At 46.1% G+C, this 114179-nt stretch carries 103 protein-coding genes, 21 tRNA genes, 3 rRNA genes, 3 pseudogenes, 3 riboswitches and 1 other annotated feature (1 of these 134 running past the window's edge); of the genes and pseudogenes, 92 read left to right on the forward strand and 38 right to left on the reverse strand.

Translation table 11 applies throughout. The features are described from left to right. Positions 1 to 99: 99 nt before the first annotated feature. The 6 genes and pseudogenes from H2R00_RS21570 to H2R00_RS20040 all read left to right on the forward strand — a co-directional run. Positions 100 to 1092 (forward strand): annotated as a pseudogene (locus H2R00_RS21570) (cache domain-containing protein); the annotation flags it as partial. A gap of 42 nt (positions 1093 to 1134) precedes the next feature. After that, positions 1135 to 2082, forward strand: coding sequence for a methyl-accepting chemotaxis protein (locus tag H2R00_RS21575; RefSeq protein WP_411802180.1), 948 nt, complete (start codon positions 1135 to 1137; stop codon positions 2080 to 2082). 145 nt (positions 2083 to 2227) lie between these two features. Continuing rightward, positions 2228 to 4213: a methyl-accepting chemotaxis protein gene (locus H2R00_RS20030; RefSeq protein WP_154999649.1), complete on the forward strand. Its 1986-nt coding sequence runs from the start codon at positions 2228 to 2230 to the stop codon at positions 4211 to 4213. A gap of 277 nt (positions 4214 to 4490) precedes the next feature. Next, positions 4491 to 5336 (forward strand): annotated as a pseudogene (locus tag H2R00_RS21580) (HAMP domain-containing protein); the annotation flags it as partial. 42 nt (positions 5337 to 5378) lie between these two features. Further along, positions 5379 to 6329, forward strand: coding sequence for a methyl-accepting chemotaxis protein (locus H2R00_RS21585; RefSeq protein WP_411802179.1), 951 nt, complete (start codon positions 5379 to 5381; stop codon positions 6327 to 6329). A gap of 132 nt (positions 6330 to 6461) precedes the next feature. After that, on the forward strand, positions 6462 to 6986 hold the full coding sequence (locus tag H2R00_RS20040) for a type 1 glutamine amidotransferase domain-containing protein (protein WP_154999651.1): 525 nt from the start codon (positions 6462 to 6464) through the stop codon (positions 6984 to 6986). Between the two features lie 44 nt (positions 6987 to 7030). Here H2R00_RS20040 and H2R00_RS20045 read toward each other — a convergent pair whose 3' ends face one another. Continuing rightward, positions 7031 to 8017 (reverse strand): Gfo/Idh/MocA family protein, encoded by a 987-nt coding sequence (locus H2R00_RS20045; protein WP_182070153.1) that lies wholly within the window; start codon positions 8015 to 8017, stop codon positions 7031 to 7033. A 212-nt stretch (positions 8018 to 8229) separates the two neighbouring features. Here H2R00_RS20045 and H2R00_RS20050 point away from each other — a divergent pair, with 212 nt between their 5' ends. From H2R00_RS20050 to H2R00_RS20060, 3 genes are all read left to right on the forward strand, one after another. Further along, entirely contained in the window at positions 8230 to 9375 is a 1146-nt protein-coding gene (locus H2R00_RS20050) for an AI-2E family transporter (RefSeq protein WP_176276305.1), read from the forward strand. A gap of 83 nt (positions 9376 to 9458) precedes the next feature. Then, positions 9459 to 10289 (forward strand): undecaprenyl-diphosphate phosphatase, encoded by an 831-nt coding sequence (locus tag H2R00_RS20055; protein WP_154999654.1) that lies wholly within the window; start codon positions 9459 to 9461, stop codon positions 10287 to 10289. 130 nt (positions 10290 to 10419) lie between these two features. Beyond that, positions 10420 to 11235 carry a metallophosphoesterase gene (locus H2R00_RS20060; protein WP_154999655.1) on the forward strand — a complete coding sequence of 272 codons (816 nt, stop codon included), beginning with the start codon at positions 10420 to 10422 and terminating at the stop codon, positions 11233 to 11235. A gap of 44 nt (positions 11236 to 11279) precedes the next feature. On the opposite strand, the gene H2R00_RS20065 is transcribed toward H2R00_RS20060, so the two are convergent. Beyond that, positions 11280 to 11828, reverse strand: a complete 549-nt coding sequence (locus H2R00_RS20065; protein ID WP_154999656.1) for a YkoP family protein — start codon at positions 11826 to 11828, stop codon at positions 11280 to 11282. A 99-nt stretch (positions 11829 to 11927) separates the two neighbouring features. Between H2R00_RS20065 and H2R00_RS20070 the strand changes: the two genes are divergently transcribed. After that, positions 11928 to 13061 carry an MGDG synthase family glycosyltransferase gene (locus H2R00_RS20070; protein ID WP_182070154.1) on the forward strand — a complete coding sequence of 378 codons (1134 nt, stop codon included), beginning with the start codon at positions 11928 to 11930 and terminating at the stop codon, positions 13059 to 13061. Positions 13062 to 13077: 16 nt separating this feature from the next. Continuing rightward, positions 13078 to 14559: an alkaline phosphatase family protein gene (locus H2R00_RS20075; RefSeq protein ID WP_154999658.1), complete on the forward strand. Its 1482-nt coding sequence runs from the start codon at positions 13078 to 13080 to the stop codon at positions 14557 to 14559. A 20-nt stretch (positions 14560 to 14579) separates the two neighbouring features. On the opposite strand, the gene H2R00_RS20080 is transcribed toward H2R00_RS20075, so the two are convergent. Then, complete coding sequence (locus tag H2R00_RS20080) at positions 14580 to 14753, reverse strand: hypothetical protein (RefSeq protein ID WP_176276300.1); 174 nt, start codon at positions 14751 to 14753, stop codon at positions 14580 to 14582. A gap of 22 nt (positions 14754 to 14775) precedes the next feature. Continuing rightward, on the reverse strand, positions 14776 to 14985 hold the full coding sequence (locus H2R00_RS20085) for a zinc ribbon domain-containing protein (RefSeq protein WP_154999659.1): 210 nt from the start codon (positions 14983 to 14985) through the stop codon (positions 14776 to 14778). Between the two features lie 292 nt (positions 14986 to 15277). Here H2R00_RS20085 and H2R00_RS20090 point away from each other — a divergent pair, with 292 nt between their 5' ends. The 7 genes from H2R00_RS20090 (at position 15278) to H2R00_RS20120 (ending at position 19719) form a co-directional block, all read left to right on the forward strand. Next, positions 15278 to 15637, forward strand: coding sequence for a hypothetical protein (locus tag H2R00_RS20090; RefSeq protein WP_154999660.1), 360 nt, complete (start codon positions 15278 to 15280; stop codon positions 15635 to 15637). Between the two features lie 21 nt (positions 15638 to 15658). Next, on the forward strand, positions 15659 to 16009 hold the full coding sequence (locus tag H2R00_RS20095; RefSeq protein ID WP_003184720.1) for a WXG100 family type VII secretion target: 351 nt from the start codon (positions 15659 to 15661) through the stop codon (positions 16007 to 16009). Positions 16010 to 16027: 18 nt separating this feature from the next. Further along, the gene (locus H2R00_RS20100) at positions 16028 to 16735 is read left to right on the forward strand and encodes a DUF5081 family protein (protein WP_182070155.1); all 708 of its coding nucleotides are present in this window, start codon (positions 16028 to 16030) and stop codon (positions 16733 to 16735) included. Beyond that, positions 16732 to 17055: a hypothetical protein gene (locus H2R00_RS20105; RefSeq protein WP_182070156.1), complete on the forward strand. Its 324-nt coding sequence runs from the start codon at positions 16732 to 16734 to the stop codon at positions 17053 to 17055. The genes H2R00_RS20100 and H2R00_RS20105 overlap by 4 nt, the downstream gene beginning before the upstream one ends. Before the next feature lie 19 nt (positions 17056 to 17074). Continuing rightward, positions 17075 to 18997: a hypothetical protein gene (locus H2R00_RS20110; RefSeq protein ID WP_182070157.1), complete on the forward strand. Its 1923-nt coding sequence runs from the start codon at positions 17075 to 17077 to the stop codon at positions 18995 to 18997. A gap of 14 nt (positions 18998 to 19011) precedes the next feature. Continuing rightward, positions 19012 to 19410, forward strand: coding sequence for a UCP033725 family protein (locus H2R00_RS20115; protein WP_009329450.1), 399 nt, complete (start codon positions 19012 to 19014; stop codon positions 19408 to 19410). Positions 19411 to 19646: 236 nt separating this feature from the next. After that, positions 19647 to 19719 (forward strand) — tRNA-Ala (locus H2R00_RS20120). 75 nt (positions 19720 to 19794) lie between these two features. Here the strand turns inward: H2R00_RS20120 and H2R00_RS20125 are convergent. Continuing rightward, entirely contained in the window at positions 19795 to 20976 is a 1182-nt protein-coding gene (locus H2R00_RS20125; protein WP_182070158.1) for an oxalate decarboxylase family bicupin, read from the reverse strand. A gap of 367 nt (positions 20977 to 21343) precedes the next feature. On the opposite strand from H2R00_RS20125, the gene alr reads away from it, so the two are divergent. After that, positions 21344 to 22525, forward strand: coding sequence for an alanine racemase (gene alr / locus H2R00_RS20130; protein ID WP_182070159.1), 1182 nt, complete (start codon positions 21344 to 21346; stop codon positions 22523 to 22525). A 175-nt stretch (positions 22526 to 22700) separates the two neighbouring features. After that, positions 22701 to 23618, forward strand: a complete 918-nt coding sequence (locus tag H2R00_RS20135; RefSeq protein WP_154999669.1) for a class I SAM-dependent methyltransferase — start codon at positions 22701 to 22703, stop codon at positions 23616 to 23618. A gap of 43 nt (positions 23619 to 23661) precedes the next feature. On the opposite strand, the gene H2R00_RS20140 is transcribed toward H2R00_RS20135, so the two are convergent. Both H2R00_RS20140 and cudC read right to left on the reverse strand, forming a co-directional pair. Further along, positions 23662 to 25290 (reverse strand): high affinity choline transporter 1, encoded by a 1629-nt coding sequence (locus H2R00_RS20140; RefSeq protein WP_182070160.1) that lies wholly within the window; start codon positions 25288 to 25290, stop codon positions 23662 to 23664. A 119-nt stretch (positions 25291 to 25409) separates the two neighbouring features. Beyond that, positions 25410 to 25964: a transcriptional regulator GbsR gene (cudC, locus tag H2R00_RS20145; protein WP_182070161.1), complete on the reverse strand. Its 555-nt coding sequence runs from the start codon at positions 25962 to 25964 to the stop codon at positions 25410 to 25412. Between the two features lie 323 nt (positions 25965 to 26287). Between cudC and betB the strand changes: the two genes are divergently transcribed. From betB to H2R00_RS20160, 3 genes are all read left to right on the forward strand, one after another. Next, positions 26288 to 27760, forward strand: a complete 1473-nt coding sequence (betB, locus tag H2R00_RS20150) for a betaine-aldehyde dehydrogenase (RefSeq protein ID WP_182070162.1) — start codon at positions 26288 to 26290, stop codon at positions 27758 to 27760. Positions 27761 to 27777: 17 nt separating this feature from the next. Further along, positions 27778 to 28986, forward strand: a complete 1209-nt coding sequence (locus tag H2R00_RS20155) for a choline dehydrogenase (protein ID WP_182070163.1) — start codon at positions 27778 to 27780, stop codon at positions 28984 to 28986. 110 nt (positions 28987 to 29096) lie between these two features. Beyond that, positions 29097 to 29678, forward strand: coding sequence for an MOSC domain-containing protein (locus H2R00_RS20160; RefSeq protein WP_154999674.1), 582 nt, complete (start codon positions 29097 to 29099; stop codon positions 29676 to 29678). Positions 29679 to 29723: 45 nt separating this feature from the next. Here the strand turns inward: H2R00_RS20160 and H2R00_RS20165 are convergent, their stop codons facing one another. Further along, the gene (locus tag H2R00_RS20165) at positions 29724 to 30209 is read right to left on the reverse strand and encodes a DinB family protein (RefSeq protein WP_154999675.1); all 486 of its coding nucleotides are present in this window, start codon (positions 30207 to 30209) and stop codon (positions 29724 to 29726) included. Between the two features lie 117 nt (positions 30210 to 30326). Between H2R00_RS20165 and H2R00_RS20170 the strand changes: the two genes are divergently transcribed. Beyond that, positions 30327 to 31241, forward strand: a complete 915-nt coding sequence (locus H2R00_RS20170) for a DMT family transporter (RefSeq protein WP_154999676.1) — start codon at positions 30327 to 30329, stop codon at positions 31239 to 31241. A 10-nt stretch (positions 31242 to 31251) separates the two neighbouring features. Here the strand turns inward: H2R00_RS20170 and H2R00_RS20175 are convergent, their stop codons facing one another. The 6 genes from H2R00_RS20175 to H2R00_RS20195 all read right to left on the reverse strand — a co-directional run bounded on the left by H2R00_RS20175 (position 31252) and on the right by H2R00_RS20195 (position 35660). Continuing rightward, positions 31252 to 32571, reverse strand: coding sequence for a TrkH family potassium uptake protein (locus tag H2R00_RS20175; protein WP_182070164.1), 1320 nt, complete (start codon positions 32569 to 32571; stop codon positions 31252 to 31254). 2 nt (positions 32572 to 32573) lie between these two features. Then, complete coding sequence (locus H2R00_RS20180) at positions 32574 to 33230, reverse strand: potassium channel family protein (protein WP_154999677.1); 657 nt, start codon at positions 33228 to 33230, stop codon at positions 32574 to 32576. Between the two features lie 148 nt (positions 33231 to 33378). Continuing rightward, positions 33379 to 34026, reverse strand: coding sequence for a pyroglutamyl-peptidase I (gene pcp / locus H2R00_RS20185; RefSeq protein ID WP_182070165.1), 648 nt, complete (start codon positions 34024 to 34026; stop codon positions 33379 to 33381). 79 nt (positions 34027 to 34105) lie between these two features. Next, positions 34106 to 34234 carry a hypothetical protein gene (locus tag H2R00_RS21405; protein WP_255204467.1) on the reverse strand — a complete coding sequence of 43 codons (129 nt, stop codon included), beginning with the start codon at positions 34232 to 34234 and terminating at the stop codon, positions 34106 to 34108. 1 nt (position 34235) lies between these two features. After that, entirely contained in the window at positions 34236 to 35348 is a 1113-nt protein-coding gene (locus tag H2R00_RS20190) for a response regulator aspartate phosphatase (protein WP_182070166.1), read from the reverse strand. 123 nt (positions 35349 to 35471) lie between these two features. Further along, positions 35472 to 35660, reverse strand: a complete 189-nt coding sequence (locus H2R00_RS20195; protein WP_003184678.1) for a hypothetical protein — start codon at positions 35658 to 35660, stop codon at positions 35472 to 35474. 179 nt (positions 35661 to 35839) lie between these two features. On the opposite strand from H2R00_RS20195, the gene H2R00_RS20200 reads away from it, so the two are divergent. Together H2R00_RS20200 and H2R00_RS20205 are read left to right on the forward strand one after the other, a co-directional pair. Next, on the forward strand, positions 35840 to 36835 hold the full coding sequence (locus H2R00_RS20200) for a processed acidic surface protein (protein ID WP_182070167.1): 996 nt from the start codon (positions 35840 to 35842) through the stop codon (positions 36833 to 36835). 106 nt (positions 36836 to 36941) lie between these two features. Continuing rightward, positions 36942 to 37499 carry a class D sortase, LPxTATN-specific gene (locus H2R00_RS20205; RefSeq protein ID WP_182070168.1) on the forward strand — a complete coding sequence of 186 codons (558 nt, stop codon included), beginning with the start codon at positions 36942 to 36944 and terminating at the stop codon, positions 37497 to 37499. A 41-nt stretch (positions 37500 to 37540) separates the two neighbouring features. Here the strand turns inward: H2R00_RS20205 and thiT are convergent, their stop codons facing one another. After that, positions 37541 to 38125 carry an energy-coupled thiamine transporter ThiT gene (gene thiT / locus H2R00_RS20210; protein WP_182071122.1) on the reverse strand — a complete coding sequence of 195 codons (585 nt, stop codon included), beginning with the start codon at positions 38123 to 38125 and terminating at the stop codon, positions 37541 to 37543. Between the two features lie 112 nt (positions 38126 to 38237). Further along, positions 38238 to 38337: riboswitch (TPP riboswitch) on the reverse strand. Positions 38338 to 38499: 162 nt separating this feature from the next. Here thiT and H2R00_RS20215 point away from each other — a divergent pair. From H2R00_RS20215 to H2R00_RS20355, 29 genes are all read left to right on the forward strand, one after another. After that, positions 38500 to 39600, forward strand: coding sequence for a GntR family transcriptional regulator (locus H2R00_RS20215; RefSeq protein ID WP_182070169.1), 1101 nt, complete (start codon positions 38500 to 38502; stop codon positions 39598 to 39600). 510 nt (positions 39601 to 40110) lie between these two features. Continuing rightward, positions 40111 to 41658, forward strand: a 16S ribosomal RNA gene (locus tag H2R00_RS20220). A 235-nt stretch (positions 41659 to 41893) separates the two neighbouring features. Further along, a 23S ribosomal RNA gene (locus H2R00_RS20225) occupies positions 41894 to 44819 on the forward strand. A gap of 196 nt (positions 44820 to 45015) precedes the next feature. Beyond that, a 5S ribosomal RNA gene (rrf, locus tag H2R00_RS20230) occupies positions 45016 to 45131 on the forward strand. The 16S, 23S and 5S rRNA genes sit together here, the layout of an rRNA operon. A 693-nt stretch (positions 45132 to 45824) precedes the next feature. Then, positions 45825 to 45900, forward strand: a tRNA-Val gene (locus H2R00_RS20235). Between the two features lie 15 nt (positions 45901 to 45915). Further along, positions 45916 to 45991, forward strand: a tRNA-Thr gene (locus H2R00_RS20240). Positions 45992 to 46071: 80 nt separating this feature from the next. Further along, positions 46072 to 46147: transfer RNA gene (locus H2R00_RS20245), tRNA-Lys, on the forward strand. Positions 46148 to 46153: 6 nt separating this feature from the next. Further along, positions 46154 to 46237 (forward strand) — tRNA-Leu (locus H2R00_RS20250). Between the two features lie 15 nt (positions 46238 to 46252). Next, a tRNA-Gly gene (locus H2R00_RS20255) sits at positions 46253 to 46324 on the forward strand. Between the two features lie 11 nt (positions 46325 to 46335). Then, positions 46336 to 46412: transfer RNA gene (locus tag H2R00_RS20260), tRNA-Arg, on the forward strand. A gap of 8 nt (positions 46413 to 46420) precedes the next feature. After that, positions 46421 to 46497, forward strand: a tRNA-Pro gene (locus H2R00_RS20265). A gap of 6 nt (positions 46498 to 46503) precedes the next feature. Further along, a tRNA-Ala gene (locus H2R00_RS20270) sits at positions 46504 to 46576 on the forward strand. 25 nt (positions 46577 to 46601) lie between these two features. Then, a tRNA-Met gene (locus H2R00_RS20275) sits at positions 46602 to 46675 on the forward strand. Positions 46676 to 46680: 5 nt separating this feature from the next. Beyond that, positions 46681 to 46757: transfer RNA gene (locus tag H2R00_RS20280), tRNA-Ile, on the forward strand. A gap of 7 nt (positions 46758 to 46764) precedes the next feature. Next, a tRNA-Ser gene (locus H2R00_RS20285) sits at positions 46765 to 46857 on the forward strand. Between the two features lie 24 nt (positions 46858 to 46881). Continuing rightward, positions 46882 to 46958: transfer RNA gene (locus tag H2R00_RS20290), tRNA-Met, on the forward strand. Positions 46959 to 47002: 44 nt separating this feature from the next. Beyond that, positions 47003 to 47079, forward strand: a tRNA-Asp gene (locus H2R00_RS20295). A gap of 10 nt (positions 47080 to 47089) precedes the next feature. Further along, positions 47090 to 47165: transfer RNA gene (locus H2R00_RS20300), tRNA-Phe, on the forward strand. Positions 47166 to 47187: 22 nt separating this feature from the next. Then, positions 47188 to 47263, forward strand: a tRNA-His gene (locus H2R00_RS20305). An 8-nt stretch (positions 47264 to 47271) separates the two neighbouring features. Continuing rightward, positions 47272 to 47345, forward strand: a tRNA-Gly gene (locus tag H2R00_RS20310). A gap of 12 nt (positions 47346 to 47357) precedes the next feature. Next, positions 47358 to 47434, forward strand: a tRNA-Ile gene (locus H2R00_RS20315). A gap of 6 nt (positions 47435 to 47440) precedes the next feature. After that, positions 47441 to 47515, forward strand: a tRNA-Asn gene (locus tag H2R00_RS20320). Position 47516: 1 nt separating this feature from the next. Next, a tRNA-Ser gene (locus tag H2R00_RS20325) sits at positions 47517 to 47607 on the forward strand. A gap of 12 nt (positions 47608 to 47619) precedes the next feature. After that, positions 47620 to 47691 (forward strand) — tRNA-Glu (locus H2R00_RS20330). A 186-nt stretch (positions 47692 to 47877) separates the two neighbouring features. Beyond that, positions 47878 to 49761 (forward strand): 1,4-alpha-glucan branching enzyme, encoded by a 1884-nt coding sequence (gene glgB / locus H2R00_RS20335; RefSeq protein ID WP_182070170.1) that lies wholly within the window; start codon positions 47878 to 47880, stop codon positions 49759 to 49761. Continuing rightward, complete coding sequence (locus H2R00_RS20340; protein WP_182070171.1) at positions 49758 to 50897, forward strand: glucose-1-phosphate adenylyltransferase; 1140 nt, start codon at positions 49758 to 49760, stop codon at positions 50895 to 50897. The genes glgB and H2R00_RS20340 overlap by 4 nt, the downstream gene beginning before the upstream one ends. Positions 50898 to 50923: 26 nt before the next feature. Further along, positions 50924 to 51952, forward strand: coding sequence for a GlgC family sugar phosphate nucleotidyltransferase (locus tag H2R00_RS20345; protein WP_182070172.1), 1029 nt, complete (start codon positions 50924 to 50926; stop codon positions 51950 to 51952). Beyond that, complete coding sequence (gene glgA, locus H2R00_RS20350; RefSeq protein WP_182070173.1) at positions 51949 to 53430, forward strand: glycogen synthase GlgA; 1482 nt, start codon at positions 51949 to 51951, stop codon at positions 53428 to 53430. The genes H2R00_RS20345 and glgA overlap by 4 nt, the downstream gene beginning before the upstream one ends. Then, positions 53391 to 55790, forward strand: coding sequence for a glycogen/starch/alpha-glucan phosphorylase (locus tag H2R00_RS20355; protein WP_182070174.1), 2400 nt, complete (start codon positions 53391 to 53393; stop codon positions 55788 to 55790). The genes glgA and H2R00_RS20355 overlap by 40 nt, the downstream gene beginning before the upstream one ends. Positions 55791 to 55823: 33 nt before the next feature. Here H2R00_RS20355 and H2R00_RS20360 read toward each other — a convergent pair whose 3' ends face one another. Both H2R00_RS20360 and H2R00_RS20365 read right to left on the reverse strand, forming a co-directional pair. Continuing rightward, a complete protein-coding gene (locus H2R00_RS20360) occupies positions 55824 to 56579 on the reverse strand; it encodes a TraR/DksA C4-type zinc finger protein (RefSeq protein WP_076791172.1) in 756 nt (251 codons plus the stop codon). 107 nt (positions 56580 to 56686) lie between these two features. Beyond that, the gene (locus H2R00_RS20365; protein WP_154995379.1) at positions 56687 to 57619 is read right to left on the reverse strand and encodes a 1,4-dihydroxy-2-naphthoate polyprenyltransferase; all 933 of its coding nucleotides are present in this window, start codon (positions 57617 to 57619) and stop codon (positions 56687 to 56689) included. 268 nt (positions 57620 to 57887) lie between these two features. Here H2R00_RS20365 and H2R00_RS20370 point away from each other — a divergent pair, with 268 nt between their 5' ends. The 6 genes from H2R00_RS20370 (at position 57888) to menC (ending at position 65323) form a co-directional block, all read left to right on the forward strand. Continuing rightward, positions 57888 to 59312 (forward strand): isochorismate synthase, encoded by a 1425-nt coding sequence (locus H2R00_RS20370; protein WP_154995381.1) that lies wholly within the window; start codon positions 57888 to 57890, stop codon positions 59310 to 59312. Continuing rightward, on the forward strand, positions 59309 to 61045 hold the full coding sequence (menD, locus tag H2R00_RS20375; protein WP_182070175.1) for a 2-succinyl-5-enolpyruvyl-6-hydroxy-3-cyclohexene-1-carboxylic-acid synthase: 1737 nt from the start codon (positions 59309 to 59311) through the stop codon (positions 61043 to 61045). The genes H2R00_RS20370 and menD overlap by 4 nt, the downstream gene beginning before the upstream one ends. After that, a complete protein-coding gene (gene menH, locus H2R00_RS20380; protein ID WP_154995386.1) occupies positions 61033 to 61854 on the forward strand; it encodes a 2-succinyl-6-hydroxy-2,4-cyclohexadiene-1-carboxylate synthase in 822 nt (273 codons plus the stop codon). Before menD ends, menH begins: the two co-directional genes overlap by 13 nt. Positions 61855 to 61868: 14 nt before the next feature. Beyond that, positions 61869 to 62687, forward strand: coding sequence for a 1,4-dihydroxy-2-naphthoyl-CoA synthase (menB, locus tag H2R00_RS20385; RefSeq protein ID WP_043925816.1), 819 nt, complete (start codon positions 61869 to 61871; stop codon positions 62685 to 62687). Positions 62688 to 62764: 77 nt separating this feature from the next. Then, the gene (locus tag H2R00_RS20390) at positions 62765 to 64201 is read left to right on the forward strand and encodes an o-succinylbenzoate--CoA ligase (protein WP_182070176.1); all 1437 of its coding nucleotides are present in this window, start codon (positions 62765 to 62767) and stop codon (positions 64199 to 64201) included. Between the two features lie 12 nt (positions 64202 to 64213). Beyond that, positions 64214 to 65323 carry an o-succinylbenzoate synthase gene (menC, locus tag H2R00_RS20395; protein WP_182070177.1) on the forward strand — a complete coding sequence of 370 codons (1110 nt, stop codon included), beginning with the start codon at positions 64214 to 64216 and terminating at the stop codon, positions 65321 to 65323. A 161-nt stretch (positions 65324 to 65484) separates the two neighbouring features. On the opposite strand, the gene H2R00_RS20400 is transcribed toward menC, so the two are convergent. Genes H2R00_RS20400 through H2R00_RS20415 form a run of 4 tightly spaced genes read right to left on the reverse strand, consistent with a single transcriptional unit; the run spans position 65485 to position 68315 of the window. After that, positions 65485 to 65676: a hypothetical protein gene (locus tag H2R00_RS20400; protein WP_020452690.1), complete on the reverse strand. Its 192-nt coding sequence runs from the start codon at positions 65674 to 65676 to the stop codon at positions 65485 to 65487. A 26-nt stretch (positions 65677 to 65702) separates the two neighbouring features. Beyond that, positions 65703 to 65864: a DUF1540 domain-containing protein gene (locus H2R00_RS20405; protein WP_076791022.1), complete on the reverse strand. Its 162-nt coding sequence runs from the start codon at positions 65862 to 65864 to the stop codon at positions 65703 to 65705. A gap of 44 nt (positions 65865 to 65908) precedes the next feature. Next, on the reverse strand, positions 65909 to 66958 hold the full coding sequence (locus H2R00_RS20410) for a cytochrome d ubiquinol oxidase subunit II (RefSeq protein ID WP_154995416.1): 1050 nt from the start codon (positions 66956 to 66958) through the stop codon (positions 65909 to 65911). Between the two features lie 31 nt (positions 66959 to 66989). Next, the gene (locus H2R00_RS20415; RefSeq protein WP_182070178.1) at positions 66990 to 68315 is read right to left on the reverse strand and encodes a cytochrome ubiquinol oxidase subunit I; all 1326 of its coding nucleotides are present in this window, start codon (positions 68313 to 68315) and stop codon (positions 66990 to 66992) included. A 192-nt stretch (positions 68316 to 68507) separates the two neighbouring features. Between H2R00_RS20415 and H2R00_RS20420 the strand changes: the two genes are divergently transcribed. After that, positions 68508 to 68753 carry a type B 50S ribosomal protein L31 gene (locus H2R00_RS20420; protein ID WP_003184624.1) on the forward strand — a complete coding sequence of 82 codons (246 nt, stop codon included), beginning with the start codon at positions 68508 to 68510 and terminating at the stop codon, positions 68751 to 68753. Between the two features lie 82 nt (positions 68754 to 68835). Here the strand turns inward: H2R00_RS20420 and H2R00_RS20425 are convergent, their stop codons facing one another. Then, positions 68836 to 69867 carry a metal ABC transporter solute-binding protein, Zn/Mn family gene (locus H2R00_RS20425; RefSeq protein WP_182070179.1) on the reverse strand — a complete coding sequence of 344 codons (1032 nt, stop codon included), beginning with the start codon at positions 69865 to 69867 and terminating at the stop codon, positions 68836 to 68838. 98 nt (positions 69868 to 69965) lie between these two features. Next, the gene (locus H2R00_RS20430) at positions 69966 to 71147 is read right to left on the reverse strand and encodes a GTP-binding protein (protein ID WP_182070180.1); all 1182 of its coding nucleotides are present in this window, start codon (positions 71145 to 71147) and stop codon (positions 69966 to 69968) included. 126 nt (positions 71148 to 71273) lie between these two features. Here H2R00_RS20430 and H2R00_RS20435 point away from each other — a divergent pair, with 126 nt between their 5' ends. Beyond that, positions 71274 to 71843, forward strand: coding sequence for a beta-class carbonic anhydrase (locus H2R00_RS20435; protein WP_154995396.1), 570 nt, complete (start codon positions 71274 to 71276; stop codon positions 71841 to 71843). Here H2R00_RS20435 and yidD read toward each other — a convergent pair. Then, entirely contained in the window at positions 71840 to 72067 is a 228-nt protein-coding gene (yidD, locus tag H2R00_RS20440) for a membrane protein insertion efficiency factor YidD (protein ID WP_043926296.1), read from the reverse strand. The genes H2R00_RS20435 and yidD overlap by 4 nt on opposite strands. 137 nt (positions 72068 to 72204) lie before the next feature. Between yidD and H2R00_RS20445 the strand changes: the two genes are divergently transcribed. Then, entirely contained in the window at positions 72205 to 72678 is a 474-nt protein-coding gene (locus tag H2R00_RS20445) for an S-ribosylhomocysteine lyase (protein ID WP_020452682.1), read from the forward strand. A gap of 130 nt (positions 72679 to 72808) precedes the next feature. After that, positions 72809 to 73252 (forward strand): FixH family protein, encoded by a 444-nt coding sequence (locus tag H2R00_RS20450; protein WP_043926294.1) that lies wholly within the window; start codon positions 72809 to 72811, stop codon positions 73250 to 73252. Here H2R00_RS20450 and ytzI read toward each other — a convergent pair. Then, complete coding sequence (gene ytzI / locus H2R00_RS20455) at positions 73246 to 73389, reverse strand: YtzI protein (protein ID WP_076791033.1); 144 nt, start codon at positions 73387 to 73389, stop codon at positions 73246 to 73248. The two genes, H2R00_RS20450 and ytzI, sit on opposite strands and share 7 nt — an antisense overlap. Positions 73390 to 73522: 133 nt before the next feature. Here ytzI and H2R00_RS20460 point away from each other — a divergent pair, with 133 nt between their 5' ends. The 4 genes from H2R00_RS20460 (at position 73523) to ytkD (ending at position 75538) form a co-directional block, all read left to right on the forward strand. Continuing rightward, entirely contained in the window at positions 73523 to 73960 is a 438-nt protein-coding gene (locus tag H2R00_RS20460; RefSeq protein ID WP_154995400.1) for a Dps family protein, read from the forward strand. A 151-nt stretch (positions 73961 to 74111) separates the two neighbouring features. Beyond that, positions 74112 to 74516, forward strand: a complete 405-nt coding sequence (locus H2R00_RS20465; protein WP_154995402.1) for a phage holin family protein — start codon at positions 74112 to 74114, stop codon at positions 74514 to 74516. A 47-nt stretch (positions 74517 to 74563) separates the two neighbouring features. After that, on the forward strand, positions 74564 to 74887 hold the full coding sequence (locus H2R00_RS20470) for a hydrolase (RefSeq protein WP_154995404.1): 324 nt from the start codon (positions 74564 to 74566) through the stop codon (positions 74885 to 74887). 174 nt (positions 74888 to 75061) lie between these two features. Beyond that, a complete protein-coding gene (gene ytkD, locus H2R00_RS20475; RefSeq protein ID WP_154995418.1) occupies positions 75062 to 75538 on the forward strand; it encodes an RNA deprotection pyrophosphohydrolase in 477 nt (158 codons plus the stop codon). 30 nt (positions 75539 to 75568) lie between these two features. Here ytkD and H2R00_RS20480 read toward each other — a convergent pair whose 3' ends face one another. The 3 genes from H2R00_RS20480 to H2R00_RS20490 are packed head-to-tail and all read right to left on the reverse strand — an operon-like array spanning position 75569 to position 78149. Then, complete coding sequence (locus tag H2R00_RS20480) at positions 75569 to 76393, reverse strand: ABC transporter permease (RefSeq protein WP_154995406.1); 825 nt, start codon at positions 76391 to 76393, stop codon at positions 75569 to 75571. Next, complete coding sequence (locus tag H2R00_RS20485; protein ID WP_154995408.1) at positions 76356 to 77144, reverse strand: ABC transporter ATP-binding protein; 789 nt, start codon at positions 77142 to 77144, stop codon at positions 76356 to 76358. The genes H2R00_RS20480 and H2R00_RS20485 overlap by 38 nt, the downstream gene beginning before the upstream one ends. Before the next feature lie 12 nt (positions 77145 to 77156). After that, entirely contained in the window at positions 77157 to 78149 is a 993-nt protein-coding gene (locus H2R00_RS20490; protein ID WP_154995410.1) for an ABC transporter substrate-binding protein, read from the reverse strand. A 107-nt stretch (positions 78150 to 78256) separates the two neighbouring features. Here H2R00_RS20490 and H2R00_RS20495 point away from each other — a divergent pair, with 107 nt between their 5' ends. Then, entirely contained in the window at positions 78257 to 79057 is an 801-nt protein-coding gene (locus tag H2R00_RS20495; RefSeq protein WP_154995412.1) for an alpha/beta hydrolase family protein, read from the forward strand. Positions 79058 to 79081: 24 nt separating this feature from the next. Continuing rightward, positions 79082 to 79324 (forward strand): DUF2584 domain-containing protein, encoded by a 243-nt coding sequence (locus H2R00_RS20500; protein WP_009329422.1) that lies wholly within the window; start codon positions 79082 to 79084, stop codon positions 79322 to 79324. Positions 79325 to 79364: 40 nt separating this feature from the next. Here H2R00_RS20500 and H2R00_RS20505 read toward each other — a convergent pair whose 3' ends face one another. Together H2R00_RS20505 and pckA are read right to left on the reverse strand one after the other, a co-directional pair. Continuing rightward, on the reverse strand, positions 79365 to 80549 hold the full coding sequence (locus H2R00_RS20505; RefSeq protein ID WP_182070181.1) for a dicarboxylate/amino acid:cation symporter: 1185 nt from the start codon (positions 80547 to 80549) through the stop codon (positions 79365 to 79367). A 250-nt stretch (positions 80550 to 80799) separates the two neighbouring features. Beyond that, entirely contained in the window at positions 80800 to 82383 is a 1584-nt protein-coding gene (pckA, locus tag H2R00_RS20510) for a phosphoenolpyruvate carboxykinase (ATP) (RefSeq protein WP_182070182.1), read from the reverse strand. Positions 82384 to 82577: 194 nt separating this feature from the next. Beyond that, positions 82578 to 82715: riboswitch (SAM riboswitch) on the forward strand. 390 nt (positions 82716 to 83105) lie between these two features. Between pckA and metK the strand changes: the two genes are divergently transcribed. Both metK and asnB read left to right on the forward strand, forming a co-directional pair. After that, the gene (gene metK / locus H2R00_RS20515; protein WP_105980004.1) at positions 83106 to 84308 is read left to right on the forward strand and encodes a methionine adenosyltransferase; all 1203 of its coding nucleotides are present in this window, start codon (positions 83106 to 83108) and stop codon (positions 84306 to 84308) included. A gap of 150 nt (positions 84309 to 84458) precedes the next feature. Next, positions 84459 to 86357 (forward strand): asparagine synthase (glutamine-hydrolyzing), encoded by a 1899-nt coding sequence (gene asnB, locus H2R00_RS20520; RefSeq protein ID WP_182070183.1) that lies wholly within the window; start codon positions 84459 to 84461, stop codon positions 86355 to 86357. A gap of 42 nt (positions 86358 to 86399) precedes the next feature. Here the strand turns inward: asnB and H2R00_RS20525 are convergent, their stop codons facing one another. The 3 genes from H2R00_RS20525 to H2R00_RS20535 form a co-directional block, all read right to left on the reverse strand. Next, positions 86400 to 87536 carry a glycosyltransferase family 4 protein gene (locus H2R00_RS20525; protein ID WP_154997158.1) on the reverse strand — a complete coding sequence of 379 codons (1137 nt, stop codon included), beginning with the start codon at positions 87534 to 87536 and terminating at the stop codon, positions 86400 to 86402. 58 nt (positions 87537 to 87594) lie between these two features. Further along, the gene (locus H2R00_RS20530; RefSeq protein ID WP_411802386.1) at positions 87595 to 88107 is read right to left on the reverse strand and encodes a phosphatase PAP2 family protein; all 513 of its coding nucleotides are present in this window, start codon (positions 88105 to 88107) and stop codon (positions 87595 to 87597) included. A gap of 185 nt (positions 88108 to 88292) precedes the next feature. Further along, the gene (locus H2R00_RS20535) at positions 88293 to 88811 is read right to left on the reverse strand and encodes a gamma carbonic anhydrase (RefSeq protein ID WP_182070184.1); all 519 of its coding nucleotides are present in this window, start codon (positions 88809 to 88811) and stop codon (positions 88293 to 88295) included. A 43-nt stretch (positions 88812 to 88854) separates the two neighbouring features. On the opposite strand from H2R00_RS20535, the gene H2R00_RS20540 reads away from it, so the two are divergent. Together H2R00_RS20540 and H2R00_RS20545 are read left to right on the forward strand one after the other, a co-directional pair. Further along, positions 88855 to 89634, forward strand: coding sequence for an alpha/beta hydrolase (locus H2R00_RS20540; RefSeq protein WP_182070185.1), 780 nt, complete (start codon positions 88855 to 88857; stop codon positions 89632 to 89634). A gap of 14 nt (positions 89635 to 89648) precedes the next feature. Next, positions 89649 to 90751, forward strand: a pseudogene (locus H2R00_RS20545) (tetraprenyl-beta-curcumene synthase family protein). Here H2R00_RS20545 and mnmM read toward each other — a convergent pair. Together mnmM and mnmL are read right to left on the reverse strand one after the other, a co-directional pair. After that, the gene (gene mnmM, locus H2R00_RS20550; protein WP_154997164.1) at positions 90741 to 91325 is read right to left on the reverse strand and encodes a tRNA 5-(aminomethyl)-2-thiouridylate-methyltransferase MnmM; all 585 of its coding nucleotides are present in this window, start codon (positions 91323 to 91325) and stop codon (positions 90741 to 90743) included. The pseudogene H2R00_RS20545 and the gene mnmM overlap by 11 nt on opposite strands. Then, on the reverse strand, positions 91322 to 92290 hold the full coding sequence (gene mnmL, locus H2R00_RS20555; protein WP_043926277.1) for a tRNA modification radical SAM protein MnmL/YtqA: 969 nt from the start codon (positions 92288 to 92290) through the stop codon (positions 91322 to 91324). Before mnmL ends, mnmM begins: the two co-directional genes overlap by 4 nt. A 152-nt stretch (positions 92291 to 92442) precedes the next feature. On the opposite strand from mnmL, the gene H2R00_RS20560 reads away from it, so the two are divergent. The 6 genes from H2R00_RS20560 (at position 92443) to H2R00_RS20585 (ending at position 97290) form a co-directional block, all read left to right on the forward strand. Continuing rightward, complete coding sequence (locus H2R00_RS20560) at positions 92443 to 92715, forward strand: YtzC family protein (protein ID WP_003184568.1); 273 nt, start codon at positions 92443 to 92445, stop codon at positions 92713 to 92715. A gap of 296 nt (positions 92716 to 93011) precedes the next feature. Then, positions 93012 to 93404 (forward strand): GntR family transcriptional regulator, encoded by a 393-nt coding sequence (locus H2R00_RS20565; RefSeq protein WP_003184565.1) that lies wholly within the window; start codon positions 93012 to 93014, stop codon positions 93402 to 93404. Further along, a complete protein-coding gene (locus tag H2R00_RS20570; protein ID WP_182070186.1) occupies positions 93397 to 94275 on the forward strand; it encodes an ATP-binding cassette domain-containing protein in 879 nt (292 codons plus the stop codon). The genes H2R00_RS20565 and H2R00_RS20570 overlap by 8 nt, the downstream gene beginning before the upstream one ends. Continuing rightward, entirely contained in the window at positions 94269 to 95246 is a 978-nt protein-coding gene (locus H2R00_RS20575) for an ABC transporter permease (RefSeq protein WP_182070187.1), read from the forward strand. Before H2R00_RS20570 ends, H2R00_RS20575 begins: the two co-directional genes overlap by 7 nt. 24 nt (positions 95247 to 95270) lie before the next feature. Beyond that, entirely contained in the window at positions 95271 to 95969 is a 699-nt protein-coding gene (locus H2R00_RS20580; protein WP_182070188.1) for an ABC transporter ATP-binding protein, read from the forward strand. Beyond that, complete coding sequence (locus H2R00_RS20585; protein ID WP_182070189.1) at positions 95959 to 97290, forward strand: ABC transporter permease; 1332 nt, start codon at positions 95959 to 95961, stop codon at positions 97288 to 97290. The genes H2R00_RS20580 and H2R00_RS20585 overlap by 11 nt, the downstream gene beginning before the upstream one ends. Positions 97291 to 97318: 28 nt before the next feature. On the opposite strand, the gene H2R00_RS20590 is transcribed toward H2R00_RS20585, so the two are convergent. Then, positions 97319 to 97999, reverse strand: coding sequence for a sunset domain-containing protein (locus H2R00_RS20590; protein ID WP_154997175.1), 681 nt, complete (start codon positions 97997 to 97999; stop codon positions 97319 to 97321). A 130-nt stretch (positions 98000 to 98129) separates the two neighbouring features. Next, a riboswitch (SAM riboswitch) is annotated at positions 98130 to 98237 on the forward strand. Positions 98238 to 98294: 57 nt separating this feature from the next. On the opposite strand from H2R00_RS20590, the gene H2R00_RS20595 reads away from it, so the two are divergent. From H2R00_RS20595 to H2R00_RS20615, 5 genes are all read left to right on the forward strand, one after another. Continuing rightward, entirely contained in the window at positions 98295 to 99119 is an 825-nt protein-coding gene (locus H2R00_RS20595) for a MetQ/NlpA family ABC transporter substrate-binding protein (RefSeq protein WP_182070190.1), read from the forward strand. A 121-nt stretch (positions 99120 to 99240) separates the two neighbouring features. After that, entirely contained in the window at positions 99241 to 100422 is a 1182-nt protein-coding gene (locus H2R00_RS20600) for an MDR family MFS transporter (protein ID WP_182070191.1), read from the forward strand. Between the two features lie 220 nt (positions 100423 to 100642). Continuing rightward, a complete protein-coding gene (locus tag H2R00_RS20605; RefSeq protein ID WP_142238592.1) occupies positions 100643 to 100972 on the forward strand; it encodes a DUF4257 domain-containing protein in 330 nt (109 codons plus the stop codon). A gap of 102 nt (positions 100973 to 101074) precedes the next feature. Beyond that, positions 101075 to 101286 (forward strand) — a binding site (T-box leader). 112 nt (positions 101287 to 101398) lie between these two features. Continuing rightward, the gene (leuS, locus tag H2R00_RS20610; RefSeq protein ID WP_154997180.1) at positions 101399 to 103813 is read left to right on the forward strand and encodes a leucine--tRNA ligase; all 2415 of its coding nucleotides are present in this window, start codon (positions 101399 to 101401) and stop codon (positions 103811 to 103813) included. A 126-nt stretch (positions 103814 to 103939) separates the two neighbouring features. Continuing rightward, positions 103940 to 104347 carry a VOC family protein gene (locus tag H2R00_RS20615; protein WP_182070192.1) on the forward strand — a complete coding sequence of 136 codons (408 nt, stop codon included), beginning with the start codon at positions 103940 to 103942 and terminating at the stop codon, positions 104345 to 104347. 11 nt (positions 104348 to 104358) lie between these two features. Here H2R00_RS20615 and H2R00_RS20620 read toward each other — a convergent pair whose 3' ends face one another. Further along, the gene (locus H2R00_RS20620; protein ID WP_182070193.1) at positions 104359 to 105252 is read right to left on the reverse strand and encodes a LysR family transcriptional regulator; all 894 of its coding nucleotides are present in this window, start codon (positions 105250 to 105252) and stop codon (positions 104359 to 104361) included. Between the two features lie 126 nt (positions 105253 to 105378). On the opposite strand from H2R00_RS20620, the gene H2R00_RS20625 reads away from it, so the two are divergent. From H2R00_RS20625 to H2R00_RS20645, 5 genes are all read left to right on the forward strand, one after another. Further along, positions 105379 to 106629: an APC family permease gene (locus tag H2R00_RS20625; protein WP_182070194.1), complete on the forward strand. Its 1251-nt coding sequence runs from the start codon at positions 105379 to 105381 to the stop codon at positions 106627 to 106629. 31 nt (positions 106630 to 106660) lie between these two features. After that, entirely contained in the window at positions 106661 to 107548 is an 888-nt protein-coding gene (locus H2R00_RS20630; RefSeq protein WP_182070195.1) for a dienelactone hydrolase family protein, read from the forward strand. Between the two features lie 17 nt (positions 107549 to 107565). Continuing rightward, the gene (locus H2R00_RS20635) at positions 107566 to 108330 is read left to right on the forward strand and encodes an NAD-dependent epimerase/dehydratase family protein (protein ID WP_182070196.1); all 765 of its coding nucleotides are present in this window, start codon (positions 107566 to 107568) and stop codon (positions 108328 to 108330) included. Positions 108331 to 108471: 141 nt separating this feature from the next. Beyond that, complete coding sequence (locus H2R00_RS20640) at positions 108472 to 109350, forward strand: carbohydrate ABC transporter permease (RefSeq protein ID WP_076791082.1); 879 nt, start codon at positions 108472 to 108474, stop codon at positions 109348 to 109350. Positions 109351 to 109366: 16 nt separating this feature from the next. Then, a complete protein-coding gene (locus H2R00_RS20645) occupies positions 109367 to 110872 on the forward strand; it encodes an extracellular solute-binding protein (protein ID WP_182070197.1) in 1506 nt (501 codons plus the stop codon). A 31-nt stretch (positions 110873 to 110903) separates the two neighbouring features. Here H2R00_RS20645 and H2R00_RS20650 read toward each other — a convergent pair whose 3' ends face one another. Beyond that, positions 110904 to 113213, reverse strand: coding sequence for a helix-turn-helix domain-containing protein (locus H2R00_RS20650; protein WP_182070198.1), 2310 nt, complete (start codon positions 113211 to 113213; stop codon positions 110904 to 110906). 215 nt (positions 113214 to 113428) lie between these two features. Here H2R00_RS20650 and H2R00_RS20655 point away from each other — a divergent pair, with 215 nt between their 5' ends. Next, positions 113429 to 114179: the 5' portion of an ABC transporter permease gene (locus H2R00_RS20655; RefSeq protein ID WP_154997197.1), read on the forward strand. It continues 215 nt past the right edge of the window; 751 of the gene's 966 nt are visible here — the first part of the coding sequence; the start codon lies at positions 113429 to 113431; the stop codon falls past the right edge of the window.

Consider the following 114179-nt stretch of genomic DNA (forward strand, 5'->3'; position numbering starts at 1 on the left):
ATGCCTGATGCTTGGGCAGGAAAACGGTCTAATTTTCCGCTTTTTTTATTTAAAAAATAGACCCCGTCTCCGATAAAAGTAGAGAAAGGGGAATCACACATGAAAAAGCTTTTAAATTGGACGAAACGTCCTTCTATTTCTAAAAAATTAATTTTCTCATTTATATTCATTTTAACAATTCCGATCTTGGTTCTTTCGGTTACTTCATATTTTACGGCCAGCAGCACGCTCGAGGATGAGATTTTGAGAAGTGCGAAAGACAATATCGATGAACTGAACGACATTATTCAGCAAGATATCGGCAGCAAGGAGACTTCCATTGCGTATTTCAGCGAATGGATTGATCAAAAAGCGTACAAAGAGAAAGGCCAGACTGCCATTAAACAACGGTTTGAGCAGTTTGCAAAACAGAATCCCGACGTCGAACTCGTCTTCACCGGATCGGAAGATAGTGTTTACGCACAATATCCGAATGCTCCATTGCCTGACGGGTATGACCCGGTAGAACGCGACTGGTACAAACAGGCTGTCCAGGAAAAAGGGAAAACGATTGTAACTGAACCTTATGAGTCTGCATCAACGGGGCATATGGTCGTCACGATCGCCAAGCAGAATAAAGACGGTTCTGGCGTAGTCGCCCTTGACTTGAACATTGACAAGCTGATCAAATCGGCAAACAGCATCAGCATCGGAAAAACCGGATATGCATTCATCATCGGCGAGGGGAAAACGTATGTCGCCCATCCGAAAATTAAAGCCGGCACAGAAGCAGAAGCTGATCTGACAGAGCAAATGTTCAGCAAAGAGAGCGGCTTGTTCACCTTTAATGAAAAAGGCAAAGAAAAGAAAACGGTCTTCACGACAAACAAACTAACCGGTTGGAAAATCGGCGGAAAGATGAATACAGCAGAGATTAAAGACGCTGCCCAGCCCGTGCTTCACATGGCAGTCATGACATTGGCAGGCGCGATTATTCTGGGCGGAATCCTTGTTTACTTTATCGTCCGCGCGATCAGCAAGCCTTTAAATCAACTCGTCTCTTCTGCAAAAAGCATCAGTGAAGGAGATCTGACACAAAAAATCGATGTCCGCTCCAGAGACGAATTCGGCCAGCTGGGCACAAGCTTTAACGAAATGGCTGACTCATTGCGCTCGCTGATCAGCACAATTCAGGAATCGGTCGACAATGTGGCATCTTCTTCAGAGCAGCTGACGGCAAGCGCGGACCAGACAAGCAAAGCGACGGAGCACATTACATTAGCCATCGAGCGGTTCTCAAGCGGCGCTGAAAGTCAAAGCGAAAAAGTCGAAGCGAGTTCCCAGCGGCTCAGCCAAATGAATGACAAGCTGAATGAAATCGCAGGCGTATCAGAATCGATTACAGAATCCTCGGGTAAATCGACGGAAATTGCCGAAACAGGCGGAGAGCTTGTCCAACAAACCGTCGGACAGATGAATTCGATCGACAGGTCTGTCAGACAGGCCGAACAGGTTGTCAAAGGACTCGAAGCGAAATCGAAAGATATCACCGCGATCCTGCGCGTCATAAACGGAATCGCCGATCAAACGAATTTACTGGCGTTGAACGCCGCCATCGAGGCAGCTCGGGCCGGTGAATCAGGCAGAGGCTTCTCGGTTGTCGCTGAAGAAGTCAGAAAGCTTGCGGCCCAATCAGCAGGATCGGCAAAAGAAATCGAAGCGCTGATTCAGGATATCGTCAAAGAAATCGAACATTCGCTCAACATGTTCAAGTCTGTCAACCAAGAAGTACAGTCAGGACTCGAAATTACGGAAGAAACGGAATCGAGCTTTAAACATATTTACGACATGACAAATGAAATCGCAGGCAAGCTGCAGACAATGAATGCCGCCGTAGAGCATTTATCAACAGGTTCTCACGAAATTTCCGACGCGGTCGAAGAGATCGCCGACGTTTCGCGTGAAAGCTCTGCCGGCATTCAGGACATCGCTGCTTCGGCGGAAGAACAGCTGGCTTCCATGGAAGAAATCAGCTCATCCGCTGCAACGCTCGAACAAATGGCTGAAGAACTGCGTGACTTAACGAAAAAGTTTAAGATTTGAGGAAAAGAGGCTGCTGGTCAGCCTCTTTTTTTAGTTCTATTTTCAAGAATTTTCAGAAATGCTTTTTAAAGTTTTTTAATATGCAAAAGTAAATGAAAGGTCCGATATTAGTTTCATAATCTAGAAGCTAAAGGAGTTATATCAAATGAAAAAGGTATTGGACTGGCTTAAACGTCCGTCTATCTCAAAAAGGCTGTTTTTCAGCTTTATATTGGTTTTAACTTTGCCGATTTTGGCCTTATCCTATAGTGCGTACCAGACGGCGGGAAGCTCTCTTGAAACGGAAATCATGAGAAGCGCGCGCGATAATGTTGAACAGCTGAATGAGATCATAGACCAGAATATCGGAAAGAAAGAGCAGGCCGTCTCCTTTTTCAGCGGCTGGGTGAATGAAAAGCTATATCAAGAAAAAGGGAACACATCACTTGTAGAAAGATTCGAGCAGTACGCCAAGCTGAATCAGGATGTGGAAGCGATCTACACAGGTTCAAAAGACGGCAAGTTCATCCGCTATCCCGCTGAGAAAATGGCGAAAGGCTATAACCCGACGGATAGGGACTGGTATAAGCAAGCCGTTGAAAATAAAGGAGAGGTGATCATCACAAACCCTTATAAAACGGCGTCAACCGGAACGACGGTCATTACGATTGCAAAGCAGACGGAGGACGGCTCAGGGGTCGTTGCCGTTAACATGAAAATCGATGAGCTTATTAAAGCGACAGAGCGCGTTAACATCGGAAAAAGCGGCTTTGCGTTTATCTCAAGCAAAGACAAAAAATATGTTGCCCATCCAAAGATTGAAGCCGGAACCGAAGGCAAAGGTGACTGGGTTGCACAAATGTACGGCAGTGAAAAAGGTGATTTTCAATATACGTTTGAAGGAAAAGAAAAGAAAATGGCTTTCACGACGAACAAGCTGACCGGCTGGAAAATCGGCGGAACGATGTTCACGGATGAGATATCAGAGGCCGCCCAGCCCGTCTTCCACATGGCGATCATCATTTTGGCAGCGGCGATCGTGCTCGGCGGCATTCTTATCTACTTTATTATCCGCGGAATCAGCAAGCCGTTAAGCGAGCTCGTGTCATCCGCAAAGAGCATCAGCGGCGGCGACTTGACGCAAAAAATCGAAGTCCGTTCAAAAGACGAATTCGGTCAGCTCGGTACAAGCTTTAATGAAATGGCCGAATCGCTGCGCTCTTTAATCAGCGTCATTCAATCATCAGTTGACAATGTAGCTTCTTCATCTGAAGAACTTCATGCCAGCGCGGCGCAAACAAGCAAAGCGACTGAGCATATTACAATGGCTATTGAACAATTTTCTGACGGAAATGAAAGCCAGAAAGAAAAAGTGGAAGCGAGTTCGCATCAGCTGAATGAAATGAACAACGGGTTATATGACATGTCGAAAACATCAGCGTCGATTACCGATGCGTCGCTGAAATCGACTGAGATTGCCGGCAAAGGGGAAGAGCTTGTTCAAAAGACGGTCGGCCAAATGAACTCGATCGATCGGTCTGTCAAGCAAGCGGAAGCGGTCGTCAAAGGACTTGAAGCCAAATCCAAAGATATCACAAGCATTTTGCGCGTGATTAACGGAATCGCCGATCAAACGAATCTGCTGGCGCTCAATGCCGCGATCGAAGCGGCAAGGGCCGGGGAATCGGGCCGCGGCTTCTCGGTAGTGGCTGAAGAAGTCAGGAAGCTCGCCGCACAATCCGCAGGCTCGGCGAAGGAAATTGAACATTTAATTCAGGAAATCGTCAAGGAGATCGACAACTCTTTGAACATGTTCAAATCGGTCAATCATGAAGTACAGTCAGGACTTCGAATCACCGATGAAACAGAGACAAGCTTCAAAACGATTTACGATATGACCAATGATATCGCAGGCAAGCTGCAGACCATGAATGCTGCTGTCGAGCAATTGACGCAAGGTTCCCGCCAAGTCGCGGGCGCGGTCGAAGAAATCGCAGATGTATCGAGAGAAAGTTCGGCAAGCATTCAGGACATCGCTGCTTCAGCCGAGGAGCAGCTTGCCTCCATGGAAGAGATCAGCGCCTCCTCCACGACATTGGCGGAGCTGGCTGAAGAACTGCGTGATTTGACACAGAAATTTAAGATTGAATAGCTTTAAAACATCCGGTTTTCCTCCGGATGTTTTTTTAGTTATTTTAGACTATAAAAAGTTATAAAATGCATATAAAAACTTTTAAAAGAATCCGATATTAGGGATATAACAGAAAAGAGGAGTCAACAATTATATGTCAAAGATTGTCAATTGGGTGAAACGTCCCTCCATTGCAAAGAAATTAATTCTTTCATTCTTGCTTATTTTAACCGTTCCAATCATCGTCCTTTCCTATAGTGCGTATCAAACGGCAAGCAGTACGCTTGACGGAGAAATCATGGACAATGCGCGCGAAAACGTTAACCAGTTGAATGAAATCATCAATCAGAATATCAGCCAGAAAACAAACGCCATGTCTTATTTCAGCGGGTTCATTAAAGAAAACTCTTTTACAGGGAAAGAAAGCGACGCTTTAAAAGTGAAATTCGAACAGTTCGCCAAGCTTCATCCCGATGTTGAAGGGATCTTTACCGGTTCAAAGGACGGGAAGTTCATCCGCTATCCGGATCAGGAGATGCCGAGCGGATATAATCCGGTAGAGCGGGACTGGTATAAAAAAGCCGCCGAACACAAAGGAGAAGTCATTATTACAGACCCTTACAAAACGGCGTCAACCGGAACGATGGTTATTACCATCGCCAAGATGCATGAGGACGGCTCCGGAGTTGTCGCGGTCAATATGAAAATCGAAGAGCTCATTAAAGCGACAGAACGCGTGACAATCGGGAAAAAGGGCTATGCCTTTATCACCAGCGCCGATAAAAAGTTTGTCGCCCACCCGAAACATGATGCGGGCACAGATGTCGAAGGCAGCTGGGCGGAAAAGGTATATGCGAATGACAAAGGAACATTCAAATACACGCTTGACGGCGAAAAGCAGATGGCTTTCGCGACCAACAAGCTGACCGGCTGGAAAATCGGCGGAACCATGTATATCACTGAATTAAAAGAAGCCTCACAGCCTGTGCTGAATGCCGCTCTGATTACGTTGGGCGTCAGCATCATCATTGGCGTGCTTCTCATGATTCTCATCATCAGATCGATCACAGGGCCGCTCCGCGAACTCGTTTCCTCTGCGAAAAGCATCAGCGGCGGCGATCTGACGCAAAAAATCACTGTCCGTTCAAAAGATGAAATCGGACAGCTCGGAACAAGCTTCAACGATATGGCTGAATCGCTGAGCTCTTTAATCAGCGTCATTCAGACATCGGTTGAAAACGTTGCTTCTTCGTCAGAGCAGCTGACCGCGAGCGCGGATCAGACAAGCAAGGCGACAGAACATATTACATCTGCGATCGAACAATTTTCAAACGGAAATGAAAGCCAAAATGAGAAAGTGGAAATCAGTGCGCAGCAGCTGACTGACATGAACAGCCGATTGCATGAAATGTCCAAAGTCTCAGCATCGATTACAGAATCATCCATTCAATCGACGGACATTGCCGGTACAGGAGGAGAGCTTGTTCAAAAAACGGTCGGACAGATGAATTCCATCGATCATTCCGTTAAACAGGCGGAATCCGTCGTGAAAGGACTTGAGAGCAAATCAAAAGACATTACGGCGATCCTGCGGGTGATCAACGGCATCGCAGACCAGACGAATTTGCTCGCGTTGAACGCGGCAATTGAAGCAGCAAGAGCCGGTGAAGCCGGAAGAGGGTTTTCTGTAGTTGCCGAAGAAGTGCGCAAACTGGCTGAGCAATCCGCGTCATCGGCAAAAGAAATTGAAGCGCTCATTCAGGAAATCGTCAATGAAATCGGAAAGTCGCTGGACATGTTCCAGGACGTCAACCGTGAAGTACAGTCGGGACTCACTATCACAGATGAAACAGATACAAGCTTTAAGCAGATTTATGACATGACAAACGAAATCGCGGGCAAGCTGCAGACGATGAATGCGGCAGTTGAAGAGCTGTCAGAAGGGTCACAGCAAGTCGCGGGAGCGGTTGAAGAAATTGCAGACGTATCGCGTGAAAGCTCAGGAAGCATTCAAGACATTGCCGCTTCGGCTGAAGAACAGCTCGCTTCAATGGAGGAAATCAGTTCTTCTGCGGCTACGCTTGAACAAATGGCTGAAGAACTGCGCGATTTGACGAAAAAATTTAAGATTGACTAAACATCAGGCTGCCGGCAATCCGGCAGCCTTTTGCGCGGGAAAAGCATTTTTTTAAACGAACGGGGAAGGGTATAAATAGGTTTAAACAGACTGTCATCTATCGTACACTGGTTGTACAGGAGGGGATAAAACATGCGACTGGAAGGCAAGAAAGTGATCGCGCTTGTCAGCGATGAATTCGAAGATTTAGAACTGTGGTATCCAGTTTTAAGGTTGAGGGAAGAAGGAGCGATCGTACATTTCATTGGTGAAAAAGCGGATCATGAATATAAGGGCAAATACGGCGTGCCTGCTGTCTCCGATTATGAGCTGAAAAGCGTGAACATTGAGGAATACGACGCAGTTCTGGTTCCGGGAGGCTGGGCGCCTGACAAGCTCAGAAGATATCCCGAGGTACTGGAAATGATTCGGTGGTTCAACGAAAGGAAGAAGCCCATCGGACAAATCTGCCATGCCGGCTGGGTGCTGATTTCTGCAGGAATATTGGAAGGCAGGAAGGTTACAAGCACACCGGGGATTAAAGACGATATGGAAAATGCCGGAGCGGTATGGGTGAATGAAGCAGCGGTCGTCGACGGCCATATCGTGTCAAGCCGCCGCCCGCCTGACCTGCCGATCTATGTCAAAGCCTTTGCCGATCTTTTGGCGCAATCCTAAAACAGACGGGCCGCCCGTTCATTCGAGTCGAGGCGGCTCATTTGTTACTTTTGATCAGCGGGGAAAACGAGACCGATCTGTTTGCGCGCTTCATCCATGACCGCCAAGGTGTCTATAGAGCGTTCAAACGTGTTAAGCGAAGACTCGATCCGCCCTTGTTTAATTAAATTGATGAATTCCTCTGTTTCATAAAACATGGCCGGTTTGTCATCAGGCAGCGTAAGATGTTCAATCCGTCCGTCCCGATAGCGGATATCGACTTTTTCGGGGCGGTGGATTTTATCGATGACGATAGAGCCTTCTTCTCCTTGAATTTCAGCCGGGATGAAGGAATTGGAGATTTTCGAGTGCATCAGAACGGCTTCGTGCTCCTCGTATTTTAAAAGCACTGTTCCTTCACCGTCCGCCCCTGACTCAAGGATCAGCCCGTTCGCTTTAACTTCGAGGGGCTTGCCGAACAGGACGATCGCGGGGTGAACGCAATAGACGCCGATATCCATCAGGGAACCGTTCGATAAAGCCGGATTAAATGCGTTTAAGACGGTTCCGTTTCTATAGGCATCATAGCGGGAAGAGTATTGACAGTAGCTGGCTGTAAAACGCCGGACTTTGCCGATTTTGTGCAGGCTGCGTCCGATGTTAATAAAATTCGGAAGAAACGTCGTTTTCATCGCTTCCATAAATGTCACGCGGTGTTCCTGCGCTGTTTTTACCATTTCTTCCGCTTCTTTGACATGGGACGCAAGCGGTTTTTCGCACAGGACGTGTTTGCCGTTTTTCATGAATGTGATGGCCTGTTCTTTATGTAAAGAGTTGGGACTTGCGATATATACCGCATCAATAACATCGCTTTCAGCCATTTCTCCGATATCGGTAAAAACCGCCTTGGCTCCGTATTTTTGCGCGAATTCACGTCCGCGCTCCCCGGACCTTGAATATACCGCGGTTAATTGAAAATCTTCAATCAAACGGGCCGCATCAAGAAACCGGTCGGTGATCCAATTTGTTCCGACTACCCCGAACCGTATCATGCTATTTCCCCTTTCAACTGTAGGATATGTTTATTATACAGTGTTTTCTTTTGCCGGCGAAAGACAAAAAGCCGGAAACACCGGCGTATATGTATATCATCAACAAACGTTTGCAAGCGGAAAAAAAGACCAATAGCAATGGTTTTATTTTTAGTATGAGGAGTAATAGTGTACAATTTAATGTATAAAACCAACGTTAATGGAGGATCGCCATGGACTCTTTGCATATGTGGGGCGGCAGATTTAAGAAGTTTTTTTTAGACAATAAGTTCGTCCTGTTTCTGCTCATTCTGCTCTTGATCGGGCTGAACATCCTTGTATTTACAAAAGCATCGTTTATTTTTACGCCTTTCATCGTTCTGGTGGAAACCATCGCTCTGCCTGTCGTGCTGACAGGTGTCGTTTATTATTTGTTAAATCCGATCGTTGATTTTCTAGAGCGGAAAAACGTGAAAAGGATTTATTCGATTCTTCTTCTCTACATTGTGATCATCGGTCTGATCACGATTTCGATCGTCTCCGTTATCCCGCTGTTAAGGGAACAGATCATGAGCCTTGTCGATAACTTCCCAAGGTATGTCCACATTGTGGAAGACCAAATTAAACAGCTGATCGGAAGTCAGTTCTTTAATCAGGTTCAGCAGACGCTGAACATCAACCTAACCGATTTCGCAAGCAAATTATCCGATCAAGCCACCACCATTTTAAACAGTACGTTTACCGGAGTGGGAACGTTTATAGGCGCCGTGACAGAAGTTGTGATTTCGATTGTGACCGTGCCGTTTATCCTGTTTTACTTATTGAAAGACGGTAAAAAACTGCCGCTGTTTATTTTGAAATTCGTACCGGTCCGCTTACGGGAACAGACGTATGTGATGATGTCTGAGATGAATCACCGGCTGAGTTCGTATATCAGGGGGCAGATCATCGTCAGCTTCTGTATCGGCTGCCTATTGTTTATCGGATATATGATCATCGGCCTTGAATATGCTTCTCTTTTAGCCCTTGTGGCGGCGTGTACGAGCATCGTTCCGTATCTTGGACCGACGATTGCGATCACGCCGGCAATCATCATTGCCCTGGTTACTTCTCCATTTATGCTTGTGAAGCTGATCATCGTTTGGACTGTGGTGCAGCTGTTTGAAGGAAAATTTATTTCGCCGCAGATTATGGGGAAAAACCTGCACATCCATCCGGTAACGATCATCTTTGTGCTGCTGACGGCAGCCAAGCTGTTCGGCGTGATCGGCGTCATTCTTGCCATCCCCGGCTACGCGGTCATCAAAGTGGTGGTCACACATTTGTTTGAATGGTTTAAACAGCGTTCACATCTTTATGAAAAAAACGAAGAAGTCTGAATCTCGCTTGCATAATCGGCTTTTAAAAGCGATATAAATAGTTTATTAGAGGACAAGTTTTAAGGAAGCGAAAGGAATGACATATGAACATTTGGGATATTTTTGTCGCCGTCATACTCGGAATTGTTGAAGGATTAACCGAATATGCCCCTGTTTCGTCAACAGGGCATATGATCATTGTTGACGACGTCTGGCTGAAATCGAAAGAACTGCTTACGCCGGAGGCGGCGAATACCTTTAAAGTCGTGATTCAGCTCGGCTCCATCCTTGCTGTCGCTATCGTATTTAAAGACCGGATTCTCAATCTTTTAGGCGTGAAGAAAAACATTACGGAAGAGCAGAAATCGGGAAACCGCCTTTCCATCGCCCAAATCGCTGTAGGCCTTGTTCCCGCCGCTGTGCTCGGATTTTTATTTGAAGACTATATTGATCAATACCTGTTTTCCGTACGCACAGTTGCGGTCGGTCTCATCGCCGGTGCGGTGCTGATGCTCGCAGCCGACTGGATCAACCGGCGCAAGGACACGACAGATTCGGTTGACCGGATGACGTATAAGCAGGCACTCGGTATGGGGCTGTTTCAATGTCTGGCGCTCTGGCCGGGCTTCTCGCGCTCGGGTTCGACGATTTCGGGCGGGGTTATTCTCGGCTTGAGCCACAGAGCGGCCGCCGATTTCACCTTCATCATGGCGATTCCGATCATGATGGGAGCGAGCCTGCTCTCTTTAATTAAAAACTGGGCATATTTGAGTGCAGACCTGTTTCCTTTCTTTATTACAGGGTTTATCAGCGCTTTTATTGTCGCTCTTTTTGTCGTCCGCTTTTTCCTCAGGCTGATCAATAAGATCAAGCTTGTCCCGTTTGCCATCTATCGAATCGTTTTAGGGCTTCTACTGTTCATTTTGTTTCTGTAAGAGTAAAAATACGAACCGATTTCCAGCTGGAAATCGGTTTTGTTATAGGTAAAAAGAATGATATTCTATTATTTCCCACTGTAAAACTGCCTGCCAACTTACTATACTAGTAAGAGGGAGGAGATATAGAATGTTTATTTTCGCATGTTTATTGATTATTTTAGGCTTAATGCCTTTTTTTTATAAAGCGAACCACAATACAAAAGATGTGAAAGTCAACACGATTTCGGTCGAGCGCGTGCAGGCGCCCGCTTTAAAGAAAAAGCTGAACATTCTTCATCTGTCTGATCTTCATTTAGAAAACATTTCGATTTCACCTGAAAAGATTCTTGAACTTGCCAATAAAAAACGAGTGGATCTCATTGCTTTAACAGGAGATTTTCTTGATAGGAGAAGAAATATTCCAAAGCTTGCAAACTACTTAAAAGCTTTGAAAAAACTGAAGCCGGCATATGGGATGTACGCTGTATTCGGCAACCATGACTACGTATTGAAAGGCGAACACTTTCGGAAGCTGAAACGCGTGCTGGAAGATAACGGATGCATCACCCTTCAAAATCAGCATGTCTCCATTGAAATGGAAGGCGAGACACTCAACATTATCGGGATTGATGATTACAGCACGAAGCGAAGCGATATTGCCGGATCATATAAAGGGCTGAAGGAAGGGTATAATCTTGTATTGACGCATGACCCGAACGTTGTGCTTGATATGAAAGAATTTCACTTTGACTATCTGCTGTCAGGGCATTTTCACGGAGGTCAGATTCATTGGCCGAAGCCTTATCATCTCGTGAAGATGGGAAAGCTTGTGCGAATGAATATGATCAAAGGTCTTCACTATCATCATGATAAACCGTTTTATATCAGCGAGGGATTGGGTCAGACGGGGGCGAACATCCGCATCGGAAGCCGTCCGGAAATGACATTCCATCACATTTCATAAAAAGAAGAGGCTGTTGCGTTTTTTTGCATCAGTCTCTTTTTTTGTTATTTCTGTAGATAGGACTTGAATAATTTTTCTTTCGAGATAAACAAATATTGGGAAGGGGGGATTTTTCGAAGAGAAAATTGCTTTGTTGTCAAATATAAAATCGGAATCTGCGTCAGCTTCTTGAACACTCTGTAAAACTGGTTTGCGGGCTCTACCGCTTCAAAACCGAGCCTCTCAACTCCTTTATGCAGCGTCGTGATGCCGATGATGCCTTTGATTTGGTCTGATCGATGATGGTTTTTGATATATTCGGCCAAGATCGGCATTGAAAAATACGCTTTTTGATAAATGAGAATGCCTCTTCTGACAGCGCTCTCAATATTTTGAAGCTCCTTGATCAGCTTAATATTGTGCAGATGAATTTTGATCAGAACATCGTTTTTCTTAATAACCGTCCCATCGCTTAACACCACATCGATCCCTTTGTACTTTGTTAGACGGACGCGAAAAATGCTCGATTTCGTTTGATCAATGAGTGTCAGTCTTGAAAAAAAATAATAAAACGGGTCAATTACACTCCAAATTGACAAAAAACAGTTTCTCAAGTCGTCACTTTCCTTTCCTGAAAAAATACACTTATATTTTGGCTGGATATTTGAAAAATATAAATGGAAAACATTTTTCTTCTGAAATGGAGGATGGAGATGACAAAGATTCTGATTTTCCCTTTTTTAAGCATTTCCACCGGTCATCATCACGTTGCCGATTCGCTGCAGGCAGAACTGCTCCTCAAATCTCATCACTGTGAAAAAATCGACATTTTTTCACATGCTTATCGGCGGCTTGAAAAAGCCTCCTCTGCGGCGTATTTGTCATGGATTCAGTATTTTCCCAAAGTCTACAGCTCGGTCTATCATCTCCTGGCGTGCGGGCGCCATCAAACGGCAAAGCGCCATCTCTTGTATGAGCTGATCTTTTTGAAAGACATGCAGCAGATCATTGCGGAAAAAAAGCCTGATATCGTGTTCTGTACGCATGCATTGCCCTCCTATTTGCTGAACCGCTTAAAAGGTCGATTTCCCGACATGAAAGTGGTCAATGTCTATACCGATTTTTTCGTCAACCGAATTTGGGGAAGAGAAAAGATTGATTATCATTTTGCGCCGATCAAAGACATCAAAGAACAGCTGATCGCAGAAGGCGTTGATGAAGAGAAGATTTTTCTGACCGGAATACCCGTGCACCGTTCCTATAAAACGGAGAGAAAGCCTGGGCAGGCCGGTGACAAAAAAGCGTTTTGCAACATCCTCATAACCGGCGGAAGCATGGGGGTGGGCGGCATTTTTAAGCTTGTGCGGGAGCTGTCGCCGAACGGGGATGTCGCATACCAAATACTATGCGGAAAAAACCGAAAGCTCTACCGGTATGTTCATGATTTAAACAATCCATATATTAAAGCGCTGCCTTATATCGAAAGCAAGGCTGAAATGAACCGCTTATACGGGGAGGCGTCGGGCATCATTACGAAGCCCGGCGGCGTCACGATCAGCGAGTGCATTCAAAAACAGCTCCCTGTTTTCATCTATCATGCGCTGCCCGGACAGGAAGAGATGAATCTCGATATCCTGAAAAAGAAAAACCTTGTCATCGAACTGAATCAGCAAAAACAGCAGCCGATTGAACAGCAGCTGCTTTCCTTTTTCCGTTCGGAAGAAGACATCAAACGCTATCAAATGAGTGTTGGTCAATATTTGCGAGAAAAATCGGACAGGGATATCAGCGACATTTTAGAAGGGATCATTCATAACCGGAGCGGTTTAGGGAATGCTCACGTATAGGGAAGGAGGAAGAACGATGTCTGAGAGCCGCAAGAAATCAGTCGTCATGTTGCTGATCGATTCATTAATGGATGAACCGCTTAAAAAAGCCGTGAAAAACGGACAGGCTCCTGGACTGCAATATTTGCTGGAAAACGGGCGTTATGTGCCTGATGTAATCAGCCCTTTTCCGACGATGTCTGTCAATGTTGACAGCACATTGCTTACAGGGGTGTACAGCGACCGCCACAAAGTCCCGGGCCTTGTATGGTACAACGCGAAGGAAAAACGGATCATCAATTATGGCAGCCATATTCGAGAGCTTGTGAAATTAGGCATCAAACAATCCTCCAGAGACATCTTTTACAATCTGAACCAGGTTCATTTAAGCCAACAAGTGAAGACGCTTCACGAAGAGCTTGATGAAAAAGGAATTGAAACGTGCTCGATTAATGCGCTTTTGCACAGGGGAAGCCGGGACGGCTATTTACAGGTTCCCTTTCTTTTTTCAATGATTTCCGGATTAAACCAATCAGTCAAAATCAACGCACCCCAGCTGTTCTCGTATGGGGGTTTTTCAAAAGTGAATCCGGCAAATCGCTCGCTCTTCAAAAAATTCGGTTTTAATGACCGATTTTCAACGAATGAATTGGTTCATCTAATCCGAACGAACAAAGTACCGTCCCTTGCACTCGTCTATTTTCCCGATCTCGACCAGCACGTACATAAACACGGGAGGAACGACGCAGCGGGGGTGGCGAAAGCCGACCGGCATGTTCAAAAGATTTTAGACAGCTTTCCGTCATGGGAAGCCGCTTTAAAGGATCACATTTGGATCGTGATGGGGGATAACGGACAGGCCTGGATCAGCGACAATAAAAAAGAAGCATTGATTGATTTGAGAAGCCTTTTGGACGCCTTTCGCATTGTGAAATTAAAGAAAGGCGTGACGGACGATGACGACATCGTTCTTGCCGTTAACGAAAGAATGGCATTTATCTATTCGCTCGATAAAGCGAAGCTTCCGCTCAAGAGGATCGCGGACATTCTGCAAAAGGATGAGAGGATCGACATCATCAGCTGGAAAAATGAAACGGATTCAATTGAGGTCGTTTCGGGGGAGCAGCACGGGAAGCTCACATTCCGGCCAGGAGGCAAATACACGGATGAATTTGGACAAACGTGGACGCTGGAAGGGGATGTACACATTCTCGATTTGACAGTCGAACGGAACAGCATTTCATACGGGAAATTTCCTGACGCGCTGGCCAGACTGTACACTTCATTTTTTTCGCATGAAGGCGATTATTTGATCGCCAATGCAAAGCCTGGATACGAATTTATCGGCGAAGGGTCGCCGACGCACGTCGGAGGAGCCAGCCACGGTGCATTGCATAAGCAGGACACCCTTGTCTCCATGATCATCACCGGAACCGATACAAAGCCGGCATACAATCGTTTTGTCGATATAAAAGAATGGATCCTCGATTTAGTCAAATCACGGGGAGCGGGGGAATGACTAAAGCCCCCTCCCTACAATTATGACGGCTGTCTGATGCCTTTGACAAATGCTGCAAGCGCCGAAGCGATCATCACAAATAGTGAAACTGTTTTTATGATCGCCTGTAAGAGTGAATGTTCTACGACGATATTGGAGTGCACACATAAAGCCAAAATAAATATGGCAATCAATGAACCGTATTTTTCCCCCATAACCGTTTCTCCTTTCGGGCCGTCATCCTCCAAAGAACAGGTCGAGAATGTTTCCGGCGGTTGAAGATTGTTTATTGTACAGCTCTGAATACCCGCAGTTTTTACAATAAACAACAAGAAAGCGGTTATTCTGCACATCGAACAGCTTTGACAGGCCGGTGCCGGTCGTCGCGATTTCTTTTTGCCCAGCATCTGTGCTTCCACACTTGATACATCCTTTATGTTCACGCATGGCGCTTCTCCTTTCACGATGTAAAATCCAACCAAGTTCATTATAATGGAATGTTCTTCAAAAGAAAATATTTCTCAGGAAATGATCAGTTGAAAGAGGAGGGAAAATAGACTGATTCCTTTTGCTTATAAAAAGCCTTGATGTCCGGTGGTTTTATTTTTTTATAACAAAAAACAATCCTTTTAACCTATTCATTCATCTAGGACCATCCTGTAAGATAAACCTATTACAATATCATCCACTAGAGGAAAATAGTTTTTATTGACTAGGATAAATGAAAGGGGAAGCTGCTTTGAGCGAAGGTTTTTGGGATTCAGTAGGCAACTTTTTGCACATATCCTACACGGAAAATGAAAGAAAACGGGACGAGTATAAAAATTTATACGACTTTTTATCTGATAAAGAAAGCGAAGTTAAAACGAAACTAGCAGATATTGATGCGAGCCTGAATGCGTATCATAGCAATCTCCCGGACTTGAAAATCCCTTCACACGAATTTGAGGATACCCGCCATGAAAAGGATGCCAAGTTGAAGGAATTGGTCAAGCATTTTAAAGATATGGTTGATGACATCCAAAGCGCCAAGACGAAGGCGAAAAGCAAGTGGGAGTATTATAAAGCAAAAGCTGAAGCTGAAGAGCAAAAGGCGTAGAAGAGGAGGAACAGCCGAATCATGGATGGATATGGATACTACAACTATCAAGCGGCCAATCCGAAAGTAAGCGGAGAGACTGTGAAAATTTCACATAACGGAACAATAAAAGCGCATTCCCATGCGAAAGCGATCGAAAAACATGTCGGCGACTCGCTCAAAAAAGCAAAGGAATTGAAAGCGTACGTCGAAAGCGGCAAATGGAGCGGAAAAACCCGTGACGCATTTTTAAGCTACCTTGAGCTGATTATTGAATTGAATGCCGATATGAAAGACGCCTTGAAAGAGCATACCGCTGCATTAGATGCGCTGGAAAAACACATCGACGGTTTTTCGCAGCTCAGTGAAGTGCAGGAAATCAAAAACTTATAAACAGGGAAGGAGAATGACATGCAGGTGAAAGCAGATACGCTGTCGGCGGCAGAGCTTTATGTTTTAGCAGGAGCAGCCGGAGTTTCCTACATATTCGGTCTTCCGGAACGCGAACAGCTGGCCTTGATCGAGCCGGATTGTGCAGTCAAAGCAAAGGACAGCCTGATTGAAAAAGGCATTCTTTTAAAGGAAGGCAAGCTGACCAAGACCGCTTTTTTTCTGATTAAGCTGTTGAAGCAGTATCAAGAAAGCGAAGAATACGTGCGCTTTAATAACGTCATGTGCGCATTTATGCCGGACGACGAGGAGCGCGTTATCGCCCTGACTGAACGAAGCCCGGGGAAAGGTTACACATTAGATTATTTGGAAAAGCGTGAAGTTTATTTATCGCTCATTTCCAAGGTGTCATTTTTAGTAAGGGAGCCGCGTGATCAAGACCGCGCCTTTTTGACAAAACCGATGAGCGCCGCTGAAAAAGCGGAAGTCAGGGCAATGAATCTTGACGAAAAAGAAGTTCTAGCTGTGGAAACGTTCAAGCTTGCCTCACAGCTAAAACCGGCAGACCCCGGCTTCCAGACGACAACACTTTACTTTACAAAAGGCGAAGACTTCATCTCGGTTGATCCTTTAAATGATCGATATGAATGGATCAGCCTTTATATCATGAACAACCGGATCTATGATGCACTGCAGATCAATTTCAGAGCAGGGAGGGCGATGATATGAATGCAGAAGGCGGAGCAGGAGGCGGCGGCACGAACATCCATCTCGAGTTTGAAGAAATGATCACCATTTCCAATAAGCTGAAAAGCATCTGCGATATTTATACAGAAGGGGTTCAAAAGGAAATCAAAAACCTCTCAGACTCCGATTTTTATAAAGCCGGACAGGCATCAAAAGCGATTGAAAGCTACGCAGATATTCTCGGCAAGACGATGGAACTGTTTGATAATTACTGTATTGCTTCCCACATCGTCAGTTACGCGATGGAGAAAATGTATGAAACGGATAAAGAGCTCCAAAAACTCTACAAGATTCAGAAATAGAAATGAGGCGATCATCTAAATGGATGTGAAATACGTACCGGAAGAATGGCAGGGCATGAAAGACGGTCTTGATGCGCTGACGGGCGGCCAATACGGCGGCGGTATGAAAGCCGGCCTTATCAAACTCAATGATCTCTTGGAAGATATCGAATCCAAAATCAAAGACAAGGACAGCGACAGGTCGATCAGCTTTACCCACACCAGTAAAAAAAGCAAGATCGAGGAACTGTTTAAAGATTATCAAAAGCTGGCTGACTTTTGCCTGAAAGCCGGCAGTTTGGTGGAAGATCACATTGACAGCCCTTTTTATAAAAAAATAGACGCGTTCGCCGAAAAAATGCGCGGACTGACCATACATAATTACACCACCGTGAACCGGATCGGCTCCAAGGAAACCACTTACGTCGGATACGGCATGTCCAAACAAGCGGTAGAAACCGACAAAGCGAAAGTGAGCGTAAATGATATCTTCAAAGACTCAGAATCGTTTGATCACGTACTGAGTAAAGAATTTGAAGAATTCCAGATCAACCAGCCCGACATTGAGTTATCGTATGAAGAATACATGAAAGCGATTGCCTCTTCCCGCGGATTTGAATACGAATCAATTGGTGATGTCCAAAAGAATCAGGAATTGTGGCGGGATCTTCTGGCCGGCGCAGGCATTATCGTGCTCACCATCTTTTGCGCACCGGCAGGTCTCACGGTGGCCGTCGCCTACGGAGGAGCCAATATTACGAGCGCCGCAACCGGAAAAGACTGGATGACACAACGGGAGTTAAACACAGGCGAAAGGTTTGAAAGAGGCGTGTTCGGCGCCCTTGACATCATTCCAGGGGCAGCCGCGGCGAAAGGTTCATTTAAAAGCGCAGCCACAATCGGCCAAATTTCAAGCAAAACAGAACATGTGGTACAATCTCTTAAAGACAGCAAAAACATCTGGGCGAACCGCATGAAGGTGAATGGGCTGAAGGCTCAAGACCGACTCAGCGACGCAGGCTTCGCCATCAAAAAACAATTCGCCAAAAGCGCCGACGCATTGAGCGATATTGCACGTGGTGCGGAAGCAGAGGCCGGCGGCACCCTCGTCCGAAAAGGGTCCAATTACTCCGCCCACGTCAACGACGCCCATAAGGCATCGAAAGCGAAGCTGCAGGATTCGATTCAGCGGGTTGAGAAGGAGATTGAGGCTGGGAAGAGTGTTAAAAGTGTTGTTAAAGAGGTAGATGTTAATAGGAATTCACCAGTTAATCCGAAATTTTCGTGGGAACAATTGGATAAATCTTTTGAAGATAATTTAGGAACTGTATTAAAAAAGCATAAATTAACAGTCAATAATTTTAATGACTTGAGGCTTAAATCTATAAATAAACTTTCATCTAAAGAGGTGGAAGTTATTAAAGATATTAGGCGAAACGTTCCTAGTCTTTCAGAAGATACAATTATGCAGAAGGTTCTTTCTCCTGATTCCAAAAGTTGGCTATTTTCTTCACCAAGTGATGGTGGGCAAATAAAGCTAGGTGGATATGTGGCAAGAGCTACTGATACTAAGGAATTGAACACTTTTGATAAGATTTATGAAGGACTTAGATTAGATTACGAAAACAACCCTTTCAGTGGCGGAACATCAGCATTAGCGGTACGCTATAAGGCAGGTAATCCAAACGATTATAAAATTCCGTTTGGAGGGAAGAATTCAGAGGCCGTAAATAAAATGACCCACGATGATTTGGCAATGGATTATATTGCAACTGAGCAACAATCTCCATTTACTGGAAATGGATTTACAGAGAGTAAAGATTACACTATTCCTGAATATCGCAATGATACAAGAACACCTATGCATGAAGGTGCAGAACTTTATGAGATCACTAATCAAGGCGAGAAACTTATTGGGATCTATAGTGTTAAACAAAAAAGGTTCATTTCAGTTAATGAATAGGTGGGGGTAACTATATGAGAAATGGCGTTTGGGCACTATACAATGATAAAGAGTACGAGATTATTCAGCATGATCAAGAAAACTACGAATTATTTACCAAAGATCCTGAGGCAATTCAATTTGGTTTTATTTTAGATGAAACTGGACATTATTGTAAACAAGTTCGAAGAGAACATATTTCTTCAGTTTATGATGTAAGATACCAAGCAATTATTAATGATCTTGAGTTTCCTGTTTTTCGTGAGGAAGACAATAGGCTCTTAATTGGAAGTGGGCTACATGGCCCGGACATTATCAAAAAATATGGATTTGTTCAAGTTGATCGATTTGAATATGAAAAATGGGTAGGAAAAAGTGAAGTTGAAAAAATTGAAGAAGTTAAAGTACCTATGTGGGGTTTTCCCGCCCCGTGAAATGTAATCTTTTGAATGAAAAGCATCCCGGAAGAATGGATCGCTGCCTTGGCAAGGAAAGATGACATTCTGGATTTGTCTGAAAGGTTTACTCAGTTCTGCTTTGAAAAATTAGAGCTATAGATTGTCTATGTGAAAAAGAAAATGCCGGCTAACAGAGCATTTTCTTTTTCACAACAAAAACCCCTTGCTTTTCTCCAAAATTCCATCTATAATAAATCATGTCTCAAATATACGGGGCATTAGCTCAGCTGGGAGAGCGCTACACTGGCAGTGTAGAGGTCAGCGGTTCGAGCCCGCTATGCTCCATCTTTAAAACCCTTGATGATTCAAGGGTTTTTTTGTTGCCTTTTTTACGCGATCCATTTTTTTCAGGTTCATGGCCTATCCGTCCGTACGATATTTGACGACTGGCCACTTTTCTTTTCGCAGAGCGTTCATCAGCTCAGGTCCTACATGCAAATGCTCTTCAACCAGCTCTCTCGGAGTCAGCGCCATCCACTGATTTAATGAAATGTCCGCAAAGCGGCTGCTTTTGAATATTTCTAAAAACCACAGGCTTTCGCTGCCTGTATTTTGAATGTAATGCCCCATAGCAAAAGGGACGTACCCGACATCCCCCGCCCGGTAATTAAAGGTCCGGGCAGTTCCGTTCGCCGCGAATACTGTCATTCGCCCTGTCCCTGAGATATAGTACTGCCATTCATCATTGTTCGGGTGCCAATGCATTTCCCTCATTCCGCCGGGCTTGATTTCGACGAGTGCGGCGGCGATCGTTGTCGAAATTGGAAAGTTTGAAGAATCAACAATTCGTACCGTTCCGCCCGGTGTTACGATAGGCTTTTGTGCAAACAGCCTGTATGCGAAGCTTTTTGGGACGGTTCCATACGGGTCCGGCACTTTTTGGTTTTCAAGCGGTCCCGGCACTTTTGCTTGGAAGATGTACCGCTGTTTGTCAGGGATTCGGGCGAAGGCGCTTTCGTGTACACCGAAATTTGCGGCCAGAACATCTTTCGGCGTGTGTGCGAACCAATCTGTAATCGTGAAAGTATCGAACTCGGAGAAGTTCCCGTCATCAAAAACGAGGAGAAATTCGCAGCCATCCTCAAGCCCTTGAATCGAGTGCGGTATTCCGGCGGGAAAGAACCACAAATCCCCGGGGCCGACATCGGCGATAAAGTTTCGGCCGTCCTGATCGACGGCGGTAATGCGTGCATGGCCCAAAATCATGTAAGCCCATTCCGATTGCTTATGCCAATGCAGCTCGCGAACCCCGCCTGGTGTCAGCCGCATATTGACGCCGGCAATCGTCGTTGACACCGGCAGCTCCCGGGCTGTTATTTCACGCGACCAGCCGCCATGATTTAACTGCATATGTGTGTCTGAAAAAGAAAACTTTAAATTAGGGATTGCTCCGGCATCTGTTTTTGGAGGAACGAACATGTCGGGATTCTCTAAATCCCGCATCACGTCGCGGGGGCCAAAATCGGTCGCGCCCGCACCATCGTTTCTTATTGGGTGCGGCACGTGATTGTACCAGGCTGGAGTGCCGGCTGTTCTTTTCATGTGAAAAGCTCCCTTCACAGGTCGTGTATATCGAAATTTATGACACGGACGCTGAAAATATATCAAATTGATAAAATAACCGGAACCTTAATAAGACAGTTTAAAAGGGATTGACAGATTTGCGCTTCCTTTATATAGCTCTGAGCCGTTTTTCGTAGGGCAGCAGAAGGGGAAACCTTCGACTTACAGTCTGCACGGCGCGGCATCCAGCTTATTTCTTTTCTGACTGCCTTCGACCGATCCTCTAACGATTACTGACTGAATGATTTCGCCCGAAGCTGAATAAGAATGAGATAGAAAGCATCCAGGCAATTTTCGAACGGCTAAATGAGTTGAATACTATTTGACAAGAAAGAAGGGAGCGTTGATGAAAAAGCTTTGCCGGGAAGTTTGGGTAGAGGTAAATCTTGATGCGATTAAAAAAAATTTGCGCGCGTTTCGGCGGCATATTCCGAAGAGGAGCAAGATTATGGCTGTCGTAAAAGCGAACGCTTATGGTCACGGCTCGGTGGATGTGGCACGCCATGCACTTGAACATGGCGCTAGTGAGCTTGCCGTTGCCTCGGTGGAGGAAGCGGTCGTTTTACGAAAAGCGGGGATTGAAGCGCCGACCCTTGTGCTTGGTTTCACCCCGCTTAGCTGTGTGAAAGAAGCGGCAGCTTGGAATATATCGTTATCAGCATTTCAAGTTGACTGGATTAAAAAAGCGAACGAGATATTGGAAAAAGAAGCAAGTCCTAACCGGCTGGCTGTTCATATCAATGTGGATACCGGTATGGGGCGTTTAGGTGTACGAACAAAAGAAAAACTTTTAGCAATTGTGGAAGCGCTGACGGCGAGTGAAAACCTCAGGTGGGAAGGAATTTTTACGCATTTTTCAACAGCTGACGAACCGGATACTGAGCTAACCATGCTGCAGCATGAAAAGTTTATCCGCTTTCTCCGCTTTCTGAAAAAGCAAGGCTTTAAGCTGCCCACCGTCCATATGAACAACACGGCTGCAGCGATCGCTTTTCCGGAATTCAGCGCTGATATGATTCGCTTAGGCATCGGAATGTATGGATTATATCCTTCCGATTATATCAGGCAGCTCAATCTCGTTAAGCTTGTGCCTGCACTAAGCTTGAAGGCGCGCATCGCTTATGTGAAAACCATGTTGACAGAACCGCGAACCGTTAGTTACGGCGCTACATATGTTGCGGAGCGCGGGGAAGTCATTGCCACGATTCCGGTCGGCTATGCTGACGGTTATTCCCGTGAACTTTCCAACCGCGGATTTATTCTTCATCGCGGAAGACGGGTGCCGGTGGCGGGAAGAGTAACAATGGATATGATAATGGTCAGTCTGGGAGAGAGTGAAGGTAAACAAGGAGAGGAAGTCGTGATTTACGGCCGGCAAAAGGGAGCTGAAATTTCCGTTGATGAAGTTGCGGAAATGCTAGATACGATCAACTATGAAGTGGTATCTACAATAAGCTGGCGCGTCCCTCGTTTTTATATAAGAGACGGCGAGATTTTTAAAAAGTCGACTCCGCTGTTATACGTGTAGTTTTCCCATACTCACAGGCCGGTTTCTCGATCATTAATCAAAATAGAAAAAGCGCAATTTCTTGACAAAAAAAATTATTTATGCTATAATTTACTAATTGAATATTGGTGTGTATAATAGGATTCTCCTGGCCGGGAGAATCCTATTTTTTTGCGTTTATGAAGGAGTGTCCGACATGAAAAAAGATGAATCTAGTGTAACGTCTCTTATTTCGGCTTTTGGCAGAGCTTATCACAGCCAATATGATGAACCAAAAATTTTTGATGACAATCTAGCCAAAACGCTCATTTCCCAACAAGAATTTACTGATATCAAAAACAACTTCATTCAAGGCATACAGTTCTTCAACAAAGATATAGCGGAAAAATACGAGGGAGACGATGAAGAAATATTAAAATGGATTACACAAGTTCAGCTCTCTCCGACGCCGCTCGCCCGTGCCGCTTATTGCGAAAGAGTGCTCCATCGTGAGATTCGGCTTGGGACAGAACAGTACGTGATTCTTGGGGCAGGGCTGGATACTTTCTGTTTTCGGAACCTAGAGTTAAAGGACAAAATTGATATCTTTGAAATTGATCACCCGGCGACACAGAAATGGAAAAAGGAAAGGCTGAACAAAGCCGGTTTTCACATCCCGGGCCACCTTCATTTTATTCCTTTGGACTTTGCCAAGTCGTTTTCATATCAAGAATTGGCTGATAAGGGTTTTCACTTTAACAAAAAAACGTTCTTCAGCTTTTTAGGCGTTTCTTACTACTTAACAAAGGAAGAAACCGAAACACTGCTCGGGCAATTAATGGCTGATCTTCCTTCAGGGAGTTCGATCGTTTTCGATTATGCGGATGAAAACCTGTTTAAAGAGAAAGGTTTCTCCAACAGGGTGGAAAATATGGTGAAAATGGCAGCAGCAGGCGGAGAACCGATGAAGTCATGCTATTCGTATCAGGAAATGCAGCAAATGCTGGAGCAATCCGGACTGCTCGTTTATGAGCATTTATCACCGTCAGATATTCAAGAGCGTTATTTTAAAAATCGAAAAGATGATCTGTCAGCCTTTGAAACGATTCATTACATTCATGCCGTGAAAAAATAAACACGAATCAAGAAAAACGCCCGGGGCCGGGCGTTTTTTCTATTTAAGCCGCGCGATCGTCTTTCTGTTTTTCTTGGGGGAGTACAAGCTGTTTAGGAGGGCATTTGCGCTGCGTCAATTCGGACACAACGAAGATCGTCATAAATGCTGTGACTGCAGCCAGTGTCCGGAAAGGAAAGAGGACTGTGCCGTCTTCAATCATCGGATACGGCAGAAGCGGTGGGATGCCAAATGCGGGTTCACCGCCGCCGAGCCTCAGAATGACTGCAACTGCAAATCCAGCAATTGACGCGTACAGGTTTGCTCTTTTATAAAAGAGGGCCATTGTTAACTGGGGAAAAAGAATGCAATAAACTAAATCTGAAGCCAAATACCATAAAGTATAAACGCTTTTGACATTCAACGCGATGATCGCTGCTCCCGCGCCGAACAAAACGATTGAGCGTTTGACGACTTTTTGCAGCTGTTTTTGGGTGGCCTTCGGCTTGATCAGCGGACGGTAAATATTCCATGCGGCCATTGATGATGCCGATAGAATCGATGAGTCCATGCTTGACATGACGGCTGCTGCGATTGCACCCAAGCCGAGTCCTGCTACGATTCCTGGCGTTAAATAAGCAAGCGTTTGCGGCAAAATCATCGCCGGGTTATCCGGAGCGTTCGCTCCGAACAGGCTCCAATCGGCACTGTTTCCGGCAGCTCCGATGATCACGCACGGAATGGCGGCAATGATGCAGATCACTCCGGCAATAATCGACTGCCACATGGCGGCGTTCTCTGATTTTGCCGAAAGAACGCGCTGAAAGTACACCTGCCATGCGATACCTCCGAAAATTAAGAGGAGCGCATTATCCCACCAGTTCCAAAACAGGTTTCCCCATTCCGGGTTTTTCCAGCCGTCCAACGGCGGAAACAGATTGGCGCTGCTGCCGAAATCGTGCCTGTAATTTGCCCATACGCTATCGAGAGAACCGACATTTGACAATACAAATGGGACGACTAAAAACAGCCCGAGCAAAATGATGATCATTTGGAAGACATCTGTGAAAGCGACTGCCCACATGCCTCCGGCCACCGTATAAGAGATGGCGATCATCGCCGAAAGAATAATCGACGTTTGGAAATCGATATTCAGAATCATTCCGAAAGTCGTGCCCAATGCCGTTAAGATCGCGGCGCTCCAAAACAATTCTCCTAACAGCGCCGGTATATATAAAACGCCGGCCATCCGCTTACCGAAGCGCTGTTCGAGAGGATCGATAATGGTCATAAATCGATGACGGCGCATTTTTCTAGCGAAGAAAATACCGCCGATAATCAGGCTCAATGCGTAGCCCCAAGGCGCCTGTGCCCAGATGAGGCCGTCGCTGTAAGCCGATTCAGCCGTTCCGTTAATATATCCGCCGCCGACCCATGTTGCGGCCATCGTCACCATTCCGACGAAAAACGGCATGCTCCTTTTTGCCACGATCATATCAGAAAAAGAATTTGATTTCTTTGCTGCGTAAAATGCGCCTAAATAATAGGTGAAAGCAAAGAATATCATCATCGAGATAAAGCCGCCCCAATGAATGTCTGCATTCGAAATGCCGATATACGCGAGTATGCCTCCCGCAAACAGCATAAAAATACCTAATTTGATCCAGTTTTTTTTCTTCTCAGCATAATTCATGTATGCACATCGCCTCCGGAAATATTTTTTGAATTTTCTTGAAATTAAAATGTGAAAAAAGGTTTTGCGCCACTCTGGGAAGTATGCAAATTGCTGACTTCAGAGCGGATAAAACCTTTTTATTTCTTGTTATCAATCGGTATAAACTCAAAGATCTCTCCGGATTGGACAGATTTCGCGAGTTTCAGCAGCCAGTCATAATACGGTTTTGAATGTTCCAGCTGGTCATAAAGAGTTCTCGCTTCTTCTTTTATACTTTCGTCAAGCCCATCGCTTTCGACGATGTTCTCCAATGCTTTTTGAGCGTCTTGAATGGCCATGAGATTCACTTTGACTTCCCTTTCCCATTTTTGCGGGAAAAAGCTTGTGAAAAATTTGAAGAAATCCTTTTCAGCAACAAAGCTGTGTTTTCTTCTTCCTCTATGGAATGTCTTTTTGACGACGTTTAAGTCTTGGAGCTTTTTCACGCTTGTGCTCATGCTGGGCTTGCTCATTTGCAGTTCTTCCCGCATTTCGTCCAGTGTCATTTCATCCGAAAGGTACATTGTTCCGTACAAAATACCCGCACTCCGGGTAATGCCGTACAGATCCATTGTTTCTGCGATTGAATCAATGACAAGATCCTTTGCCTGTGCGATCGCTTCTTTTGCTGAAAGATCACGGGGATTGTCCATAACTTGCCTCCTTTCACAGGAGCGGAACATCAGCATTGCAGATTCAATGCCCCCCGAAAAATCGGGGATTGATCTGAAATCCGCGTTAAGTTTGTTAAGTTATTTCTGTATGTTCTTTATCTTAACGAAAGAAATTCAAATGTCAAAATCAAAATTTTTTTTCAAACGGCCTCAGCCCATGTGAGCTCTGCATTCACATAAAATTCAAAAAAATAATCAGCCTGATTTTCTTTTGACACAAAAAATGGCGCATGATAAATTCAAAGTGTTCAAAACGTTAAATTTTTATTTAACAAATTTTGCGTAATGAGGAGGCTGCTTTTATGAGTCAAACACTTTTCATTGACGGAAAGTGGGTGGGCGCCAAAAAAGGCGAGACTCGCCAAATTATCAATCCTTACAATCAAGAGCATATTGAAACCGTCAGTGAAGGAGACAGAGAAGACGCTGTTCGGGCGATTGCCGCAGCGCGCCGCGCATTTGACGACGGCGAGTGGGCGAATACGCCGGGCCTTGAACGAGGCAACATTGTATTAAAGATCGCGGAACTGATCAGACGCGACCACGAAGAGCTGGCAGAACTTGAATCGCTTGATACCGGCAAGACGCTTGAAGAAAGCAGAGCCGATATGGATGATATTGCAAACGTATTTCAATATTATGCAGGGCTTGCTGATAAAGATGGCGGAGAAGTCATTTCTTCACCGATTCCCGAATCTAAAAGCGAAATTGTCAGGGAGCCGGTCGGTGTCTGCGGGCAGATCACACCGTGGAACTATCCGCTTCTGCAGGCAAGCTGGAAAATCGCTCCGGCTTTGGCAGCGGGCAACACGATCGTTGTTAAACCAAGTGAAATCACACCGCTGACAACCATTAAGATCTTCAAGCTGATGGAAGAAGCCGGTGTGCCTAAAGGGGTTGCCAACCTTGTTCTCGGCCCCGGAGCCACTGTCGGCGATGAACTCGCCAGAAATACAGACGTCGACTTAATTTCCTTCACCGGCGGAATTGAAACCGGAAAGAAAATCATGCAGGCTGCAAGTACGAATGTGAAAAAAATTGCGCTTGAGCTTGGCGGGAAAAATCCGAATATTGTGTTTAAAGACGCAGATTTTGACGTTGCGGTTGACCAGGCGCTGAATGCGGTATTCTTCCACGCAGGGCAGGTTTGCTCCGCGGGGGCTCGTCTTCTCGTTGAAGAATCCATTCATGACGACTTTGTCGCAGAGCTTGTCAAGCGTGCGAAAAAAATCAAACTTGGCAACGGATTCCACGAGGAGACACAGAGCGGTCCGCTCATTTCAGCTGAACACCGCAGCAAAGTTGAAAAATATGTGGAAATCGGCCTGAAGGAAGGTGCCAAGCTGGAAACAGGCGGAAAACGTCCGGAGGACCCTGAACTTGCAAATGGCTTCTTCTATCTGCCGACAATCTTCTCGGGCTGTACATCAGATATGAGAATCGTTCAGGAAGAAGTATTCGGTCCTGTATTAACAGTTGAAACATTCAAAACAGAAGAAGAAGTTGTCTCACTTGCAAACGATACGATTTACGGCCTTGCCGGCGCCGTTTGGTCAAAAGACATCGAAAAAGCGGAACGCGTCGCTTCTAAACTGCGCATGGGAACCGTCTGGATCAACGACTTCCACCCTTATTTCGCACAAGCGCCTTGGGGAGGTTACAAGCAGTCAGGCATCGGCCGCGAACTTGGCCGCATGGGCCTTGAAGAATACACAGAAGTGAAGCACGTCTACCGCAATGCGAAACCGGCGGCTGTCAATTGGTTTAAAGCATAAGAAGGAGGAAATGATTCATGACTTTAAATATGAAAGTAGAAGCGATGAACAAATTCCACACGTTTGAAATCCCGACCGTCATTAAGCACGGAATCGGAGCTGTTAAACATGTGGGTGAAGAAGTGAAAAAGCTTGGCGTTTCAAAAGCGCTGCTTGTCACAGACCCTGGCATCTACAAAGCCGGTGTAACAAACCCGGTCGTTGAATCCCTTCAGGAAGCAGGCGTTGAAGTTGTCGTCTTTAATAAAGTCGAGCCGAATCCGCCTGTCCGTCTTGTCGCTGAAGGTTCCAAGCTGTATGCTGAAGAAAGTTGCGACGGACTTGTCGCAGTCGGCGGCGGAAGCTCAATGGATACGGCAAAAGCGATCGGAGTCGAAGCCACTCATGAAGGCTCAGTCCTTGACTATGAAGCTGCAGAAGGAAAAAAGCCGCTTGAAAACCGGATTCCTCCGCTTACAACGATCCCGACGACTGCCGGAACCGGCTCAGAAGTTACACAATGGGCGGTTATCACAGATGAAGAGCGCGAATTTAAATTCAATACGGGCGGCCCGCTGATTGCTGCTCACTTAACAGTGATCGATCCTGAATTACATGTATCAATGCCTCCGCACGTCACAGCGATGACCGGCGTTGACGCTTTGGCTCACGCCATCGAGTGCTATACGATGAAATTTGCCCAGCCGATTACTGACGCTGTAGCTCTTCTTGCGATCGAATACGGCGCACATTACATCCGCAGAGCATTTGCCGATGGCGAAGATCTTGAAGCGAGATACGGCATGGCGCAGGCGGCTATGCTTGCAGGCCTTTCCTACGGAAGCGAATCTGCAGGCGCTGCTCACGCGATGAGCCAGACGCTTGGAGGAATCATTCCTGTTGCGCACGGCCAATGTGTGGCAGCAATGATGGGTCCTGTAATGGAATACAACTGGAAAGGCTACCCTGAAAAATTCGCCCGCATTGCAAAAGCGTTCGGAATTGACACAAGCGGCATGTCTACAGTTGAAGCAGCTAAAGCTGCAGTGAACTGGATGTATCAGCTTGTGGAAGACTTGGAGATTCCTAGTCTTGAAGAGCAAGGCGTATCACCTGACATGATCGACCGCCTTTCAAAAGAAGCAATGAAAGATCCGCAAACGGTCGGAAACCCGAGAGACCTGAACGAAAAAGCGTACAATTGGATTTACAAACGCTGCTTTAATTTAACGCCGAAAACTGTATAAAGACATGCGTTAAGCCCGCTGTGTGAGCGCACAGCGGGCTTTCTCAATTTGAGAAAAAAAGGGAAGCGTTGTAAAATAAATCACATCTTGAAAAAAAGGGGATGGGTTGAATGTGGAAGAAGCGCACGGCTGTTGCGGAGAACGTATACATAGCGGACACACCGTCATTTGTGACAGAGAAACAGGCAAAGATCGCGATCGATTACGGGGGCATACCGGGTGACCTGCATTTTGGATTGACGAAAAAAGCCGGGGCAAGGGAGCCGATGTATAAAAGAGGAACGGAGATTTTCAACAGGAGGCAGATTTCGATTGTCTCGGTAGAAGAGTGCCTTGAGATTGCCGGACGGCTGAACATTCCTGCGGTCCTTCCGGAATGGCTCGGGGCCAATATCGCATTAAGCGGACTGCCTGATTTAACCTCATTAAGAGAAGGAAGCAGAATCGTTTTCCCAAGCGGCGCCTCTCTGTTGAGCGAGGGTGAGAATGAGCCGTGCATTCAACCCGGAGAAGTCATTCAGGAGCAGTTTCCCGACAAACCGAAGCTTGCTTCGCGCTTCGTGCGCCATGCGATGGGAAGAAGGGGGATCGTCTGCGTCGTCGAACGCCCGGGCCTGATCCATCAAGGCGACCAGGCAGAAGTGTGGTCGTATTCGCCTGCTGCCATGAAAGACGCCAGATCGTTTGCCTAAGCGGATAAAAAGCCCCGAGCCTCTAAAGCCGGGGCTTTCCGCGTATTACAATAGTTTCTGTTTGATTTCCTTGATCTGTTTAATATGTCTTCTTTCATGATGGCCGATGAAGTCGAGCCACTGCCTGACCGTAAGCTCTTCGAAAATCGGATGCGGCAGCACCCTTTGAAAGTCTTCATCATGAAAGGCAGCGATGACTGAAGTTAATTGTGTTCTGACATTGTCGAGCTCAGCTTTGAGGGTTAAAGCATCAGCCGTTTTTCTTTCAGGCTCTGCATATGGAGGCGCCTTTCGCTTGGAGCTTCTGTCTTCCAACTGATGAACCGGTTTATCTTCGATTGTTTTAACCGGTGCATGCTTGATTTGTTCCTTCAGGATTTGAAGTGCCATCAGGTCGATTTTTTTCAGGTGGTCGATCACTTCTTGAATGCTCCATTCGTCTTCCGCGGGCCTTTTATTCAGCGTTTCGTCTGACAGGCCTTGAATCTCGCTCCAAAGTTCTTTTCTTGCTTCATTAAAAATGCTCATCATATCCCCTCCTGTTTTTACTGTACCATATTACTGGCTGGTAAAATAACCAAAAAACACTCGATTTTCGCATCGCCATCGGATATGCTTAAGAAAAAATGAACAGAAGGAAGGATTCATTTGAGAACAACATTGTATCCGTATATAGCATTAGTGGTCGGGGTGCTGGCTGTGTCTTCCTCCGCCATCTTCGTCAGGCTGTCAACAGCTGATGCTGGAATCATCGCTTTTTATCGTCTCTTTTTTTCCGCTTTGCTGATCTTTCCTTTTTTCTGGGGAAAAAGAAAAGAAGTCTTGAGTTTTTCGAAAAAAGATTGGCTGTTTTCAGCGGCAGCGGGGTTCTTTTTGGCATTTCATTTTATTTTATGGTTTCGCTCGCTTGAATACACGTCTGTGGCAAGCTCGGTTGTTCTTGTTACGTTGCAGCCGATTTTTTCTTTTATCGGTACATACTTTTTATTTAAAGAAAGAGTGTCATTCGCTGGGATCATCAGTGCGCTTCTCGCAATCGGCGGAAGCGTGTACATCAGCTGGGGGGATTTCAAAGTTAGCGGTCAGGCGCTCTACGGCGACATTCTTGCACTCTTGGCATGCGCGCTTGTAACGGCATATCTGCTGTTTGGACAGCATGTCAGAAAACGCCACAGTTTAACTGTTTACACTTTTATTGTGTATGGAATCAGCGCCATCACCTTATGTCTATACTGCCTGTTTTCGGGCGCCGCCTTTTTTTCTTATCCTGCGTCAGATTGGGGGTACTTCTTCCTGCTTGCCGTCATTCCGACTTTGCTCGGCCACTCGCTGTTTAACTGGGTGCTGAAATGGCTGAGCACCAATATGATTTCTGTGGCGATTTTATTTGAACCTGTCGGAGCGGTTGCGCTGGCGTATTGGATTTTAGACGAATCCGTCATGATGACGCAGGTGATCGGCGGAGCGGTCATTTTTTCAGGCATCATCCTGTTCATGGCCTCGCAAAGCAAGCGGAAAAACACGGTCCCGGCTGTGAAAGGGAAAACGCACAAGGCGCTTTAAAGTCCGCGCTTTATCCGGTCAAAATATCTTCGCTTGAATAGCGGATGTTTTCCCGTTCAGGTCTGGCCAGCGAAAACGCCAATGTGAGCGGCCCGAGTTTTCCGAGAAACATAATGAAAATTATCAGCATCTTTCCGGCAGGGGACAGGTCGGCCGTAATCCCCATTGAGAGGCCGACCGTACCGAAGGCTGATACGACTTCAAACAAAATCGCCAAAAACGGTTTAGGTTCTGTCATATTTAAAATAAAGACGGCCGTTAAAATCAACAGCACGCTGATTGTTGAAATAGCGAGCGAACGGATGATCAAATGGTCTTTCAGCGTTTTTTTTGCTATTGAAATATGTTTTTTGCCCTTTAAAAAAGTGATCACCGACAGGAGAATAACAAGAAACGTCGTCAGCTTGATCCCCCCGCCGGTCGATGCGCTCCCCGCCCCAACAAACATAAGAAGGAGCAAAAGCGTGGTCGTGCTTTCGCGGAGGCTTCCGATGTCTGTCGTGTTAAATCCGGCTGTTCGCGGGGTTACGGCCTGAAAATAAGCGCCCCAAAGTTTTTCAGTTAGCGGAAGCATTCCCAGCGTTTTTTGATTTTGATACTCAAGCAGAAAGATGAAGATCATGGCTGCCAAATTGATGATAAACGTACCGTATATCATCAATTTCGAATGAAGGCTCAACTTTTTAAAGCTCCACTTATGCCATAAATCGGACAATACGGTAAACCCGATCCCGCCGATGATGAACAAAAAACTAATCACCAGGTTGACGAGCGGATCACCTTCATACCGCATTAAACTGTCCGACCATATGGAAAATCCCGCATTGTTAAAGGCGGAAACCGCATGGAACAGGCTGTAGTAGAAGCCGCGTGCGAAACCGTATTCAGGAACCCATTTGACAGCCAGTATCAGCATCGCCAGCATTTCAATCGCAAAGGAGTAGATAAACAAACTCTTGATAAGTTTAATGATCCCGCCTAAAGAAGTTTGGTTGAGTGACTGCTGAATCAACAGCCGTTCTTTCAGGCCAATTTTTTTCCCGAGCATGATAAAAATAAGCACCGCAAATGACATGATGCCGAGTCCCCCGAGCTGAATGAGAACGAGGATCATGAGCTGACCGAACATCGTGTAATCCGTGCCTGTATCAACGACGGCTAAACCGGTAACAGTCATCGCCGAGGTCGATGTAAAAAGCGTATCAATCCAGCCTATGGGTTTGGGCGTTGCTGCTGGCATCTTCAATAAAAGGGTTCCTAATATGATAAAAAATAAAAACACGAGCACGAGCAGTTGGGACGGGCTTAATTGAATCTGTTTAAACTTCACGGTTAATCGCCCTTTTTTTCAAAGGTCTCAATATCTTTGTTTTGCCCGATCACAATCAAAATATCGTTTTCATATATCATGTCATCAGCACTCGGTGCGATGATGAAATGCCCGTCCCTTTTTATGCCGACGATGTTGCAGCCGAAGTTGGCGCGGACATCGATTTCCCCCAGGCTTCTTTTGTCCAGCTTTTTAGTTGCCACAATTTCGACGATGCTGTAGTTTGGCGACAGCTCAACAAAATCGATCATCTTTTCCGACGTGATATGGCTGGCTATCCGCTTGGCCATATCTTTTTCAGGATGAATAATACGATGGACGCCGATTTTATGCAGAACCTTTTGATGATAGTCATTTTGTGCTTTCGTCCATACTTTGGGGACGCCCATTTCAATCAGCAAAAGCGAGGTTAGAATGCTTGCTTCAATGTCATCGCCGAATGATACAAATGCGTGGTCGATGTTGCGTATTCCGATTTGTTTCAATGTATTTTCATCAACGGCATTGGCGCAAATGGTGTAGGTTGCATAAGCAGAATATTCGTTTACTTTTTCTTCTGATTTGTCGATGCCTAAAACTTCCGCCCCTTTTGCGTGAAAGGCTTTCACAAGGCTGCCGCCGAACTGGCCGAGCCCGAAAACGGCATAGGATTTCTGCATCCGTGTTCACCCTTTTACCTGTTTTTCTTATAGTGTTTACTTTTTTCAAGAAAAACACACAAAGATGTACAAGAATCCGAGTGAAAGCGGCCAAGGGATCAAGCGGCTTTTTACGAAGCCGGAGAGCCGCCTTGAGGCGGCTTCGGTGTCAGCTGAGCGAGCCTCCGGTTTCGCGAATGTCTTTTTCGTGAAGGGCGGAAGTGACCGCAGCTATCCTCAGTCCTTCGACGATCGTTTCAAGGCTGAGGCTCGGCTCATGTTTATCGACTGTTTGTTCGGGGAGAAAGGGAATGTGGATGAACCCTCCGCGGATGTTCGCCGAGGTGCGGTCTATACGGTGCATTAACTGGTAAAAGAGATGGTTGCATACAAAAGTTCCCGCTGAATTGGAGACAGAGGCCGGGATTCCGTTTTTTCTCAACTCTTTCACAATGAGCTTGATCGGAAGCGCGGACCAGTAAGCTGCAGGCCCGTGTGCCGCGATGGGTTCATCGATCGGTTCCCGGTCTTCATTATCCGGAATGAGGGCGTCATCAATATTGATTGCGATGCGTTCCGGTGTAATATGAGCTCTGCCGCCTGCTTGTCCTACACAAATGACGACATCGGGGTCATGCTTTTCGATCGCTTGTTCCAAAACAGCCGCTGAATGATGAAAAACGGTCGGAATTTGCTCCGCTGCGATAGAAACGTCTTCGACTACCTCTCCGTTCAGCCGTTTTACAGCTTCCCAGGACGGATTGACCGTATCTCCCCCGAAGGGGTCAAAACCTGTCAGCAGTACTTTCTTTCCCATATCGATCACTCCTGAATATGAATGTAAAGTGCAAAATACCCATTCAGCAGTTGTCTGAATGGGTATTTTTTGAATTGTTTTATGCCCCTGATCCCCGGGATGCCAGAAGTACCTGATCTCCTTGAGAAGCCGCTTCCGGTGCATGGTTTACGAATGAAAAGCTGAAAACTGCACCTAATACAACTGCTGTTAATAATACTTTTTTCATTTTATTCTCCTCCTCTTCCGGCGAGCTTGCTCGCCTTGTCTGTTTTAATGTAAAAATATATGGCTTCTTCATATAACTTTTCTCGCCTGTAGTAATTCGCTACATCCATCAATAATTCCTCCAAATCTACCCAGGCTTTTTCATTTTCTAACTGGTGAACATAGTCCTTGATTATTTCCAGTTTATTCTGTGTATCAGAATATAATGTATATAAAATTTTGAATTTCAATTCGAAAATTTCGCTGTTCATTTCCTTGGATTTTTTTAAGCCTACCTCGATCCATTTAAATGCTTGTTTGTGTGAGTTGGTTTTGAAAAGAGACCTTGTGTTTTCATAAACGCAAAGAAGGTAAGCATATTTGGCTTTCGATTCAAAATCTTTGATTGCAAAAGCTTTATTATAATACTTTAGCGCTTCCTCCTGCTTGTCTTCCTTACTCTTCAAAAAGCCCATATTATAGTAGGTACACGGTAAAAGATATTGGTCGCCGATTTTTTCGGTTTTTTCAATTGCTTCCTTTAATAATACTTCACTTTCGGCAAACTTAAATTGGTCAATATAATTGAGTCCGATCAGCATTTTGCAGTTGATGACCCGCTTGGCATACCCGTCATACCCTTGGAAGATGCCGGAGGCAATGTTGATGTGGTGAATCGACAGCCATGTCGCTTTTAAGTTGTAATACAAAACACCGATTTTATAATGAAATTCGGCTTTTTCAATTTCATTTTGAATGACGTTCAGCCTTTTTTCCGCTATTCTGAAAAAATTAAGCGCTTCTGTATGGTTTTGCTTGTAGTCTTCATAAATCCCTTTGAACAGGTAAAAATAATAATTCAGCTTGTCGTCCGTACTTTTTGGATCTTTGTCTTGAAAACTGATGGCTTCCAATTTTTCGGTGGAAGATTGGGAGATATCTTCAAGAAGGAGCCTTAAGCGAAAATCCAGCATTTGATAATAGAGAAGAACGTCATGATCATCTTCCATCTTTTCAATTGCTTTATCTATGTCATCTTTCATTTCGATTGAACCTGAAATGTCTCGTTTTTTCATCAGTATGTACCAGTCGTTCAGCATATTGGCGACTTCTTGAGAAGCCACGGCTTTGGCCATTCTCTTCCCTCCAATCTTTGTGAATTTTTTGTAAATTGAAGTTCTATTAATCATAGCATAAACTGCCGCTGTCTGTGAATAACACCGAAATACAAGTTTGTTGGTGAAAAATCATTTCTGAAATTAAATCGTCATTTTCCAAAAAAAATGCGCGAAAAAAGCGAAAACCGCGCCAAGCGGAATACAGGAGATCATTGCGGTTCCGTTGACCAGCCCGTCAGCTCCGCTTATTTTCAGGGCTTCCCGGTAGCCTATTAAAAAGTGGATGATCGATAGGACGTAACATAAGAGCATCATATAGTAAGGATTCATTTGTATACCTCCTCTATTCGCTTTACTATATTACATTCAATAGAGGGAAAGATTATGCCTGTTTAAACAGGAAAAAGAACAAAATATTATAGACGAAAAGATTTTTAATTACAATACATGTTTTTTAAAATATTTCCACTATAATCAAAATGAAAGATAAATTTAGGGGGTCATACGAAATGAAAAAAAGGCTGATGCCATTATTGGTCTGCATCTTGGTTTTAGTGCCGGCAGCAGGGGCTTTTGCCGCGCCGAAACAGGCCGAGCTTAAAGAGTACCTTGAAGAAATAGGAATGACAGAAAAGGAATTGGAAACCTATTTGCAGGATACATATGATGAGAGTTTAAAAGATTTTGAGTCAGTCGAAGAGTTGAAAGACTTTTTAGGGCAAAAGTTGACTAAAAAGCTTTTGGCATCTTATTTAAAAGAATACGGATTGAGCGAAAAAGAAGCGGCTGACCTTTTTGTTGAAAATGGCTATATGGAAAGCGGCCAAAACATTCTCGACGTGTTTATGTTTGAATACGAATTGGACGATGCGCTTTTCACCGTGACATATGAAGAAGACGATTTTCAGATCGGGAACATGTTTCAAGAATTAGGTGTGGATGATCAGGAGTGGGAAAGACTCGTGAATCATCTCCGAAAAGTGCGCGATAACAATCCGAACCTTGAAAATGACTTGATGGCTCTTGGAGAACGTCTTGAAGCGGTAGCCGATTTCGAGTCTGTATCAGAGCTGTCAGCTCAAGATATCGCTGAAATGCTGTCCATTTTAAACGATCTTCAGAAGACGCTTGAAGTGAAAACGAAATATTATCTTGTAAAAGACGGAAAGAAAAAAGAAGTGTCTTTGACAACGCTTGTCAGTGCGGAAGATCTGAAGGGAGCAAGCCTTCTGGTGGAAGTGTACGATCTGCAGGGCAATTTCATTTTGGATGTATTGCTGACGCCTGAAATGATCGGATCTGATTTAATTCATGACACAGGGTCAAAAGTGAAGCAAACCAAAACGGCTGTCAAACATGATACACAGAAATCTCATGTGAAAAAGACGGTTAAAGGTGCAAAGCTTCCAAAAACGGCCGGGCATTACGCGGAATGGTCGATCTTTGGCGCCGTTCTGATGGTTGGCGGATTCTTCATGGTCAGAAGGCTTCGCAAAGCGGCTTAACATTTCACTTCCCATTCTAAGTATGTTTAGAATGGGAAGTTTTTATAAGGAGTGAAAGGAAATTAAGGCACATCGAAAAAAGATCATCTGGCTCATAGCCATTGCGATGGTTGCATGCGGCGCTTATTTTACAACAACGAATGTGTTCAAGCTGATGCACGGCTATGCTCTTTTTTCATTTCAGCAGATGAAAGAAGAGGAAAAGCCTGAAAAACCTCCGATTCAGACGACGAAAAAAGAAAAGACGGTCATTGATCAAACTTTTGAAACCGGGGAGAAAATCGGTGATCTTGTTATTCCGAAAATCAATGCAAGGCTTCCGATATATCATGGGACAGATGAAGACGAGCTGCAAAAAGGTGTAGGCCATTACGCAGGATCCGTTCTGCCTGGAGAAGATGACAACTCGGTTTTATCAGGCCATCGGGATACGGTTTTCAGAAAACTCGGCCGAGTGGGGAAAGGCGATCAGTTAATCGTTGAAGCTTCCTATGGAACTTTTACATACAAAGTGAAAAAGGTCCGAATCGTGGATGCGGATGACCGGACGGTGATTGTACCGAAGCCGAGAGCGACATTGACGGTTTCCACCTGCTATCCTTTTGACTTTATCGGTTCAGCGCCGGAGCGGTATATATTGGTCGCAGATTTGATGAAAACATAAAAAAACAGCGGAGTCTCAGGCGAGTCCGCTGTTTTTTTATGTTATCTCATGTTTGATCTGTTTTCCAAGAGTCTTGGCGCGGTTAGCAGCAGTAAGCAAAGGACGATTGTGCAGACAATGAAAGACGGAAGCATATATGTTCCATTATATACTAATGAATAAATCCATACCGGAGTGCCTTCAGGCGCATAGTTTCCAAAAAAGACAGCGCCGCTGATGACATGTGCGAGAAATTTCAGTCCGCTTCCAAGAAAGACGGCCAGCGTAACATAGGAAATGATCTTTCCTTTTTGTTTCTCGATTGAAGCATTTCTGATCGATCCGGCAAAAAAGCCGCCGATTCCCGCCGCCGTAGGCGCGATAAAGTAATCAAGAAGAAGCTGCAGAGGATGATAAACGTAATATCCTCCAGTGACAAACTGAAGCAATCCGGCTAAAAACCCGGTTGCCAGCCCTGCCTTCAGCCCCCATCTAAAGGAGATCAGGAAGATCGGAATCATCATGATGGCGATTGAACCGCCTTGAGGCATTTTTAAAAACATTCCGGACACCATATCAAGTATAAGTGCTATTGCTGTCATAATCGCAATTTCAATCAGCTGTACAAGTTGTTTAGATTGATTCATCATAACCCTCACTTTTTGATGAACAAAGGGATACCGGACTTCTTTCCCAATAAAAAAAGCAATGCGGGGAAGGAGTAGGAAAGTTTTCCACGCACTGCTTTGGATGCAATTAGAAATGACTTTGCCACATCCCTACGCCAGCGTTAACTAACAGGTTCAAAGGGTCAGAACGGTCGTTCACTCTCAGCCTGGAGGCTCCCCTTGTGGTCATCAAGTTATTTAGTTATATTCTACTATACTAAAAAAAGAAACGGACGACAAGCTAATTGTTCGAAAATTTTTGCTAAAACCCTCCAATATGTAGCAATGCAAACATCTTTTCCTTTATAATAGAACTTATTCATACGTACAAGATGCAGTAAAGGGTTGATCTGATGAGTGAACTCCCGAAATACAGCATGGTGAAAAATAAAATTAAATCGTGGATATATGAAGGCAAAGTGAAGCCGGGCGAAAAAATCCATTCGGAAAACGAATTGATGAAAATATTTAATGTGAGCAGGCATACGATCCGGCAAGCGATCGGCGACCTTGTTCATGAAGGGCTTTTATACAGAGAGCAGGGCTCAGGGACGTATTGCTCTCACCGCCTTCAACTTTCTGAAAAAGGAAGGGAAAGAAATAAGATGATCGGGGTCATCGCGACTTACCTTTCGGATTACATTTTTCCTTCTATTATAAGAGGAATCGAATCTTCGCTGTCGAGTGCAGGATATACATTGGTCGTCGCGAGCACCAATAATGACATTGAAAAAGAAAAACAGTGCCTTGTGAATATGCTTGACAAAAAAATTGATGGGTTGATTGTGGAGCCGACGAAAACCGGAAGCTTTAATCCGAATTTAAATTACTATCTGACGCTTGAACAGCACCATATACCGTATTTGATGATCAACCAATTTTATCAGGAGTTAAATCCGCCCCATTTCATTTTGGATGATGAACACGGCGGTTTTATCGCCACAGAGCATTTGATTAAGCTCGGCCATGAAAAATTGTTCGGTTTTTTTAAACAGGACGATATGCAGGGCGTCAACAGGATGAAAGGATTTATCAGGGCTTTCAGAGAAAACGGCTTGTCGTTTTATCCGGAAATGGTCGTGACTTACACGACAGAGAATAAAAAAGAAAAAACGATAGCTGAAGCAAGGAAGCGGCTTTCTTCGACAGACCGCCCAACTGCCATATTCTGCTATAATGACGAGATAGCGCTTATGGTGTTGGATGTCGTGAGGGAATTCGGTTTAAAAGTACCGGAAGATATATCGATTGTCGGATATGACGACTCACACTTGAGCGAGGCATCTGAAGTAAAGCTGACATCAGTCACCCATCCGAAAATGAAGATGGGGATTGAGGCGGCAAAATGGATGATTGCCAAAGTTGAGGGACGCAACACGGACCAGCTTGAGCATTCTACCGTCTACAAACCTGAACTGGTTGTCAGACATTCGACCGCTAAGCTGAAAAGGTAGGCTGAACAGCTTTTTCCACACAAGTGATTCAAGTGAAGGCTGATAGCGGAGAGTTTAATGTCATCTTCGCAGCTTCGGATCATGTTCAGCTGTTAAAGACCGCTGTATATCTTTTATATAGAAGAAAACAGTAAGAAGGAATAAATTGCGTAAATTGCCGGCTGCTCCAGCTGCTCATGAATCACCTGAGTCCAATTCATTTTGATTATTATTTTTTTAAAAAAGCTATTGTGCAAAACGAAAATAGATGTTATATTAGTATCCGCCCCTAAAAAGAGGGCTTTATAAAAACAACTTCAAAAAAATCTTGAAAAAGTTGTTGACATTCACATTGATAGAATGTTATATTAGTAAAGTCGCTTCTTTGAGAGGCGAAAATGATCTTTGAAAACTAAACAAGACAAAACGTACCTGTTAATTCATTAAATAAATCGCACATGCGAATGTGCGTAGTCATTATCAAACGGGCCTGCACGATGCAGGTCATGCAGATGTTAATCTGCATTCCATTTCATGGAGAGTTTGATCCTGGCTCAGGACGAACGCTGGCGGCGTGCCTAATACATGCAAGTCGAGCGGACCGACGGGAGCTTGCTCCCTTAGGTCAGCGGCGGACGGGTGAGTAACACGTGGGTAACCTGCCTGTAAGACTGGGATAACTCCGGGAAACCGGGGCTAATACCGGATGCTTGATTGAACCGCATGGTTCAATTATAAAAGGTGGCTTTTAGCTACCACTTACAGATGGACCCGCGGCGCATTAGCTAGTTGGTGAGGTAACGGCTCACCAAGGCAACGATGCGTAGCCGACCTGAGAGGGTGATCGGCCACACTGGGACTGAGACACGGCCCAGACTCCTACGGGAGGCAGCAGTAGGGAATCTTCCGCAATGGACGAAAGTCTGACGGAGCAACGCCGCGTGAGTGATGAAGGTTTTCGGATCGTAAAACTCTGTTGTTAGGGAAGAACAAGTACCGTTCGAATAGGGCGGTACCTTGACGGTACCTAACCAGAAAGCCACGGCTAACTACGTGCCAGCAGCCGCGGTAATACGTAGGTGGCAAGCGTTGTCCGGAATTATTGGGCGTAAAGCGCGCGCAGGCGGTTTCTTAAGTCTGATGTGAAAGCCCCGGCTCAACCGGGAGGGTCATTGGAAACTGGGGAACTTGAGTGCAGAAGAGGAGAGTGGAATTCCACGTGTAGCGGTGAAATGCGTAGAGATGTGGAGGAACACCAGTGGCGAAGGCGACTCTCTGGTCTGTAACTGACGCTGAGGCGCGAAAGCGTGGGGAGCGAACAGGATTAGATACCCTGGTAGTCCACGCCGTAAACGATGAGTGCTAAGTGTTAGAGGGTTTCCGCCCTTTAGTGCTGCAGCAAACGCATTAAGCACTCCGCCTGGGGAGTACGGTCGCAAGACTGAAACTCAAAGGAATTGACGGGGGCCCGCACAAGCGGTGGAGCATGTGGTTTAATTCGAAGCAACGCGAAGAACCTTACCAGGTCTTGACATCCTCTGACAACCCTAGAGATAGGGCTTCCCCTTCGGGGGCAGAGTGACAGGTGGTGCATGGTTGTCGTCAGCTCGTGTCGTGAGATGTTGGGTTAAGTCCCGCAACGAGCGCAACCCTTGATCTTAGTTGCCAGCATTCAGTTGGGCACTCTAAGGTGACTGCCGGTGACAAACCGGAGGAAGGTGGGGATGACGTCAAATCATCATGCCCCTTATGACCTGGGCTACACACGTGCTACAATGGACAGAACAAAGGGCAGCGAAGCCGCGAGGCTAAGCCAATCCCACAAATCTGTTCTCAGTTCGGATCGCAGTCTGCAACTCGACTGCGTGAAGCTGGAATCGCTAGTAATCGCGGATCAGCATGCCGCGGTGAATACGTTCCCGGGCCTTGTACACACCGCCCGTCACACCACGAGAGTTTGTAACACCCGAAGTCGGTGAGGTAACCTTTTGGAGCCAGCCGCCGAAGGTGGGACAGATGATTGGGGTGAAGTCGTAACAAGGTAGCCGTATCGGAAGGTGCGGCTGGATCACCTCCTTTCTAAGGATATTATACGGAATATAAGACCTTGCGGTCTTATAGACAGGTGCGTTTAGATCTTGTTTAGTTTTGAAGGATCATTCCTTCAGACATAGGAGCACCTGCTAAATGCGCCACATCCTGTGGCAACGCATGTGTTAGCATGTCCTATGCGTTGTTCTTTGAAAACTAGATAACGAAAGTAGACATTCACATTCAATTGTAATGCAAGATATCACGTAGTGATTCTTTTAACGGTTAAGTTAGAAAGGGCGCACGGTGGATGCCTTGGCACTAGGAGCCGATGAAGGACGGGACGAACACCGATATGCTTCGGGGAGCTGTAAGCAAGCTTTGATCCGGAGATTTCCGAATGGGGAAACCCACTGCTCGTAATGGAGCAGTATCCATATCTGAATTCATAGGATATGAGAAGGCAGACCCGGGAACTGAAACATCTAAGTACCCGGAGGAAGAGAAAGCAAATGCGATTCCCTGAGTAGCGGCGAGCGAAACGGATTAGCCCAAACCAAGAGGCTTGCCTCTTGGGGTTGTAGGACACTCTGTACGGAGTTACAAAAGAACGAGGTAGATGAAGAGGTCTGGAAAGGCCCGCCATAGGAGGTAACAGCCCTGTAGTCAAAACTTCGTTCTCTCCTGAGTGGATCCTGAGTACGGCGGAACACGTGAAATTCCGTCGGAATCCGGGAGGACCATCTCCCAAGGCTAAATACTCCCTAGTGACCGATAGTGAACCAGTACCGTGAGGGAAAGGTGAAAAGCACCCCGGAAGGGGAGTGAAAGAGATCCTGAAACCGTGTGCCTACAAGTAGTCAGAGCCCGTTAACGGGTGATGGCGTGCCTTTTGTAGAATGAACCGGCGAGTTACGATCCCGTGCAAGGTTAAGTTTGAAAAGACGGAGCCGCAGCGAAAGCGAGTCTGAATAGGGCGCATGAGTACGTGGTCGTAGACCCGAAACCAGGTGATCTACCCATGTCCAGGGTGAAGTTCAGGTAACACTGAATGGAGGCCCGAACCCACGCACGTTGAAAAGTGCGGGGATGAGGTGTGGGTAGGGGTGAAATGCCAATCGAACCTGGAGATAGCTGGTTCTCTCCGAAATAGCTTTAGGGCTAGCCTCAAGGTAAGAGTCTTGGAGGTAGAGCACTGATTGGACTAGGGGCCCCTACCGGGTTACCGAATTCAGTCAAACTCCGAATGCCAAAGACTTATTCTTGGGAGTCAGACTGCGAGTGATAAGATCCGTAGTCGAAAGGGAAACAGCCCAGACCGCCAGCTAAGGTCCCAAAGTATACGTTAAGTGGAAAAGGATGTGGAGTTGCTTAGACAACCAGGATGTTGGCTTAGAAGCAGCCACCATTTAAAGAGTGCGTAATAGCTCACTGGTCGAGTGACTCTGCGCCGAAAATGTACCGGGGCTAAACGTATCACCGAAGCTGCGGACTGTTCTTACGAACAGTGGTAGGAGAGCGTTCTAAGGGCTGTGAAGCGAGACCGGAAGGACTCGTGGAGCGCTTAGAAGTGAGAATGCCGGTATGAGTAGCGAAAGAGGGGTGAGAATCCCCTCCACCGAATGCCTAAGGTTTCCTGAGGAAGGCTCGTCCGCTCAGGGTTAGTCGGGACCTAAGCCGAGGCCGAAAGGCGTAGGCGATGGATAACAGGTTGATATTCCTGTACCACCTCCTCACCATTTGAGCAATGGGGGGACGCAGGAGGATAGGGTAAGCGCGGTATTGGATATCCGCGTCCAAGCAGTTAGGCTGGGAAATAGGCAAATCCGTTTCCCGTAAGGCTGAGCTGTGATGGCGAGCGAAATATAGTAGCGAAGTTCCTGATTCCACACTGCCAAGAAAAGCCTCTAGCGAGGTGAGAGGTGCCCGTACCGCAAACCGACACAGGTAGGCGAGGAGAGAATCCTAAGGTGATCGAGAGAACTCTCGTTAAGGAACTCGGCAAAATGACCCCGTAACTTCGGGAGAAGGGGTGCTCTGTTAGGGTGCAAGCCCGAGAGAGCCGCAGTGAATAGGCCCAGGCGACTGTTTAGCAAAACACAGGTCTCTGCGAAGCCGTAAGGCGAAGTATAGGGGCTGACGCCTGCCCGGTGCTGGAAGGTTAAGAGGAGCGCTTAGCGTATGCGAAGGTGCGAATTGAAGCCCCAGTAAACGGCGGCCGTAACTATAACGGTCCTAAGGTAGCGAAATTCCTTGTCGGGTAAGTTCCGACCCGCACGAAAGGCGCAACGATCTGGGCACTGTCTCAACGAGAGACTCGGTGAAATTATAGTACCTGTGAAGATGCAGGTTACCCGCGACAGGACGGAAAGACCCCGTGGAGCTTTACTGCAGCCTGATATTGAATGTTGGTACAGCTTGTACAGGATAGGTAGGAGCCTTGGAAACCGGAGCGCCAGCTTCGGTGGAGGCATCGGTGGGATACTACCCTGGCTGTATTGACCTTCTAACCCGCTGCCCTTATCGGGCAGGGAGACAGTGTCAGGTGGGCAGTTTGACTGGGGCGGTCGCCTCCTAAAAGGTAACGGAGGCGCCCAAAGGTTCCCTCAGAATGGTTGGAAATCATTCGCAGAGTGTAAAGGCACAAGGGAGCTTGACTGCGAGACCTACAAGTCGAGCAGGGACGAAAGTCGGGCTTAGTGATCCGGTGGTTCCGCATGGAAGGGCCATCGCTCAACGGATAAAAGCTACCCCGGGATAACAGGCTTATCTCCCCCAAGAGTCCACATCGACGGGGAGGTTTGGCACCTCGATGTCGGCTCATCGCATCCTGGGGCTGTAGTCGGTCCCAAGGGTTGGGCTGTTCGCCCATTAAAGCGGTACGCGAGCTGGGTTCAGAACGTCGTGAGACAGTTCGGTCCCTATCCGTCGCGGGCGCAGGAAATTTGAGAGGAGCTGTCCTTAGTACGAGAGGACCGGGATGGACGCACCGCTGGTGTACCAGTTGTTCTGCCAAGGGCATCGCTGGGTAGCTATGTGCGGACGGGATAAGTGCTGAAAGCATCTAAGCATGAAGCCCCCCTCAAGATGAGATTTCCCATTCCGCAAGGAAGTAAGATCCCTGAAAGATGATCAGGTTGATAGGTCTGAGGTGGAAGTGTGGCGACACATGGAGCTGACAGATACTAATCGATCGAGGACTTAACCTAATAAAATAAGTGAACGCTGGCTAAATACGCCACATCGTGTGGCAACGCCTGCATGACCCACATCCTGTGGGCCCTTGTCTACCCGTTATCTAGTTTTGAGAGAACACCTCTCAGAAAGCCAAAGGAAAGGAAACTCGGCTAAAGGCCCTCACATCCTGTGAGGAACGCCCAGTACCTTCGTCCTGAAGGCACATAGTTTGGTGGCGATAGCGAAGAGGTCACACCCGTTCCCATGCCGAACACGGAAGTTAAGCTCTTCAGCGCCGATGGTAGTTGGGGGCTTCCCCCTGTGAGAGTAGGACGCCGCCAAGCGCTTAGAAAGACCAGCTTATATAAGCTGGTCTTTTTTGTTGCTGTTCAATTGTTTATAACGGAAGGGCAGTGTATAGACGATTTCAACTCTTCTGGCCCCGCAAAACGGTAATACGAATAGGCAAGCGTCAGGCTTCGATCTGGTGGTTCAGGTGCGAATTCTAAAGGGAAATATGGAGCCAATAAGCTGTAAAATCAGTGAGGTTAGGGAGTAAACTAATGCAAATAGAGGAGCGAATTATGGATGTTCCGGCAAATGGAATTCAAGGGATTGAGGCAGTTGGAGGCAGACAAATAAATGCACATATTTTGATCTGCACAACGTTATTTTCACAACATGCCGCTTAATATTAAGGGGCGGGATAGAGAGCCGAGAAGCGAAATATATTGCTTATCGTTCGAAACGGACTTAAAAATGTTTTGAAAAATCAATTCGAATACAAATTTGCCACGGGGAAAAGACAGGAATTCAAGGAGCGTCTGGAGAACCTATTATAAGTTGTAAATAGGGATAAATGTTGCACTGAAGCTTTTGATGCCATCATGCGGATTGAGCGGAACGATGTGTGCACATTCATCTGTTATAAGAGAATAAACTGAAAATAAAATTTTTTTAATATAGCCTTTACAAATGGGCGTATTCCCGTATATAATAGTCCTTGTCAGATCGAGAGTTACTCCAACAACTGACGAGGAGGATTAGCTCAGCTGGGAGAGCATCTGCCTTACAAGCAGAGGGTCGGCGGTTCGATCCCGTCATCCTCCACCATTCATATTGGAATGGGCCGGTGTAGCTCAATTGGTAGAGCAACTGAATCGTAATCAGTAGGTTGGGGGTTCAAGTCCTCTTGCCGGCACCATGATTTTATGATATAATATAAAAGTTGCTGAAAAAAGACAGATAGCTTTCGAAAAGTCTTCAGATTTCATTACAGTATTGGAGCCATTAGCTCAGTTGGTAGAGCATCTGACTTTTAATCAGAGGGTCGAAGGTTCGAGTCCTTCATGGCTCACCATTTCATGCGGATGTGGCGGAATTGGCAGACGCGCTAGAATCAGGCTCTAGTGTCTTTTAAGACGTGGGGGTTCAAGTCCCTTCATCCGCATTGCCAATCTATTTTGCGGAAGTAGTTCAGTGGTAGAACACCACCTTGCCAAGGTGGGGGTCGCGGGTTCGAATCCCGTCTTCCGCTTAATCATCTAAGCGCCCGTAGCTCAATTGGATAGAGCGTTTGACTACGGATCAAAAGGTTAGGGGTTCGACTCCTCTCGGGCGCGCCATTATATAACGGGAAGTAGCTCAGCTTGGTAGAGCACATGGTTTGGGACCATGGGGTCGCAGGTTCGAATCCTGTCTTCCCGACCATTATTCGGGGCCTTAGCTCAGCTGGGAGAGCGCCTGCTTTGCACGCAGGAGGTCAGCGGTTCGATCCCGCTAGGCTCCACTTTGTTATCTTTAATATTCACCATGGCGGTGTAGCTCAGCTGGCTAGAGCGTACGGTTCATACCCGTGAGGTCGGGGGTTCGATTCCCTCCGCCGCTATTAATGGACCTTTAGCTCAGTTGGTTAGAGCAGACGGCTCATAACCGTCCGGTCGTAGGTTCGAGTCCTACAAGGTCCACCATTGTTACGGAGGAATACCCAAGTCTGGCTGAAGGGATCGGTCTTGAAAACCGACAGGGGTGTCAAAGCCCGCGGGGGTTCGAATCCCTCTTCCTCCGCCATATATCTTTTATTATTTTGATCATCGCGGGGTGGAGCAGTTCGGTAGCTCGTCGGGCTCATAACCCGAAGGTCGCAGGTTCAAATCCTGCCCCCGCAACCAATTTACTTATTAAATGAGGAGTGCCCGAAGGGGGCAGCCATAATGGTCCGGTAGTTCAGTTGGTTAGAATGCCTGCCTGTCACGCAGGAGGTCGCGGGTTCGAGTCCCGTCCGGACCGCCATTTAAATAAAGGCTCGGTAGCTCAGTTGGTAGAGCAACGGACTGAAAATCCGTGTGTCGGCGGTTCGATTCCGTCCCGAGCCACCATTTTACAATTCTATATATTGCGGCGGTTGTGGCGAAGTGGTTAACGCACCAGATTGTGGCTCTGGCATTCGTGGGTTCGATTCCCATCAACCGCCCCATGCGAAATGCGGGTGTAGTTTAGTGGTAAAACCTCAGCCTTCCAAGCTGATGTCGTGGGTTCGATTCCCATCACCCGCTCCATTTGCATATCATGGGCCTGTAGCTCAGCTGGTTAGAGCGCACGCCTGATAAGCGTGAGGTCGATGGTTCGAGTCCATTCAGGCCCACCATGATATTCCGCAGTAGCTCAGTGGTAGAGCTATCGGCTGTTAACCGATCGGTCGCAGGTTCGAATCCTGCCTGCGGAGCCATGGAGAAGTACTCAAGTGGCTGAAGAGGCGCCCCTGCTAAGGGTGTAGGTCGCGTAAGCGGCGCGAGGGTTCAAATCCCTCCTTCTCCGCCATTTTTTCAATAAGGCCCGTTGGTCAAGTGGTTAAGACACCGCCCTTTCACGGCGGTAACACGGGTTCGAATCCCGTACGGGTCATCATGTTAAACTCTGCATCATTACGATGCAGAGTTTTTTTGCATGCCATTTATGACTTCAGTCAATGTTCGAAAGGAAATTGTTGAACTTTGTCAATAAATAGAAGCGCTTTCATTAAAGGGATCAAGCCATATTATGCGAATAAAAGAGTAATCTTTAAATATAGTGGCAGAAAGGATGAAATCAATGGCTGGTGTGAGTGCCTCGGATATTAAAGCGCATCTCTTTCATGAAGGTCGGCTTTATGAAAGCTACAGATTTTTCGGCGCTCATCAGACGGAACAGGACGGCCGCCAAGGTTTCCGGTTCTGTGTTTGGGCCCCGCATGCGAAGGAAGTTCGAATCGCCGGAACGTTTAACGGCTGGTCCGGTGTCCTGCATCAAATGGAAAAGCGTCATCAGGAAGGCATATGGGAACTGTTTATCCCCGGTATCGGAGAAGGGGAGCTGTATAAATATGAGATTATTACAGCCGCAAATGAAACCAAATTGAAGGCCGATCCTTATGCTTTTTTTTCTGAAGTCAGGCCGAAAACCGCATCGATCACATATCAATTGGCCGGATACCCATGGGGCGACCGGAAGTGGCAAAAGAAAAAGAAACAAAAAGCCGTGTATGAAAAACCGATTTCCATCTACGAGCTTCATGTCGGATCGTGGAAAAAGAAAGCGGATGGGCGTTTCTTCACATACCGGGAACTGAGCGAAACGATCATTCCTTACGTCAAAGAACACGGATTCACACATATCGAGCTGATGCCGTTGACAGAGCACCCGTTTGACCGTTCATGGGGCTATCAGACAACGGGGTACTACAGTCCGACGAGCAGATATGGCGAACCGCATGACTTGATGTATTTCATTGACCAGTGCCATCAGCATGAGATCGGCGTCATCATGGATTGGGTTCCCGGCCATTTCTGCAAAGATGACCACGGGCTGTATTTGTTTGACGGTATGCCTCTGTATGAATATACGTACGAGCATGACAGGGAAAATTGGGAATGGGGGACCGCCAATTTTGACCTCGGAAAACGAGAAGTTCACAGTTTTTTAATCTCGAATGCGTTGTATTGGATCGAGATGTATCATATAGATGGATTTCGAGTCGATGCAGTTGCAAACCTCCTGTATTGGCCAAACCGTCCTCAGCCTGAAGCGAACGGCTTTGCGATCGAATTTATTCAAACTTTAAATGAACAGGTTTTTGCAAAAGATCCCCACTTTTTGATGATTGCAGAGGACTCCACAGACTGGCCGCTTGTGACGCATCCGACCTATGAAGGCGGTCTCGGGTTTAATTATAAGTGGAATATGGGTTGGATGAACGATGTATTAACCTATATGGAAGCTTCCCCGGAACAAAGAAAACACCTGCATCATCTTGTTTCATTCTCCTTAATGTATGCCTACTCAGAAAATTACATCCTGCCGTTCTCCCACGATGAAGTGGTGCACGGCAAAAAGTCTCTGCTTCATAAGATGCCCGGCGATTATTGGCAAAAATTCGCCCAGTACCGCCTGCTGATCAGTTATTTTACGCTGCACCCGGGAAAAAAACTTCTTTTTATGGGCGGTGAGTTTGCTCAATTTGATGAATGGAAAGACGAAGAAGAGCTCGATTGGTTTTTGGACGATTTCGACATGCACCGCAAAGCCCGTATGTTTACAAAGGAGGCTCTTCACCTCTACAAAAAAAGCCGTATCCTGTATGAAAATGACCATCGGCAGCAAGGATTCGAGTGGATTGACGTCAACAATGCGGAACAGTCGATTGTATCGTTTATCCGCTATGGAAAGCAGCCTGGTGAAGCGCTGATCATCGTCTGCAATTTTACGCCTTCCGTTTATCACGAATATCGGGTCGGCGTCCCTTTTCAAACCGAATATATCGAAGTGCTTAACAGCGATGATGAAAAATACGGAGGTTCACACCAAATCAACCCAAAACGCCTTCAAGCAAAAGAAGGCGTTCTGCACGGCAAACCATACAGCATCAGCATGACAGTCCCTCCGCTGGGAGCTGCGGTTTTCAGAGCAGTCAAAAAGAGAGGAGCGAAAAAGGGATGAAAGAACAATGTGTGGCCATGCTTTTGGCAGGCGGCAAGGGAAGCAGGCTGAATGCCTTAACCAAAAACCTAGCAAAACCTGCCGTTCCATTTGGCGGCAAGTACAGAATCATCGATTTTGCCCTCAGCAACTGTGCCAATTCGGGAATTCATCATGTCGGTGTGCTGACTCAATACCAGCCGCTTTTATTAAACTCATATATCGGCATCGGCGAACCATGGGATCTTGACCGCAATGACGGCGGGGTCTCCATTTTGTCCCCTTATGCTGAAGCGTCGGAAGTGAAGTGGTACAAAGGGACGGCAAGCGCGATTTATGAAAACCGCCATTTTTTAAAAGAGCTTCAGCCTGAACATGTACTCATCCTATCAGGAGATCATATCTACAAAATGGATTACGGAAAAATGCTCGAATACCACGCGGAGAAACAGGCTGACGCCACCATTGCCGTCATCGAAGTCAGCTGGGCAGAAGCGGGCCGTTTCGGCATCCTTCATACCAATGAAAAGATGGAGATTACAAGCTTCGAGGAAAAACCGAAATACCCGAAGAGCAACTTGGCATCGATGGGTGTCTACGTTTTTAAATGGAGCGTGCTTGAAGAGGCGTTGGAACGCGATGAAAAAAAACCCGGCTCAAGCCACGATTTCGGTAAAGATATCATACCGGCTCTTCTCGAAGAAAAAAAGCAGCTGAACGCTTATCCGTTTAAAGGATACTGGAAGGATGTCGGTACGGTCAGAAGCTTATGGGAGGCCAATATGGATCTGCTTGGAGATCATCCTCCGCTTGACCTGTTCGAACGGAACTGGCGGATTTATTCCGTCGCTCCGAACCTCCCGCCGCAGTTTGTTGCCGATCAGGCGGAAATCAAAGAATCGCTCATTAGCGAAGGGTGCACCGTATATGGGTCGGTCACCCGTTCGGTTATATTTCAGCGCGTTGCAATCGGCAGACATTCCTCCATCAATCGTTCAGTCGTGATGCATGACGTTTCAATTGGAGAGCATGTTGAGATCGAAAATGCCATTGTATCGGCGGGAATTCGAATTCCGGACGGTTTTCGCGCAAAGGAGGAAGATGGCGAAGTCCTGCTGATCACAGAGGAATATGTCAAAAAACATAAGGTTGTTTAAACAACATGGAGAGGCGGATGGTGCCAATGAATAATCAAATGTTGGGAATTATTGATGCAGCTGTAAACCAGCACTCTCTTCAGGATTTAACCGCAGGCCGTTCGATCGGAGCCGTTCCGTTTGCAGGAAGGTACCGGCTGATCGATTTTGCGTTGTCATGCATGGTTCATGCAGGCATTCGGAGTGTCGCTGTATTTTCCAAGTCCCCGTACCGTTCCTTGATGGACCATTTAGGGACGGGAAAAGAGTGGGATTTAAACAGGAAAAGGGACGGTCTTTTCTTTCTTCCATCTTCACTTCCCCATGAAGAGCACGTTGGGCTTGGATCGTTTCGGCAATTTGCCGAGCATCTCGATTATTTTCAAAGAAGCACTCAGCAATATGCTGCTGTGGCGAACAGCTATACGGTTGGTCACATTCCTTTTCAGGAAGTGCTCAAACAACACATTGAATCCGGGTGTGATCTGACTGAAATTTGTCAAGACGGAAAGCCTTTAGGCATGTATGTCACTAAGAAGAGTCTGTTGAGGGAGATGATTGAAAGGCATGGCGCCGAAGGAGCGCAAACTTTTGAAGAAGTCTGCCGGAAAGAGCGTGATTCGCTATCCGTCAACAGTTATGAGCATTCGGGGTATACCGCCGTGATCGATTCCCCCGAAAGCTATCTCTTTCATAGTTTGAACCTCATTCATCCCGTGTTTCGGGAGCAAATCTTTCATATGGGCCAGCCTGTCTACACAAAAATAAAAAACGATCCTCCTGTAAAATACGCTAAAAAGAGCAGGGTAAAGCAATCGATTATCGCTAACGGCTGCGTCATCGAAGGTGAAGTTGAGAATTCGGTCTTGTTCAGAGGAGTTCACGTAGGAAAAGGAACGATCATCAAAAACAGCGTTGTCATGCAAAAAACAAAGATCGGGGAAAACTGCCGGCTGGAGCATGTCATTTGCGACAAAGATGTTAAAATCGGCCATCATATCGAAATGTCCGGCACAATGAGTCTCCCTTTCATATTAAAAAAAGGAGCCGTACAAGGAGCGCTGATGAACTCTTGAAAGTCCTATTTGCTGTCTCTGAATGTGTGCCGTTTGTTAAATCAGGCGGGCTTGCCGATGTCGCAGGGGCGCTCCCGAAGGAGCTCGCCCTTTTAGGAATAGAAACGGCTGTCATGATGCCGAAATACAGCTTGATTGAGGAAGATTTCCGAAGAAGGATGGTTAAAAAGGCTGAATGCGAGGTTCGCGTCGGGTGGCGCAGGCAGTTTTGCGGGATTGAACACCTTGAACATGACGGAGTTTCTTATTATTTTCTTGATCATGAGTATTATTTTAATCGGGATTCCCTCTACGGCCATTATGATGATGGAGAACGGTTTGCTTTTTTCTCGCGGGCTGTTTTGGAAGCACTATACGCGCTGAATTTTGAAGCTGATCTCATCCATACCCATGATTGGCACGCAGGGATGATCAATTATTTATTAAAAGAGGAATATCGAAAAAAGCCGTTCTATCAGCGCATGAAAAGCGTATTCACCATTCATAACCTTCAATTTCAGGGGATTTTTCCGAAGGAAGCGGTCCATGACCTGCTTGGCCTTGACATTTCCCACTTCACAACGGAAAAGCTCGAGTTTTATGGACACATCAATTATATGAAAGGCGGCATTATTGCCGCTGATCAGGTGACAACGGTCAGTCCGACGTACAGCGATGAAATCTTGACTCCATACTACGGCGAGCGGCTTGAAGGGGTTCTGTCAGACAAGAAGGATGTGCTGACCGGCATTTTAAACGGGATTGACGATGTGCTATACGACCCTTTAAACGACCCTCACATCGATTATCATTACGATGCCGTCAACCGGGACGGAAAACGGAAAAATAAAGCCGTGATCCAGAAGACATTCGGTCTGCCGGTGAATGAAGACATTCCGCTCATCAGCATGGTGACAAGGCTGACGAAGCAAAAAGGCATCGATTTGATCAAGCGGGTATTGCATGAACTGTTTGAAGAAGAAGACATGCAGCTGATCGTTTTAGGAACCGGAGAAGCGGAATTTGAAAATTACTTCCGCTATATGGAGCATGCTTTTCCAGACCGATGCAAGGCTTATATCGGTTTTCATGAACCGCTCAGCCGCAAGATTTATGCCGGCAGCGATCTTTTCCTGATGCCTTCAAAATTCGAGCCGTGCGGTCTAGGACAGCTGATTGCCCTTAGGTACGGCGCGGTTCCGGTTGTCAGGGAAACAGGCGGGCTTCACGATACGGTGACCGCTTACCAGGAAACAACCGGTGAAGGCAACGGTTTTACGTTCGCCCATTTTAACGCCCATGATATGAAGCATACGATCAAAAGAGCGCTGTCTTTTTATCACCGGAAAGAAGAGTGGGGCAGCATCGTTCAAAAAGCGATGACACATGATGTCAGCTGGGCTTTGTCAGCCCGTCAGTATCAGCGGTTATACAGCCGGGAGATAAAGGGGGAAGCGCCATGTTCTCGTGTAAAGAAAGCTTTAAACAATGCTTTTTGAAGCGACTTGAACGGTTGTACGGAAAAAGCTTTCGGGACTCTTCAACCCTTGACCAGTATCAGACGCTCGGCATCATGGTCAGGGAACATATCAGCGCAAACTGGATCGGAACCAATGAAAGAAGCCGCTCCAACCAAAATAAACAGACCTATTATTTATCGATTGAATTTCTACTGGGCAGACTGCTCGGCCAAAACCTGCTCAACCTCGGCGTCCGTGAGATTGTCAAAGAAGGTCTTTCCGAGCTTGGCATTTGCCTTGAAGACATCGAAGAGGCCGAAATGGATGCAGGGCTTGGCAACGGCGGATTGGGCAGGCTCGCGGCGTGCTTTTTGGATTCACTGGCTTCGCTCGACCTTCCCGGGCATGGAATGGGGATTCGCTACAAGCATGGGTTTTTCGAACAAAAAATCGTCGACGGTCATCAAGTCGAACTGCCTGAACAATGGCTCAAACATGGTTACGTGTGGGAGATCCGCAACGCCGATCAGGCTGTTTGTGTTCGTTTCGGCGGCCGGGTCAAGATGGCGCAGGAAGGAGGGCGCCTCCGCTTTTGGCAGGAAGATGCGGAAGTGATGACAGCCGTGCCTCACGACATCCCGATCATCGGCTATGAGACCAAGACTGTCAACACCCTCCGGCTGTGGAATGCGGAGCCTTGCTCGCTCCATCATGAACCGAATATTTTGAAGTATAAGCGCGAGACAGAAGCTGTATCTGAATGCCTGTATCCGGATGACACGCATGACGAAGGCAAGATTCTCCGTTTGAAACAGCAGTATTTTTTAGTATCGGCAAGCCTGCAAAGCATTGTGAAACGCTATAAGAAAAACCACCCGTCACTCCATGATTTTCATCAAAAAGTCGCGATCCATATCAATGACACCCACCCCGCTTTGGCTGTGCCGGAATTGATGAGAATTTTGCTTGATGAAGAAAAAATGACGTGGGATGAAGCGTGGCATGTTACCGTACATACGATTTCATATACGAACCATACGACGCTTGCCGAAGCGCTGGAAAAATGGAGGATCGATTTAATTAAACCGCTTCTGCCGAGAATTTTTATGATCATTGAGGAGATCAATGAGCGGTTTTGCGGCTGGCTGTGGGAAAAATACCCGGGTGAATGGGGAAGGATCGAAAAGCTTGCCGTCATCGCCCACGGCGAAGTGAAAATGGCTCACCTGGCGATTGTCGGAAGCTACAGTGTTAACGGCGTCGCCAACATTCATTCAACCATATTAAAAGAGCGGGAAATGAACGATTTTTATTCCGTTTTCCCTTTTAAATTCAACAATAAAACGAATGGAATCTCACATAGAAGGTGGCTGTTAAAGGCAAATCCGCCGCTTGCGAACCTGATAACTGAAGCGATAGGAGACAGGTGGCTGAAAGATCCGGAAAGCCTCCTGGATCTTCGTCCGTTTGCGCGCGATACCGCGTTTCTTGAATCGTTTCAGCGCATTAAAAGGGAACGAAAGCAGCTTTTGGCAGACATGATGAAAGGCAGCATCGGCTTCGCCGTTAATCCTGACAGCATCTTCGATGTTCAAGTCAAGCGTCTCCACGCTTATAAACGCCAGCTTTTAAATGTGCTCCATATCATGTATTTGTACAACAGGCTGAAGGAAGACAAAGGATTTGCCATTTATCCGCAAACCTTTATTTTCGGAGCGAAAGCATCGCCGACTTATCATTATGCCAAAAAGGTGATCAAGCTGATCCATTCAGTCGCAGACAAAATCAATCATGATCCGGATGTCAGACAATCGATCAATGTCATCTTTCTGGAAAATTACCGGGTATCAACCGCCGAGCGTATTTTTCCGGCGTCAGATGTCAGCGAGCAAATATCTGCAGCCAGCAAAGAAGCCTCCGGAACAGGGAACATGAAGTTCATGATTAATGGGGCTTTGACGATCGGCACGCATGACGGCGCCAATATTGAAATGCTTGAGAGGGTGGGGCCTGAGTGTATCTACACGTTCGGTTTAAAGGCAGATGAAGTGCTGAACTACGCTGAAAAAGGCGGCTATCTGTCTAGGGAATACTATCAGCATGATGCAAGGATCAGACAGACGGCCGATCAGCTGATCAATGGTTTTTTCGAAGGGGAAGCCGGCGAATTTGAGCCAATTTATGACTCGCTGATCGCTTATAATGATGAATACTTCGTTTTAAAAGATTTTGCTTCGTATGTTGAAGCGCAGGAGCGGATTCAAAAAGACTACTTGAATAAGCGTCTTTGGGCAGAAAAAGCCGTCACAAACATCGCGCATTCCGGATATTTTTCAAGCGACCGCACCATCCGGGAATATGCGGAAGACATTTGGAAAATCGAGCCATACCACCTTTGAATTTAAAAACGCTAAGCCCCGCTGGTCAGGGGCTTAGTCGTCGTCTTCAGTATAAGGGTCCTTTTCATAAGCCGGGAGATCGCCGAAAGAGGTCATGATGCCTTCTTCATCAAGAAGGTCTTCATATTTTTCGTGTTCTTTCGTCGGGTAGACAGTTACTTCTTTTCCGGTAATGTCTGTTGCGGCATAGTTTTCGTAATCTTCGACATACCCGAGCGGCTCTTCATATTCCATGTACATCTGGCTGTATGACAGCGGCGGAACGGCCAGATCCTGAGGTGTTTCCGAATTGCCGTAGCGTTCGACATCCTGGTAAGCGTCTTCTGAATCGTATGCGACGTTTTCATCGTCTTCGTCTTGTTCAAAATGTCCGAACGGCGGGTTCAGCACTTCTTCCTCAATCGGACGATCTTTTGAAACGGAGACGGTTGACGAATGTTCACTGCATGTCGTTGCGGTCGGCAGTACGGACAGCCTTTCATACGGGATGTCTTTCCCGCATACTTCACAGCGGCCGTATGTTCCTTTTTCGATCTTGGCTAAAGCGTGTTCGATATCGTGTAAATGCTCTCTTTCATGTTCAAAAAGAGCAAGGTCTTTTTCGCGTTCGTACAGTTCTGTACCTTCATCTCCTGGATGATTGTCATAAGCCGAAAGATCGCCCGTCGAGTTGAACGGGTGCGTCACATCGATGCCAAAATGTCCGTTTTCTTTAAAGCGGCTGACGATTTCTTCTTTTCCGGCTTTCAGTTCATTTTCGAGTTTTGTCAACTGTTCTTTTGTTAGCACATGCATCGCCTCGTTTCTTTAAAGTGCTCGCGTTTTTAGTATGAACGAATTCAAACAGAACTTTCATTGTAAATAAAAGCAAAAAAAAGAGCCGTAAAGGCTCTTTTTTAAAAAATGTACTGAATGAGCAGGGCAATGGCGAGCAGAAGGCCGAAAAAGGTGTTCGTCTGCGCCGTTGATTTCATGGCGACCATCAGTTCCGCCGGCTTCTCTTTTGCCTTGAACTCCTGGATGGCTTTAATCGGTTTCGGCAGGCTTAAAAGAACGAGGCAGCTCCACAGAGAAACGATCTCAAAGCCGATGTAAATACCGATCAATATATAGGAAACAGCAAAAACCCAGCTCAAAATCTGTACGGCGTTTTTTCTTCCGGCCAAAATCGGAAGCGTCTTCCTTCCGTTTTCTTTATCTCCGACCAAATCGCGGATATTATTGGAAAGATTGATACCTCCGACTAAAATCGTAATCGGAAGGGAGATCAGAAAGACGTTCCAAGTCAGCCCGCCTGTCTGAATATAGTATGAAATCAGAATGATGACCATTCCCATAAAAACGCCCGACATAATTTCACCGAACGGCGTATAGGAGATCGGAAACGGCCCGCCTGTATAAAGATAGCCGACGGCCATGCATACCAATCCGATCAGTGCAAGCCACCAGCTTGAAGACGCGCAGATGTACACGCCGAGTAAAACGGCGACTCCAAACAGTCCGTATGCCAGGTATAATACCGTCTTTGGCTTCATTCCATAGCGGACGATAGCACCTCCGATGCCGACCGAGTTTTCATTATCAAGTCCTCTTACAAAATCAAAATACTCATTGAATAAGTTTGTTCCGATTTGAATTAAAATTGATGCGGCCAGCATAGCTAAAAACAGCCAGATATCAATTTTTCCCGATTCAAGGGACATTACGGTCCCGAGCGTTACAGGGACAAAGGCGGCTGTCAGTGTATGGGGTCTTGTTAACATCCACCATACGCGCCATTTTTCCGGCTTTATTTCAGAAACACTCCCTGAAAGTGATTGATGCTGCATAAAGTATGACTCCTTTAGTTTTAATACGTACACGTCCATACTAAGTTTAGAAAAAGTTAAAAAAGGTGTCAATATAATGGGTGATATTGTTAGAAAAAAAGCGGCCGTCACGCATTTCGAAAATATTAAATGACCTTGTCTTTTTCAATCGGCCGATTACGTTTATAATAGGTAAGGGCGGTTGTTAATAAAGTGTCGTTTTGTTGACACATACCGTTCACAGGTGTATGGTTATAAAAGCATTTTACGGATTTTGGAGGAATGTATCATGGTGACAACAGTGCAGCGCACTTTCCTCAGGGAAGCGCCTGAAGCATTAAACATCGTCAAAAAAGTCAACCATGCTGTTTTAATAAGTTATTCCAGAAAAATTGAGAGCATAGATGCTCTTTCCTTTTTCATAAACGGGGAAGAACAATTTGCCGGGGAACGGTTCTTCTGGTCTGATCCGGACGGCGGACTGATGCTTGTCGGACTTGGAAAGGAAATTTCGGTTTCCACAGATCTGAAGGATGCCGGACGTTATCAGGCTGTACATGAAAAATGGGAGCGCTTAAAAGAGAAAACCTATCACTTCCATGAAGGTCAAAGCAGGAGCCAGGCAGCGGTGGGGCCATTGCTGTTTGGCGGTTTTTCATTTGATCCGCTGGAAGATCGCAAGCAGCATTGGAACGGCTACCAGGAAGGCGCTTTTTTTATTCCCTCCGCTATGCTGACACAGGACGGAGAGGAAACATTCATAACGGTCAATAGATGGAAGGCTCCTGAAGAAGACGTGCGCAAAGTACTTGAAGAAATAAAGGGCGCTGCTTCACAGCTGACCAATGCGGACGCTTCCCGTTATCCCGAAAAAGGTCATACGCGTTATACCGCCAAGGAGGAGCTTGATGTTCCTGAATGGCTTGAAGCGGTCCGACGGGCCACAGACGACATTAAAAACGGGAAGTATGATAAAGTCGTGCTCGCCAGAGAGAGCCTTTTAACGTTCGATCAGCCTGTCGAACTTCACAGAGTATTATTCAATCTGATGTCTGAACAGAAAACGAGCTATATATTCGCCATTGAAGAAAACGGCAAAAGTTTTGTGGGTGCGTCTCCTGAACGTCTGGTCAAAAAAGACGGAGAGAACGTTCTGTCGACCTGCCTTGCCGGTTCAATCAAGAGAGGCGAAAATGAGCAGGAGGACCGGATGCTCGGTCTTGAGCTGTTAAACGATGAAAAAAATCTAATCGAACACGACATTGTCGTCAATATGATTCATCAGGCGCTTTTGTCAAATTGCAGCAATATCAAAAAGCCGGCCAAGCCTGGACTGTACAAAACAAAAAATGTGCAGCATTTGTATACGCCGATTGTCGGCAAAATAAATGCGGAGTCCTCGCTTTTTGATTTAATCGAGAAGCTTCATCCAACTCCTGCGCTCGGGGGAGCACCTCAGCAAAAAGCGATTGAGGTCATCAGGGAGTTAGAACCGATGTCAAGGGGCTGGTATGCGGCACCGGCGGGTTGGATCGACATGTCCGGCAATGGGGAATTCGCGGTGGCGATCAGGTCAGGACTTATCGATTCGAAAGAAGCCAGAATTTTTGCCGGCTGCGGAGTTGTGGCTGATTCCGATCCTCTTATGGAATACGAAGAAACGCAAATTAAGATGAAGCCGATGCTGTCTGCACTTGGAGGCGATATCCGTTGACTGAAAATCCGATTACAAAATATATAGGGAATTTTATTGATGAGCTTTCCCTTGCAGGCGTGACAGAAGCGGTCATCTGCCCGGGATCAAGATCGACGCCCCTTGCGATTTTGGCCGCGAGTCATCCGGACATCAATGTTCATATCCATGTGGATGAAAGATCCGCTGCGTTTTTTGCAATGGGCATGGCAAAGGCAATGCGGAAGCCTGTCGCATTGATCTGTACATCCGGAACGGCTGCGGCGAATTTTTACCCGGCTGTGATCGAAGCTCATTATTCAAGAATACCGCTTATGATCTTAACGGCTGATCGGCCGCATGAACTGAGAGAAGTAGGAGCACCTCAGGCGATTGATCAGCAATTCTTATTCGGAAACTTTGTTAAGTTTTTCACAGACTCGGCTTTGCCTGACAGTCATCCTGAAATGCTTGCGTACATCCGGTCTTTGGCAGCACGTGCAGCAGGAGAAGCCAAAAAAGCGCCGCGCGGGCCCGTGCATATCAACTTTCCGCTGAGAGAGCCGCTTATGCCGAACCTTGAGGATGAACCGTTTCAAAGGCTGAGAAACGGCAGTCATGTGACGGTTGAAAGCGGCCGTTTCCGTACTGACCGGCACGAGCTTGAAGCGCTGAGTAATCTGATCAAAGAGACCGAAAAAGGCGTGATCGTCTGCGGAGAGCTGCAAGATGATGACGCTAAAGCACATATTGTATCTCTTTCGCAGGCAGCGGGATATCCGATTTTGGCTGACCCGCTCTCAAACTTGAGAAACGGCAGCCATTCAAAAGAAACTATTATCGATGCATACGATTCATTATTGAAAGAAGAACAGCTGAAACGCGAGCTCATGCCTGAGCTTGTCATCCGCTTCGGCGCGATGCCGGTTTCAAAGCCGCTTTTTCAGCTGCTAAAGCAAAATCCGAGCATCAGGCAAATCGTCGTTGATCCAGATGGAGGGTGGCGCGATCCGACTCAGCTCAGCGCACATATGCTGCATTGCACGGAAGAGGAGTTCGCGGCTGCTGCGGCTTCCGCTGTCAAAAAAAGATCAGGCAACTGGTCGGAGAAGTGGCGATTTGCCAACAGCCGCTTCCGCGCTCTTTTAAGAAATCTTGAAGCTGAGGATCTTACCTTTGAAGGAAATATCTACCGGAATCTGCAGCATTTGATTCCGGAAAACAGCTCCCTGTTTGTCGGAAACAGCATGCCGATCCGCGATGCGGATACATTTTTTGAAAATCAGGAACGGTCTTTCCGGATTTTTGCCAATAGAGGGGCAAACGGGATTGACGGCGTTGTCTCGACTGCGCTGGGCGTATATGCCGCAACGAAAGAACCGGTAACCCTTGTGATCGGCGATCTGTCATTTTATCACGATTTAAACGGCCTCCTCGTCAGCAAAACGCTCGACATCCCGCTGACTGTCGTTCTCGTCAACAATGACGGCGGAGGCATTTTCTCATTTCTTCCCCAATCTGCTGAAGAAAGGTACTTCGAGCTCTTGTTCGGAACGCCGACGGGGCTCGAATTCGAGCATGCCGCCAAGCTGTATGGGGGACGCTATATATGCCCTGAGTCATCCGCCCATTTTGCCGATGCGTATTTGTCCTCCGTCAACCGCCGCGGCTTGGATATCATTGAGGTGAAAACGAAGCGCGATGATCGTGTGCAGCAGCATCGCCGGATGCTTGATTCCGCGATGCATGAAATAAGAAAAGAGTGGCCGTTTTGAAATTGACACTGAAAGACGGCGTTTCCTATAAAATAGAAGACAATGGCCTGTCTGCGGAAAAAACGGCGGTGTTTTTGCATGGCTTTACAGGAAGCGCGGCAACGTGGGACGGGATAGACGGCTATTTTCAGGGGATGCGTCTGATCAAGCTGAATCTGCTTGGACACGGCGGAACCGACTCGCCGGCAGACAGCCGGCGCTACACAACAGAGAAGCAGACAGCTGATCTGATCGAGATTTTTGATTGTTTAAATGTGAAACAGGCTTACCTCATCGGTTATTCAATGGGCGGCCGACTTGCGTTATCCTTGGCGATGATTCACCCGGAGCGTGTGTCCGGTCTTGTGCTGGAAAGCAGTTCCCCGGGGCTTGATTCGCCGGAAGAAAGAAAAGCCCGCAGGGAGCAGGACAGCCGGCTCAGCAGGCGGATACTGGAAGAAGGAATCGAGTCTTTCGTAGATTATTGGGAAGGCATTCCGCTGTTTGCATCCCAGCTTTCAATGGACCCTTCGAAAAGAAAAAAAGTGCGCGAAGAACGTCTGAACAACAATCCGGTCGGACTTCGAGGCAGCTTAATCGGAATGGGGACCGGCTCACAGCCGTCCTGGTGGAACAAACTGAGCGGAATCGATTATCCGGTGCTTCTCATTGCGGGAAGCCTGGATCAGAAATTTATCGAGATCAATGAAAGCATGGCACAGCGCATTCCAGCCGCCCGCCTCGAGATTGTTGAACATACCGGTCATGCGGTTCATGTGGAAGAGCCCGATTTTTTTGGTAAAATAGTAAGTGAATTTATTTTAAAGTAGGAGGGTACACATCTATGACTGTAGAATGGAAAAGCGAACGTCAATACGAAGATGTATTATATGAAACATATAACGGCATCGCCAAAATCACGATCAATCGCCCTGAGGTACATAACGCATTTCGTCCAAAAACGGTTTCGGAACTGATCGATGCGTTTGCATATGCGCGGGATGATGCCAATATCGGCGTTATTGTCCTTGCAGGTGCCGGCGATAAAGCGTTCTGTTCAGGAGGAGACCAGAAAGTAAGGGGACACGGAGGCTATGTCGGTGAGGACGAGATTCCGCGTCTGAACGTGCTTGATCTTCAGCGGCTGATCCGCGTCATTCCGAAGCCTGTAGTTGCGATGGTTTCAGGCTATGCGATCGGCGGCGGTCATGTGCTCCACATCGTATGCGATTTGACGATTGCTGCGGACAACGCGATTTTCGGACAAACAGGACCGAAAGTCGGCAGCTTCGATGCAGGCTACGGGTCAGGCTATCTGGCGCGTATCGTCGGCCATAAAAAAGCGCGCGAAATCTGGTACCTGTGCCGTCAGTACAACGCTCAGGAAGCAAAGGAAATGGGCCTTGTCAATACGGTTGTACCGCTTGAAAAGCTTGAAGAAGAAACGATTAAATGGTGTGAAGAAATGCTTGAGAAAAGCCCGACAGCACTCAGATTCCTTAAAGCGGCCTTTAATGCCGACACTGACGGGCTTGCCGGCATCCAGCAGTTTGCCGGAGATGCGACACTGCTTTATTACACAACAGATGAAGCAAAAGAAGGCCGCGATGCGTTTAAAGAAAAACGCCGTCCAGACTTCGGACAGTTCCCGCGTTTTCCTTAAAAACCGGAAGAGAGAAACAGCTTAGTGCGACTGAGCTGTTTCTTTTATCATTCAAGATACTTTTTGGAGATGATGATATGCTGATGGACCATCCGAATTGGCTTAAACAGCGAGCAGAACTGACACCTGACAGGATGGCTGTGATTCAGGGAGATCACAAGCTGACTTTTATTCAATTATTTCACGAAGCCAAAAAAACAGCCGGACAGTTGAAGAGCTTTGGTCTGAGAAAAGGGGATACAGCAGCTGTACTCCTCACAAACCGGATGGAGATGGTCATCGCCGTCCATGCCTGCTTTCTTCTCGGCGTTCGCATCGTTTTGCTGAATACAAAGCTGTCAATGGCCGAACGAACATATCAAATTGAACACTCGGAAGCAAAGTTATTACTTACAGAGCAGCTTTTCATAGAAGAGCATAGAGGGGGACAGCTGGCTCGCGCTGTTGATATTGAAGACGTTCAAAACGCCGCTTGCCCTCCGGTTACGGAAATCGAGAGCATTCATTTGGACGATGCGGCCACAATCATGTATACCTCTGGAACGACCGGACGGCCAAAAGGGGTTATGCAGACATTTGCCAACCATTATTTCAGCGCGGTTTCATCGGCCTTGAATTTAGGGCTCCAAGAACACGACCGCTGGCTGATCGCCTTGCCGCTTTTCCACATCAGCGGTTTATCGGCTCTTTTTAAATCGGTCATTTACGGAATGACTGTCGTTTTGCATCAAAGGTTTGACGCCGAAGAGGTTCTCGGTTCGATCAAAGACAATCAAGTAACGATTGTCTCGGTCGTTCAGACGATGCTGTCGAGGCTTGCGGCACAAGTCGACAGCTGCCCCAAATCATTAAGGTGCCTGTTACTGGGCGGAGGACCAGCTCCGCTTTCTCTCCTTGAGGAATGCAAAAGAAAGAGGCTGCCGGTCGTACAGTCATACGGGATGACTGAAACGTGCTCACAGATTGCAACGCTTGCCCCAGAATACTCGATTGAAAAGCTCGGTTCAGCCGGCAAACCGCTGTTTGCATCAAGCATCAAAATCGAAAAGAACGGAACGGAATGCCAACCCGGAGAACATGGCGAAATAACCGTAAAAGGGCCGACCGTTATGAAGGGCTACTTGAAAAATGAGGCGGCAAATAAAGCCTCATTCAATGACGGCTGGTTTAAAACCGGTGATATCGGGTATCTTGACGATGACGGATTTTTATATGTGCTGGACAGGCGTTCAGACTTAATCATATCAGGAGGAGAAAACATCTATCCGGCTGAAGTCGAGGCCGTTCTTCTGTCACACCCCAATGTCGCGGAAGCAGGGGTGAAAGGGGTCGATGACAAAACTTGGGGAAAGGTTCCTCACGCCTATCTCGTCGCCGACAGCCCCGTTGATGAAGAGGAGCTGAGCGAATTTTGCAAAGAACGGCTTGCTTCATATAAAGTGCCTAAAGCCTTTCATTTTGTCGGCAAGCTGCCGAGAAACGCTTCAAATAAACTGATGAGACATCAATTGTAGAAGGAGAGCGCCATGATTCAAATCAAACAGCTGACATTGTACCATCTCAGCATGCGGCTGAAAAAGCCTTTTAAATCAAGCTTGGAAACCTTTCAGGATCGCAAGTTTATCATCATTGAAGCTGCTGACCAAGAAGGTGTGACAGGCTGGGGGGAAGTATCCGCTTTTTCATCTCCGTGGTACACCGAAGAAACAACGGAGACATGCTACCACATGCTAAAAGATTTTTTGATTCCGGCTGTGCTGCGCGAATCATTCACACACCCTTCAGAAGTGCCCGAGACGCTTCGCGGATTCAAAGGCAACAGAATGGCAAAGGCCGGCCTTGAAGCCGCCTTTTGGGACATTTACGCTAGGAAAAAAGGGATCTCTTTAAGAGAGGCGCTGGGCGGAGTAAAAACAGAAGTTCCTGCCGGGGTCGTCGTCGGTCTTGCCCCATTGGATGATATGCTTCAGGAAATTGAGCAATATGTAAAAGAAGGATATCAAAGAATAAAAATCAAAATTCAGCCGGGGCAGGATATAGAGCTTTTAAAAGAAATACGCGGGCATTTTCCGAAGGTGCCGCTGATGGCAGATGCCAACTCTTCTTACGAATTAAAAGACATCGGCCGGATTAAAGAGCTTGACGCATTTAAATTAATGATGATCGAACAGCCGCTGGCGGATGATGATATCGTTGACCACCGCCATCTGCAAAAACATATTAAAACATCAATTTGCCTTGATGAAAGCATTCGTTCGGCTGATGATGCGCGAAAGGCAATCGAGCTCGGCAGCTGCAAAATTATCAATATTAAGCCGTCCCGAGTCGGCGGTTTGACAGAAGCTCTGAAAATCCACGACATCTGCAAAGAACACCAAATGCCTGTATGGTGCGGCGGCATGTTTGAAACCGGCATTTCAAGAGCCCACAATCTTGCGTTGAGTTCTCTTCCGCAGTTTTTGATTCCTGGGGATCTTTCTTCATCCTCAAGGTATTGGGAAGAGGATATTGTAAAACCGGAAATCCGCATTGAAGGCGGCTATATTCAGGTTCCAAGCCGGCCGGGAATGGGATTTGAAGTCGATACTCATATTTTAAGAAAGAATTCATCGAAAATAGACGTTTTCAAACAGTAAAGGCTGTTTTAAACGCTGATTTCCAGATTTTCAAGCTTTGTTAAATGGGCAGTCTCTCATGTATATTAAAGCTGTACATTATTCCCTTCTCGTTTGGACCGGCTTTCAAGCCGGTTTTTTTAAAAATATGAAAAGAGCTGCCTTGATGACAGCCCTTTCCTTTAATCGCCCAAAAGCAAATCTTCGTGTACGATCTGTCCGATCAGCCGGTCCGCTTGATCCGGCAGCCCGTCAAGACAGCCGTATTCATAATCCCATAAGTTCATGAAGGAGCAGGCGGCTTTTTGAAATGCGGTTTCGTCCGCCCCGTGGATTTCCTGATAAAAAGCCTGTAACAGCGACTCTTTATTCATGACTGTCCCTCCTTCATTCATCCGCTTTAATGATGTTCGGGTTTAAATGTTTTGCAATCCGTTTCTTCACTATTAGAAGCTTTTTCACCTTCAGCATGGCTGACGACATAGATGGCGTCGGCTGTGCACTTGTTTCCCTGTTCCCAATAGGTGCAGTTGCTGACTTCACACAGTATTTTTTGCTCCATGTAATTTGGGCCCCCTTTAAAAGTAGTACACATTTAGCTTAACCTTATTCATGCTGTTTGATGTACCGCTTGTCCTTCATGAACAATTTCCAGAAATAATAAAAGCCGGGGAATAAAATAATAAAACCGACAATGTAGGAGATGAACAGTGCCCTGAATGTCTCCGGTGCGGTGAAGCCCGATTGAATCGTAACATCAGGATAGACCATGTAAGGGAGGTGCGCTCTCCCGTACACATAGCTCGCCGTAAAATACTGCAGCGTAATGGCGATGACAGCCAGGCGCGGCTTTCCCAGCCGGTCGCTGTTATATCTGTTTGGCAGAAACAGTGCCGCAAATGCGACGAGAAACAGCAAAAACGATAAAATCAGCCATGGAAGCCCGTCCATCATTTTCGTATAAAGCCAGCTGGCTTCCGTCCTCATGGTCATCATGATGCTGAACGACATAAGCAATGCGAGCGGTCCGGTGATTAAAGCGTTTCGGCGGTAGACCTGATACGCGTCTTTTTCTCCGGCTACATTTGAAAAATCAGCCAGCAGTAATGAAGACAGAAACAGCGTGCTGAAAATGGCAAAGCCCATAAAAGAATAGGCATGGGGGCTTAAAAACAAATTGACAAAGTCCAAGTGGTGATTTCCGTCTACCTGATATACGAAGTTGCCGTGTGTCACGGGCAAGACAAGGATTAAAACAGCCGGAATGATAAAGCCGCTGATCCCTGAAACGTAAGTCAGCGCCCTTTCATAATCTTTTGCAGCGTGGGAAAAGACCAAAAATCCGCTTCGAATCGCCAAAAGCAACAAAATAATGCTGCCGGGAATCAAAAGCACCGTCCCCAGCACAAAAGTGCCGCCCGGGAAAAAGCTGAAAAGGGCTACGACGATTCCGACGATGAAAACATTGGTCACTTCCCAGGTCGGAGAAAGATAGCGGTTTGCTATATTGGTTGCTTTCAGCTGTTTTTTGTTCATATAAATCATCGACCAAAATCCCGCTCCAAAATCCATCGACGCCATCACGGCGTAGATAAATATAAATCCCCAGACGATCGAAATAGCCAGCAGGGCATCTGTTGTTCCATCCAGTTGCATCATATGACTTCCCTTCTGTTTTTTTGTGCAATCAGCTGCTTTTTAAATCCTCTTCGACAGGGTGGCGTTTAAAGTAATATTGCAATACGAACACCACCGCTGCTCCTAAAATGATATAGACGACAAAGAACAAAAGAAACAATATGCCGATCGAGCCGGAGGTCGTCACCACTTCTGACGTTTTCTGCATATGGTAAATGACCCAGGGCTGCCTTCCGGTGCAAGCGAACACCCAGCCCAGTTCGATTGCAAGCAAAGCGAGCGGGCCGCCGGTTATAAACACGGCCAGCATCCAGCGGGGAAAGCGGTCTTTTTTCATGACTTTCCTCCAAATAAAACCGACAGCGGCATAAACAATCAAAAGGCTGCCGATAAAAACCATGCCGTTAAACAAAGTATGAATGAAAAGAGGAGGCCACTCATCCCTTGGAAAGTCATTCAGCCCTTTCACGACGGTGTCAAAGCGGTTGTCGGCCAAAAAGCTTAAAGCCCAGGGAATCTCAATCGCCCATTTGACCGATTGCGTCTTTTCATCGGTAAATCCGCCGATCGCAAGAGGGGCATGGGACTGGGTTTCAAACAGGCCTTCTGCGCCGGCCAGTTTTTCAGGCTGGTAGCGGTGAAGAAGCTGTGCGGATTCGTGCCCGCTCAGAGCCGTGACCAGAGAAAACGCTCCTCCGACAATCAGCCCGAGCAGCAGCGCTTTTCTATGGAGGGCGTAGACTCTTTCATCACCGCGGTTTCGGAGCATTTTGTAGGCGGCTACCGTCGCAATAATAAACGCGCCCGTCATAAAAGCGGAGACGACAACGTGTCCTGCTGTGGCCACAAAGCTTTTGTTGAAGAACGCCGTCCACGGCTGAACATCGGTAATTTCACCGTTCACAATTTTGAAGCCTTCAGGCGTTCCCTGGAAAGCGTGCACATTTGTAATTAAAATGGCTGATGCGGCTGCTCCGATAACGATAAAAATGACAGCTGTAATTCTCATAAGAGGAGTCAGCCGATCGGCTGCGTACACATAAATGGACATAAATAAAGCCTCAATAAAAAAGGCGTAGATTTCAATTTGAAATGGGAGGGACATGACTTTTCCGATCACTTCCATGAATCCCGGCCAAAGCAGGGCAAGCTGCGTTCCGGCAATGGTTCCGGTCGGTATGGCGACCCCGAGCAACACGGCTTGTGCCTTCGTCCATCTTTTGGCCATAATGGCGTAGTGGGGATCTTTCGTTCTTTGATAGATCAGCTCGGCCAGCAAAATCATTAAAGGAATTCCGACACCAAGCGAGGCAAAAATAATATGGAACCCCATCGTTGTTCCGAAAAGGCTTCTTGCAAAAATCAAGTCGTTCATCCGGAAAACCACCTTTCATTTACACCATTTTGCTTTTTATTGTTTACCGCCTTTTTTAGATTATTCTTCCTGTGAGCGGTTAAAATGGATAAGGTGATCAAAACATGGCAAATGAACATTCATTTTTGACACAAGGATTTGAAAGGTATATAATAAAACGTAATTATTACGTTTTGTTAGGAGGAATGGCATATGAAACCAAATATTCATCCGAAAACTTATCAAGTGATCTTTCAGGATGTAAACAGCGGGTACCGTTTTTTAAGCCGCTCAACTAAAACTTCTGATGAGACGGCTGAGTGGGAAGACGGCAAGACATATCCCGTTATAAAAGTTGAGGTAAGTTCTGATACCCATCCGTTTTATACCGGAAGACAGAAATTCAATGAAAGAGGCGGAAGGGTCGAACAGTTCAAGAAAAGATTTAATATGGATTAAAATTAAAAAGGCCGGATGTTTCCGGTCTTTTTTCGTCCATATAAAAAAACAAGCGCATGAGGTGTCATGCGCTTGTTCTCTGTTATTTGTTTGATAAAGCTTTTTTCAAGACGGCCAGGTTTTCTTTCATGATGGTGGTATAGTCTTTGCCGTTTTCAATGTCTTCTTTTGATACAGATTCAAGGTTTTTCATCGTCAGGCTTTCGGCTCCGATTTCTTTTTTGATGATCTCGGAGATTTTGCTGCTGACATTGCTTTCAAAAATGACATATTTTATATCATGGTTTTTTGCCGTCTTAACAATGTTTTCAAGCTGCTTTTGTGAAGGTTCCTCTGTTGGCGAAAGTCCGAGCACGCTCATCTGTTTAATACCGTAGCGTTTTTCCCAGTAGCCGTAGGCGGCATGTGAGACGAGAATTTCTTTTTTATCAGCTTTGTCGACGGTTTGTTTAAAGTCTTTGTTAAGCTGCTCCAAATCTTTTTTTAGAGACTCATAGTTTTCCGTAAACGTTTTTTCGTGTTCCGGTTCTAATTTAACGAGTTGGTCTTTAATGTTTTCGGCCATTTTTTCAGCAAGGACAGGGTCAAGCCATACGTGCGGGTCATGATCTCCATGGTCGTGATGATGATCATGGCCTTCGGCTTCTCCGTGTTCATGTTCTTCTTCGTGAGCATGCTCATCGTGCTCACCGTGTTCTTCTTCATGTGCATGCTCATCATGTTCGCCTTCTTCTTCACGTGACAGAAGGTCAATGCCCTCTCCGGCTTTGACGATTTTGACGTCGCTGTTTTTTAATGTGCTTACAGCTTTGTCCGCGAATCCTTCCACACCGACTCCAGAGTATATAAAGGCGTCCGAGTCGGAAATCTCCGCCATCGTTTTTGAGCTTGGCTCGTAAGTGTGCGCTTCAACGTTTGGCGGGTAAACACTTTTAACGTTCACATAATCTCCGCCAATCTTTTTGGTGAAGTCTTCAAGCGGATAAATGGTTGTATAGACATCCAGCGTGTCTTTATTTTCTTTTTGTTCACCGGAAGTGCCATTGCTTGAACAACCCGCTGTTAATCCGGCAGCAAGAATGAATGCCGATGCTAATCCGAATGTTTTTTTCATGGTATTTCTCCTCTCAATGTAAAACTGAAATGGTTCCGATTTAATGGTCCTGTATCATTGTATCGTAATAATTACGATTTGAAAAGAGGAAATGATAGTTAAATATACTCAGGCAGTGAATCATGGAAGGCCGACCAGTCTGAATTCATTTCTTCATCTGTAAGAAGGGTCTGATCTAGGGAGCGGATCATGTCTTCCTGATTCATGTCGATCCCGATAAAAACGATTTCCGTTTTCCGGTCTCCATATGTTTCATCCCAGTCCGCTTTTAAATTGGGATCCTCTTCAAACGCGAGCTTTTGTTCTTCCTCGGGAGACGCTGCAATCCAGGGGCCTGCGCTTTGGATCATCAGTGAAGAGCCTGCCTGGGACAGAAGGCCAGCTGTGTCATTTCGAGAAGCAAGCCAGAAGAAGCCTTTTGCTCTAATAATTTGCGGCGGCCATTTTTCAAGCCAGCGCTTCAGTCTTTCAGGATGGAAAGGCCTTTGTTTTTGATAGACGAAGGAAGAGATTCCGAATTCCTCTGTTTCAGGTGTGTGCTCTTCATTCAGCTCTTTGATCCACCCTGCTGATTGACTTGCTTTTTCAAAATCGAACGATTTCGTATTTAGGATGGCCGAAAGCGGCACTTTTGCGAATGTCGAGGAAATGATTCTGCAGTCCGGATTCAGTTTTCTCAGGGACCAGAAAAGCTTTTCCTGCTCTTCTTTATTGAGTAAATCAGTTTTATTCAAAATGAGGACATCGGCAAATTCGATTTGCTCAATTAAAAGGTCGGCCACTTCCCGGCTGTCTGTTTCGTCTGCCGCCTGTTTCCGTTCCAAAAGGCTATCGCCCGAAGCGAAGTCCTCAAAAAAACGGCTGCCGTCGACGACGGTGACCATTGTATCAAGCCTGCAATATTTGCCTAAATCAATATCCAGCTCCTCATCTTTGTAAGTAAAGGTTTGGGCAACGGGAATCGGCTCGCTGATACCGGAAGATTCGATGAGAATATAATCGATTCCGCCGTTCTCCGCCAGCTTTTTGACTTCGATGAGCAGATCGTCTCTCAGCGTACAGCATATGCAGCCGTTCTGCATTTCGACAAGCTTTTCATCCGTGCGGATGAGGTCCCCTTTTTTCACCAGGGAGCCGTCGATATTAATTTCACTCATGTCATTGACGATCACGGCGATTTTTAAGCCATGCGCTTCATGCAGGATATGCTGCAGCAGCGTCGTTTTCCCGGATCCGAGATAGCCGCTTAAAACAGTGACCGGAATCAGATTTTGCTTCATGTTCTTCACCTTTCTTAAAACGTAATTGTTTCGATTTACACAAGGGAAATCTTACTTGACTTATGAAAAAAATACAAGAAATATGTTATATTTAGATATAAAAAGCGTTTAGAAAGGAAATGAGCCATGAAACTTTTGGACAATATTCTACAGTTCAATCAACAGTTTGTTGAGCGGCAGGACTATCAAAAATACCAAACAAGCAAGTTTCCTGATAAGAGAATGGTGATTCTGTCTTGCATGGACACAAGGCTTGTCGAGCTGCTTCCTCATGCCATGAATATGCGGAACGGAGACGTGAAGATCGTTAAGAGCGCGGGTGCACTCGTGGCTCATCCTTTCGGAAGTATAATGCGGAGCATTCTCGTTGCGGTATACGAACTGAACGCTGATGAAGTATGCGTGATCGGCCACCATGACTGCGGTATGAGCAAGCTGAGCTGCGACAGCTTTTTGGACAAAGTCGTCAAGCGCGGCATTCCAAAAGAACGGATTGAGACCCTTGAGTACTCCGGCGTCGATTTTGAACAATGGCTGAAAAGCTTTGATTCTGTAGAGGACAGCGTCAGGGACAGTGTAAGCGTTATTCGGAACCATCCGTTGATGCCGGAGGAAGTACCTGTTCACGGACTTGTCATCGATCCGGAAACAGGCAGACTGGATCTCATTGTCAACGGATATCCGGAAGAGCGTTAATCCTTTTGCTTTTTTTCCGGAACGGGATCTATTCCGCCGGGATGAAACGGATGGCATTTCAGAATCCGCTTGATGGTGAGCCATCCGCCTTTACATGCGCCGTGCTTTTCGATCGCTTCACGGCCGTAATTGGAGCATGTCGGATAAAAACGGCATGTCGGCGGAAGAGCCGGTGATATCCATTTTTGATAAAAGCGGATGAGCAGCAGGAATACGGTTTTCATGTTTTTCGCACCTTTTTTGTTTTGACCTTATTATAATATAAGCAAAAAACTCATAAAAAGGAAAAGCATTCACCTGAAAACTTATCGGTAAAGTATGATATAATAAAAAAAGACCGATTAGAGGGGAGAGAGGAACCATGCCTTCAGTTGAAAGTTTTGAACTTGACCATAATGCGGTAAAAGCGCCTTACGTCAGACACTGCGGCGTCCATAAAGTAGGATCGGACGGCGTCGTCAACAAGTTTGACATCCGCTTTTGCCAGCCGAATAAACAGGCGATGAAACCTGATACGATTCATACTTTGGAGCATCTTCTTGCATTTACGATCCGCACGTATGCGGAAAAATATGACCACTTTGATATTATCGACATTTCGCCGATGGGCTGCCAAACAGGCTATTACCTGGTGGTAAGCGGTGAACCGAAAGTGGAAGAAATCGTTGACTTGCTTGAGGATACGTTCAAAGAAGCTGTGGAAGTGACTGAAATTCCGGCGGCTAACGAAAAACAGTGCGGCCAGGCAAAGCTTCACGATCTTGAAGGCGCAAAGCGCATGATGCGTTTTTGGCTTTCGCAAAATAAAGAAGACCTGCTCAAAGTGTTTGGATAAAATGTTTGAAAAAACCGGCTCTCTTCTGAGCCGGTTTTCATTTTTTGTTCACAAAGAAAATAATGCCATTTATCCCTGAACTTTGCTACACTTTATATTGTAATACATATCATAGAAGAAGGGTGATAGGATGCGTTTGGGAAAATGGTTCATTCTCTTATGTTTAGCGGTCGGCCTTTCCGCCTGCAGCCAGGGGGACAAGCAGGCGGCATCGGATGAGGAGCCCCAAGTGCTGACGGCCAAACTGGCGGCGCCTGAAGCGGCGGCCAAAAATGAAAAGGCTGTCATAAAAGCGACCGTGCTCTATGGGGACGAGCCTGTTGCAGATGCCGATGAGGTGGAGTTTGAATGCTGGAAGGCGGGGAGCAAGGAAGATAGCGAGCTAATCAAAGCGAAGAATGAGGGTAAAGGCGTATACAGCATGGAAAAAGCGTTTCCTGAAGACGGCCATTACAAAGTCCAAGTCCATGTCACGGCGAAAAAACAGCATACAATGCCGGTTGCAGACATTAAAGTAGGGAAAGCAACGGATGTGACCGATGAAGATGAAAAAGAAGAAGCCCATCATCATTGATGAGGCTGTTCTTCTTCCCGCGACGGAAGGGGATCGACTTCATGCTTGTAGTCATAAGCTTTTGATGTTGTGACGAGCGATATTGCCAGAACGGCGCCGGTAATCAGAATTCCAACAATAATCCAAAAGAGGATCATTACTTACCTCCGAATAGTTTTTTCCAACAGTTTACCATATCAGGCAAAGAAAATCATGATAAAGAGTAAAAGAAATGTTTCCTGCACAAGCTAAACGGGTAAATCAAAAGTAAACGAAAAGGAGGACGATCTAATGTCTGAAAAATTGAAAGCAACCGTCAACAAACAAGTCGCGAACTGGACCGTTCTATATGTGAAGCTACATAATTATCATTGGTATGTGAAAGGGAAAGATTTCTTTACGCTGCATGCAAAATTTGAGGAGCTTTACACAGAAGCGGCAGAGCATATCGATGATTTGGCTGAACGCCTATTGGCGATACAGGGCTCCCCGGTCGGAACGATGAAGGAATGCCTGGAAATGTCCGCGATTAAAGAAGCGGACGGAAGCGAGTCTTCTGAACAAATGGTGCAAAACATTTATAATGACTTTTTAACGGTGGCTGAGGAGCTGAAAAGCGGAATGGAGCTTGCCGATGAAGTCAATGATGAAACGACGGGAGACATGCTGCTCGCGATTCATCAATCGATCGAAAAACACAACTGGATGCTGAAAGCCTACTTAGGGTAAGGAAAAGCTCGGGCAATGCCTGAGCTTTTTTGTATTTTCGTTCTTTTTAAAGCCTTTTTTAGAAATTGTCAAACAATTCATCCAAGCCTTTCAAAGTCTTTTTTCATAGGATAAGCTATGAAAAGTCTTTTTTGAAAGGATGTTGAAGCACATGTTTAAGGACTTAAGCATCTTTTCGCTCTTTACAATTGGTTTATCAGCCATCGGATTTTTGTTTGGCCGAATCGAATATTTATTTATGATCTTAATTACACTGATGGGAATTGAATTTGTCAGCAAAAGCTTGAACGAATGTGTGGAAGATCGCTTTACGATTAAGAGGCTGTTTACAAGGCTGGCAAGAAAATTGGTTACGCTCTTTCTGATATCCGTTGCCCACCTTTTTGATCAAATGCTGCAAACAGGCAGTTCGATCCGCGATTTTTCTATTATGTTTTATATTTTATATGAAGCGTTTCAAATCGTGAGCACGGCTCATTCGTTAGGAATCCCCGTGCCGCAGATGTTATTGGACATTTTAGATACCATAAAGGAAAAACTCCGGGGAAAGCCGTAACATTTTAACACAACTGGTCATACTAACACGAAAAAGGATGATTGGCTTTGGAAAAAAGGACGTACTATGTTTCGGTGCAAGATGGAATGATTTCGCAGAGCTCAGACGCCTCCCCGTGGGAATTTCAAATTTCGGCGACAGATGATGACATCATCATTTTAAGAGAATATTTTGATCAGCTGTATTCAGAAGACTGGATCAACTTTTTCAGAGCTCACGTGCCTGCAGTCGAATACCACAATGACAGTGCAAATGACAAAATGGACGAACTACGCAAAGACATTTACTCGATGCTTTACCGTCTGGGCAATGAAGAAACCAAGTCGTTTATCAGTGAAAACGGCCTTGCCGAACTCAATTCAGCTGATTAAACGAAGCCCGCAGCACAGAGTCACCCAGCCTTGCCGCCTTCTCACTCAAAATGGACACTGAAGTTCTGAGAGACAATAAAATTACTAAGCTGAACTGGACAAAAACTCTACCGAAAGAACCAATATATGATATGATGAGTGGAAGAAGCAAGGAAACGGATAAGAGGGATTATGATGTACGAATTTAAAGATTATTACCGTAATACGGTTCAGCTTTCTTTTGAGAAGGAACCTTTTTCAAAAGAACCAAAGCATGTATGGGTGATCTGCCGTTACGAGGATCAATGGCTGTTGACAAATCATAAGGACAGGGGCCGTGAATTCCCCGGCGGCAAAGTCGAACCAAGCGAAAATGCTGAGGAAGCGGCTTTGCGGGAAGTGAAGGAAGAAACAGGCGCTGTCGTAAGAAAGCTGACCTATCTCGGACAATATAAAGTTCTTGGCAGAGAGAAAGTGATCGTCAAAAATATTTATTTTGCCGATATCGAAAAGATCGAAAAACAGCCGACGTACTATGAGACGAATGGCCCTGTTTTGCTGAAGAGCCTCCCGAAGGATATCGCTAAAAACAGAAATTACAGTTTTATTATGAAAGATTCCGTCCTGACGATCAGTCTTGAAAAGCTGAAAAAGGCCGGCATCATCAAATAAAAAGCCCTGCATTTGCAGGGTTTTTTCATGTTATACTCTGCCTTTCATCCACTTCCTTTCCAACAGCTCGACACCCTGATACATCATCGTTGCGAAGACGGCGATGATCAGGAGGCTCAGCATGACAAGGTTGAAATTAAAGACTTGAAAGCCGTAGATGATCATATAGCCGAGGCCTTGAGCCGACACTAAAAATTCTCCTACGATGACACCGACCCAGCTCAAGCCGACGTTGACCTTCAGTGTAGATATGATCGTCGGAATGGAAGCGGGCAGTATGACTTCTTTGAAAATTTCGCGTTTCGTTGCACCGAATGTCTTCATGACTTTTAAATAGTTTTCATCGATTTCTTGAAAGGACGTGTAGACGACGATTGTCGTAATGATAACGCTGATGATGGCGCCCATTGCAATAATACTCGTCAAGCTCGGGCCGATCGCCACGATGAGAATAGGGCCCAGCGCCACTTTCGGCATCGCATTTAAGACGACAAGATACGGATCCAATATTTTAGAGAGCCTCGGGAACCACCATAAGAGGGCGGCCAGAAAAGTTCCAAGCAATGTTCCGGCCAGAAAGCCGAGGATGGTTTCAAATACGGTTACACCGATATGGCCCGGCAATGATCCGTCTCCAATCTTTTCGAGGAAAAGCGCCCAGACGGCTGAAGGAGAGCTGAAGATCAGCGGATCGATCCATCCTAGACGGCTTGCGGTTTCCCACAGCGAAAAGAAAACGATGAAAATCGCGATTTGAAAAAAGCGGACACGCCTTTTTTCGGCCTGCTGCTCCTTTAAATAAGCCTCATGAAGGAAGTCAACTTTTGGTTTCAGATGTTTGTTGTTCAAGGTCATTGAGCTCCTTCCATATGTTCTGAAAGAGGGGCTGAAATTCCGGTTCCTGCCTCGCTTCAAACGGTGTCAGCTTCCTGAGCGGTTCAGGAACGGCAAATGTTTTATGGATGGTGCCCGGCTGCTTTGAAAATAGCAGAATCCGGTCGCTCATCGCTATCGCTTCACCGATATCATGGGTCACGAGCACCGCTGTTTTTTGATACGTCTTTAACGTGTTGAACACTAAATCTTCGAGGTTCAATTTTGTCTGATAGTCAAGGGCTGAAAAAGGCTCATCAAGCAGAAGGATATCGGGGTCGACAGCGAGTGTGCGGGCAAGCGACGCCCTCTGTCTCATACCTCCTGAGAGCTCTTTTGGATACTTTTTTTCAACCTCGTAAAGCCCGAATTTTTTCAGCAGGCCGAGAGCGGCTTCCTTCGTTTCCGGTCCGAATTTTTTGGAAATGTGCAAACCGATTAAGACGTTTTCCTCAATTGTTTTCCAGGGAAATAAATAATCCTGCTGGAGCATATAACCGATGTGCCGATCCTTTTCTTCAGGTGTGCGCCCTTCAATCAAGACGCGTCCTTCCGTGGGGGAAACGATGCCGGCGATGATCGATAAAAGTGTTGTTTTGCCGCATCCGCTTGGGCCGAGAAACGAAACAAATTCGCCTTTTTCGACTTCAATGCTGACGTTTTCCAGCGCTGCTGTTTTTTCCTTCAATGAAAAGTAAGTATGTGTGACATCCTGAACTTGCAAAAAAGACACTGCGGCCACCTCCTAGTGATTTTTTGTGACCTTTTCGGCGATCTTTGTATTGACCAGCTCTTGATGAGGGGTGCGCTTCGGCAGCTCGCCGGCTTCATCCATGATGGTTTGAAGCTGGTTCCATTCTTTTTCATCCAAAACAGGATCAAGGGCAAAAGACCGTTGTTGTTTATATCGTTCGATTGAAGATTCAATGATTGAAAGCTCGGTATCTTTAAAATAATCTTGAACGCTTTCGGCTGCTTCTTTTGCAGAGTGCGTCTCCACCCACTGCTGCGCTTTAAAAACCGCGCGGGTGAACTTTTCGACCGCTTCTTCGTTTTTCGTTAAATAGCTTTGTTTGGCCATAAAAGTTGTATATGGAATTCGGCCCGATTCTTTTCCGAAGGAGGCGACAATGCGGCCGATGCCTTCTCTTTCAAAAATGGATGCCTGGGGTTCAAATAATTGAACATAATCACCTGTCCCAGATGCAAAGCTGTTTGCGATATTCGCGAAATCAATTGTTTGGACCAGGTTCACATCCTTTTTAGGATCGATGCCTTTCTGTTTCAGGACAAATTCGCCTGCCATCTGCGGCATTCCGCCTTTGCGCTGGCCAAGGAATGTTTTGTCTTTCAAATCATCCCAGCTGAAATGCCCCGAATCGTTCCTGGAGACGAGGAATGTTCCGTCCGTCTGGGTAAGCTGTGCAAAATTAATCACCGGATCGCTTGCACCCTGGGCATTCACGTATATCGACGTTTCCGAGCCGACAAGCGCAATATCGGCGCCGTTTGACAGAAGGGCAGTCATCGTTTTATCTCCGCCCCAGGTCGTTTTCAGTTCAACATCAAGGCCTTCTTCTTTAAAAAAACCTTCAGATAAGGCGATATATAAAGGCGTATAGAAAACGGAACGGGTCACTTCCGCCAGACGGATCTTTTCGGTCTTTTGTCCGCCGCATGAAGCGAGGATAAACAGCATCATGATGAAGGATAATATGGTAAAAAAGAAACGCTTCAAACCGATTTCCCTCCTTTGATTTCGGTTATTTTCGGCATAAAATAGTTTATGTTATATACTAAACAGGTGTGAGGGGCAGCTGCGGATTAAAAGAGGTGACGTGACGAATGTGGATAGAAAAAAGAAAATTTCCATCGCCGAACAAAGATGTGCGTCTGTTTTCCGTCACATACCTTTCACAAGGACTCAAGGTTAAGGGGCTCTTGGCCGAACCGGCCGCTCCCGGATATTATGACGGATTTTTGTATTTGCGCGGCGGAATTAAAAACGTCGGGATGGTCAGACCGGGCCGAATCGTCCAGTTCGCTTCACAGGGCTTTGTCGTTCTTGCTCCGTTTTACAGGGGCAATCAAGGAGGAGAAGGGGATGAAGACTTTGCAGGTGATGACCGGGAAGATGCTTTTGCCGCTTTTCGTCTTCTTCAGAAGCACGAACTTGTAAAGGACGGACGCGTTCACATTTTTGGCTTTTCCCGCGGCGGGATCATGGGGATCTTAACGGCAATCGAAATGAAAGATGCGGCCGCTTCGTTTGTGTCTTGGGGCGGTGTCAGCGATATGGTCATGACCTATCGCGAACGCAAAGATTTGCGGCGGATGATGAAGCGGGTCATCGGCGGGACGCCTGAAAAGGTTCCTGAAGCGTACGAATGGAGGACGCCTTTTGATGAACTGGAGAAGATTGAAGCGCCCGTGCTTTTGATCCACGGAGCTAACGATGAAAATGTCTCCATCGAGCATGCGCGGCGTCTTGAGCGCGAACTCCTGCAAAGAAACAAGTCTGTGGATACGTGGTATTTCAGTCAATACACCCACTATTTTCCTCCGCGCGAAAACAGGCGGATTGTAAGAGAATTGTCTCAATGGATGAAAAGCCGCCCTTGGACAAGTTATGGTAAACTAAAGTAAAAGAGAAAAGGAGGGGGACTTTAGGTGGGAATGCCAGTTGAATTTAACACGATGATTGTGACAAAAGGAAAAGAAACGCGGGTTGAGGAAAATGTATTTACACTCGAGAAAGAAGGTTATCGGGTTTACCCTCTTCATGTGCCGCTTGAAGTCAGAAAGACTAAGCGTGGCGACATTACCGGCACCGCGCAGGCGGAGCGCCTTGAATGGTCAGACGGACGGACTCATTTAACATACAGGCTCGTATCATTAAATTCGACGAATTAAAAAAAGCCAAGGCGCGGATAGCGTCCTTGGCTTTTCTTTATTATGCAGGCACATCTTCCTCTTTTCCGATTCCTTTTTTGGAAGTCAGCCTGTGAATCAGCATGGTGAGAGCTCCGTCTCCTGTAACGTTTGTTGCTGTACCCAAGCTGTCCTGAGCAAGGTAAAGAGCGATCATCAGTGATACGCTAGTTTCATTAAAACCGAGCATCGACTGCAACAATCCGGCCGCGGCCATGACGGCACCACCTGGTGCACCGGGCGCTGCGACCATTGTGACGCCAAGCATTAAAATGAACGGCATCATGATCGAAAAAGTCGGCGTTTGACCGTTTAGAATCATCACGCCCATTGCACAGCTTGTCAGTGTAATCGTGCTTCCTGACAAATGAATATTGGCGAGGAGCGGAACGGCGAAGTCAGCCACTTTTTGGCTTGCCCCCGTTTTTCTGACTTGCCTCAGCGTGACGGGAATCGTTGCCGCTGACGATTGTGTGCCGAGCGCGGTGAAGTATGCCGGTGCCACGATTTTCAACAGCGACAGCGGATTTCTGCCGTTTGCAGCACCCGCAACGGAGTACTGAATCAAGAGTATGACGAGGTGAAGCACGATGATCATCACGAAAACTTTTGCAAATACGGATAAAATCGTTTGCACCTGACCACCGAACGTCATATTGGTGAAAATACCGAAAATATGAACAGGCAGTAACGGAATAATAATATATGATATCAGCTTTTCAACGATCGTTTGAAATTCATCAAACGCGTTTTTCAATGTTTTTCCGGGCAGATAAGCGATTCCGATCCCCATGATGAAAGCAAAAATCAGTGCGCTCATCACGCTCATAAACGGCGTCATTTCAATGGTGAAAAATCCTGCTTGCAGAACTTCTTCCGGATTTTTAAACTCCTGCAGCTGATGGCCGGAAATGATCGCGGGAAGAAGATTTGAACCGACAAGGTACGCCAGGAGGCCGGCAAAAATGGTTGACGTGTAGGCGATACCTGCTGTAATGCCAAGGATTTTTCCGGCGCCGCGGCCGATTTGTCCGATGCCGGGAATAATAAAAGCGATAATAATAAAAGGAATGACGAATTTAATGAAGCTTCCAAAAATATCATTGAAAGTAGCTGCCGTTTTGACGAACCAAAGCGGAGCAAAGCTTCCGACGATAACACCAAGAATAATTGCCGTAATGATCCTCGGCAGTAATCCAAATTTCATAGATGTGTCCTCCTGATATATACAAATGTTTTTATAATATTATCATATGAAAGATTTCTTTTGTTAAAAATAAAAAAAGTCTGTATTTTCAAATAATAATGTTTGTGAATTGGGAGCGCTTTATCATAGGCTGTGCTTGACTGTCATCTTGATCATTGCCCAGGAAATGGCATCGGTCGTTGATAGGAGAAGAGGATTTTTGATAAACTGCAGCAGCGCAGGTCTTCTGCGCTGCTGCAAGCGGGCTGAATTATACGAGCGGTCCTCCGGCTTTTTCGATGTTTTCGGTATTGGAGAACTTTTTGAAATTCTTTTTGAATGCATTTGCCAGGTGAATCGCTTTTTCCTCGTATTCGTTTTCATCTGCCCAAGTTTTGGCCGGATCAAGCACTTGATCAGGCACACCCGGAACGTGGACCGGTGAATGAAGTCCGAAAATGCGGTCAGTCCTCATTTCGGCGTTATCCAGTTCTCCTTCTATCGCGGCCTGAACCATCGCTCTCGTATAAGCAAGGCTCATTCTTTCCCCGGTTCCGTATCCGCCGCCGGTCCAGCCTGTATTGACGAGAAAAACGCTGACGCCGTGTTCATCGATTTTTCTTCCGAGCATTTCAGCGTACACGTGTGCCGGAAGCGGGAGGAACGGTGAACCGAAGCAGGTCGAGAATGTAGCTTCAGGAGTGGTGATTCCGCGTTCGGTGCCGGCGAGCTTGCTTGTATATCCGCTCAGGAAATGATACATGGCTTGTTCTTTCGTTAACTTGCTGATCGGAGGAAGCACGCCGAAAGCATCTGCCGTCAGAAATACGATGGTCTGCGGGTGTGCGGCGATGCTCGGCTTGACGATGTTGTCAATCGCGTCAATCGGGTAAGCCGCTCTCGTGTTTTCCGTATAGAATGTGTCGGAATAGTCCGGCTTTCCGGTTCTGCTGTCGACAACGACATTTTCGAGAACGGAACCGAAGCGGATCGCATTGTAAATCTGCGGTTCTTTTTCTTCGCTTAAGTTAATGCACTTGGCGTAGCAGCCTCCTTCAATGTTGAAAACGCCTGTGCTGGACCAGCCGTGTTCGTCGTCACCGATCAGCTTCCGCTTCGGATCGGCGGAAAGCGTCGTTTTGCCTGTACCTGACAATCCGAAGAAGAGAGCTGTTCCGCCTTCCTCGCCAATGTTTGCCGAACAGTGCATCGGTAAAATGTTTTGTTCAGGAAGAAGATAATTCATAATAGAAAAAATCGATTTTTTCATCTCTCCGGCATATTCGGTGCCTCCGATTAAGATCGTACGCTTCTCAAACGACACGATGATAAACGTTTCAGATCGAGTCCCGTCAACGAGCGGATCGGCTTTGAAATGCGGAGCGGAAAGAATCGTAAACGGCTGTTCTTCAGGTTTTTTATCATGTTCTTCAGGTCTGATGAACAACTGTCTTGCAAACAGGTTGTGCCAGGCGAACTCGTTAACAACTGTAATCGGAAGCCGGTATTTTTCGTCTGCTCCTGCAAACCCTTCAAATACATACAATTCATCGCGTTCCTTTAAATAGCTGAGCACTTTTGTGTGCAGCCGGTCAAAGGCGGCTTCTGAAATCGGCTGATTCACCGCGCCCCAATCGATTTTGTCCTTTGTGCTCGCTTCTTCCACAATGAATTTGTCCTTTGGCGAGCGGCCGGTGTATGTACCGGTTGTTGCCCGCACGGCTCCGGAAGATGTCAAGACTCCTTCTTTGCGCTCAAGAACTTTTTCAACCAAAAGGGGAACGGATAAGTTCAGCTGAACGTTTTTGCCCGTTAATAACGTTTGTAAGTCAGTTGTTAAATCTACAGAATTCATAAAAAACCTTCCTTTGCATGTTTTTTAATGTGTATAACATTAATGTAGAATTAGTATAACACATTTACTCTTATAGTCTATACCGTTTCTTCATTTTTCGTTCGGGTTTTTTCTCGAAGGACAAGTTCAAATTTATTTCGGCCGATATTGACATTACAAGCCATTTTAAGATAAGATATTTCATTGAGCGGATACTCTTATCCCGAGCTGGTGGAGGGACAGGCCCAATGAAACCCAGCAACCGGTTTCTCTTATTAATGGAAAAAAACAGTTTCTGAGACAACTACGGTGCTAACCTGATGCAAGGTGTTCAATACCTTGAGCGATAAGAGTGAAAGGCACGCAATACCAGACCCTTTCCTCAGCGAATAGGAAAAGGTTTTTTTATTGCATAAATCGATATACAAAAATTGCTAAAAAAACTGCCTTCAGGAGGAAGGTACTCGGCGTTTTTCACAGGATGTGAAAGGTTTTAGCCGAGTATCAAGCAGGAGGAAGGTACTGGGCGTTTTTCACAGGACGTGAAAGGTCTAGCCGGGCAACCAGTCAGGAAAAATTCTGCTAAGGGGAATTTCGACTCAGAATCTCGTCAAGAATAGCATATGGAAATTGTTTCAAAACGAGAGCGTATGAAGCCCGAGTATCGTCATATAATCAAGAGGGACGAGATCCGTATCATACTTAAGATCACGGCTGATCTTCATATACAGGAGGAAACATAAATGAGCAAAAACCGTCGGTTATTTACATCAGAGTCAGTTACGGAGGGACATCCGGACAAAATTTGCGACCAGATTTCGGATAGTATATTAGACGAAATTTTAAAGAAAGATCCGAATGCCCGCGTTGCCTGTGAAACATCTGTGACAACCGGATTGGTGCTGGTAAGCGGTGAAATCACGACGTCCACATACGTCGATATTCCAAAAACAGTCCGCGAAACGATTAAAGAAATTGGCTACACACGTGCAAAATACGGTTTTGATGCCGAAACTTGCGCGGTCTTAACGTCTATAGATGAACAGTCTCCAGACATTGCAATGGGAGTCGACCAGGCTCTTGAAGCGCGTGAAGGAGCAATGAGCGACGCTGAAATTGAAGCGATCGGAGCCGGAGACCAAGGTTTAATGTTCGGTTTTGCCTGCAACGAAACAAAGGAACTTATGCCTCTGCCGATTTCGCTTGCTCACAAATTGTCTCGCCGTTTGACAGAAGTGCGTAAAGAGGAAATTCTGCCGTACCTGCGTCCGGACGGAAAGACACAGGTAACTGTTGAGTATGATGAGAATAACAAGCCGATTCGCATCGATACAATTGTCATTTCGACTCAGCATCATCCTGAGATTTCGCTTGAACAAATTCAGCGCAATCTGAAAGAGCACGTCATCAATCCGGTAGTGCCAAAAGAGCTGATCGATGAAAACACGAAGTACTTCATTAATCCTACGGGCCGTTTTGTTATCGGAGGACCGCAGGGGGATGCTGGTTTAACAGGACGCAAAATCATCGTTGACACCTATGGCGGATATGCCCGTCACGGCGGCGGAGCGTTTTCCGGTAAGGATGCGACAAAGGTTGATAGATCTGCAGCTTATGCTGCGAGATATGTTGCGAAAAATATCGTCGCCGCAGGTCTTGCTGATTCCTGTGAAGTGCAGCTTGCCTACGCGATCGGTGTCGCACAACCGGTGTCCATTTCAATCGATACATTCGGTACAGGCAAAGCGAGTGAAGAAACATTGATCGAAGTGGTTCGCAAAAACTTTGATCTAAGACCTGCCGGCATTATTAAAATGCTCGATCTTCGCCGTCCGATTTACAAACAAACGGCAGCTTACGGACATTTCGGCCGCCTCGATCTTGATCTGCCTTGGGAGCGCACAGACAAAGCAGAGCAGCTGAAGAAAGATGCATTAGGAGAATAACAATAACAACCGCATAGCCGCTTTATTAAGCGGCTTTGTTTTTCGATGGCAAAAAGCGGGCGGATGTGAAACGTTTTTCTTTAAACACTTGTCTAATCAAGAAGCAGACTTTGATTTCTGCACGAAATTTAAAAAATCGGAGGCAATACTATGTGTGGATTTGTAGGGGTATTCAATCATCGCCCATCATCCGAGACAGCAGCCCAGGAAGAACTGATTAAACAAATGAATGAAATGATTGTACACCGCGGTCCGGACGATGATGGGTACTATCATGATGAGCATGTAGGCTTCGGATTTAGAAGGCTCAGCATCATCGATGTGGAAAACGGAGGACAGCCTCTGTCTTATGAAGATGATTCCTACTGGATTATTTTTAATGGAGAAATCTATAACTATATAGAACTGAAAGACGAACTTCTTTCAAAAGGATACGAGTTCAAAACCGATTCAGATACGGAAGTTTTACTTGCGACTTACCGCCACTACAAACAGGAAGCCGCTTCCAAGCTGCGCGGAATGTTTGCTTTTTTAATCTGGGACAAAAAAGAACAGCTCCTATACGGAGCGCGCGATCCGTTCGGCATTAAGCCGCTCTATTTTACGAAAACGGACGGCCACGTTTATTTTGCATCAGAAAGAAAAAGCCTGATGGCTGTCGATGCTGACTTGGAATTGAATGAAAAAGCGCTGCAGCAGTATACATCGTTCCAATTTGTACCGGAGCCTAAGACGCTTGACAAAAAGGTGCAAAAAGTAGAACCGGGCCATCAGTTTACCGTCCGCCCGGGCCAGGATATTCAATTTAAAACATACTGGAAAGTTCAATTCAAGCCGGTTCAGACCGAAGAAGACAAGCTTGTTCAGGAAGTAAGAGACGCGATTTTTGATTCCGTAAAAGTCCACATGCGGAGCGATGTGCCTGTAGGTTCCTTCCTTTCCGGAGGCATTGACTCTTCCTTTATCGTGTCTGTGGCGAAGCAATTCCATCCGAACTTAAAGACGTTCTCTGTCGGCTTTGAACATGAAGGCTTCAGCGAAGTTGACGTTGCGAAAGAAACCGCTGATAAGGTCGGCGTGGAAAACTTCAGCGCGATCATTTCGCCTGAAGAATATATGAACGAGCTTCCAAAGATCGTCTGGCATCTGGATGATCCTCTGGCAGATCCTGCTGCGATTCCTTTGTATTTTGTCGCGAAGGAAGCGAAGAAGCAAGTTACGGTTGTTTTATCCGGAGAAGGGGCAGATGAGCTGTTCGGCGGTTACAATATTTACCGAGAGCCGCTTTCATTAAAGCCGTTTGAGCGAATCCCGTCCCCGCTGAAAAAGATGCTTCTTCGAGTAGCTTCAGCGATGCCGGAAGGAATGAAAGGGAAAAGCTTTTTAATGAGGGGCTGTACACCTCTTGAAGAGAGATATATCGGTAACGCAAAGATTTTTGAAGAAGGCATGAAATCAAAACTTCTTCGCCAGTATGACAGCAACCTCTCTTACTGTGACGTGACAAAGCCGTATTTTGAAGAAAGCAAGTCCTACAGCGAAATCAACAAAATGCAGTATGTCGATATCCACACATGGCTGCGCGGCGACATTTTGCTGAAGGCCGACAAAATGACGATGGCCAACTCACTGGAACTCCGCGTTCCGTTTTTGGACAAAGTCGTATTTGAAGCGGCTTCCAAAATTCCGGAAGAGCTGAAAACGAAAAACGGCACGACAAAATATCTGCTTAGAAAAGCGGCGGAAGGCATCGTTCCAGATCATGTCTTAAATCGCAAAAAGCTAGGGTTCCCTGTGCCGATCCGCCACTGGCTGAAAAACGAAATGCATGACTGGGCCGTGAACATCATTAAAGAGAGCGAGACAGACGCATATATCCATAAAGATTACGTGCTTCAGCTTCTTGAAGATCACTGCGCCAATAAAGCGGATAACAGCCGCAAAATCTGGACGGTTCTCATCTTTATGATCTGGCACAGCATTTTTGTTGAAAAACGCTTTGTACCGGAAGAACTGAACCATCAGCCAAAAGAGGTCATTATTGTTTAAGCAAAAAAAGAAGGTTTTCGATTAACCGAAAACCTTCTTTTTTTATGCCGGTTTTTCTGCTGATAAATCTGCAACCACACTTTCACATTCGGAGAGGAGATTGTCAAAAATCACATCCCACGACTGGGTAAGGGCATAGCTTCTCGCATCGTATGCCATCCGTTTTTTTAACGACGGGTTGGAGAGGACGCGCAATATATTTGCGGTGAATACTTCCGGATTTCTAGGTTCGGAAAGAAAACCGTTTCTTCCGTTTTGTATAAAGTCTTTCAGGCCGCCGGAATCTGCCCCGATAACAGGCGTCCCGCAGGCGAGCGCTTCAAGGGCGGAATTTCCGAAGGTTTCCGTCGGAGAAGGAAAGACGAACAAATCTGAGCTCGCATAGATGCTTGCCAGCTCTTCTCCTTTGACATAGCCGGCAAAAGTCATGTTGAGGGGAGCTCGCTTCTCAAGCTCTTTCTTTAATGGGCCGTCTCCGGCGATCAGCCAGTGGACGTCATCTTTCAAAGCGGGGTGACTTGCGATCTTGAGCAGCGTCTCCAAGTCTTTTTCAGGTGCCAGCCTTCCGACATAGCTGAGGATGTAGGTTTCCTTTATGCCGTATCGCTTTCGGATGTGTTCGGTTTGATACGCCGGACTGAACAGCGAGCAGTCCACGCCGCGCTTCCAGATGGAGAGGTTCCTGAATTGTTTGGCCTTGAGCTGCATGAACGTTTCGCGCGAAGGTACGAAAACTTTTCGAAAATCTTTATGAAACCAGTGCATATATTTCCATAATAGTTTGGAAAACATTTGAAGATCATAATATGAAAGGTACTGGTCAAAATCGGTATGGTAAGAGCCTACGACGGGGATGTTCCATTTCTTCGCAAGCTTGAGCCCCGCCAGGCCGATATTAAAAGGAGTCGCGATGTGAATGAGATCGGGATGGAATTCGCGGAGTTCTGATTTCATTTTGATGAGATTAGGAAGAGCGATTCTGCACTCGGGGTATAAGAAGAACGGCATGCTCGTAAAACGGCGGATGCGGCTCGAAAATTGTGTTTCATGCGTGCTTTCCGGCGCAAATACTTTATAGGGAATCCCGTTTTTTTCAAGATAATCCGTATACCTTTTCAGCGTTCTGGCGCAGCCGTTCACATCTGGTGTGAACGTGTCCGTAAATATCGCAATTTTCATCGTTTCCCCTCCTGTTGGTGATGTAAAAATCAATGACGCTTTGGAAGAAACGGCCGGCTTAGAAGATCATCGCCGACAAAGTTCCGACTGAAATTCCGAGGGCCGTGCCTGCCAGAACATCCGAAGGATAATGAAGACCGAGATAAATTCTGGAGAGCCCCACACTGATGCCTACCGGAATTAATAAAAGCGCGAGTATCGGAAAGAATATCATTAGCGGTGTAATGACAGAAAATACCGCGGTCGTATGGCCGGATGGAAAAGAATGATCTTTGAGCGGATTTTGCAAAACCTGTGTTTCCTTTAGCGTTAAATACGGCCGCTTTCTCGGATACAGCTTTTTGATCAGCATGACTTGAAGGTGGCTGACCAAAAGTGCAAGGGCGCTGGCGATCCCTGCTGTACGAACATTTCCAGATCCGAACAGCAAGAGAGACAGGCAGGCGGAAATCGTGCAGCAAGCTCCTCCCAAATGAGTTGAGGAACGAAAATAACGGTTTAGTGTTTTTTGGTGAAATAAGCTGTTCATACCGAGGAAAATCCGGCATTCAAAGTTGTAGATGCCGACCATCAGTTTATTCAAATGTCATAACCCCCTTTACATGAATGGCTGCTACATGTTTATTGTAAAAAATGAATGTTTAGCAAATGATAAGTATTTGTAAAGATCCGGAAAAGAAAAAAGCCGCAGACGCGTGCGGCCGAAAAGGTTATTGCTTAAATTATCGGTGGAAAAATGGTAAAGTTGTAGCAAAGCTAATCTTTTTTTTGCAAGGATTTGTAGTATTGTCCTTTTTCAATATATTCTTTGCGAATTCTTTCCATTTCCTGTTTATCTTTGTCGGTTAACGGGCGGATGACTTTAGCGGGCCTGCCGAATGCGAGGTGCCCGGGCGGGATCTTTTTGCCAGGCGGGACAAGGCTGCCTGCCCCGATAAAAGCGCCTTCCCCGATTTCCGCTTCGTCAAGAATAACCGACCCCATTCCGATAAGGGCATGCTTTCGAATTACGGAGCTGTGCAATGTAACCTGATGGCCTACCGTCACACCGTCTTCAATCACGAGAGGGCGTTCAGGGCTTTGGTGCAGACAGGAAAGGTCTTGAATGTTCACGCCTTTTCCAATTCTGACCGGGGCGACATCGCCGCGGATAACAGAAGAGAACCAGATGCTTGATCGCTCTCCGATTGTTACATCTCCGGTGATGACCGCGTTGTCGGCGATAAACGCCGTTTCATGAATAACGGGTTGCGTTTTTTTATAAGGGTAGATCATAGGTTTCATCCTTTCATTTATAAAATTGTGTGAGGTGGTCAGCATGTGGTGCATGGAAGCGGAAAGACCTGTTGCTTCAATCGTCATCATTCACGGTGCATGTGAGCATCACGGGCGGTATAAATGGCTGTCCGAAATGTGGCGTTCATCCGGGTTTAATGTCGTGATGGGGGATTTGCCCGGCCAGGGAACTTCGACAAGAGAAAGAGGACATATACGCTCATTTCAAGAATATATTGATGAAGTGGACAAATGGGTCGCTAGGGCGAAAGCATATGAACTGCCTGTGTTTATGCTCGGGCACAGCATGGGTGGCCTGATCGCGATCGAATGGTTTAAGCAGCAGCAAAGCGGCATTGCCGGTCTCATTTTATCATCCCCTTGTCTCGGGCTGCAATTAAAGCCGAACAAATTTTTGGACTGGATTTCCAAAGGACTTAACGTTTTGGCCCCGACCATGAGGTTTGAATCCGGGATCACGCCTGATAAAGCGACGAGAAACAAAGAAGTTATCGAAATGGACATCAACGATTCATTATATATCACAAAAGTTTCTGTCAGATGGTATCAAGAAATGTTAAAAGCGTTGAAAAGCGCGATGGAGCCGACGGACGCCTTTCTCAACATCCCGCTCTTTGTCATGCAGGCGGGCACAGACTGGCTTGTCGACAAAAAAATGGTCGTCAAGTGGTTTAACCAGCTTGCTTCCCACAATAAGACGTACAGGGAATGGGAGGACTTATACCACGAAATTTTCAATGAGCCTGAGCGGGAAGACGTTTTTAAAGCGGCCAGAGCGTTTGCAGAACAGTATATAACATAATGGAGGTGCATTCTTTGGCAGTACCGGAGCATCCTTTTGGATTAATGGCTAAAGTATACAGAGAAGTCTTTCCCCTTGTTCATCAGGAATTGGACAAGTGGAAACGAAAAGCTGAAACGATTCAAAATCCCGAGCTGAAAACGCAGGCGAAAGCCAGCATCAGGGATAAAACCTTTCACTGTGAAGGCGGCGGCATTATGGCTCTCCTTTCAGGCGACAAAATCGAGCAGTCGATCCGGTTTATTACGGCGTATCAGACGATAAGCGACTATCTCGACAATCTATGCGACCGGAGCACCTCGCTTGATCCGGATGATTTTACCATGCTTCACCAGTCGATGAAAGACGCGCTGACAGTCGGGGCTGAATTGAAAAACTATTACCGGTTCAGGGAAGACCAGGATGATCAAGGCTATTTGCACGACTTAGTGAAAACATGTCAAGGCGTGCTTGCGGAAATTGAGAACTATGATCTGATCAAGGAGCATCTGCTTGAGCTTTGCAGCTACTACTGCGACCTGCAAGTTCATAAACACGTCGTGGAGCATGAGCGCGTTCCCCGGCTTGAAGCGTGGTTTGAGAATTATAAATCGGCTTTGCCGAAAATGGAATGGTATGAGTTCTCAGCCTGTGCGGGTTCAACACTCGGCATTTTTTGCCTCGTATCGTATTCCGTCCGTCCCGATTTTACTGAATCGATGGCCGGAAAGATCCGCGACAGCTATTTTCCGTACATACAGGGACTGCATATTCTGCTCGATTATTTAATTGACCAGGAGGAAGATCTAATCGGCGGAGATTTGAATTTCTGCACGTATTACCCGTCACATTCAGATATGATGGAAAGGCTCGAATATTTCATCGAAATGGCGGATGAACATTTGCGCGGGATCCCGCACGAAAACTTTCACCGTTTGATCAACAGAGGTCTGTTAGGCGTTTATTTGTCGGATGACAAAGTAGCGGGCCAGAAGGAAATCGGCCGGCTTGCGAAGAAGCTGATTAAAGCGAGCGGCAAAACGTCTTTCTTTTTCTATATTAACGGAAGGGCATACCGCAAAATTCAAAAAATGCCGTGGATGAAAAGTTCATAAAGAAAGCTCAAATCATTTGCTGATTTGAGCTTTTTTTTCAATGGCGATAATAAACGGGGGATCATTCCGCTGGTTTAAATACTGATAGCAGAGGACGCGGGCTTTATCCTGGTCAAGCTTAGAGCAAAATTCGAGAAGGTCTTCCTTCTCCCTTTTTCCTTCAGGATGGCCGTGATAGACGACAAGCACGATCAGCCCTTCGTCTTTCAGGATGTGCAGCAGCTGCTCGATGCTCGAAATGGTCGACTCGCTTCTTGTTGTTACCGCTTTGTCTCCGCCCGGCAGATACCCGAGATTAAAGACGGCTGCTGACACACGTCCAATCACTTCAGACGGAAGCGATTCAATCACCTTATCGTGGCTTTTTTGAATCAGGGTGACGTTGCCGCGGTGCTTTTCTCCAAGCCTTTCCGCGGTATGGATCAGCGCCTCTTCCTGGATATCAAAGGCATAGACATGTCCGCTTTCACCGACAAGTTCTGCTAAAAAATACGTATCATGTCCGTTTCCCATTGTCGCATCAATGACGATGTCTCCTTCGCCTGCGGCTGTTTTCAGCAGATCTTTCGCATACGGGAGGATTTTTTTAAGTTTCATGTGGCCATGCCTTCTTTCGCCTTGTTGAACCATTTCCCCTGATAGCTGCCGCGCCTTTCCAGTTCTCCGTTGATGGCGTTTAAGACTTCCCATTTATTGACGCTCCACATCGGTCCGACCATCAATTCGATCGGTCCATCACCAGTAATCCGGTGAATGATCATTTCCGGCGGAAGAATTTCAAGCTGATCGCAAACAAGCTGGACATATTCATCTTGAGAAAGGAACGTTAATTTTCCTTTTTCATACTGCTTCACCATTGGCGTTCCCTTTAACAAGTGCAGCAGATGGATTTTAATCCCCTGCACGTCCAAATCGGCGACGGCTTTTGCGGTTTCCATCATCATGCCGCGGTCTTCGAGAGGCAGCCCGTTAATGATGTGGGAGCAGACGCGGATGCCGTGCTTCCTCAGCTTGTTCACGCCTTCCACATAGCAGTCGAAATCGTGGGCGCGATTGATCAAATCAGCCGTCCGTTCATGAACGGTCTGAAGGCCGAGCTCCACCCAGAGGTATGTGCGTTCATTAAGCTCGGCAAGATATTCGACAACATCGTCAGGAAGACAGTCCGGCCGGGTTGCGATTGATAGGCCGACTACGCCGTCAAGGCCGAGGACCGTTTCGTATTTTTCGCGAAGAACGCTGACAGGAGCATGCGTATTCGTAAATGCTTGAAAGTACGCCATGTATTTGCCGTCTTTCCATTTTTCATGCATTCTGTCGCGCACTTCATTAAATTGGGTAATAAGATCGTCGGCCCGGTTTCCCGCAAAGTCTCCGCTCCCTGCGGCGCTGCAAAATGTGCAGCCGCCGTGTGCGACCGTACCGTCGCGGTTCGGGCAGTCAAAGCCTCCGTCAAGGGCGACTTTAAACACTTTATGACCGAAATGATTTCTCAAATGATAATTCCATGTATGATATCGTTTTTCACTGTTCGTATATGGAAAAGGGTTGTTTTGATGCAAACAAAAGGACCTCCTTTTAGTATCACGCATCCTAAAATTGTAGCAAATAAACACGATAAGAACAAACCGATTCCCAATTATTTTCTTCAATGATCACGGCTGTGATGGTCAAACTAATCACGATGGATTTTTCCATTAAGGAGGGGTTTTCTTTGGCTACAAGACAATCCGTCGGAGAGCATATCCAAAGAAGCGAGGATGCTTATGATTATGCTTTATCTCAATTTGAAACTGCAAGCAGGCAGGAGCATTACAATGAGACAGAGTACAGCGATGCGCAGCTGATGCTTGAAAACGCGGTCAATGAATTAAACAAACTTTCGCTGTTTGCCAATGAGCAGCAAAGGGAGGAAATTCACCGCAAAAGGCTTCAGCTGCAAACCCTTCAAAACAATATGATTCTGCAGAGATCGTATGAAAGATGAACCCTTTTTGAAAGGGTTCATTTTTTTTGAAAAAAGTGATTGACAAAAAAAGACGATGTATTTAATGTATTAGGTGTACTATATCGAGTAATACAATTAACACACACATGTAAAGGAGCAATACTCATGAGTGATAAACATAAAAAAGTAACGCCAATGGTGGTCGTGGCGTTTATCATTGCCTGTTCGTTCTTGTTTGTACTTGCGAAGCTGGGCTTTATAATTCAAGAAAATTTGGGATACGTGTTTTTTTAAAAGTGAATGACCTGAGATTGAACGAGAAAGAAGGGAGATAGATGATTCAAATCGATCCGAGAAGCTCAACCCCGATCTATGAGCAGATTATCCAGCAGATGAAAGAGCTTTGCTTAAAAGGGATAATCAAGCCTGGAGATAAACTTCCTTCTGTCAGAGAGCTTGCAACCATTATCATTGCAAACCCGAATACGGTCAGCAAAGCCTATAAAGAACTTGAACGTGAAGGAATAATTGAAACGTTGAGGGGTAGAGGAACGTATATTTCAGAAAACGCGAAAGTTACGCTTGATGAAGGGAAGATTGCGATGATTAAAGAGCAGTTAAAACAGCTGATCATCGATGCGCATTACGCGGGGATCGACACCAAAAAGCTGCAGGAGTGGATGGCGGAAATTGACGAAGAAGTGAGAGGAGGCGAAGTGAATGATTGAGCTCAAATCTGTGTCAAAAACGATTGACGGAAAACAAATACTCAAAGACATCTCCTTTAAGCTGGAGGAAGGAGAGATTTTCGGACTGCTCGGAAGAAACGGCTCAGGAAAAACGACGCTTCTCCGCCTGATTCAGCAAATCCTGCTGCCTGATGAGGGAGACATCTACTTCGGCAGCGTCAAGGTGAAGGACCATCCGCTCGTAAAGCGCAACATCGTCTATATGCCGGTTCAAAACACCTACTTCGAAAAATACAATTACAAACAGCTCGTCAATATTTTACGTAACATTTATCCGGACTTTGATGTTACATACGCAAATGAATTAATGAACCGGTACGATATTCCCGAAACAAAAAAGTACAGGGAATTGTCTACAGGATTGAAAAAGCAAATGTCGCTGATCTTGTCATTTGCGATCCGGCCGGCGGTCATATTGCTTGATGAGCCGACAGACGGCATTGATGCCGTCACAAGACAAGACGTTCTTCAGCTGATGGTCGATGAGGTGGCTGAAAACAACACGACGATTCTCATCACATCCCACCGGCTTGAGGATATTGAAAGAATGTGCAACCGAATCGGTTTTCTCGAAGACAATACATTGTCGAACATCATGGATCTTGATGAACTGAAAGGCGATTTTATTAAAATCCAAATGGCATTTGAAGAAGATGTCAATTTAAAAATCAGGGAAAGGGAAATCCCTGTTTTGGATCACACCGGCGTCTTTTATACAGTGTTGATTCTGAAAGAAGACGATGTGAGCAAACAATTTCTTAAAAGTTTGTCTCCGAAAGTTTGGAACGAGCTTCCGGTCAGTCTTGAGGAAGTATTCATCGCGAAGTATGGAGGTAAGCGAAGATGGTAGAGCGCGGACTTTTATATAAAGAATGGAAACAACATTTCTGGATTTTTTTAGTCGTGTTTGCAGCGGTGATGCTGAGTGAGCCGCTAGCGATTTTGAATGATTATTTCCAGTACCAGGGATGCCTTGCAGAACAGAAAAAATTTCCCGATATAGAGTGCGTTTTATATAAAGATTATGGGGTAAGCGGGACTATCAGAATGTTCTGGGTTGGCGGAGTCGCGCTTGCACTCAGCCAGATCGGGTTTGAACGGAGCAGAGGAACGCTTGATTTTACTCTCGGTCTCCCTTATCAACGCGGCATCATTTTCAACACTAAATATTTCTTTGGCATTTCAATTCTTTTAACAGCCCAGCTATTATCTTATTTTTTATCTTATGCCTTGATTGTTTTATATAAGGTTGACGTCGTCCATTTCCATGAGTATTTTATCGGGTCGGTCATCTTCTGCTTTATGGTCTACTCGCTTGTCATGGCGGCGGGGGCGATGACCGGCAATCCGCTGGCCCAGATGATCGTTGCTTTTTCAGCGTCGATTCTGCCGTATTTGCTGATCGGCCTTCCGCTGGCCAACTTACGAATCATCCTGGGTTTCTTTGGGCATGACCCTGCTTTCTTTTATGATGAAACAGAACTACTAGATTATATGACGCCGATCATATACCTCAACAGTTTCGGCATTCAAGACGGCAGCCTGGCCTTTACGCTTATTCCGCTCGCCATGGGGATCTTGTTTTATATAATCGGCTATTTCTGCTTTATCAAACAGCAGCTTGAACGGAACGGACATTTTTTTCTCTGGAGAAAAATGGATCGTCCGATCCAGATTCTCGTTATTTTATTTGGCATCTGGGGATTCGGCACAGCCGCTGCTTCGAACCTGTTCAGCTATATCTTCGGTATGTTGATCGGTTTGGCAGTCGGATTTTTAATCAGTTACTTCTTGATTTTTAAAAAAATAAAACAGCTGTAATCAAAATGGAGAGGAGATTTACAAATGATCAGTGTAGAGCATATTCACCACTCGTTTAAAGTCGGCAAAAAGGGAAGGGAAAATGAAATTAAAGTGTTAAAGGACGTCTCGCTTACCGTCGAAAAAGGCGAAATCGCTTGCATTGTCGGACGGAGCGGTTCCGGAAAATCGACGCTGTTGAACTTGATTTCCGGCTACATTGCCCCGACAAAAGGCAACATCGTCATCGACGGCACGGATGTCACGAAGTACAGCGAAAAAGAATGGGCCGCATTCAGGCTTGAGCATTTCGGCTTCATCTTTCAAAGTTTTCAGCTGATTCCGAGCTTGACGACTTTTGAAAATATCGAACTGCCTCTAACTTTAAAAGGTGTTCATCCGTCGGAGCGAAAGCAGCGCGTCAATGAAATGCTTCACCGCGTCGGCCTTGAAAACCACGCCGGCCACTATCCGAATGAGCTTTCAGGCGGACAGCAGCAGCGCGTCAGCATCGCCCGCGCTTTGATCTTGAATCCATCAATCATTTTAGCTGACGAACCGACCGGAAGCCTGGATTCCGAAACAGAGCAGGAAATCCTCGAATTCATTCGACAGCTGAACAGGGAACGCGGCATTACATTTGTCATCATCACGCACGATGACGAGGTGGCATCGATCGCCAATACGAAATTTCATTTATCTGATGGCGTGTTAGAGAAAGGGGTAGAGACTGTTGAAGTTTAAGGATCAGCTGAAGTTCATTAGAAGAAATATGAAGAAAAACCGCCTGCGTGTATTCATGACCATTCTCGCAACAACGGTGGCCTGCGCGTTTTTAATCGTGCTCGCATCCGTCGGGTTCGGCCTGCAAAAATCGATGACTGAACAGCTGATGAAAGAGCAGATCGTGACTGAGATAAATGTTGTCGGAAAAGAAGGGCAAAGCGATCAGAAAGTTCAAAAGAAAGACTTGAAAGAATTTGAAAACCGCAAAGATGTGTCTGCGATTATCGAGCGCACGAAGGTGTACGCACCTGCTGAAGCAAAATTGGGCAACAGGACCAATAATCAAATTTCGCATATCTCGATTACCGACATGGCCGCTGAGCAAAAAGCCAATATCAAACTCGATCGCGGCCGCGTAGCGAAAACACCGAATGAAATCGTCGTCGGCTACCATTTCGGGAAGAACCTCTGGACGAAAAAAGAAGCCGCAGATTATGAAAAGCAGATGGAAAATAATGCCGAGGAAGTAAAAGAACCAAAAGGATACGCAGAAGATATTCTCGGCAAAACGATTGAATTAAAGATTTCAAAAATGGATGAAAAAACAGGTGAAGAAGGGGAAGCGAAAACATATGATCTGAAAGTTGTCGGAGTGACGAAAAAACCTTCTTATGAATGGGCGAGCGATTCAACAGTCTATGTCAGCGACGACATGCAAAAAGACATCACCGGTTTTCTGAAGGCGGACAAAGACAGTGGCATGATCGAAAAGTCGCTCTCGGTTTACGCGGATAACTTTGAACATGTCGGACAGCTGACAACAGATTTGGAGGATGAAGGCTACTACGTCGATTCAATAACGAAAAAGCTCGAAAGCATCAATCTTTTTTTCATGGCTTTTAAAATTGGTCTGATCTTTGTCGGAGTCATTGCCGTCTTGATTTCAGCGATCGGCATTTTCAACACGATGACAATGGCGGTTACAGAACGGACGCAGGAAATCGGCATTATGAAAGCGATCGGGGCGAGCCCGAACGTGATCCGCCGAATGTTCCTGCTTGAAAGCGCCTATATCGGTATTTTAGGATCTGTTTTAGGTATTATCATCTCATACGGTATCAGCTTTTTAGTGAACAAGATTATACCTGTCATATTATCATCGGTTTCAGAAGGAGAAACGAGTGCAGCAGACCTCAGCATCACCTTCTCGTACATTCCGGTCAGTCTTGTCCTCATCGCGACCTTGATCAGTGCAGGAGTCGCCATTCTTTCAGGCCTGAATCCGGCCATTAAAGCGACAAGAACGAACGTGCTGACAGCATTAAGAAGAGAGCTGTAAAGAAAAAGCCGGCGGTATGCCGGCTTTTTTAACGTTTCGGAGGTCTGTACCCCGCATCACGCGCTTCCTGTTCTGTGCAGAACCAGCGAGTGACGTTTTTCGTGCGGTCATAATATGTACTTCCCGGTGTATGATAAATATGGTTGACGCTTCCTTTGATTTTGCACTCCTGTTTGCTCTCAGCGCTGCTGTTCTTAGCGACGGGCGAGCTGTGTGACGTCCCGGCCTGAGCGGTGGCGTTCTTTTCTTTTACAGAGGTTTCGGCACTGCTGCTTTTTTCTTCAGCCTTAGCCAGTTTTTCTGTCAGCGATTTTGTTTTTTTCGTAAGCGAGTCTTTTTCTTTTGTCAGTTTTTCGTTTTCTTTTTTTAATGTGTCATTCTCCGCTTTGACTGCCTTCAGTTTTTTGTTTGCCTGTTTGACCTGCTGTTTTAATGCGGTTTGCTCTTTTTGCAAAGTGCTGTGTTCAGTTTTCAGTTCCTGAAGCTCGGTTGTCAGATCCTCCGTTTTTGTCTCATCGGCGGCATATGTTTCCTCATCATAATAAGGTGCAGAGATGATCAGGAGGAGAAGTCCGCCTGCAAAACAAGGATAAAAGAGTTTCCTGGAAAACCTTTTGCCTGGAGAAAAGATCCTTTTGATCAAATGAAATACAAGATAGCAGATGGAAAAAAGGAAGGATAAAAACCCGATCAGCATGATAGATTCCATGATTCGTCTCCTTTCTTAATTGATAACTATATTTTAGCTTAAAAAGAAAAAAATGTTTATAACAAAAAACTTCTTGCAAATCTAAATATTCAAACGTAAAATAAAGAAATCATTTAAAAACCGAATATGCAGCTTATAAAGAGAGATGGAGGGACTGGCCCGGCGAAATCTCAGCAACCTGCAGGAATGCAAGGTGCTAAATCCAGCAGAATGTCAGACGCATTCTGAAAGATAAGTTTAATCAACTCTTTCAGCCGTCTGAAAGAGTTTTTTTATTTTGGAGGAGGAGATATACATGAACAAGTTATTAAAATGGACTTCTGCGTTGGTACTGGCCTTGAGCTTGGCGCTTCTGGCCGCATGCGGAAACAGTGCCGAAAGCGACGGCAAAACGATCAAAATAGGCGCTACTGCAGGACCGTATTACGATATGGTCAAAAAAGCGATTCAACCTGAGCTTGAGAAAAAAGGCTATAAAGTGGAAGTGGTCGAATTCACCGATTACATACAGCCGAACACGGCGTTAAGCGAAGGCGAACTCGACGCCAATTTGTTTCAGCACGAGGTTTTTATGAAGTCATACAATCAAGAAAACAATAAAAATCTTGCGGCGCTCATTTCTGTGCCGACTGCTCCGATGGGTCTCTATTCTGCCAAATATAACGACTTGAACGATGTCAAAACCGGAGCGGAAGTGGCTGTTCCAAACGATCCGGCAAATGCTGCCAGGGCATTTTTAACCCTTCAGGATCAGGGGCTGATTCGGCTGAAAAGCGATGTCGACACATTGAAAGCTTCTGTGCAGGACATTGCGGAAAATCCGAAAAAGCTGACTTTTAAACAGCTTGAATCCGCCAATCTTCCAAGATCTGTCGATGACCTGGATATCGCGGCTGTCCCGGGAAATTTCGCTCTCTCCGCCAATATGAAGCTGCAGGACGCGCTGGCGCTTGAGAACATGCCTGACCGCTACCGCAATCAAGTAGTAGTGGATGAAAAAAACAAAGACAAGCCATTTGCCAAAGATCTCAAAGAAGCGGTAAAATCCAAAGCTTTCGAAGATACGATCGATCGGGAATTCGCCGGTTTCGGAAAGCCGAAATGGATGTCCAAATCATAAAAAAATTTTCCCCCTTAAAAAGGGGGTTTTTTATGCTGAAAATTGAAATCGCGTCAATTGAAAAAAATGGGCAAAACGAATAGAATCTAGAGGGAATGATAAAGAGAAAGAAGGAAACGCTATGCCGCGCACATTATGGCTTTTGGTCATCGGAATGTTTATCAATGTTACAGGGGCATCTTTTTTATGGCCGCTGAATACAATCTATATCCATCAGCATTTGGGAAAGTCGCTGACAGCGGCCGGATTTGTGCTGATGCTGAACTCAGGGGCAAATGTGCTGGGCAATTTGTTCGGGGGCTATCTATTCGATAAAATCGGCGGATTTAAAACGGTTGTCCTTGGCATTGTAATCACGTTTGCGAGCCTTTCAGGCCTCGTCTTTTTTCACGATTGGTTCCAATACATTCTTTTCTTAACATTGGCCGGCTTTGGATCAGGGATCGTTTTTCCGGCATGCTATGCAATGGCCGGGTCAGTTTGGCCGGAAGGCGGCAGAAAGCCGTTTAATGCTGTATACGTGGCGCAAAACGCAGGGGTGGCAGTTGGGTCAGCGCTCGGCGGAATTGTCGCATCTTTTTCATTTGCGTATGTTTTTCTTGCGAATGCGATGCTATATGCCGTCTTTTTCATGATTGCGTTTTTCGGATTTAGACGCATCCGCTCTGAAAAAGCTATGCAGTCTTCTGTTTTGGATCATGCCGATTCAGTCAGCGGGAAATCGAGATTTTCTGCGCTTTTGGTCATATGTACGGGCTACCTGCTCGGATGGGTCGCTTATTCGCAATGGTCCTCGACCATCGCTTCACATACCCAGGAGCTGGGGATATCTCTGGGGCAGTACAGCGTGCTTTGGACAGTGAACGGGGCGCTCATTGTTTTCGGTCAGCCGCTGATCGGTTTTTTTGTGAAACGGTTTGCCGAATCGCTGAAAAACCAAATCGTGATCGGATTTGTCATTTTTATGATGGCATACGGAATTTTGTTTGGCGCTGAACGGTTTCCTGGGTTTCTTGCCGCGATGGTTGTGCTGACCATTGGCGAAATGCTTGTATGGCCGGCTGTGCCGACAATCGCAAACCGTCTCGCACCGAGGGGGAAAGAAGGGTTTTATCAAGGGTTTGTCAACAGTATGGCGACCGGCGGAAGAATGATCGGACCGCTTTTTGGCGGAATGCTGGTTGATTATTTCAATATGCAGCTATTGCTGGTGGTTCTGCTCGTATTATTGCTGATCGCAATAGGAACGGCGTTTTTATACGACAGGAAGGAAAAGCAGCTCTCTGCTCAATCAGATGCGTGAGTAACATAGAAAAAATAGGTAATTGTAATTATCCGAAAATGAATCGAAGGAATCAAGATTATCAACCAAATCTTCACATATAATGGAAGAAACAAGCTTTTTTTCTTCTCAGACAGAACACATTTTCTGTATGGTAGTATCGAATATCATCGCAAGGGGTCTAGGGGGGCTGCTCGATGGCCTGAAGTCGCTTGACTAAACTAAGGGCTTTAGGAAGGTGATGAAGATGCTGCATCAAGTTTTGGTTGCTTGTTTGATTGGAGGGATTATGGGGGTTCTCGGGCACATTAAAAAAAGAGGACGCCTCGAGAAACCGAGAACAACGAAACGATTCATTTACCTTGGTTTTTTTGAAGATATTCTTGTCGGAATGGTTGCTTCTATTTTGCTTGTTTTATCTGCGGAACCTGATTCTGGAATTCAGCTTGTCGTGTTATCGATCATTGCCGGCTACGGCGGTGAAGCTGTATTGAGAAGCTTTGACTTTGTCAGAGAACAGCAGGCAAATGTACAGAACTCCGAACGGCAAAACAAATCTCCACACGATTAAGATCCTCACTCTTACCCTTTTTTCAGCACATTCCCATTGTATACAAACCTGCTTGCACTTATGAACAGAATTCTATAAAATACAGATAAGATTACGGTTACGGCAAGAACAGTGAAGAGGAGCAGTAAGAAGCCCATTTTGTTTCAGAGAGTTGACGGCTGGTGAAAGTCAATCAAATGAGCTTCCGAACTCACCTCAGAGTTGCAGCAGTGATAAGCTGCTGCCGCGTATCTGCGTTACAGATATCAAGTGAGTGTGCCTCGTGCACACTAACAAGGGTGGTACCGCGGGAAATCGAATCTCTCGTCCCTTCTTAGGGATGGGAGAGTTTTTTTGATTTTAGAATAATCTGAATATAACGCTGCCAGTCCCGTCCATACTTGAAGACAAAGAAGCCGTACACATATTCAAAGGAGGTTTTTACAATTGAGTTTTGACCATCAAACAATCGAGAAAAAGTGGCAGGACTATTGGCTGAAAAATAAAACGTTTGCCACGCGTGAAGATAAATCCAAACCGAAATTTTATGCATTGGACATGTTCCCGTATCCGTCAGGCGCAGGCCTTCACGTCGGACACCCTGAAGGCTATACAGCAACTGACATTTTGTCCCGCATGAAACGGATGCAAGGGTACAATGTCCTCCATCCAATGGGCTGGGATGCATTCGGGCTTCCTGCCGAGCAATATGCGCTAGATACGGGAAACGATCCTGCCGTCTTTACCGAGCAGAATATTGACAACTTCCGCCGCCAGATCAGAGCGCTCGGCTTTTCGTATGACTGGGACAGAGAAGTCAATACAACAGATCCGGACTACTATAAATGGACGCAGTGGATTTTCTTAAAGCTTTACGAAAAAGGTCTCGCTTATGTAGATGAAGTCCCTGTAAACTGGTGTCCTGCGCTTGGAACCGTTCTTGCCAATGAAGAAGTCATCGACGGCAAAAGCGAACGCGGCGGCCATCCTGTAGAACGCCGTCCAATGAAACAGTGGATGCTGAAGATTACCGCTTATGCCGACCGCCTGCTTGAAGATTTGGAAGAACTCGACTGGCCGGAAAGCATTAAAGAGATGCAGCGCAACTGGATCGGCCGTTCTGAAGGGGCGCATGTTCATTTTGCGGTCGACGGCACAGACGAAACGTTTACGGTTTTCACAACGCGGCCTGACACATTATTCGGTGCGACATATGCTGTTTTGGCTCCAGAGCACGATTTGGTTCAAAAAATCACGACGCCTGAACAGAAAGACGCAGTCAACGCCTATATCGAAGAAGTTCAATCAAAGAGCGACTTGGAGCGGACAGACCTTGCTAAAACAAAGACAGGCGTCTTCACAGGCGCTTATGCGGTCAATCCGGCAAACGGAGAAAAAATTCCGGTCTGGATTGCGGACTATGTCTTGGCTACATACGGGACCGGAGCAGTTATGGCTGTTCCTGCCCATGATGAGCGGGACCACGAATTTGCATCAGCATTCGGGCTGCCGATCAAAGAAGTCGTCAAAGGCGGGGATGTTGAGAAAGAAGCATATACAGGCGACGGAGAACATATCCATTCAGATTTTCTGAACGGCCTTGATAAAGCGGCTGCGATCGAGAAAATGATCCAGTGGCTCGAGGAAAACGGGAAGGGCGAGAAAAAGGTAACATACCGCCTCCGCGACTGGCTGTTTAGCCGTCAGCGCTACTGGGGCGAACCGATCCCGGTCATCCATTGGGAAGACGGTACATCGACGCCGGTTCCTGAAGAAGAGCTGCCGCTGATTTTGCCGAAAACGTCGGAAATCAAACCGAGCGGAACGGGTGAGTCCCCTCTAGCGAACATTAAAGAATGGGTGGAAGTGACAGATCCTGAAACAGGCAAAAAGGGAAGACGCGAAACGAATACGATGCCGCAATGGGCGGGAAGCTGCTGGTACTTCCTGCGCTACATCGATCCGAAAAACCCGAATGAACTGGCTTCCCCTGAAAAATTAAAGGAATGGCTTCCTGTCGATATGTATATCGGAGGGGCGGAACACGCCGTACTTCACTTATTGTATGCGCGTTTCTGGCATAAATTCCTTTATGACATCGGGGTCGTTCCGACGAAAGAGCCGTTCAAACAGCTTTATAACCAAGGGATGATTCTTGGTGAAAACAATGAAAAAATGAGCAAATCCAAAGGCAATGTCGTCAATCCGGACGAAATTGTGGAGACGCATGGTGCGGACACACTTCGGCTGTACGAAATGTTCATGGGACCTTTGGATGCATCGATCGCCTGGTCAACGACAGGACTTGACGGAGCCCGCCGCTTCCTTGACCGCGTATGGCGTTTGTTTATCGATGACAATGGCGGGTTAAACGAGAAGATCGTTGAAGGAGCCGGCGAAACGCTTGAGCGCGTCTACCATGAAACGGTCATGAAAGTGACGGATCATTTCGAAGGCCTGCGCTTTAATACAGGTATTTCACAGCTGATGGTCTTCATCAATGAAGCATATAAAGCTGATCAGCTTCCGAAAGAATACATGGAAGGCTTCGTGAAATTGCTTTCTCCTGTCGCGCCTCATTTGGCTGAAGAGCTGTGGAGCCGCCTCGGTCATGAGGAAACGATCACGTATGAAGCATGGCCTGTCTATGATGAAGCAAAGCTCGTTGATGACGAAGTCGAAATCGTCGTTCAGCTGAACGGAAAGGTGAAAGCGAAACTGAACGTTCCGGCTGACGCGGACAAAGAACAGCTTGAAGAGCTGGCGAAAAACAATGAAAAAGTAAAAGAACAGCTCGAAGGAAAAACGATCAGAAAAGTGATTGCTGTACCTGGAAAGCTTGTCAATATTGTTGCAAATTAATGGCGAAAGCCCCTTCAATCCGAAGGGGCTTTTTTGTCATTCCATCGAAAGGATGAAAATATTTCGGCCGTTCGCCTCGTTTCTAATGATCCTTGACCGCTTAAAATGGGAAAAAAGGAGATGATCATGATGCGTTTTTCCGATTTTTCCGCCGTACAGGTCAGAATCGCCCGGCCTACAGACCGTTTTGACGAAATCGTTGCGTTTTACGAAAAGGGGCTGGGCCTGAAAAAGCTTGGCGGTTTTTCCGGCCATCAAGGGTATAATGGCGTCATGTTCGGCCTGCCGAATGTCCAATACCACCTTGAATTCACCTCCCATATCGGAGGCAGCCCTTGTCCGGCACCGACTAAAGACAATCTGCTCGTTTTTTATATTCCTGATCTGAAGGAAATCAAGATTATATTAAATAGGCTCGCTGACATGGGCTATCACGAAGTGCCGCCAGAAAATCCATATTGGAAGGACAAAGGGGCAACGGTGGAAGATCCGGACGGCTGGCGGATCGTGCTGATGAATACCGAAGGCATTTAGATATAGGAACGTTATGCCTGTGCCCAGTCTTTTGCTTTCCTGCGGACGATATCTGTAAAAGCCGCCATTGCAGGAGAAAGCCATTTGTTTTTATGATAAACCATTTGAGTGGAAAACAGGGCGTCGCGGACCAGCGTGCCCTGAAGCTTTCCTTCTTCGATATCAGTGCGCGTTGTGATCAAAGGAAGAAGGGATACGCCCAACCCGCACATCACGCACTGTTTAATCGCTTCGACACTCCAAAACTCCATCGTATGGTCGGCAATGACTCCCCTTTGACGTAAATATTCCTCAAAAAAATCACGGTAGCTACAGCCGTGCTCCGTATATAAAAACGTTTCATTTGCGGTAAAAGTCAAATCATCAAGGGCTTTTTGTCCTGCCGGGTGTTCCTTGGGGAAGATGAATACCATCGGCTCATTGACAAGCTTTTCAACATGAAGGTCGTTTTCTTTCCGATCGTTGTCCAAAAGAAAAGCGACATCGATTTTTCCCTGCTTCAATTCGTCTCTCAGCTGCCAGCACGTGGAAGACTTTAATGTGACCGTGACCTGCGGATATTTGTTTGTAAATTCGTGAAGAATGGCAGGCAATCTGTAAACCGTTAAAGATTCCGAGGCGCCGATGATCAAGTTTCCCGACGGATCCTGGTCGTTTTCCGGAATGTGCCTCGCTTTTTCATACAGTTCGACCATTTCTGCGGCATAAGGGAGAAGGTGTTTTCCCGCTTCTGTCAGCATCATTTTTTTCCCCAGCCTGTAGAACAGCGGCTTTCTTAATTCTTGTTCGATTGCTTGAACGTGCGAAGTCACAGTGGACTGCGCATATCCCAAATAATCGGCAGCACGGGTAAAACCGCCGATATCCACGATGGTTTTGAATGTTTTCAAATGTCGGATCTCCATCTCGTCATCTCCCTTTTTTATCTTATATCGAAAAAATCGAAGTTACAGATCGATAATATCTATTTTACTGATGAATTAAACAAGATTACAATCATTTTAACGACTTTGCGAAAGGATTGTATCAGTATGAGAGAAAAAAAGCTTGGCCCTTTATTGTTAAGCGGGCTGATGACGGGGCCCATTTTAGGATCCGGAATCATTCTGCTGCCGCCGATGATTCATCAGACAGCGGGGGACTATGCGATTTTTGCATGGCTGTTAATGTTGGGAATCGGTTTTTTATTTGCCTGGGTTTTTGCCAGATTGAGCGTCGAGTATCCGAATGATGCCGGGATTGCTTATGCGGCTGAAAAAGCGTTCGGTTCCCGTGTTAAAAAGTTGGCAGTCTTTTATTTTATCATGGCTGCGAGTTTCGGCCCCGCCGCCGTATTAATGACGGCCGGCGAATATATTCATTCTCTTGCGGCCGGCACAGCATTTCCTGCTGAACTGTACGGCTTTGTTTTTTTCATCTTTTGTATGGTTGTCCTTTGCTTTAATCTTTCATTTGTCGGCATGGTTGCACTCATTTTCTCCACTGCCGCGGCACTCATCCTGTTTGGAAGCAGCGCGGCTTCCGTGCCTTACCTCCGTGAGGGGCCTCTCGTAGACGGAACCTTTCAGTTTGCCGATTTTGGCCGCGGATTGCTGCTGCTGTTCTGGGCATTGGTCGGATGGGAAATCGTCGGCAACTACAGTATGGAAGTGAAAAACCGCAGGAAAACGATTCCACGGGCCGTCGTGATCAGCAGTCTGACGGTAACGGTCATATATTTGGCGACTGCGGCAGCTGTTCAGTGGATTGATCCGGGATTCTTCGCAAACGGGCAATTGAAGCTGGCGATGATGCTGACGCCGTTGTTCGGATCTTTTGCATTGCCGGTGATCGCAGTGCTCACCGCTGTCCTCTGCATGTGCGCTTATTTTCAGGTGACAGGCGGAGCAGCCAGGCTGGTGGCCTCGCAGGCCGGCAGGCTGTTTGCCTACAGATCAAGGGGAAATCAGCCGATGGCAGCGCTGGGGCTTATGTTTCTCATCCATACCATCGTTTTCGTCTGCCTGATGTTTCATTTTCTTAATGTTGAGACGCTCGTCTTGATCGCAAACGCCTTTTTCATCTGCAACTCGCTGTGCGGTCTTGCTGCTGCTTACAAGCTGTTATCCGGCCGCGTTTACAAAATAGTATGCCTCTTTCTCATGGGGTGCTTCTCGCTGCTTCTTTTGTTTTCATCATCCTGGGTCTTACTGTTTATCATGCTTGCCAGCGCCTTGTTTATTGTGAACTTCCGTCAACTTATCATCTGGAAAAAGGTAAAACGCCCTTTCAAATCGTATTAATGAATCAAACGAAAAAAGAAAGGGGAACACGATGCGCAGTCAACTTTTCAAACTGCTCGGCGATTTGCCGGGGAAAAAAAGCATTGATGCGAGCACTCTTAAAATTGAAGAAAAGTCATCTTTTATTCTCGAAACGCTTTTGCTTGATTTAAACGGAATTGAAGCGGTGCCGGCCTATTTTGCAAAACCGAAACAGATGAACGGCAAGCGGCCGGCCGTGCTTTACTGTCATTCACACGGAGGTCGTTACGAAAGGGGAAAGGAGGAGCTGATTGAAGGAGCGGATTACTTACAAGCGCCGCCGTTCGCCGAGGAATTAACGGCCTTGGGATTTTCCGTGCTGGCGATTGACCATTGGGCTTTCGGAGACAGGCGGGGCAAAACGGAGAGTGAGATATTTAAAGAAATGCTTTGGACAGGGCGGGTGATGTGGGGAATGATGGTCTTCGACAGCATCAGAGCCATCGATTATCTGAACATGCGAGAGGACACAGATGAAAGCCGCATCGCTTCACTCGGCATGTCGATGGGAGGCCTGATGGCCTGGTGGACTGCTGCATTGGATGAGCGGGTCAGCGTATGCGTTGATATATGCGCTCAGGTGGACAGCGAAACATTAATCAAGACGCAAAATTTGGACCGCCACAATCTCTATTCGTATGTTCCCGGGCTGGTCAAGCACTTTTCAACCGCTCAAATCGAAAGCTTGATCGCTCCAAGGCCACATTTAAGCCTCGTAGGAACCGCAGATAAACTGACGCCAGTTCAAGGGATTGACCTCATTGAAGAAAAGCTGTCTGATGTGTATAAAGAAAAAGGCGCCCGTGAACGCTATGAAGTGTTTCGCTCTCATTCAGGACACCTCGAGACAGCCGGAATGAGGCATAAAGCGATCGGTTTCTTAAAAACATGGCTGTAAAACAGGAGGTGAATACTGTGAAAAAGGTGACGATCATCGGAGGGAACGGCACGGTCGGCCGCGTATTAGCGGACGGATTGGCAGGCGAAGGATACGAGGTGACAGTGCTGGATTTAAAAGAACCGGATGAAAAGCCGGCTGTCCGGTTTGTCCGGGTAGATGCGGCAGATTACAATGAAGTCGTGAAAAGCATTCCTGAGAATACAGATGCGGTGATCAACCTTTTGGCTGTCAAGCCGACGGGCGATTTGCTTGACCGGCAGGAGTTTGAGAAAATGACGGATATCTTTTTTAAAGCGACATATACAATTTTGCGGGCGGCGGCGGAGCTCGGCGTGCCGAAGGTGGTATTTGCAAGCAGCAACCATGTGACAGATGTATATGAAAAGGACGGCGATTCTCTGCTGGGGAGGCAGATCAACACGGATGACTACCCGCAGTCCAAAAGCTTGTACGGCTTGTTAAAATTGGCGTCTGAAAATCTCGGCTACCTTTTCTCGCACCAATTAGACGCCAAGGTTTCCGTGATCAATCTGCGGATCGGGACAGCCGCTGAAAATGAGCAGGAAACGCTGCGCGCAAAACCGAGGAGCAAAAAAACGCTGTTATCCCACACCGACCTCATCGGGATCTTTAAAGCTGCGATCGAATCCGGCAAAACATATGGTACATATTATGCTGTCAGCGACAATAAGGGGCGGCCGTGGTCGATCGATTCCGCCATTCAGGAACTGGGGTACAAGCCGAAAGTCAGCGCCTCAGACATCCTTGATGAAGACTGACGTATCATCTTCTAAGGTGATGATCTTTTTCTCCGCTTTCCTGATCCTGCTTAAAAAATGATTATAGACGCTCTCCTTTCTGTCTGCTACATTTTAGACACGATATCGTAATCTTTTGACAGCGCTTACAAGGAGGGGGGAATGACGATCAGGCATTCTGCTGGAAGCCGCGTGTTTGACATATTGAATTATTCATTTTTAACAGGGTTCGGATTGGTTTGTGTGCTGCCGTTCATCCACGTTATTGCAGCCTCTTTTGCGACAGTTGAGGAGGTCATTTCGAAAAAATTCATTTTAATACCGACGACTTTTTCACTGGATGCGTACAGGTATATTTTTTCAACTGACATTGTATACAGAAGCTTAATCATTTCTATTCTTGTCACAGCCGTAGGGACAGCGGTCAGCATGTTTCTTTCCTCTTTAATGGCATACGGGTTGTCGAGAAAGGAGCTGATGGGAAGGCGCGTCCTGATGTTCTTGGTCGTGTTTACGATGCTGTTCAGCGGAGGGATGATCCCGACCTTTCTCGTCGTAAAATCGCTCGGATTGCTCGATACCTATTGGTCTCTGATTCTTCCGACCGCCATTAATGCGTTTAACTTGATTATTTTAAAGAACTTTTTTCAAAACATACCGTCAAGCCTCGAGGAATCCGCCAAAATTGACGGCTGCAATGACATCGGCATTTTCTTCCGCATCATTCTTCCGTTGTCTTTGCCGGCGATTGCGACAATTTCGCTGTTTTACGCCGTCACCTATTGGAATACGTACATGCAGGCGATTCTGTACTTGAGCGATGCGACAAAATGGCCGATACAAGTTTTGCTTCGCCAGATTGTCATCGTATCAAGCGGTATGCAAGGAGATATGACGGAGATGGGAGCAGCCGCGGCTCCGCCGGAACAAACGATCAAAATGGCGGTCATTGTCGTTGCAACCATACCGGTGCTGCTCGTGTATCCGTTTATTCAAAAACACTTTGCAAAAGGCGCTCTCTTAGGGTCAATTAAAGGATAAAAACGGAGGGGACAATATGGGGAAAAAATGGCTGATTCCGATTTTTGCGTTCGTGCTTTTGGCCGGCGGACTGCTTGGCTGTTCGAACAGCGGAGCAGATCAGGCTTCTTCAAAGGAGGAGAAGGTCGATCTGAACTCGCCTTTGGATTTGAGCTGGATGGTGATCCTTTATCATCAGCAGCCGCCGAAGGACACGGCGATTAAAAAAATCGAGGAGCTCACCAATACAAAGCTCGATTTAATGTGGGTGCCTGATGCGGTAAAAGAGGACCGCTTAAACTCAGCGCTCGCCGCCGGAAACCTGCCGAAAGTCGTCACCATTCAGGACATTAAAAATTCATCTGTCATGAATGCATTCAGGTCGGGGATGTTTTGGGAGGTCGGCCCTTATTTAAAGGATTATCCGAATTTAAGCAAGATGAACAAGCTGATCAATAAAAACGCTTCAATCGACGGAAAGCTTTACGGCATCTACAGAGAGCGTCCGTTATCAAGGCAGGGGGTTGTCATCCGTAAAGACTGGCTTGACAACCTTGGGCTCGATATGCCGAAGACAGTTGATGAACTTTACGAAACAGCGAAGGCATTTACAGAAAAAGATCCTGACCAAAACGGAAAGAACGATACGATCGGCTTTGCCGACAGAAACGATTTGATCTACGGCGCCTTTAAAACATTGGGGTCCTATATGGGCATGCCGACTGACTGGGAGGAAAAAGACGGCAAGTTCACGCCTGACTTCATGACAAAAGAGTACATGGATACGATGAAATATATTAAAAAGCTGTATGATGAAGGGCTGATCAACAAAGACTTCCCGGTTACGAGCAAAACGCAGCAGCAGGAGATGTTTTCACAAGGGAAGGCCGGCATTTATGTCGGAAATATGGTCGATGCCGTCAATTTAAGAGACCAGTCTGTCGATGACAAAATGGAGCTTGAGATCATCAATCGGATCAAAGGGCCGGACGGAAAAGAACGCGTCTGGGCATCGGGCGGGCATAACGGAATCTTTGCCTTCCCGAAAACAAGCGTCAAAACAGAAAAAGAGCTGAAGAGGATTCTGGCCTTTTTCGACCGGATCGCCGAAGAGGATGTTTACAGCCTGATGACGTACGGGATCGAAGGGGTTCACTATAAAAAAGAAGGGGATAAACAATTCAAACGAATGGACGAAAAACTGAAAGACTGGCAGGCGGAAATCCAACCGCTCGTCTCTCTCGTCGGCATTGATAAACAATACTTGAAAAATACGGGCGATCCGCTCCGTACTAAATATGAAGAGCTGACAGAGGACAATAATGAGATCATCGTCTCAAACCCGGCCGAAAGTTTGTACTCACCGGCCGCATCTGAAAGAGGCGATGAACTGCAAAAGATTATTGATGATGCCACATATCAATTCATCCTCGGCAAAATCAATGAAAGTCAGTTCGAGAAAGCGGTTGAAAAATGGCGGACAAACGGCGGAAATCAAGTAATAGAAGAATATGAGGAGTCATTTAAAAAAGCGGAAAAATAGAAGACAATCCCGGGGAACCGGGATTGTCTTTTTATGCCGAATGATTTTTCAGCTCGCGGTATTTGCCGGGCGTGATTCCTTCCAGCTTTTTAAATGAACGGATGAAATTCTGCGGGTTTTTGTATTTCAGTTTTTCAGAAATTTCTTTTACGGACAGCGTCGTTTCCGTCAGCCAGTTTTTCGCGATATGATGCCTGTAGGATGACAAATATTCGCTGAACGATATTTTCATTTCTTTCCTGAAGATGCTGCTTAAATAGTTGGGGTTGTAATGAAGCCTTCCTGCGATCGATTCGAGCGTTAAGTCCGTGTCGAATTCCTGTTGGATAATATGGACGATTTTTTCTGAGATGTTTTTGTATTGCGATTCTTCTCTGATGCTGAGTGTATCGATCATTTTGACGATGATCTGTGCGTTCAGCCAGCTTTCGATCTCCTCGATGGTCGTCAGCTCAAAGACGTCGTCGTACAGCATCGTATTTTCGTTCGGTTCAAAAATCTCGATTCCGAGCAAATGCATAAATTCAATCAAGTTGTTCAACAGCCTTGCAATCGCAACCTGGCAGTGATGAGGATTCATGTTTTCAGAACAAATCGATTCAAGGAGAAGATGAAGCTGTTCGGCTGCTTGTTTACGGTTGCACGTTTTAATGGCTTCAAACAGTTCATTTTGAATCTGCTTCGGAAACTGGGTTAAAAACGCTTTGTTGCGGTCAAGATGCTCATAAAAAATCACTGTGTGTTTTCCGGATTTCAGACGGTATGTCAGCGCTTCAAGCCCTTCCAAATAAGCGCGCTTCGACATTGCAAGGCTTGTAAACGGCTGGCTGATACCGATGCTAATGAACAATCCAAGCTCTTCATGAATTTTATCCTTGATGGATGATGCGGTATGCTCCAAGTCTTCCTGAAACCTGTCCAGCGGCTGTCCGCGGTTCAACATGATGATTGTCTGCGTTTTATCAATGACAACCGGCGGGAGGCGCTTATTCTTTGGCACAGATCGTTCGACAAGGCTGTTGATCGCAAACAGCAGGACATCAAGATCCTTTTTTTCGTATGACGTGTCTTTCAATGTATCTATTTGCAGTGTGAAAACGGACAGGTGGCTCCAATCTTCAGGAAAGCCGAGCCCTGTAAAGCGGTCTTTGATTTCTTCTTCGCTCAGCTTGCCGAGCAAAAGCCTTGTTAAAAAATACTGCTTCAGCTGTGTGACCTGCTGTTCGACACGCACCTCCAGATCATGGTTTTTATTTTTCATCTCTTTAATATTCCGTTCAATCAGTTCAAATTCGTTTTTCGGTTTCTCTTGGCCGGAATCGGCCCCCGCAGAAAAGCCGGAGACGGATTCGTATAAAACCTTGATCGGTCTGTAAAAATGACGCGAACCAAACCAGGAAAATAGATATGAAAGCGCTAACAAAATGATGCAGATCGTAAACGTGAACCAGCCGATTGATGCCGTCTGCTGATAAAGTTCCGGAATGGTCGTTAACGAAACATATATCCAATTATTGTAATCTGATTTCTGGTATGTAATGTTATAGGCGGTGTCGCTGACTGTTGTATCAAACTGGCCGTTTTTTTCCTGGTGCCGGCGGATCGTTTTGAAATAATCTTCTTGTTTAATCGATTGTCCAATCATTGACGGGTCTGAGTGAAGGATGATCCGTCCGTTGTCATCAAGCACCATCATGCTGTTTGTTTTTGAATGATGAGGCATGCGCTTGACAAGCGAACAAGAAGGAATGCTCGCGATCGCAAGGCCTCTGTTTTCCATGCTGTTCAGAGGAAGCTGTTTGACCAGATTGACGTTATACAGGCAGTTTCCAGAAGCCCCTTCTTTTGTGGCGACAAGATCATTGTTTTTTTCAAGCAGCCAGCTGGAACGGCTTTTTAAAGCGTTGTAAAGCGAGATTGTGATGGCTTGTTTTCCCTGATCTAAAGGATATAAACCGGAATTGTTGATATACCACTTTTTTTCTTGGCTGATCAGCGTGATATCCGACAGATCGGTATCGAATGTCTGCAGTTCGTTTAATTCCTTGTTAATTTGGTTGTACAGCTGAAAGCGTTCTGGTGTAATGGTGCGGCTGAGCGTCTGAATTAAAGGATAGGAACGGACGTAATTTGTGAAGGAATGGTCAACCGTTTTTAAAATATGTTCAATATTAAGCTGTGTCTGGCCAACGGTTTGGAGCTTTTCGTTTGTAACGTTTTGTTCAATGGTTTCCGCTGATCTCTGATATGAAAAAAAGCCGACGATGATGACCGGAATGGTGCTCAGGACGAGAAAGAAGGTCACCAGCTTATAGTAAAACTTATATTGTTTTCTCTTCATAAATTCCCCCCCAACAAATCTTCGTTTGAGATGTACATATATAATTAATCCGACTTTTGTGTGAATTTGTCAATAATCATTTTCTAACCATCGTTTCATTTTATTAGGTTTTGCCGGCTGCCGGGCGAGGTGCGGCCGATGTGATGATATGATTGTAGATTTATTTTTTCATGGTGGGATAAAGTGAAAGCAAACATCACGAAGGGAGGCCGTTTATGAAAGCAGCCGATGTCCAGACCGGGAAAAATCCGGCCCTTATTGTTGAGAAAAAACGAAAGACGCGTTTTTGGGAAAAGTTTCTCCAGCAAAAATATTTATATTTGATGATTCTGCCGGGACTGATTTATTTTTTGCTTTTTAAGTATGTGCCGATGTGGGGGATTGTCATAGCGTTTCAGGATTACCAGCCGTTTCTCGGCATAACGGGGAGCGAATGGGTGGGTTTTAAGCATTTTGAAAGGCTGTTTACCGAACCGACGTTTTTTATGCTTCTGAAGAATACATTGATTTTGTTTTTTCTCAACCTTGTCGTATTCTTTCCGATACCGATTATTTTGGCGCTTTTATTGAATGAAGTCAGAGTCGCACTGTTCAAAAAGTTTGTCCAGACGTTGATCTATATTCCGCATTTTATGTCATGGGTCATTGTCGTATCACTTTCATTCGTCCTGTTGACTGTTGACGGAGGACTGATCAATGAGATCATCGCTTACTTCGGCGGAGAAAAGATCAACTTTTTGCTGAATGAAAGCTGGTTCAGGCCGATGTACATTCTCCAGGTCATCTGGAGGGAAGCTGGCTGGTCGACAATCATTTATTTGGCAGCGATTACCGCTGTCGATCCGCAGCTTTACGAAGCAGCGAAAATGGACGGGGCCAATCGCCTGAGGAGGATGTGGCATGTCACACTTCCTGCGATCAGAAGCGTCATCGTTGTTTTGCTTATCCTGAAAATCGGCGATACGC

It is taken from the genome of Bacillus haynesii, from assembly GCF_014042035.1.
GTDB lineage: Bacteria > Bacillota > Bacilli > Bacillales > Bacillaceae > Bacillus > Bacillus haynesii.

What these genes read in the sequence shown, in the direction of transcription:
- H2R00_RS21575 (WP_411802180.1), top strand. Translation starts at nt 1,135, where the DNA reads ATGGCTGACTCATTGCGCTCGCTGATCAGCACAATTCAGGAATCGGTC.
- H2R00_RS20030 (WP_154999649.1), top strand. Translation starts at nt 2,228, where the DNA reads ATGAAAAAGGTATTGGACTGGCTTAAACGTCCGTCTATCTCAAAAAGG.
- H2R00_RS21585 (WP_411802179.1), top strand. Translation starts at nt 5,379, where the DNA reads ATGGCTGAATCGCTGAGCTCTTTAATCAGCGTCATTCAGACATCGGTT.
- H2R00_RS20040 (WP_154999651.1), top strand. Translation starts at nt 6,462, where the DNA reads ATGCGACTGGAAGGCAAGAAAGTGATCGCGCTTGTCAGCGATGAATTC.
- H2R00_RS20045 (WP_182070153.1), bottom strand. Translation starts at nt 8,017, where the DNA reads ATGATACGGTTCGGGGTAGTCGGAACAAATTGGATCACCGACCGGTTT.
- H2R00_RS20050 (WP_176276305.1), top strand. Translation starts at nt 8,230, where the DNA reads ATGGACTCTTTGCATATGTGGGGCGGCAGATTTAAGAAGTTTTTTTTA.
- H2R00_RS20055 (WP_154999654.1), top strand. Translation starts at nt 9,459, where the DNA reads ATGAACATTTGGGATATTTTTGTCGCCGTCATACTCGGAATTGTTGAA.
- H2R00_RS20060 (WP_154999655.1), top strand. Translation starts at nt 10,420, where the DNA reads ATGTTTATTTTCGCATGTTTATTGATTATTTTAGGCTTAATGCCTTTT.
- H2R00_RS20070 (WP_182070154.1), top strand. Translation starts at nt 11,928, where the DNA reads ATGACAAAGATTCTGATTTTCCCTTTTTTAAGCATTTCCACCGGTCAT.
- H2R00_RS20075 (WP_154999658.1), top strand. Translation starts at nt 13,078, where the DNA reads ATGTCTGAGAGCCGCAAGAAATCAGTCGTCATGTTGCTGATCGATTCA.
- H2R00_RS20080 (WP_176276300.1), bottom strand. Translation starts at nt 14,753, where the DNA reads ATGGGGGAAAAATACGGTTCATTGATTGCCATATTTATTTTGGCTTTA.
- H2R00_RS20085 (WP_154999659.1), bottom strand. Translation starts at nt 14,985, where the DNA reads ATGCGTGAACATAAAGGATGTATCAAGTGTGGAAGCACAGATGCTGGG.
- H2R00_RS20095 (WP_003184720.1), top strand. Translation starts at nt 15,659, where the DNA reads ATGGATGGATATGGATACTACAACTATCAAGCGGCCAATCCGAAAGTA.
- H2R00_RS20100 (WP_182070155.1), top strand. Translation starts at nt 16,028, where the DNA reads ATGCAGGTGAAAGCAGATACGCTGTCGGCGGCAGAGCTTTATGTTTTA.
- H2R00_RS20105 (WP_182070156.1), top strand. Translation starts at nt 16,732, where the DNA reads ATGAATGCAGAAGGCGGAGCAGGAGGCGGCGGCACGAACATCCATCTC.
- H2R00_RS20110 (WP_182070157.1), top strand. Translation starts at nt 17,075, where the DNA reads ATGGATGTGAAATACGTACCGGAAGAATGGCAGGGCATGAAAGACGGT.
- H2R00_RS20115 (WP_009329450.1), top strand. Translation starts at nt 19,012, where the DNA reads ATGAGAAATGGCGTTTGGGCACTATACAATGATAAAGAGTACGAGATT.
- H2R00_RS20125 (WP_182070158.1), bottom strand. Translation starts at nt 20,976, where the DNA reads ATGAAAAGAACAGCCGGCACTCCAGCCTGGTACAATCACGTGCCGCAC.
- alr (WP_182070159.1), top strand. Translation starts at nt 21,344, where the DNA reads ATGAAAAAGCTTTGCCGGGAAGTTTGGGTAGAGGTAAATCTTGATGCG.
- H2R00_RS20135 (WP_154999669.1), top strand. Translation starts at nt 22,701, where the DNA reads ATGAAAAAAGATGAATCTAGTGTAACGTCTCTTATTTCGGCTTTTGGC.
- H2R00_RS20140 (WP_182070160.1), bottom strand. Translation starts at nt 25,290, where the DNA reads ATGAATTATGCTGAGAAGAAAAAAAACTGGATCAAATTAGGTATTTTT.
- cudC (WP_182070161.1), bottom strand. Translation starts at nt 25,964, where the DNA reads ATGGACAATCCCCGTGATCTTTCAGCAAAAGAAGCGATCGCACAGGCA.
- betB (WP_182070162.1), top strand. Translation starts at nt 26,288, where the DNA reads ATGAGTCAAACACTTTTCATTGACGGAAAGTGGGTGGGCGCCAAAAAA.
- H2R00_RS20155 (WP_182070163.1), top strand. Translation starts at nt 27,778, where the DNA reads ATGACTTTAAATATGAAAGTAGAAGCGATGAACAAATTCCACACGTTT.
- H2R00_RS20160 (WP_154999674.1), top strand. Translation starts at nt 29,097, where the DNA reads ATGTGGAAGAAGCGCACGGCTGTTGCGGAGAACGTATACATAGCGGAC.
- H2R00_RS20165 (WP_154999675.1), bottom strand. Translation starts at nt 30,209, where the DNA reads ATGATGAGCATTTTTAATGAAGCAAGAAAAGAACTTTGGAGCGAGATT.
- H2R00_RS20180 (WP_154999677.1), bottom strand. Translation starts at nt 33,230, where the DNA reads ATGCAGAAATCCTATGCCGTTTTCGGGCTCGGCCAGTTCGGCGGCAGC.
- pcp (WP_182070165.1), bottom strand. Translation starts at nt 34,026, where the DNA reads ATGGGAAAGAAAGTACTGCTGACAGGTTTTGACCCCTTCGGGGGAGAT.
- H2R00_RS21405 (WP_255204467.1), bottom strand. Translation starts at nt 34,234, where the DNA reads ATGAAAAAAGTATTATTAACAGCAGTTGTATTAGGTGCAGTTTTCAGC.
- H2R00_RS20190 (WP_182070166.1), bottom strand. Translation starts at nt 35,348, where the DNA reads ATGGCCAAAGCCGTGGCTTCTCAAGAAGTCGCCAATATGCTGAACGAC.
- H2R00_RS20195 (WP_003184678.1), bottom strand. Translation starts at nt 35,660, where the DNA reads ATGAATCCTTACTATATGATGCTCTTATGTTACGTCCTATCGATCATC.
- H2R00_RS20200 (WP_182070167.1), top strand. Translation starts at nt 35,840, where the DNA reads ATGAAAAAAAGGCTGATGCCATTATTGGTCTGCATCTTGGTTTTAGTG.
- H2R00_RS20205 (WP_182070168.1), top strand. Translation starts at nt 36,942, where the DNA reads ATGGTTGCATGCGGCGCTTATTTTACAACAACGAATGTGTTCAAGCTG.
- thiT (WP_182071122.1), bottom strand. Translation starts at nt 38,125, where the DNA reads ATGAATCAATCTAAACAACTTGTACAGCTGATTGAAATTGCGATTATG.
- H2R00_RS20215 (WP_182070169.1), top strand. Translation starts at nt 38,500, where the DNA reads ATGAGTGAACTCCCGAAATACAGCATGGTGAAAAATAAAATTAAATCG.
- glgB (WP_182070170.1), top strand. Translation starts at nt 47,878, where the DNA reads ATGGCTGGTGTGAGTGCCTCGGATATTAAAGCGCATCTCTTTCATGAA.
- H2R00_RS20340 (WP_182070171.1), top strand. Translation starts at nt 49,758, where the DNA reads ATGAAAGAACAATGTGTGGCCATGCTTTTGGCAGGCGGCAAGGGAAGC.
- H2R00_RS20345 (WP_182070172.1), top strand. Translation starts at nt 50,924, where the DNA reads ATGAATAATCAAATGTTGGGAATTATTGATGCAGCTGTAAACCAGCAC.
- H2R00_RS20355 (WP_182070174.1), top strand. Translation starts at nt 53,391, where the DNA reads ATGTTCTCGTGTAAAGAAAGCTTTAAACAATGCTTTTTGAAGCGACTT.
- H2R00_RS20365 (WP_154995379.1), bottom strand. Translation starts at nt 57,619, where the DNA reads ATGCAGCATCAATCACTTTCAGGGAGTGTTTCTGAAATAAAGCCGGAA.
- H2R00_RS20370 (WP_154995381.1), top strand. Translation starts at nt 57,888, where the DNA reads ATGGTGACAACAGTGCAGCGCACTTTCCTCAGGGAAGCGCCTGAAGCA.
- menB (WP_043925816.1), top strand. Translation starts at nt 61,869, where the DNA reads ATGACTGTAGAATGGAAAAGCGAACGTCAATACGAAGATGTATTATAT.
- H2R00_RS20390 (WP_182070176.1), top strand. Translation starts at nt 62,765, where the DNA reads ATGCTGATGGACCATCCGAATTGGCTTAAACAGCGAGCAGAACTGACA.
- menC (WP_182070177.1), top strand. Translation starts at nt 64,214, where the DNA reads ATGATTCAAATCAAACAGCTGACATTGTACCATCTCAGCATGCGGCTG.
- H2R00_RS20400 (WP_020452690.1), bottom strand. Translation starts at nt 65,676, where the DNA reads ATGAATAAAGAGTCGCTGTTACAGGCTTTTTATCAGGAAATCCACGGG.
- H2R00_RS20405 (WP_076791022.1), bottom strand. Translation starts at nt 65,864, where the DNA reads ATGGAGCAAAAAATACTGTGTGAAGTCAGCAACTGCACCTATTGGGAA.
- H2R00_RS20410 (WP_154995416.1), bottom strand. Translation starts at nt 66,958, where the DNA reads ATGCAACTGGATGGAACAACAGATGCCCTGCTGGCTATTTCGATCGTC.
- H2R00_RS20415 (WP_182070178.1), bottom strand. Translation starts at nt 68,315, where the DNA reads ATGAACGACTTGATTTTTGCAAGAAGCCTTTTCGGAACAACGATGGGG.
- H2R00_RS20420 (WP_003184624.1), top strand. Translation starts at nt 68,508, where the DNA reads ATGAAACCAAATATTCATCCGAAAACTTATCAAGTGATCTTTCAGGAT.
- H2R00_RS20425 (WP_182070179.1), bottom strand. Translation starts at nt 69,867, where the DNA reads ATGAAAAAAACATTCGGATTAGCATCGGCATTCATTCTTGCTGCCGGA.
- H2R00_RS20430 (WP_182070180.1), bottom strand. Translation starts at nt 71,147, where the DNA reads ATGAAGCAAAATCTGATTCCGGTCACTGTTTTAAGCGGCTATCTCGGA.
- H2R00_RS20435 (WP_154995396.1), top strand. Translation starts at nt 71,274, where the DNA reads ATGAAACTTTTGGACAATATTCTACAGTTCAATCAACAGTTTGTTGAG.
- yidD (WP_043926296.1), bottom strand. Translation starts at nt 72,067, where the DNA reads ATGAAAACCGTATTCCTGCTGCTCATCCGCTTTTATCAAAAATGGATA.
- H2R00_RS20445 (WP_020452682.1), top strand. Translation starts at nt 72,205, where the DNA reads ATGCCTTCAGTTGAAAGTTTTGAACTTGACCATAATGCGGTAAAAGCG.
- H2R00_RS20450 (WP_043926294.1), top strand. Translation starts at nt 72,809, where the DNA reads ATGCGTTTGGGAAAATGGTTCATTCTCTTATGTTTAGCGGTCGGCCTT.
- ytzI (WP_076791033.1), bottom strand. Translation starts at nt 73,389, where the DNA reads ATGATCCTCTTTTGGATTATTGTTGGAATTCTGATTACCGGCGCCGTT.
- H2R00_RS20460 (WP_154995400.1), top strand. Translation starts at nt 73,523, where the DNA reads ATGTCTGAAAAATTGAAAGCAACCGTCAACAAACAAGTCGCGAACTGG.
- H2R00_RS20465 (WP_154995402.1), top strand. Translation starts at nt 74,112, where the DNA reads ATGTTTAAGGACTTAAGCATCTTTTCGCTCTTTACAATTGGTTTATCA.
- ytkD (WP_154995418.1), top strand. Translation starts at nt 75,062, where the DNA reads ATGTACGAATTTAAAGATTATTACCGTAATACGGTTCAGCTTTCTTTT.
- H2R00_RS20480 (WP_154995406.1), bottom strand. Translation starts at nt 76,393, where the DNA reads ATGACCTTGAACAACAAACATCTGAAACCAAAAGTTGACTTCCTTCAT.
- H2R00_RS20495 (WP_154995412.1), top strand. Translation starts at nt 78,257, where the DNA reads ATGTGGATAGAAAAAAGAAAATTTCCATCGCCGAACAAAGATGTGCGT.
- H2R00_RS20505 (WP_182070181.1), bottom strand. Translation starts at nt 80,549, where the DNA reads ATGAAATTTGGATTACTGCCGAGGATCATTACGGCAATTATTCTTGGT.
- pckA (WP_182070182.1), bottom strand. Translation starts at nt 82,383, where the DNA reads ATGAATTCTGTAGATTTAACAACTGACTTACAAACGTTATTAACGGGC.
- metK (WP_105980004.1), top strand. Translation starts at nt 83,106, where the DNA reads ATGAGCAAAAACCGTCGGTTATTTACATCAGAGTCAGTTACGGAGGGA.
- asnB (WP_182070183.1), top strand. Translation starts at nt 84,459, where the DNA reads ATGTGTGGATTTGTAGGGGTATTCAATCATCGCCCATCATCCGAGACA.
- H2R00_RS20525 (WP_154997158.1), bottom strand. Translation starts at nt 87,536, where the DNA reads ATGAAAATTGCGATATTTACGGACACGTTCACACCAGATGTGAACGGC.
- H2R00_RS20530 (WP_411802386.1), bottom strand. Translation starts at nt 88,107, where the DNA reads ATGGTCGGCATCTACAACTTTGAATGCCGGATTTTCCTCGGTATGAAC.
- H2R00_RS20535 (WP_182070184.1), bottom strand. Translation starts at nt 88,811, where the DNA reads ATGATCTACCCTTATAAAAAAACGCAACCCGTTATTCATGAAACGGCG.
- H2R00_RS20540 (WP_182070185.1), top strand. Translation starts at nt 88,855, where the DNA reads ATGTGGTGCATGGAAGCGGAAAGACCTGTTGCTTCAATCGTCATCATT.
- mnmM (WP_154997164.1), bottom strand. Translation starts at nt 91,325, where the DNA reads ATGAAACTTAAAAAAATCCTCCCGTATGCGAAAGATCTGCTGAAAACA.
- H2R00_RS20565 (WP_003184565.1), top strand. Translation starts at nt 93,012, where the DNA reads ATGATTCAAATCGATCCGAGAAGCTCAACCCCGATCTATGAGCAGATT.
- H2R00_RS20570 (WP_182070186.1), top strand. Translation starts at nt 93,397, where the DNA reads ATGATTGAGCTCAAATCTGTGTCAAAAACGATTGACGGAAAACAAATA.
- H2R00_RS20575 (WP_182070187.1), top strand. Translation starts at nt 94,269, where the DNA reads ATGGTAGAGCGCGGACTTTTATATAAAGAATGGAAACAACATTTCTGG.
- H2R00_RS20580 (WP_182070188.1), top strand. Translation starts at nt 95,271, where the DNA reads ATGATCAGTGTAGAGCATATTCACCACTCGTTTAAAGTCGGCAAAAAG.
- H2R00_RS20590 (WP_154997175.1), bottom strand. Translation starts at nt 97,999, where the DNA reads ATGGAATCTATCATGCTGATCGGGTTTTTATCCTTCCTTTTTTCCATC.
- H2R00_RS20595 (WP_182070190.1), top strand. Translation starts at nt 98,295, where the DNA reads ATGAACAAGTTATTAAAATGGACTTCTGCGTTGGTACTGGCCTTGAGC.
- H2R00_RS20600 (WP_182070191.1), top strand. Translation starts at nt 99,241, where the DNA reads ATGCCGCGCACATTATGGCTTTTGGTCATCGGAATGTTTATCAATGTT.
- H2R00_RS20605 (WP_142238592.1), top strand. Translation starts at nt 100,643, where the DNA reads ATGAAGATGCTGCATCAAGTTTTGGTTGCTTGTTTGATTGGAGGGATT.
- H2R00_RS20615 (WP_182070192.1), top strand. Translation starts at nt 103,940, where the DNA reads ATGATGCGTTTTTCCGATTTTTCCGCCGTACAGGTCAGAATCGCCCGG.
- H2R00_RS20620 (WP_182070193.1), bottom strand. Translation starts at nt 105,252, where the DNA reads ATGGAGATCCGACATTTGAAAACATTCAAAACCATCGTGGATATCGGC.
- H2R00_RS20625 (WP_182070194.1), top strand. Translation starts at nt 105,379, where the DNA reads ATGAGAGAAAAAAAGCTTGGCCCTTTATTGTTAAGCGGGCTGATGACG.
- H2R00_RS20630 (WP_182070195.1), top strand. Translation starts at nt 106,661, where the DNA reads ATGCGCAGTCAACTTTTCAAACTGCTCGGCGATTTGCCGGGGAAAAAA.
- H2R00_RS20640 (WP_076791082.1), top strand. Translation starts at nt 108,472, where the DNA reads ATGACGATCAGGCATTCTGCTGGAAGCCGCGTGTTTGACATATTGAAT.
- H2R00_RS20645 (WP_182070197.1), top strand. Translation starts at nt 109,367, where the DNA reads ATGGGGAAAAAATGGCTGATTCCGATTTTTGCGTTCGTGCTTTTGGCC.
- H2R00_RS20650 (WP_182070198.1), bottom strand. Translation starts at nt 113,213, where the DNA reads ATGAAGAGAAAACAATATAAGTTTTACTATAAGCTGGTGACCTTCTTT.